Annotated in this window: 100 protein-coding genes, 2 pseudogenes and 1 riboswitch (1 of these 103 running past the window's edge); of the genes and pseudogenes, 33 read left to right on the top strand and 69 right to left on the bottom strand. The window is 73.4% G+C overall.

Features of this window, described 5'->3' with window-relative positions; translation table 11 throughout:
- Both MM438_RS04295 and MM438_RS04290 read left to right on the top strand, forming a co-directional pair.
- A protein-coding gene (locus MM438_RS04295; RefSeq protein WP_241451297.1) for a phospho-sugar mutase crosses the window boundary here: on the top strand, positions 1–1,609 show its 3' portion. 98 nt of this gene lie to the left of the window's left edge; 1,609 of the gene's 1,707 nt are visible here — the last part of the coding sequence; the start codon falls outside the window, past its left edge; it ends in the stop codon at positions 1,607–1,609.
- Positions 1,606–2,301, top strand: coding sequence for a uridine kinase family protein (locus tag MM438_RS04290; RefSeq protein WP_241451296.1), 696 nt, complete (start codon positions 1,606–1,608; stop codon positions 2,299–2,301). Before MM438_RS04295 ends, MM438_RS04290 begins: the two co-directional genes overlap by 4 nt.
- Positions 2,302–2,588: 287 nt before the next feature.
- Here the strand turns inward: MM438_RS04290 and MM438_RS04285 are convergent, their stop codons facing one another.
- The 10 genes from MM438_RS04285 to MM438_RS04235 all read right to left on the bottom strand — a co-directional run bounded on the left by MM438_RS04285 (position 2,589) and on the right by MM438_RS04235 (position 11,939).
- Positions 2,589–4,490 (bottom strand): S8 family peptidase, encoded by a 1,902-nt coding sequence (locus MM438_RS04285; protein WP_277627917.1) that lies wholly within the window; start codon positions 4,488–4,490, stop codon positions 2,589–2,591.
- 143 nt (positions 4,491–4,633) lie between these two features.
- A complete protein-coding gene (locus tag MM438_RS04275) occupies positions 4,634–5,776 on the bottom strand; it encodes an adenosine deaminase (protein WP_241451294.1) in 1,143 nt (380 codons plus the stop codon).
- Positions 5,773–6,138: a cupin domain-containing protein gene (locus MM438_RS04270; protein WP_241451293.1), complete on the bottom strand. Its 366-nt coding sequence runs from the start codon at positions 6,136–6,138 to the stop codon at positions 5,773–5,775. Before MM438_RS04270 ends, MM438_RS04275 begins: the two co-directional genes overlap by 4 nt.
- Positions 6,139–6,142: 4 nt before the next feature.
- Positions 6,143–6,319 (bottom strand): hypothetical protein, encoded by a 177-nt coding sequence (locus tag MM438_RS04265; RefSeq protein WP_241451291.1) that lies wholly within the window; start codon positions 6,317–6,319, stop codon positions 6,143–6,145.
- A gap of 187 nt (positions 6,320–6,506) precedes the next feature.
- A complete protein-coding gene (locus tag MM438_RS04260) occupies positions 6,507–6,785 on the bottom strand; it encodes a hypothetical protein (protein WP_241451290.1) in 279 nt (92 codons plus the stop codon).
- Between the two features lie 285 nt (positions 6,786–7,070).
- Positions 7,071–7,250 (bottom strand): hypothetical protein, encoded by a 180-nt coding sequence (locus MM438_RS04255; RefSeq protein ID WP_241451289.1) that lies wholly within the window; start codon positions 7,248–7,250, stop codon positions 7,071–7,073.
- On the bottom strand, positions 7,250–8,404 hold the full coding sequence (locus MM438_RS04250; protein WP_241451288.1) for a MalY/PatB family protein: 1,155 nt from the start codon (positions 8,402–8,404) through the stop codon (positions 7,250–7,252). The genes MM438_RS04255 and MM438_RS04250 overlap by 1 nt, the downstream gene beginning before the upstream one ends.
- A gap of 85 nt (positions 8,405–8,489) precedes the next feature.
- A complete protein-coding gene (locus tag MM438_RS04245; RefSeq protein ID WP_241451286.1) occupies positions 8,490–9,779 on the bottom strand; it encodes a thymidine phosphorylase in 1,290 nt (429 codons plus the stop codon).
- Positions 9,780–9,871: 92 nt separating this feature from the next.
- Entirely contained in the window at positions 9,872–10,498 is a 627-nt protein-coding gene (locus MM438_RS04240) for a hypothetical protein (RefSeq protein WP_241451285.1), read from the bottom strand.
- 163 nt (positions 10,499–10,661) lie between these two features.
- Complete coding sequence (locus MM438_RS04235; protein ID WP_241451284.1) at positions 10,662–11,939, bottom strand: MFS transporter; 1,278 nt, start codon at positions 11,937–11,939, stop codon at positions 10,662–10,664.
- Between the two features lie 60 nt (positions 11,940–11,999).
- Here MM438_RS04235 and MM438_RS04230 point away from each other — a divergent pair, with 60 nt between their 5' ends.
- Positions 12,000–13,343: a DUF4921 family protein gene (locus MM438_RS04230; RefSeq protein WP_241451283.1), complete on the top strand. Its 1,344-nt coding sequence runs from the start codon at positions 12,000–12,002 to the stop codon at positions 13,341–13,343.
- 166 nt (positions 13,344–13,509) lie between these two features.
- On the opposite strand, the gene MM438_RS04225 is transcribed toward MM438_RS04230, so the two are convergent.
- From MM438_RS04225 to MM438_RS04200, 6 genes are read right to left on the bottom strand one after another with little or no spacing between them, the layout of a single operon-like run.
- Positions 13,510–14,283, bottom strand: coding sequence for a DUF2076 domain-containing protein (locus MM438_RS04225; RefSeq protein WP_241451282.1), 774 nt, complete (start codon positions 14,281–14,283; stop codon positions 13,510–13,512).
- A 57-nt stretch (positions 14,284–14,340) separates the two neighbouring features.
- Complete coding sequence (locus tag MM438_RS04220; protein ID WP_241451281.1) at positions 14,341–15,198, bottom strand: nucleoside phosphorylase; 858 nt, start codon at positions 15,196–15,198, stop codon at positions 14,341–14,343.
- Positions 15,195–15,602, bottom strand: a complete 408-nt coding sequence (locus MM438_RS04215) for a cytidine deaminase (RefSeq protein ID WP_241453274.1) — start codon at positions 15,600–15,602, stop codon at positions 15,195–15,197. The genes MM438_RS04220 and MM438_RS04215 overlap by 4 nt, the downstream gene beginning before the upstream one ends.
- A gap of 5 nt (positions 15,603–15,607) precedes the next feature.
- Positions 15,608–16,885, bottom strand: a complete 1,278-nt coding sequence (locus tag MM438_RS04210) for an ABC transporter permease (RefSeq protein WP_241451280.1) — start codon at positions 16,883–16,885, stop codon at positions 15,608–15,610.
- Entirely contained in the window at positions 16,882–18,054 is a 1,173-nt protein-coding gene (locus tag MM438_RS04205; protein WP_241451279.1) for an ABC transporter permease, read from the bottom strand. The genes MM438_RS04210 and MM438_RS04205 overlap by 4 nt, the downstream gene beginning before the upstream one ends.
- Positions 18,051–19,637 carry an ABC transporter ATP-binding protein gene (locus MM438_RS04200; RefSeq protein WP_241451278.1) on the bottom strand — a complete coding sequence of 529 codons (1,587 nt, stop codon included), beginning with the start codon at positions 19,635–19,637 and terminating at the stop codon, positions 18,051–18,053. The genes MM438_RS04205 and MM438_RS04200 overlap by 4 nt, the downstream gene beginning before the upstream one ends.
- Before the next feature lie 376 nt (positions 19,638–20,013).
- Here MM438_RS04200 and MM438_RS04195 point away from each other — a divergent pair, with 376 nt between their 5' ends.
- Positions 20,014–21,228 (top strand): IS110 family RNA-guided transposase, encoded by a 1,215-nt coding sequence (locus MM438_RS04195; protein ID WP_241451276.1) that lies wholly within the window; start codon positions 20,014–20,016, stop codon positions 21,226–21,228.
- Positions 21,229–21,360: 132 nt separating this feature from the next.
- Here the strand turns inward: MM438_RS04195 and MM438_RS04190 are convergent, their stop codons facing one another.
- From MM438_RS04190 to MM438_RS04175, 4 genes are all read right to left on the bottom strand, one after another.
- Positions 21,361–22,428, bottom strand: a complete 1,068-nt coding sequence (locus MM438_RS04190) for a BMP family lipoprotein (RefSeq protein ID WP_241451275.1) — start codon at positions 22,426–22,428, stop codon at positions 21,361–21,363.
- 100 nt (positions 22,429–22,528) lie between these two features.
- Positions 22,529–23,782: an amidohydrolase gene (locus MM438_RS04185; protein ID WP_241451273.1), complete on the bottom strand. Its 1,254-nt coding sequence runs from the start codon at positions 23,780–23,782 to the stop codon at positions 22,529–22,531.
- Positions 23,783–23,925: 143 nt separating this feature from the next.
- Positions 23,926–25,530, bottom strand: coding sequence for an acyl-CoA mutase large subunit family protein (locus tag MM438_RS04180; protein WP_241451272.1), 1,605 nt, complete (start codon positions 25,528–25,530; stop codon positions 23,926–23,928).
- 131 nt (positions 25,531–25,661) lie between these two features.
- On the bottom strand, positions 25,662–26,789 hold the full coding sequence (locus MM438_RS04175; protein WP_241451271.1) for a mannose-1-phosphate guanylyltransferase: 1,128 nt from the start codon (positions 26,787–26,789) through the stop codon (positions 25,662–25,664).
- A gap of 208 nt (positions 26,790–26,997) precedes the next feature.
- Between MM438_RS04175 and MM438_RS04170 the strand changes: the two genes are divergently transcribed.
- Positions 26,998–28,173 (top strand): glycosyltransferase family 4 protein, encoded by a 1,176-nt coding sequence (locus tag MM438_RS04170; RefSeq protein WP_241451270.1) that lies wholly within the window; start codon positions 26,998–27,000, stop codon positions 28,171–28,173.
- A gap of 92 nt (positions 28,174–28,265) precedes the next feature.
- Positions 28,266–29,747: a D-alanyl-D-alanine carboxypeptidase family protein gene (locus MM438_RS04165; protein WP_241451269.1), complete on the top strand. Its 1,482-nt coding sequence runs from the start codon at positions 28,266–28,268 to the stop codon at positions 29,745–29,747.
- Positions 29,748–30,315: 568 nt separating this feature from the next.
- On the opposite strand, the gene MM438_RS04160 is transcribed toward MM438_RS04165, so the two are convergent.
- The 3 genes from MM438_RS04160 to MM438_RS04150 all read right to left on the bottom strand — a co-directional run bounded on the left by MM438_RS04160 (position 30,316) and on the right by MM438_RS04150 (position 33,397).
- Entirely contained in the window at positions 30,316–30,843 is a 528-nt protein-coding gene (locus MM438_RS04160; RefSeq protein WP_241451268.1) for a 2'-5' RNA ligase family protein, read from the bottom strand.
- Positions 30,844–30,859: 16 nt separating this feature from the next.
- The gene (gene trpS / locus MM438_RS04155) at positions 30,860–31,882 is read right to left on the bottom strand and encodes a tryptophan--tRNA ligase (RefSeq protein WP_241451267.1); all 1,023 of its coding nucleotides are present in this window, start codon (positions 31,880–31,882) and stop codon (positions 30,860–30,862) included.
- A gap of 135 nt (positions 31,883–32,017) precedes the next feature.
- Positions 32,018–33,397 (bottom strand): UTP--glucose-1-phosphate uridylyltransferase, encoded by a 1,380-nt coding sequence (locus MM438_RS04150; RefSeq protein ID WP_241451266.1) that lies wholly within the window; start codon positions 33,395–33,397, stop codon positions 32,018–32,020.
- 85 nt (positions 33,398–33,482) lie between these two features.
- Between MM438_RS04150 and galK the strand changes: the two genes are divergently transcribed.
- Both galK and MM438_RS04140 read left to right on the top strand, forming a co-directional pair.
- Positions 33,483–34,691 carry a galactokinase gene (galK, locus tag MM438_RS04145; protein WP_241451265.1) on the top strand — a complete coding sequence of 403 codons (1,209 nt, stop codon included), beginning with the start codon at positions 33,483–33,485 and terminating at the stop codon, positions 34,689–34,691.
- A gap of 81 nt (positions 34,692–34,772) precedes the next feature.
- A complete protein-coding gene (locus MM438_RS04140; RefSeq protein WP_241451264.1) occupies positions 34,773–36,062 on the top strand; it encodes a peptidase C39 family protein in 1,290 nt (429 codons plus the stop codon).
- A 75-nt stretch (positions 36,063–36,137) separates the two neighbouring features.
- On the opposite strand, the gene MM438_RS04135 is transcribed toward MM438_RS04140, so the two are convergent.
- The 3 genes from MM438_RS04135 to MM438_RS04125 all read right to left on the bottom strand — a co-directional run bounded on the left by MM438_RS04135 (position 36,138) and on the right by MM438_RS04125 (position 40,557).
- Complete coding sequence (locus tag MM438_RS04135; protein ID WP_241451263.1) at positions 36,138–38,354, bottom strand: NADP-dependent isocitrate dehydrogenase; 2,217 nt, start codon at positions 38,352–38,354, stop codon at positions 36,138–36,140.
- Positions 38,355–38,522: 168 nt separating this feature from the next.
- Positions 38,523–39,662, bottom strand: a complete 1,140-nt coding sequence (locus MM438_RS04130) for an acyltransferase family protein (protein WP_241451262.1) — start codon at positions 39,660–39,662, stop codon at positions 38,523–38,525.
- A 52-nt stretch (positions 39,663–39,714) separates the two neighbouring features.
- Positions 39,715–40,557 (bottom strand): trypsin-like serine peptidase, encoded by an 843-nt coding sequence (locus MM438_RS04125; protein WP_277627916.1) that lies wholly within the window; start codon positions 40,555–40,557, stop codon positions 39,715–39,717.
- A gap of 243 nt (positions 40,558–40,800) precedes the next feature.
- Here MM438_RS04125 and aqpZ point away from each other — a divergent pair, with 243 nt between their 5' ends.
- Positions 40,801–41,598 carry an aquaporin Z gene (gene aqpZ / locus MM438_RS04120; protein WP_241451261.1) on the top strand — a complete coding sequence of 266 codons (798 nt, stop codon included), beginning with the start codon at positions 40,801–40,803 and terminating at the stop codon, positions 41,596–41,598.
- Between the two features lie 132 nt (positions 41,599–41,730).
- A complete protein-coding gene (locus MM438_RS04115) occupies positions 41,731–42,708 on the top strand; it encodes a malate dehydrogenase (protein ID WP_241451260.1) in 978 nt (325 codons plus the stop codon).
- Between the two features lie 393 nt (positions 42,709–43,101).
- Here the strand turns inward: MM438_RS04115 and MM438_RS04110 are convergent, their stop codons facing one another.
- The 5 genes from MM438_RS04110 to purN all read right to left on the bottom strand — a co-directional run bounded on the left by MM438_RS04110 (position 43,102) and on the right by purN (position 47,746).
- On the bottom strand, positions 43,102–43,383 hold the full coding sequence (locus MM438_RS04110) for a DUF3017 domain-containing protein (protein WP_241451259.1): 282 nt from the start codon (positions 43,381–43,383) through the stop codon (positions 43,102–43,104).
- Positions 43,380–44,249 (bottom strand): bifunctional methylenetetrahydrofolate dehydrogenase/methenyltetrahydrofolate cyclohydrolase, encoded by an 870-nt coding sequence (locus tag MM438_RS04105; protein WP_241451258.1) that lies wholly within the window; start codon positions 44,247–44,249, stop codon positions 43,380–43,382. The genes MM438_RS04110 and MM438_RS04105 overlap by 4 nt, the downstream gene beginning before the upstream one ends.
- Positions 44,250–44,266: 17 nt before the next feature.
- On the bottom strand, positions 44,267–45,283 hold the full coding sequence (locus MM438_RS04100; RefSeq protein WP_241451257.1) for a DMT family transporter: 1,017 nt from the start codon (positions 45,281–45,283) through the stop codon (positions 44,267–44,269).
- A complete protein-coding gene (gene purH, locus MM438_RS04095; protein ID WP_241451256.1) occupies positions 45,273–46,904 on the bottom strand; it encodes a bifunctional phosphoribosylaminoimidazolecarboxamide formyltransferase/IMP cyclohydrolase in 1,632 nt (543 codons plus the stop codon). Before purH ends, MM438_RS04100 begins: the two co-directional genes overlap by 11 nt.
- 29 nt (positions 46,905–46,933) lie before the next feature.
- Positions 46,934–47,011: riboswitch (ZMP/ZTP riboswitch) on the bottom strand.
- A gap of 75 nt (positions 47,012–47,086) precedes the next feature.
- Entirely contained in the window at positions 47,087–47,746 is a 660-nt protein-coding gene (gene purN / locus MM438_RS04090; RefSeq protein WP_241451255.1) for a phosphoribosylglycinamide formyltransferase, read from the bottom strand.
- A gap of 286 nt (positions 47,747–48,032) precedes the next feature.
- Between purN and MM438_RS04085 the strand changes: the two genes are divergently transcribed.
- The gene (locus MM438_RS04085; protein WP_241451254.1) at positions 48,033–48,218 is read left to right on the top strand and encodes a hypothetical protein; all 186 of its coding nucleotides are present in this window, start codon (positions 48,033–48,035) and stop codon (positions 48,216–48,218) included.
- Between the two features lie 213 nt (positions 48,219–48,431).
- On the opposite strand, the gene MM438_RS16910 is transcribed toward MM438_RS04085, so the two are convergent.
- The 6 genes from MM438_RS16910 to MM438_RS04060 form a co-directional block, all read right to left on the bottom strand.
- The gene (locus MM438_RS16910) at positions 48,432–48,719 is read right to left on the bottom strand and encodes an antitoxin VbhA family protein (protein ID WP_407568277.1); all 288 of its coding nucleotides are present in this window, start codon (positions 48,717–48,719) and stop codon (positions 48,432–48,434) included.
- Positions 48,698–49,924, bottom strand: a complete 1,227-nt coding sequence (locus tag MM438_RS04080) for a cell division protein PerM (RefSeq protein WP_241451253.1) — start codon at positions 49,922–49,924, stop codon at positions 48,698–48,700. Before MM438_RS04080 ends, MM438_RS16910 begins: the two co-directional genes overlap by 22 nt.
- A 169-nt stretch (positions 49,925–50,093) precedes the next feature.
- Positions 50,094–50,981 carry a succinate--CoA ligase subunit alpha gene (gene sucD, locus MM438_RS04075; protein WP_241451251.1) on the bottom strand — a complete coding sequence of 296 codons (888 nt, stop codon included), beginning with the start codon at positions 50,979–50,981 and terminating at the stop codon, positions 50,094–50,096.
- A 35-nt stretch (positions 50,982–51,016) separates the two neighbouring features.
- Positions 51,017–52,198 (bottom strand): ADP-forming succinate--CoA ligase subunit beta, encoded by a 1,182-nt coding sequence (gene sucC / locus MM438_RS04070; RefSeq protein ID WP_241451250.1) that lies wholly within the window; start codon positions 52,196–52,198, stop codon positions 51,017–51,019.
- Between the two features lie 241 nt (positions 52,199–52,439).
- On the bottom strand, positions 52,440–54,794 hold the full coding sequence (locus tag MM438_RS04065; RefSeq protein ID WP_241451249.1) for a M4 family metallopeptidase: 2,355 nt from the start codon (positions 54,792–54,794) through the stop codon (positions 52,440–52,442).
- Between the two features lie 392 nt (positions 54,795–55,186).
- The gene (locus MM438_RS04060; RefSeq protein WP_241451248.1) at positions 55,187–55,588 is read right to left on the bottom strand and encodes a coenzyme B12-dependent isobutyryl CoA mutase small subunit; all 402 of its coding nucleotides are present in this window, start codon (positions 55,586–55,588) and stop codon (positions 55,187–55,189) included.
- Positions 55,589–55,768: 180 nt separating this feature from the next.
- Here MM438_RS04060 and MM438_RS04055 point away from each other — a divergent pair, with 180 nt between their 5' ends.
- Positions 55,769–56,773 (top strand): M23 family metallopeptidase, encoded by a 1,005-nt coding sequence (locus tag MM438_RS04055; RefSeq protein ID WP_241451247.1) that lies wholly within the window; start codon positions 55,769–55,771, stop codon positions 56,771–56,773.
- A gap of 130 nt (positions 56,774–56,903) precedes the next feature.
- On the opposite strand, the gene pcrA is transcribed toward MM438_RS04055, so the two are convergent.
- Positions 56,904–59,357 (bottom strand): DNA helicase PcrA, encoded by a 2,454-nt coding sequence (gene pcrA / locus MM438_RS04050; protein WP_241453273.1) that lies wholly within the window; start codon positions 59,355–59,357, stop codon positions 56,904–56,906.
- Between the two features lie 61 nt (positions 59,358–59,418).
- On the opposite strand from pcrA, the gene MM438_RS04045 reads away from it, so the two are divergent.
- The 5 genes from MM438_RS04045 to MM438_RS04025 all read left to right on the top strand — a co-directional run bounded on the left by MM438_RS04045 (position 59,419) and on the right by MM438_RS04025 (position 65,379).
- Positions 59,419–62,457: a glycine--tRNA ligase gene (locus MM438_RS04045; protein WP_241453271.1), complete on the top strand. Its 3,039-nt coding sequence runs from the start codon at positions 59,419–59,421 to the stop codon at positions 62,455–62,457.
- Between the two features lie 95 nt (positions 62,458–62,552).
- Positions 62,553–63,080, top strand: a complete 528-nt coding sequence (locus MM438_RS04040) for a GNAT family N-acetyltransferase (RefSeq protein WP_241451246.1) — start codon at positions 62,553–62,555, stop codon at positions 63,078–63,080.
- 75 nt (positions 63,081–63,155) lie between these two features.
- Complete coding sequence (locus tag MM438_RS04035; protein WP_241451245.1) at positions 63,156–64,148, top strand: quinone oxidoreductase family protein; 993 nt, start codon at positions 63,156–63,158, stop codon at positions 64,146–64,148.
- Between the two features lie 74 nt (positions 64,149–64,222).
- Positions 64,223–64,720, top strand: a complete 498-nt coding sequence (locus tag MM438_RS04030; protein ID WP_241451244.1) for a GNAT family N-acetyltransferase — start codon at positions 64,223–64,225, stop codon at positions 64,718–64,720.
- Complete coding sequence (locus tag MM438_RS04025) at positions 64,717–65,379, top strand: DedA family protein (RefSeq protein ID WP_241451242.1); 663 nt, start codon at positions 64,717–64,719, stop codon at positions 65,377–65,379. The genes MM438_RS04030 and MM438_RS04025 overlap by 4 nt, the downstream gene beginning before the upstream one ends.
- Positions 65,380–65,486: 107 nt before the next feature.
- Here the strand turns inward: MM438_RS04025 and MM438_RS04020 are convergent, their stop codons facing one another.
- The 4 genes and pseudogenes from MM438_RS04020 to MM438_RS17095 all read right to left on the bottom strand — a co-directional run.
- Positions 65,487–65,825 carry a hypothetical protein gene (locus MM438_RS04020; protein WP_241451241.1) on the bottom strand — a complete coding sequence of 113 codons (339 nt, stop codon included), beginning with the start codon at positions 65,823–65,825 and terminating at the stop codon, positions 65,487–65,489.
- Positions 65,826–65,867: 42 nt separating this feature from the next.
- Positions 65,868–66,530 carry a prepilin peptidase gene (locus tag MM438_RS16650; RefSeq protein ID WP_241451240.1) on the bottom strand — a complete coding sequence of 221 codons (663 nt, stop codon included), beginning with the start codon at positions 66,528–66,530 and terminating at the stop codon, positions 65,868–65,870.
- 155 nt (positions 66,531–66,685) lie between these two features.
- Positions 66,686–66,940: a helix-turn-helix domain-containing protein gene (locus MM438_RS17100; RefSeq protein WP_277628094.1), complete on the bottom strand. Its 255-nt coding sequence runs from the start codon at positions 66,938–66,940 to the stop codon at positions 66,686–66,688.
- 162 nt (positions 66,941–67,102) lie between these two features.
- Positions 67,103–67,800 (bottom strand): annotated as a pseudogene (locus MM438_RS17095) (PucR-like N-terminal domain-containing protein); the annotation flags it as partial.
- A 171-nt stretch (positions 67,801–67,971) separates the two neighbouring features.
- Between MM438_RS17095 and MM438_RS04000 the strand changes: the two are divergent.
- Both MM438_RS04000 and MM438_RS03995 read left to right on the top strand, forming a co-directional pair.
- Positions 67,972–69,096, top strand: a complete 1,125-nt coding sequence (locus MM438_RS04000) for a ferredoxin reductase (protein WP_241451237.1) — start codon at positions 67,972–67,974, stop codon at positions 69,094–69,096.
- 8 nt (positions 69,097–69,104) lie between these two features.
- Complete coding sequence (locus tag MM438_RS03995; protein ID WP_241451236.1) at positions 69,105–70,292, top strand: fatty acid desaturase family protein; 1,188 nt, start codon at positions 69,105–69,107, stop codon at positions 70,290–70,292.
- Between the two features lie 60 nt (positions 70,293–70,352).
- On the opposite strand, the gene MM438_RS03990 is transcribed toward MM438_RS03995, so the two are convergent.
- Positions 70,353–71,030 carry a LuxR C-terminal-related transcriptional regulator gene (locus tag MM438_RS03990; RefSeq protein ID WP_241451235.1) on the bottom strand — a complete coding sequence of 226 codons (678 nt, stop codon included), beginning with the start codon at positions 71,028–71,030 and terminating at the stop codon, positions 70,353–70,355.
- Positions 71,027–72,349: an ATP-binding protein gene (locus MM438_RS03985; RefSeq protein WP_241451234.1), complete on the bottom strand. Its 1,323-nt coding sequence runs from the start codon at positions 72,347–72,349 to the stop codon at positions 71,027–71,029. The genes MM438_RS03990 and MM438_RS03985 overlap by 4 nt, the downstream gene beginning before the upstream one ends.
- A 126-nt stretch (positions 72,350–72,475) precedes the next feature.
- On the opposite strand from MM438_RS03985, the gene MM438_RS03980 reads away from it, so the two are divergent.
- Together MM438_RS03980 and MM438_RS03975 are read left to right on the top strand one after the other, a co-directional pair.
- The gene (locus MM438_RS03980) at positions 72,476–73,693 is read left to right on the top strand and encodes a PspC domain-containing protein (RefSeq protein WP_241451233.1); all 1,218 of its coding nucleotides are present in this window, start codon (positions 72,476–72,478) and stop codon (positions 73,691–73,693) included.
- Positions 73,690–73,908: a hypothetical protein gene (locus MM438_RS03975; RefSeq protein ID WP_241451232.1), complete on the top strand. Its 219-nt coding sequence runs from the start codon at positions 73,690–73,692 to the stop codon at positions 73,906–73,908. Before MM438_RS03980 ends, MM438_RS03975 begins: the two co-directional genes overlap by 4 nt.
- Here MM438_RS03975 and MM438_RS03970 read toward each other — a convergent pair.
- Together MM438_RS03970 and MM438_RS03965 are read right to left on the bottom strand one after the other, a co-directional pair.
- A complete protein-coding gene (locus MM438_RS03970) occupies positions 73,905–74,678 on the bottom strand; it encodes an NUDIX hydrolase (RefSeq protein WP_241451231.1) in 774 nt (257 codons plus the stop codon). The two genes, MM438_RS03975 and MM438_RS03970, sit on opposite strands and share 4 nt — an antisense overlap.
- Positions 74,675–75,841: a glycosyltransferase family 4 protein gene (locus MM438_RS03965; RefSeq protein ID WP_241451230.1), complete on the bottom strand. Its 1,167-nt coding sequence runs from the start codon at positions 75,839–75,841 to the stop codon at positions 74,675–74,677. The genes MM438_RS03970 and MM438_RS03965 overlap by 4 nt, the downstream gene beginning before the upstream one ends.
- Before the next feature lie 33 nt (positions 75,842–75,874).
- Here MM438_RS03965 and MM438_RS03960 point away from each other — a divergent pair, with 33 nt between their 5' ends.
- Together MM438_RS03960 and MM438_RS03955 are read left to right on the top strand one after the other, a co-directional pair.
- A complete protein-coding gene (locus MM438_RS03960) occupies positions 75,875–76,699 on the top strand; it encodes a PIG-L family deacetylase (protein WP_241451229.1) in 825 nt (274 codons plus the stop codon).
- Positions 76,630–77,763 carry a lysylphosphatidylglycerol synthase domain-containing protein gene (locus MM438_RS03955; RefSeq protein WP_407568275.1) on the top strand — a complete coding sequence of 378 codons (1,134 nt, stop codon included), beginning with the start codon at positions 76,630–76,632 and terminating at the stop codon, positions 77,761–77,763. Before MM438_RS03960 ends, MM438_RS03955 begins: the two co-directional genes overlap by 70 nt.
- Positions 77,764–77,800: 37 nt before the next feature.
- Here MM438_RS03955 and MM438_RS03950 read toward each other — a convergent pair whose 3' ends face one another.
- Both MM438_RS03950 and MM438_RS03945 read right to left on the bottom strand, forming a co-directional pair.
- A complete protein-coding gene (locus MM438_RS03950; protein WP_241451227.1) occupies positions 77,801–78,541 on the bottom strand; it encodes a type 1 glutamine amidotransferase in 741 nt (246 codons plus the stop codon).
- Positions 78,541–79,857 (bottom strand): MurT ligase domain-containing protein, encoded by a 1,317-nt coding sequence (locus MM438_RS03945; protein ID WP_241451226.1) that lies wholly within the window; start codon positions 79,855–79,857, stop codon positions 78,541–78,543. Before MM438_RS03945 ends, MM438_RS03950 begins: the two co-directional genes overlap by 1 nt.
- A 230-nt stretch (positions 79,858–80,087) precedes the next feature.
- Between MM438_RS03945 and MM438_RS16185 the strand changes: the two genes are divergently transcribed.
- From MM438_RS16185 to MM438_RS16640, 3 genes and pseudogenes are all read left to right on the top strand, one after another.
- A complete protein-coding gene (locus MM438_RS16185) occupies positions 80,088–80,210 on the top strand; it encodes a hypothetical protein (protein WP_277627914.1) in 123 nt (40 codons plus the stop codon).
- Between the two features lie 39 nt (positions 80,211–80,249).
- A pseudogene (locus tag MM438_RS16180) lies at positions 80,250–80,423 on the top strand (lamin tail domain-containing protein); the annotation flags it as partial.
- Between the two features lie 39 nt (positions 80,424–80,462).
- Positions 80,463–82,844: an endonuclease/exonuclease/phosphatase family protein gene (locus MM438_RS16640; protein WP_338155557.1), complete on the top strand. Its 2,382-nt coding sequence runs from the start codon at positions 80,463–80,465 to the stop codon at positions 82,842–82,844.
- A gap of 71 nt (positions 82,845–82,915) precedes the next feature.
- Here MM438_RS16640 and MM438_RS03935 read toward each other — a convergent pair whose 3' ends face one another.
- A complete protein-coding gene (locus MM438_RS03935) occupies positions 82,916–83,866 on the bottom strand; it encodes a hypothetical protein (RefSeq protein ID WP_241451222.1) in 951 nt (316 codons plus the stop codon).
- Positions 83,867–83,995: 129 nt separating this feature from the next.
- On the opposite strand from MM438_RS03935, the gene hemG reads away from it, so the two are divergent.
- The 3 genes from hemG to MM438_RS03920 all read left to right on the top strand — a co-directional run bounded on the left by hemG (position 83,996) and on the right by MM438_RS03920 (position 87,789).
- Positions 83,996–85,399, top strand: a complete 1,404-nt coding sequence (gene hemG, locus MM438_RS03930) for a protoporphyrinogen oxidase (protein WP_241451221.1) — start codon at positions 83,996–83,998, stop codon at positions 85,397–85,399.
- Positions 85,396–86,604, top strand: a complete 1,209-nt coding sequence (locus MM438_RS03925) for a TIGR04053 family radical SAM/SPASM domain-containing protein (RefSeq protein WP_241451220.1) — start codon at positions 85,396–85,398, stop codon at positions 86,602–86,604. Before hemG ends, MM438_RS03925 begins: the two co-directional genes overlap by 4 nt.
- Positions 86,605–86,769: 165 nt before the next feature.
- Positions 86,770–87,789, top strand: a complete 1,020-nt coding sequence (locus MM438_RS03920; protein ID WP_241451219.1) for a serine hydrolase — start codon at positions 86,770–86,772, stop codon at positions 87,787–87,789.
- A gap of 117 nt (positions 87,790–87,906) precedes the next feature.
- Here MM438_RS03920 and guaA read toward each other — a convergent pair whose 3' ends face one another.
- From guaA to MM438_RS03895, 5 genes are all read right to left on the bottom strand, one after another.
- Positions 87,907–89,499 (bottom strand): glutamine-hydrolyzing GMP synthase, encoded by a 1,593-nt coding sequence (gene guaA, locus MM438_RS03915; protein WP_241451217.1) that lies wholly within the window; start codon positions 89,497–89,499, stop codon positions 87,907–87,909.
- The gene (locus MM438_RS03910; RefSeq protein ID WP_241451215.1) at positions 89,496–89,840 is read right to left on the bottom strand and encodes a DUF3817 domain-containing protein; all 345 of its coding nucleotides are present in this window, start codon (positions 89,838–89,840) and stop codon (positions 89,496–89,498) included. Before MM438_RS03910 ends, guaA begins: the two co-directional genes overlap by 4 nt.
- Entirely contained in the window at positions 89,837–90,622 is a 786-nt protein-coding gene (locus MM438_RS03905; protein WP_241451214.1) for an SURF1 family protein, read from the bottom strand. Before MM438_RS03905 ends, MM438_RS03910 begins: the two co-directional genes overlap by 4 nt.
- Positions 90,623–90,664: 42 nt before the next feature.
- Positions 90,665–92,068 carry a beta-propeller fold lactonase family protein gene (locus MM438_RS03900; protein WP_241451213.1) on the bottom strand — a complete coding sequence of 468 codons (1,404 nt, stop codon included), beginning with the start codon at positions 92,066–92,068 and terminating at the stop codon, positions 90,665–90,667.
- Between the two features lie 330 nt (positions 92,069–92,398).
- Positions 92,399–94,003: a succinic semialdehyde dehydrogenase gene (locus MM438_RS03895; protein ID WP_241451212.1), complete on the bottom strand. Its 1,605-nt coding sequence runs from the start codon at positions 94,001–94,003 to the stop codon at positions 92,399–92,401.
- A 71-nt stretch (positions 94,004–94,074) separates the two neighbouring features.
- Here MM438_RS03895 and MM438_RS03890 point away from each other — a divergent pair, with 71 nt between their 5' ends.
- Positions 94,075–95,505: a glycosyltransferase 87 family protein gene (locus MM438_RS03890; protein WP_241451210.1), complete on the top strand. Its 1,431-nt coding sequence runs from the start codon at positions 94,075–94,077 to the stop codon at positions 95,503–95,505.
- On the opposite strand, the gene MM438_RS03885 is transcribed toward MM438_RS03890, so the two are convergent.
- From MM438_RS03885 to MM438_RS03855, 7 genes are all read right to left on the bottom strand, one after another.
- Entirely contained in the window at positions 95,453–96,730 is a 1,278-nt protein-coding gene (locus MM438_RS03885; RefSeq protein WP_241451209.1) for an aspartate aminotransferase type Ic, read from the bottom strand. The two genes, MM438_RS03890 and MM438_RS03885, sit on opposite strands and share 53 nt — an antisense overlap.
- Positions 96,731–96,950: 220 nt before the next feature.
- Positions 96,951–98,072, bottom strand: coding sequence for a GuaB3 family IMP dehydrogenase-related protein (locus MM438_RS03880; protein WP_241451207.1), 1,122 nt, complete (start codon positions 98,070–98,072; stop codon positions 96,951–96,953).
- Between the two features lie 28 nt (positions 98,073–98,100).
- The gene (gene guaB, locus MM438_RS03875) at positions 98,101–99,621 is read right to left on the bottom strand and encodes an IMP dehydrogenase (protein ID WP_241451206.1); all 1,521 of its coding nucleotides are present in this window, start codon (positions 99,619–99,621) and stop codon (positions 98,101–98,103) included.
- Between the two features lie 143 nt (positions 99,622–99,764).
- Positions 99,765–100,946 carry a hypothetical protein gene (locus MM438_RS03870; protein ID WP_241451205.1) on the bottom strand — a complete coding sequence of 394 codons (1,182 nt, stop codon included), beginning with the start codon at positions 100,944–100,946 and terminating at the stop codon, positions 99,765–99,767.
- Positions 100,946–101,536: an RNA polymerase sigma factor ShbA gene (gene shbA / locus MM438_RS03865; RefSeq protein WP_241451204.1), complete on the bottom strand. Its 591-nt coding sequence runs from the start codon at positions 101,534–101,536 to the stop codon at positions 100,946–100,948. The genes MM438_RS03870 and shbA overlap by 1 nt, the downstream gene beginning before the upstream one ends.
- A gap of 206 nt (positions 101,537–101,742) precedes the next feature.
- On the bottom strand, positions 101,743–102,345 hold the full coding sequence (locus tag MM438_RS03860) for a response regulator transcription factor (RefSeq protein WP_241451203.1): 603 nt from the start codon (positions 102,343–102,345) through the stop codon (positions 101,743–101,745).
- A 286-nt stretch (positions 102,346–102,631) separates the two neighbouring features.
- Positions 102,632–103,543, bottom strand: a complete 912-nt coding sequence (locus MM438_RS03855; RefSeq protein ID WP_241451202.1) for a MerR family transcriptional regulator — start codon at positions 103,541–103,543, stop codon at positions 102,632–102,634.
- A 472-nt stretch (positions 103,544–104,015) separates the two neighbouring features.
- On the opposite strand from MM438_RS03855, the gene MM438_RS03850 reads away from it, so the two are divergent.
- The gene (locus MM438_RS03850; protein WP_241451201.1) at positions 104,016–104,303 is read left to right on the top strand and encodes a WhiB family transcriptional regulator; all 288 of its coding nucleotides are present in this window, start codon (positions 104,016–104,018) and stop codon (positions 104,301–104,303) included.
- Positions 104,304–104,489: 186 nt separating this feature from the next.
- Here MM438_RS03850 and groL read toward each other — a convergent pair whose 3' ends face one another.
- Together groL and groES are read right to left on the bottom strand one after the other, a co-directional pair.
- Entirely contained in the window at positions 104,490–106,109 is a 1,620-nt protein-coding gene (groL, locus tag MM438_RS03845; protein WP_241451200.1) for a chaperonin GroEL, read from the bottom strand.
- Between the two features lie 102 nt (positions 106,110–106,211).
- The gene (gene groES / locus MM438_RS03840) at positions 106,212–106,505 is read right to left on the bottom strand and encodes a co-chaperone GroES (RefSeq protein ID WP_241451199.1); all 294 of its coding nucleotides are present in this window, start codon (positions 106,503–106,505) and stop codon (positions 106,212–106,214) included.
- Between the two features lie 215 nt (positions 106,506–106,720).
- On the opposite strand from groES, the gene MM438_RS03835 reads away from it, so the two are divergent.
- A complete protein-coding gene (locus MM438_RS03835; RefSeq protein WP_241451198.1) occupies positions 106,721–107,977 on the top strand; it encodes a class I SAM-dependent methyltransferase in 1,257 nt (418 codons plus the stop codon).
- Between the two features lie 284 nt (positions 107,978–108,261).
- Here the strand turns inward: MM438_RS03835 and MM438_RS03830 are convergent, their stop codons facing one another.
- Positions 108,262–109,092, bottom strand: coding sequence for a PfkB family carbohydrate kinase (locus MM438_RS03830; protein WP_241451197.1), 831 nt, complete (start codon positions 109,090–109,092; stop codon positions 108,262–108,264).
- A 64-nt stretch (positions 109,093–109,156) separates the two neighbouring features.
- On the opposite strand from MM438_RS03830, the gene MM438_RS03825 reads away from it, so the two are divergent.
- Positions 109,157–110,458 carry a glycoside hydrolase family 3 N-terminal domain-containing protein gene (locus MM438_RS03825; protein ID WP_241451196.1) on the top strand — a complete coding sequence of 434 codons (1,302 nt, stop codon included), beginning with the start codon at positions 109,157–109,159 and terminating at the stop codon, positions 110,456–110,458.
- A gap of 108 nt (positions 110,459–110,566) precedes the next feature.
- On the opposite strand, the gene tsaD is transcribed toward MM438_RS03825, so the two are convergent.
- Genes tsaD through MM438_RS03800 form a run of 5 tightly spaced genes read right to left on the bottom strand, consistent with a single transcriptional unit; the run spans position 110,567 to position 114,497 of the window.
- The gene (tsaD, locus tag MM438_RS03820) at positions 110,567–111,616 is read right to left on the bottom strand and encodes a tRNA (adenosine(37)-N6)-threonylcarbamoyltransferase complex transferase subunit TsaD (protein WP_241451195.1); all 1,050 of its coding nucleotides are present in this window, start codon (positions 111,614–111,616) and stop codon (positions 110,567–110,569) included.
- Positions 111,613–112,146 (bottom strand): ribosomal protein S18-alanine N-acetyltransferase, encoded by a 534-nt coding sequence (gene rimI, locus MM438_RS03815; protein ID WP_241451194.1) that lies wholly within the window; start codon positions 112,144–112,146, stop codon positions 111,613–111,615. The genes tsaD and rimI overlap by 4 nt, the downstream gene beginning before the upstream one ends.
- Positions 112,147–112,818: a tRNA (adenosine(37)-N6)-threonylcarbamoyltransferase complex dimerization subunit type 1 TsaB gene (gene tsaB / locus MM438_RS03810; protein WP_241451192.1), complete on the bottom strand. Its 672-nt coding sequence runs from the start codon at positions 112,816–112,818 to the stop codon at positions 112,147–112,149.
- Between the two features lie 23 nt (positions 112,819–112,841).
- Complete coding sequence (locus MM438_RS03805) at positions 112,842–114,071, bottom strand: MFS transporter (protein ID WP_241451191.1); 1,230 nt, start codon at positions 114,069–114,071, stop codon at positions 112,842–112,844.
- 33 nt (positions 114,072–114,104) lie between these two features.
- A complete protein-coding gene (locus MM438_RS03800) occupies positions 114,105–114,497 on the bottom strand; it encodes a PPOX class F420-dependent oxidoreductase (RefSeq protein WP_241451190.1) in 393 nt (130 codons plus the stop codon).

Below are 114,497 nucleotides of genomic sequence, written 5' to 3'. Positions count from 1 at the left end.
CGCCGAGCTGGACGCGCTGGTCCTCGCCGCCGAGCGCGGCGACACCGTGGCCGCGGCGGACCTGGCCGACCGCTTCGCGGGGACGCTGGAGTTCGGCACCGCCGGGCTGCGCGGCGCGCTCGGGGCGGGTCCGCGCCGGATGAACCGCGCCGTCGTCATCCGCGCCGCGGCCGGGCTCGTCGCCTGGCTGCAGGGCGAGGGCGGGCGGGCCGCGCCGGTCGTGGTCGTGGGCTTCGACGCGCGCCACGGCTCCGACGAGTTCGCCCGGGACACCGCGGCCGTGGTCACCGCTGCGGGCGGGCGGGCGCTGGTCCTCCCCCGCCCGCTGCCGACCCCGGTGCTGGCCTTCGCCATACGGCATCTCGGGGCGGACGCCGGCGTCATGGTGACGGCGTCGCACAACCCGCCGCAGGACAACGGCTACAAGGTCTATCTCGGGGACGGCTCGCAGATCGTGCCGCCCGTCGACGCGCAGATCGCCGCGCACATCGCCGCGGTCGGATCCGTCGCGGACGTTCCCCGTGCGGACGACGGCTGGCAGACGCTGGGCGAGGAGCTGCTCGACGCCTACGTGGCGCGGGCCGCGGCGCTGGTCGACGCGGACACCCCGCGCGACGTCACCGTGGTCCACACCTCCCTGCACGGCGTCGGCACCGAGACCGTGCAGCGGGCCTTCGCGCAGGCGGGTCTGCCTGCGCCGCAGGAGGTCTCGAGCCAAGAGGCCCCGGACCCGGACTTCCCCACCGTGGCCTTCCCCAACCCCGAGGAGCCCGGCGCGATCGACGCGGCGCTCGACCTCGCGGCCCAGGCGGACCCGGACCTGGTCGTCGCCAACGACCCGGACGCCGACCGGTGCGCCGCGGCCGTCCGCGACGGCGAGGGCTGGCGGATGCTGCGCGGCGACGAGCTCGGCGCGGTCCTCGGGCAGGCTGCCGTCGACCGGCTGCTGGCCGACCCCACCGCCCCCCGTCGGGTCCTCGCCTGCTCGATCGTGTCCTCCCGGCTGCTCGCTGCCATGGCGCGCGCGGCGGGGTTGGAGCACCGCGAGACGCTGACCGGCTTCAAGTGGATCGCCCGGGTGCCGGGGCTGGCCTACGGCTACGAGGAGGCGCTCGGGTACTGCGTCGACCCGGATGCCGTGCAGGACAAGGACGGCGTCTCCGCGGCGCTGGTGCTCGTCCAACTGGTCGCCCGTCTCAAGGCCCAGGGCCGCACCCTCACCGACGTGCTCGACGACCTGGCCGTGGCCCACGGCGTCCACGCGACCGATGCCTTCTCGGTGCGGGTGAGCGACCTGGCGCTGATGCCCGCCCTGATGGAACGCCTGCGCGGCGAGAGGCCCGAGCAGATCGGGGGGTCTGCGGTCGAGCGTCTCGACGACCTGGCTGCCGGGTCGGCCGACCTGCCCCCCACCGACGGGTTGCGCTACCACCTCGCGGACGGGTCCCGGATCGTCGTGCGGCCCTCCGGCACCGAGCCCAAGGTCAAGGTCTATCTCGAGGCGATCGAGCCCGTGCGGGGCCGAGAGGACCTGGCCCGGGCCCGCGCCGAGGCCGCTCGCCGGCTGGCCGGCATCCGGGAGGACCTGACCCGGCTGACCGCGCTGTGAGCGACGCCCCGGCGCGGTCGTCGCGCACGGTCGCGCCGGGCGACCGCGCCCGGGTGGTCGTGGTGTGCGGGCCGGGCGGCGCGGGCAAGTCCCGCCTCGCCGACCGGCTGCGCCGCGAGCTGGACTGGCCCACCGTCCGGCTCGACGACTTCTATCGCGACGGCGACGACCCGGGCCTGCCCATGCTCGCCGAGCTCGGCATCCCGGACTGGGACGACCCACGGTCCTGGGACGCCGCCGCCGCGCTCGACGCCCTGGAGGCCCTGTGCCTGACGGGCGAGGTCGACCTGCCGGGATACGACATCGCCACCTCACGCCGGGTGGCCGGGGCGCGGGTGACGCTGCCGCCGGGCCGGCTCGTGGTCGCGGAGGGGATCTTCGCCGCCGAGCTGGTGGGCGACCTGCGCCGCCGTGGGCTGCTCCGCGAGGCCTGGTGCGTGCGGCGCACCCCGTGGGTCACGTTCACGCTGCGGCTCGCCCGCGATCTGCGCGAGCGGCGCAAGCCCCCGCTGACGCTGGTGCGCCGCGGGCTCGCGCTGCGCCGGGGCGAGCGTGGCACGGTCGCCCACCAGGTGTGGCTCGGGGCCGACCCGGTCACCCCGGGCGAGGCCTGGCAGCGGGCCCGGCGGCTCGACGGTGGACGGGGTGCACGGAGCCCACGGCTCGCCCCAGGAAGCCGGTGGGGATGGTGACGGTGCCGTCCAGCGAGGCGGCGCACTCGCGGTCGAGGCCCTTGCGTCGCCCCGGGTCACCGACGCGGCCCGCCCTGCCGCTATGAATCCCGACGTGGGCTCCAGACTCCCGCGGCCGGCCGGTGCTCAACCGCTGGGTGTCACCACGCCGAGCAGATCCCGCGGGTCCCGACGGCGTGCTCGCGGTGCGCCGCACGTCGGCAGGCCGCGTCGATCGGCGGACGCGCCGACGGCCCCGGCTGCGCCTGCCGGGGCCGTCCTCCTGCGCGGTGTGGGGAGCGCCCCGGTCACCGGACCTTGAGGGCCACCGCGTCCACCTGGAAGGTCGTCTGCTTCCAGGAGTCCTCCTTGCCGGTCCAGGTCAGGGTGACCGTCTGACCGGCATACTTCGTCAGGTCGATGCTGGCATCGACGTAGCCTGAGGTCTTGCCCAGGTTGGAGTAGGTCGCCAACGTCGTGCTGCCCGCGGTGACGGTGAGGGTGTCCCGCGGCGTGGTCGTCGTGATCTCGTCGCTGAGGACCTTGAGCTTGAAGGACAAGGTTGCCTGCGAGGTCGACGGGATGGTCACGCTGCGGCTCAGCGCCGCGGTGTTGGTGCGGCCCTGGCCGTTGAGCTTGGCCAGGTGGGTGCCCTCGGCGGCGTCACCGGTCGTGATGACCGTGCTGGGGGTGGCCGTCCAACCGGTGCTGCCCGACTCGAAGCCGCCGTTGGTGAGGATGTCGCGGCCCTGGTCGGGGACCTTGCCGGTCACCTTGGCGACCGCGGCGCCCGCGTCCAGGATGCCCGCGCCGCAGCCGGTGCAGGAGGACGGGAACGCGCGCGCGGTGGACGTCAGCGTGCTGCGCACCTCGGCGGGAGTCAGCGTGGGCTTGAGCCCCACCAGCAGCCCGGCCACACCGGCGACGTGGGGCGCAGCCATCGAGGTGCCGGCGTACTGCACGTAGGTCGGGTCACCCGGAGTGGTCTTCCCGGCGTTCATCGTCGACAGGATCGCGGTGTCGCCCACGATCTTGTCCTTCTCGCCGCCGGGAGCCGCGAGGGCGATGTTGGAGCCGTGGTTCGAGTAGTACGTGAGCGCGCCACCCTTGCCGGTGGCACTGACGTTGACCACGCCAGCGCAGTTGCCGGGAGCGTAGTTGGCCGAGTCGTCGTGAGAGTTGCCCGCGGCGGTGACGATGGTCATGCCGCGACCGGCGGCGGCGTTGATGGCCTCCTGGTAGGCCGGGGTGCAGGCCTCCTTGCCACCGAGGCTCAGGTTGGCGACCTTGGCGGGGTTGGCGTTGGGGGTGGTGCCGGCGACCGCGCCGCCGGACGCCCACGTGATGGCGTCGATGACGTCGGCGTCGGAGCCGCCGCACTTGGCGAGGACCCGGACCGGGACGATCTTGGCCTTGGGCGCGATGCCCGCGACGCCGGTGCGGTTGTCGGTCACCGCGGCGATGGTCCCTGCGACGTGGGTGCCGTGCCAGCTGGAGTCGTGCTGGAAGGAGGCCGAGCACTCGCCGTCGGCGTTCCAGTCGCCCTCGTCCTGGGGGTTGGCGTCGCGACCGTCGTTGTCGCGGGCGTAGACCGCCTTGCTGACCATGTCGTAGCCGGGCAGCACGTTGGCGTCCAGGTCGGGATGCCTGGTGATGCCGGTGTCCAGGACCGCGACCACGGCGCCGTTGCCCTGGGCCTGCTGCCAGGCGGCGGGCGCGTTGATGCCGCCGATGGCGTCGTTGAGGTCCCACTGCTCGGGATAGCGCGGGTCGTTCGGGGCTCCGGGGAGGTCGAAGCCCGACACGCGGCCGTTGACCACGGCGTACTCCACGGCGCCGCTGGCGAGCAGCGCCTGCCGGGCCCGCTCGGTGGCGGCCGGGGTGGTGGCGGTCGTGGCGACCAGGGTGGCCCCGATGCCGAGCGTGCGGACCTCGGACAGGGTGGAGCCGCCCCGGCGACCCGCGGCGGCGAGGGTCTGGCGGCGCTCGGAGGTGGCCTGCAGGCCACGGTGCTCGGGCTTGAACTTGACGATCAGCTCGGCGGGCTCGGCGGCGCGGGCCGCGGGGGTGGGGGCTGCGGGGGTGGGAGCGCCGGCCTCACGCGGCTGCGTCGCCGCGTGGACCGGTGCGGCCGGCACCCCGGAGGCCAGGGTCAGCGAGGCCGCGAGAGTGATCGCCAGGCGCCCGGGACGGGGGGTGGAGCGTGACATGGGGGATCCAATCTGTCACCTGGATGGGTGGTGGTAAGTGAGCAAACTGTAGATCCCTGGGACATACCTGTTCAAGGGACACGGATGGACTATCTGCGAATCGTTTCGTCGACCCCGGCCCGACGAGGAGATATCACGGAAGGTCACTCCGCATATCCCGGCTTGATCACCTCGTCGATGAGGGCGAGGCGCTCGTCGAAGGGCAGGAAGGCCGACTTCATCGCGTTGATGGTGACCCACCGCAGATCGCTGGCACCCCAGCCCGACTCGCGCACCAGCAGGGTCATCTCCCGCCCCATCGAGGTGTCGCTCATCAGGCGGTTGTCGGTGTTGACCGTCACCCGGAACCGCAGGTCCTTGAGCAGGGTGATCGGGTGCAGCGCGATGCTCGGCGAGGCTCCGGTCTGGACATTGCTCGACGGGCACATCTCCAGCGGGACGCGCTTGTCCCGCACGTAGGCCGCGAGCCGTCCGAGGCGCACCTGGGCGGGGTCCGGCAGCCGACCGTGCTCGGCCACCCACGACGGCACCGGGGTGCCGTCCACCGTGAGGTCGTCGACGATCCGCACCCCGTGCCCGAGCCGGTCGGCCCCGCACCAGGTCAGCGCCTCCTGGATCGACGGCAGCCCGAAGGCCTCCCCCGCGTGGATGGTGAAGTGGGCGTTCTCCCGGGCGAGGTGCTGGAAGGCGTCCAGGTGCCGCGTCGGCGGGTGACCCGCCTCGGCCCCGGCGATGTCGAAGCCGCTGACCCCCTCGTCACGGAAACGCACCGCCAGCTCGGCGATCTCCCGCGACATCGCCGCGTGCCGCATGGCGGTCAGCAGCGCGGTGACGCGGATCGGGCGGCCGGCCTCGCGGGCGAGCCCCTCCCCCTCGCGCAGCCCGGCGTTGACCGCCTCGACCACCTGGGCAGGCGTCAGCCCGCGCTCCAGGTGCAGCTCGGGGGCGTAGCGCACCTCGGCATAGACCACGCCGTCGGCCGCGAGATCCAGGGCTTCCTCGCGGGCGACCCGGCGCAGCGCGTCCTGGGTCTGCATCACCGCGACGGTGTGCGCGAAGGTCTCCAGGTAGCGCTCCAGCGACCCGCTGTCCGCGCTCTCGCGGAACCACCGGCCGAGGTCACCCGGCGTCGCCGCGGGCAGGTCGGCATACCCGGTCTCCTGAGCCAGCTCGAGGACCGTGCTCGGACGCACCCCGCCGTCGAGGTGCTCGTGAAGGAGCACCTTGGGCACGCGGGCGACCAGCGGGTCGACGTCGTATGCCGGAAGGATCGTGGGGTCGCTCATGGCTGTGGCTCCTCGTCTCGGTGGGCGGTGTTCGGTGTGAAGGCGGGGGTGCAGATCGCGAGGTACTCCGCGCCCTGCGGGCCGCAGGAGTAGCGGATCCGCTCCCCGGCCCGGGTGACGACGCTCTGACCCGGGCCGACGTGCACGGTACCGCCGTCGTGCTCGACGAGGACCTCGCCCGCGAGCACCACGGTGACCTCGTCGAAGTCCGGCGTCTGGGCCGGCTCGCTCCACCCGGCGGGGGCGACCATGCGGGCGACGGAGACGCCCCGGTCACCCGTGGAGGCGGCACCGACGTGCTCGTCGACGACCTTGCCGCCGGGGACGGGGATGCGGACGGGGTCGGTGATCAGCTCCGGCATCCTCTCAACCTAGCCGGGTCGCCCGGCGCTCGGGGTGGGGGATGCCGTCCTCGGCGTCGGTGAGGAGGCGGCGCAGCGAGGGGAACAGCAGGGCCGCGATCGCGAGGGCCCGCGCGGTGGAGTCCACGTGGCCGAGCAGAGAGGCCGACACCGCCTCGACGGCGACGCCCCACAGGATCACCGGCCGCGACCCGACGAGGTCGATCAGGGTGCCGCCGAGGGGGCCAGCAGGAAGCTCAGGAAGCCCATCATCGCGAAGACCAGGCCCACGGTGGCCGACGGGATGTGCCGTGGGCGGGGCGAAGGGGGATGTCGCGCAGGCCGGGCCGCGCCGGTCGGCACGCCCTCAGATCCCTCCTGATCGCCGGTCAGCGCCTCCCGAGCTGGGTGCCGAAGACGAATCCGCTGAAGACACCGACGAAGTGACAGCCCGCCAGGACGACCCTGGTCAGATCCACGACCAGCACCAGCTCGGTGGGCAGGAACCGCCCCACGATGACGGGCGCGGCGAAGGCGACGGCGGCGAACGCCAGGGCCAGCACGACCCTGGCCCCCAGCCGGAGCCGAGGCGCGAGGACGCCCTTCATCAGGGTGACCGCGGTCGCGGTGGTCACGAAGGACAGGATCAGGATGGCGGCGCCGCCCACGGGTGAATCTCCTTGCGGTGCAGGTGTTTGCCCGGTGTGGGCACCGCACCTTACCGGCCGGTCGGCAGGGTCGACCTCGGTGCCCCCCGCCGGACGTGGCGGGCCGGGTCATGCCCTGTCGTCGCAGGATCTGGGACCGGGACGTCGCTCTTCTCGCTCGCTCGGACAACGCCCTGCGCAGCCGTCCACCGCGTCGCGGGCGACGCGGCGTCCTCGCAACCGGGCTGGGAGACGGCCTTCGTCGTGTCCGCCAGGACCGTTGCGGCCGCTGTCGGCGAGGGTGGGTCACCCGCGGCGGGCCTGGTTGCGGTTGTGCAGCCAGACGTACACCCCGGTCAGGACGAACGCGATGGTGGGCAGCGCCCAGTCGGACGGCTTCACCACGCTCAGCAGGATCAACGGCCCGAGGACCATCAGCACGATGACGATCGCGAGCACCTTGCCCGCCCACCGGTTGCCCTCCATCAGCGGTCCTCCCCCGCCACCGCGGCCAGTCGGCGCAGGCCCTCGTCGATGATCGCGGGCCCGGTGCCCACGTTGAAGCGCACGTGGTCGTGCCAGCGCGCGCCGAACTCCGCGCCGATCCCGACCGCGAGCCGGGCGTCGGTGAGCAACCGTCCTGCCGGGTCGTCGCCGAGCCCGAGACCGGAGACGTCCACCCAGGTCAGGAAGGTCGCGCGGGCGGGAGCGACGACCCGGGCGCCGGCGGGCAGACCGCGGCGCAGCTGCTCGTGGTGGGCGGCGAGGTCGGTGACCAGGTCGTCCAGCCAGGCGTCGCCGCCGCGATAGGCCGCCTCGGCGGCGAGATAGCCGAGCTGCCCTGCGTGGTAGGGCAGCTCGTAGGGCAGACCGCCCGCCAGGCGCCCCCGCACGGTGGCGCTGTCGGTGACGATGAGGGCGGCCTTGAGGCCGGCGATGTTCCACGCCTTGGAGGCGGCGTGCATCGCGACGCCGTGCTCGCGGGCAGCGTCCGAGACGGCGAGGTAGGGCGTGAACGTCGTCCCCGGCAGGGTCAGCGGGGCGTGGATCTCGTCGCTGATGACACAGGCGTCGTGGCGGGCGACCAGCTCGGCGAGGGCGGCCAGCTCGGCGCGCGGGTGGACCAGGCCGACGGGGTTGTGCGGGTGGCACAGCAGCACCGCGCGGGCGCCGGCGCGCAGCTCGCGCTCGATGCCGTCCAGGTCGATGGCGTGGCCCGCGTCGCCCAGCAGCAGCGGCACCTCGACGGTGCGCATGCCGGTCTCTGCGCCGTAGTGGAAGAACGGCGGGTAGACCGGCGGCATGATCACCACCGTGTCGCCCTCGTCGAGCAGCGCCGTCATCGCGGCCATGATCCCGACCGACACGTCGGCGCACAGCGTCGCCTGGGACTCGTCCACCCGCCAGCCCCAGCGGCGCTCGGCGAAGCCCGCGAAGGCCTCCTGCAGCCCCCGGCCGAAGCTCGGGTAGCCGGTGTCTCCGCGCGAGATCGCCTCGTGCAGCGCGTCGGCCACGACCGGCGCCAGGGCGCAGTCCATCTCGGCGACGGTCATCGGCAGCACGTCGGGCTCGTAGAGCGACCACTTGGCGCTGGTGCGCTCCCGCAGCTGGTCGAGGGCGGGCCACCGGACGAGGCTCATGCGGATCTCCTTGCGTGCGTATGCCGAGAAGGATCTGGTCGGACCGGTCGGTGCGGTGCCGGTGCGTGCTCAGCCGGCCAGGGGCTCACCCGCGGGCGATGCGGTCCAGCACCACCTCGTGCCGCTCAGGCTGCCCCTCGCCGATCGCCCACGCATCCTCGAGGGCGGCGACGGCGCGGTCGACGCGCTCCGGGGTGTCGGTGTGCAGGGTGAGCAGGGGCTGCCCCGCGGCCACGAGATCGCCGGGGCGGGCGTGGATCTCGACACCGGCGGCGGCCTGCACCGGGTCCTGCTGGCGGGCCCGTCCGGCCCCGAGCCGCCAGGCCGCCAGGCCCACGGCATACGCGTCGAGACGCTGCAGGACACCGCTCTCGGCGGCGGTGACCACGTGCTGCTCCCGGCTCGTGGGCAGGGGCGCGTCGGGGTCCCCGCCCTGCGCGGCGATCATCGCCCGCCACACGTCCATGGCGCGGCCGTCGGCGAGCGCCTGGGCGGGGTCCTCGTCGGGTCGGCCTGCGGCGGTGAGCATCTCGCGGGCGAGCGCCACGGTGAGGTCGACGACGTCCTGGGGTCCGCCGCCGGCGAGCACCTCGACGGACTCGCGGACCTCGAGGGCGTTGCCCGCGGTCAGGCCCAGCGGGGTGCTCATGTCGGTGAGGAGGGCGACGGTGGTGACGCCGGCGTCGGTGCCGAGATCGACCATGGTGCGGGCGAGCTCGCGGGCGTCGTCGAGCGACTTCATGAACGCGCCGGAGCCGACCTTGACGTCCAGGACGAGCGCGCCGGTGCCCTCGGCGATCTTCTTGGACATGATCGAGCTGGCGATGAGCGGGATCGCCTCGACGGTGCCGGTGACGTCGCGCAGGGCATAGAGCTTCTTGTCGGCCGGGGCCAGCCCGGAGCCTGCCGCGCAGACGACGGCGCCGACGTCCTCGAGCTGGCGCATCATCTCGTCGTTGGTCAGCGCCGCCCGCCACCCGGGGATGGACTCGAGCTTGTCGAGGGTGCCGCCGGTGTGGCCGAGGCCGCGGCCGGACAGCTGGGGAACGGCGACGCCGCACGCCGCGACGAGGGGCGCGAGCGGCAGGGTGATCTTGTCGCCGACCCCACCGGTCGAGTGCTTGTCGGCCGTGGGCCGGCTCAGCGAGGAGAAGTCCATGCGCTGCCCGGTCGCGATCATCGCCGCGGTCCAGCGGGCGATCTCGCGCCGCTCCATGCCGTTGAGCAGGATCGCCATCGCCAGGGCCGACATCTGCTCGTCGGCCACGACCCCGCGGGTGTAGGCATCGACCACCCAGTCGATCTGGCCGTCGCTGAGGGCCTGGTGATCACGCTTGGCCCGGATGATCTCGACGACGTCGTGCTGCTCGCTCATGGGAGGACACTACCGGCGGTCCGGGTCGGTCCTACGCTCGGTGCACCCCGCGCGGGGCTGCCCAGGCCCCGCCGGGCGAGGGTCCGCCGGGCTCAGGCCCCGGGCTCGGGCAGGGTCGCCGGAGCCGGGTGGAGGGGGCGGTGACGAGCCGGCAGCGCCCACGCGACACCCACCGCCGTGAGCGCGATCCCGCTCAGCAGCGCCACGATCAGCCCCCACCCGGGCGACATGCTCAGGCCCTCCTGGTGGGTCGTGGCGATCTTGTGCAGCGCCGGGATGGTCGACCCCGCGCAGCCCGCTCCGAGCACCGCGAGCGTCCAGGGCGCCCAGCTCATCCCGATGCCGCCTCGGCGCCGGTGCAGGTGGGCCGTCGCCGCCGCGAGCAGACCCAGCGCCAGCGTGTAGACGCCGTCCCCCTGGGTTCCGGCGACCGTCAGCTGACTGACCATGACCGTCCCGATGAGCCAGGGGCCGAAGGACCCCAGCACCGCCAGGGCGGAGGCCCCGAGGGCATAACCCGCCCACTCGCGGTCCGTCACCGGGGCCACCTCCCGCTCCAGGAGCGGGGTGTCGGCACCCACCGGCGCGGTGGGGATGGTCTCCGTCGGTCCGGCCGGGGCGGACTCGCGGGCGACCGTGAGGTCCGGCGCCGCGGCGGTGATCCCGGGGCGGGACGGCAGCGGTGGGGCTGCGGACAGGTGGACGGTGCGGTCGGTCATCGGGCCCTCCCCGGTCGGGACGGCGGCGTCGGCACCGCCGTGGGCCCATGGTCCTCCCGCATGCCCCGAGAGATGGACGGATCGTCACCACCAGCGGCTCATCCTCACCCGAGTGGCGCAGAGCCAGCGGTCACCGACCCACGAACGGGTGACGTCCGGGCAGTCAGTTCGCCGCCGGAACCTCGGCTCGATAGCGCACGAAGGACGGCACGACCGCCGCGCACACCAGCACCCCGACGACCACCAGGACGCCGCCCGCGACGACCGTCCACGGCGCCCCGAGCCACCCGGCGGCATACCCGTGCAGCACGTCCGCGACCCGCGGGCCGCCCGCCACCACCACGATGAAGACGCCCTGCAGGCGGCCCCGCACCTCCGGCGTCGCCGCCGTCTGCAGCATCGCCTGCCGGAAGGACGACGACGCCATGTCGGCCGCGCCGCCGATCGCCAGCCCCGCCGCGCACAGCCACAGCCAGGGCTGCATCCGGCCGTCCGCGGGCACGACGGCCAGCCCGGTCGCCACCACCCCCAGGCCCCACACGACGATGCACGCCACGACGGCGAGCCCGTGCCGCGACACCCGGGACACCCACCCGGAGAAGACGCCGCCCAGGAGCGCCCCCACCGGCAGCGCGGCGAAGAGCACCGCGAACGCCAGGCCGCCGCCGATCTCGCCGCCCAGGTCGACGTGGGCGATCTCCGGGATCAGGGCCCGCGGCATCCCGAAGACCATCGCCACCAGGTCCACCACGAAGGACATGAGCAGCACCGGGTGGCCCCCGAGGTAGGTGAATCCGTCGATGACCGAGCGCAGCCCGGGCGAGGAGTCGGGGTGGGCCTCCCCCGGGATCCGCGGCAGCCGCCGCACGGCATACACCGTCGCCAGCAGGCAGACCGCGTCGATGAGGTAGAGCCAGGAGAAACCGAGGACCGGGATCAGCGCGCCCGCGACGAGCGGCCCGGCGATCGCTCCGGCCATGAACAGCGTCATGTTGAGCGCGTTGGCGGCGGGCAGCAGCTCCGTGGGCAGGATCGCGGGGAGCAGGGCCACGCGGGCGGGCTGGTTCATCGCGAAGAAGGCCTGCTGGATCGCGAAGAGGCCGAGCAGCACCCAGACGTTCGTGGACCCGAGCGCCGCCTGCGCCCAGAACGCGATCAGCGTCGCGATGATGCCGAGGGTGGTGAAGGTCAGCAGCCGACGCTTCTCCAGGTGGTCGGCGAGCGACCCGCCCCACAGACCGAACACGACGAGCGGGACGAGCCCGAACAGGCCGGTGAGGCCGACATACTCCGACCGACCGGTGTCGCGGTAGATCTGCGCCGGGACCGACACGATGGTGAGCTGGGCGCCGACGACGGTGACGCAGTTGGCGAGGAAGAGCCGGCGGTAGTGCCCGTGCTGCAGGGGGCGGGTGTCGGCGACGATCGAGCGCAGGTCCACCGAGCCAGACTAGGTGCACCCAGGCGCCGGCCAGGGGCTTCGTCCAGGCAGGATGGCCGTATGACGATCCCGAGGCTGCCGGACCCTGCCTATCTCACGCGCCTGGCCGACGGCACCGTCAAGCAGCTGAACCCCTTCACGGGGACCCAGGTGTGGACGGTGCCCGGTCGCGGCAACCGCCCGGTGGGCTCGCCGGTCGCCGACCCGGTGCCCGTGACGGCGGAGGCCGCGCGGCGGCTGTGCGCCTTCTGCGAGGACCGGCAGCTCGAGACGCCGCCCGAGAAGTCCCGGCTGGTGCGGGGATCCGCGGGCCCGCAGATCCTGCGCGGGGTCCTGCCGGGCGATCTCGGGCGGACCACCGCGCAGTTCCGGCGGGTGCCCAACCTCTTCGAGATCCTGTCCTACGACTACTGGCACCTGGGCTATGGCTACGAGCTGCCGAGGGTGGCGCGGGAGCACCGGGATGCCTATCTCGCCGACCCCGACGGGCGCGCCCACGTCCTCGCCGTCGCCCGGGCCAAGGCGCTCGCCTCCGGGACGTCGCCCGCGGACCGGGCCGCGCTGGACGAGGACTCGCAGCTCGCGGGGACCACGGGCTTCTTCGGCGGCGGGCACGACGTGATCGTCGGACGACGCCACCTCGTCGACGGCGCCACCGACACCGGGCAGCTCGCGTCCTCGGGCACGCTGACCGTGGTGGAGCACCGGGACTACCTCGCGCTGACGCTGGACGCGCTACGAGACCTGTACGACACCAACAGGTTCGCGCGCTACGTCGCGGTCTTCCAGAACTGGCTGCGCCCCGCCGGTGCGTCCTTCGACCACCTGCACAAGCAGCTCGTGGCCATCGACGAGCGCGGCGTGCAGACCGAGCAGGAGATCGCCCGGCTGCGCGCCAACCTCAACCTCTTCAACGAGGCCGGGCCGGACTACGCCGCCCAGCACGGGCTCGTCCTCGCCGACACCGAGCACGCTGTCGCCTACGCGGGATTCGGCCACCGCTATCCCACCGTCGAGATCGTCTCCCGGTCCGCGACCAGCGAGCCCTGGCGGCAGTCCGAGCAGGAGCAGACGGCCATGGCGGACCTGATCCATGCCGTGCACGCCGCCACCGGACCCGACATCCCCTGCAACGAGGAGTGGCACCACCGCCCCGTCGACGTCGACGTCCCGATGCCCTGGCGGGTGCTCGTGAAGTGGCGGGTGTCGACGCTGGCGGGCTTCGAGGGTGGCACCAAGATCAACGTCAACACCATCTCCCCCTGGGCGCTGCGCGACCGCCTCCTGCCCCGGCTGCACGAGCTGCGCGCCGCGGGCGCGATCGGCGCCGACCTGCGCCTCGGCGAGGAGTGCGACGTGCGGCCCTGCCTGCTGCGCTACAACCCCCTCCTGCGCCTGCCGTGAGCCACCGTGTGCCGCGCCTCGCACCAGGGGCAGGTGTCGAGGAGCACCCGGATGCGTCCCCACCGCCGGGGCACGTGGCGGAGATCGGCTCGGGGGACGCCGCGGCACCGAGGGCGGAGGCGGCGCCTGAGCACCGCCTCCGCCCTCCCGTCGTGAGGGACGTCGGTCAGAAGCTGTCTCCGCCGAGGTCGCCCCCGCCGATGTCCCCGCCGATGTCCCCGAAGCCGTCGCCCCCGAGACCGCCGTCGAAGCCGCCGACGTCGGAGAACCCGCCGTCCGCGAAGGACTGGTCCCCGCCGAAGCCGTCGCCGCTGGTCTCGACCTGGTCGCCGAAGCCGTCGCCGTCACCACCGAACCCGCCGTCCGCGAAACCCTGGCCGCCGTCGGTGTCGTGGTCCCAGGCGTCGAAGCCGTCCATCATCTCGTGGGCGATGGCCGTGCCGATGACGCTGCCGGCGATGGAGCCGAGCATGGAGCCCATGATCATGCCGCCCATGCCGATGCCGCCGCCCGTCCCCATCCCGTAACCGCCGCCCGTCCCCCCACGGCCGAGGCCGCCGAAGGTGCGCTCCATGAAGCCGGGCTGGCGGTACTCCGCGCGCGTGGCCGCCCGGGCCAGCGACTGCGGGTCGTCGGCGGTGACGCGCTCGCCGCCGTCGGCGAGGCCCTGGAGCACCTGCCGGCGCTGCTCGGGCGTGAGCTTGGCGAAGGCCTCGGCGTGCGCCTGCTCGACGGCCTCCGGCGGGGCGGTCCGCAGCAGGTAGCGGTAGCGCGCGATGGCCTGTCGGTCCTGCTCGCTCTGGCCCGGCTGCCCCGGCGCCCCCTGCTGCGGAAACCCCTGCTGGGGATAGCCCGCCGGGGCCTGCCCATAGGTCGGCTGCTGCGGCTGGTAGCCCCGCGGCTGGCTCTGGCGGCCGAAGAGGCGGTCGAGGAAACCCATGGCTCACTCCTGCATGTGGGGGACGGTTGCCTCTCGGCATACCCCCAGGAGAGCCCCTCAGTCCTCGCGGCCGGCCTCGGCGAGCCGGCGGGCGGCGTCCATCGCGATCCAGAACACCTGCTCGTGGGCGTCCTCGGCGCTCACCCACCCGCGGTGGTCCCAGTCCTCGCCCGCGAGCGAGTCGGCGCTGAACAGGATCTGGCCGAGCTCGACCCCGCGGAAGGCCGCGACAGCGAGCAGCGCGGAGGCCTCCATCTCCACGACGGCGCACCCGGCGGCGATGCGGCGGGCGACGGTGGACCGGGTCTCGCGATAGATCCCGTCGGTGGTCCAGGTGCGTCCGGCCTGGTGCGGCGCCCCGGCCGCGTCCAGGGCGGCGATGCACGCCCGTATGCCGGACGGCGGTGCCGCCACCACGCCCGCCGTCACGCCGTAGTGCGCGCTGGTCCCCTCGTCCCGCAGCGCCGAGGTCACGACGAAGGGGTGCCCCATCACCAGGTCGGGCACGAGGACGCCCGCCGACCCGACCGCGACGAACCGGGTGATCCCGCGCGCGATGGCCTCCTCGAGGAACATCGACGCCCGCGGCGCCCCGATCTCGGGGAACAGGAAGGCGATCCGTCGCCCGCCGACCTCGCGGACGTAGCACGGCTGCTCACCGATGAGCCCGGAGAAGGTGAACGCCACCGTGCTGCCCTCGCGGGCCCCGATCGACCGGACGGTGTCGGGGAAGAAGCACAGGACGGCGGCGTCGGGCACCTCGTCGTCCGGCAGCCGGCGATAGATCTGGGCGGGCTCGAGGACGCCGGGCTCACCGACGTCGCTCGTCAGGTGGAGGGCATCCGTGGGCGGCGGCTCGTCGACGAGGTGGAGGGCGTCGGGCAGGTGCGGCTCCTGCGGCGGCAGCCCGCTCATCGGCGCCCCACCCGGTCCAGGTCGCCCGCCCCGAAGGCCTGCGGCAGCACCTCGCGCAACGGCGCGATCCCCTGCGGCGTCTCCAGCACGCAGTCCGGTCCGCCGTGCTCCCACAGCAGCTGGCGGCAGCGCCCGCACGGCATCAGGGCCGCCCCGTCGGCGTCGACGCACGCCACGGCCACGAGCCGTCCGCCGCCGCTCGCGTGCAGCGCCGACACGAGACCGCACTCGGCGCACAGCCCCACGCCGTAGGACGCGTTCTCCACGTTGCACCCGACGACCACCCGGCCGTCGTCGACCAGCCCGGCCACGCCCACAGGGAACCGCGAGTACGGCGCGTAGGCCCGCCGCATCGCCTCGGTCGCGGCGGCCCGCAGACCCGGCCAGTCGACCTGGGCCGGCATACCGCTCATCCGACCTCACCCTTGCGGTAGACGAGCCCGTCGGCCTGCGGCATCCGCAGGGTCTGGCTCGCCAGGGCGAGCACGAGCAGCGTCGCGAGGTATGGCGCGGATCCGGCCAGCTCGCCCGGGATGGCGTCGGTCGTCAGGTAGACACCGCAGGCCAGGGCGCCGAGCGCGAGGGTGACCACGCCGCCGACGACGCGCCGCTTCACGAGCTGCCACCCGCCCCAGGCGAGCAGGAGCACGCCGATCACGAGCAGCAGCGCGTGGATCGCGCCGCCGCGCAGCTGCACGGCGTCGAAGTAGCCGAACAGCAGCGATCCGGCCGCGAGAGACCCGGGCCGCCAGTTGCCGAAGATCATGGCGGCCAGACCGATGTAGCCGCGCCCGCCGGTCTGACCGTCGCGGAACATGTTGGCCGCCACCAGCGCCAGGTAGCCGCCGCCGAGCCCGGCGAACCCGCCGGAGATCAGCACGGCGATGACCTTGTAGCGGTACACGTCGACGCCGAGCGACTCGGCGGACCAGGGGTTCTCGCCGCACGAGCGCAGCCGCAGCCCGAAGGTCGTGCGCCACAGCACCCACCAGGACAGGGCCACGAGCAGCGCCGCCAGGATCGTCAGGACGGACAGGTGGGTGACGAAGGCCGCGAGCACGCCGGCGAGGTCGGAGACGAAGAACAGGTGCTTGCCCTCGAGCGAGGTCAGGGCGGTGGACAGGCCCGGCACCGTCACGTCGGGCAGCTCGGGCAGCGGCGGCGACTGGGTGGCGCCGCCGCCGTCGGTGCCGGTGAAGACCCGGGCGGCGAGATACTTCGCGCCGCCCGCGCCGATGAGGTTGACCGCGACGCCGGAGACGATGTGGTCCACGCCGAAGACCACGGTGGCGAGGGCGTGGACGGCCCCGCCGACCATGCCGAGCAGGATGGCGCCGAGGATCCCGGCCCAGGGGCCCCAGTGCCAGGCGAAGAACGCCGCGCCCCAGGTGCCGAGGATCATCATCCCCTCGAGGCCGATGTTGACCACGCCCGCGCGCTCGGCCCACAGGCCGCCCAGGCCCGCCATGCCGATGGGCACGGCCAGGCCCAGGGCCGCCGCGAGGGCGCCGGAGGACGCCAGGTCGTTCTCGCCGGTGACGACTCGCATCACCGAGACGAGCAGGATGCCGAGCAGGATCAGGCCGAGGTAGTGCCCGACCCCCAGGCGGCGACGGGGTCGGGGGGCCAGCGGGCCCCGGGCGCCGCGGCCGTCGGCGTCGGCGGGGGCGGTCACGGCGGTGCTCATGCGCTGGCTCCTGACGTGGTGGTGGCCGAGGTGGCTCCGGCGGGGGCGTCCGGGGCGGTGCCGGACGACGAGCCGGAGGGGGTGCCGGCGTCGCCCAGGTCGCGGGCGACCGTGGACTGCTCGAGGCGGGCGGTGAGCCGGCGGACCAGCTCGTAGGCGATGACCACGGCGAGCACGATCACGCCCTGGACGATGTTGACCAGCTCGGGCGAGACGCCCGCCTTGATCTGCAGGCCGTTGCCCTGCTGGTCGAGGTAGGCCCACAGCAGGGCGGCGACGGCCATGCCGACCGGGTGGTTGCGGCCCAGCAGGGCGATGCCGATCCCCGCGAAGCCGATCCCCGCCTGGAAGTTCGTGCCGTACGCGTGGTCCTGCCCGAAGAGCAGCGGCAGACCGATCAGACCGGCGACCGCACCGGACAGCAGCAGCGTGCGCACGATCATCCGCCGGGCGTCGACACCGCTGGCGATCGCCGCGGTCTCGGACAGGCCGGACGCGCGCAGGTCGAAGCCGAAGCGCGTGCGCCCCAGCACGATCCAGTAGGCCAGCCCGACCAGCAGCGCGAGCACGAGCAGGCCGTAGACCTTGGTCGAGCTGCCGGGCACGAGCGCCAGCCCGGGCACCCAGGAGTCCTGCGGCAGCGGCTTGGTGTTGGCGACGTTGGAGCCCGCATCCGCGGAGGAGTCCCGGGTCCGGGTGAGCAGGAAGGCCACCAGGCTCGTCGCGACGGCGTTGAGCATGATCGTCGAGATCACCTCGGAGACACCGCGCTTCACCTTGAGGTAGGCCCCGACGGAGGCCCAGGCCGCCCCGACGGCCATGGCCACCAGGGTGGTCGCGGCGACGTTGGCCCACCCGGGCAGGAAGCCCTGGGCACCGAACACCGCGGCGGCGAAGACCGCCACGCGGTACTGCCCCTCGACGCCGATGTTGAACAGGTTCATCCGGAAGCCGACGGCCAGCGCGACGGCGGCGAGGTAGTAGACGATCGCGCCGTTGAGGATCTTGGCGATCAGCCGCGGGCTCGGCTGCCGCAGCAGCTCGGTCCACACGGCTCCGACGGGGTCGCCCGCGACGGCCAGCACGAGCGAGGTCACCAGGAAGGCCACGAGCAGGGCCAGGATCGGCGCCGCCAGGGCCAGGGCCAGGGAGCGGGGCGAGAGCTTCATCGGTCGTTCTCCTGCTCGTCCAGGGATGAGCCGGCAGCCCCGGCGCCAGGGGCTTCGGTCCGGCGCGCGTCGTCGCCACCGACGGCACCGCCCACGTCCTCGATGACGCCGCCCTGCATGGCCGCACCGAGCTGCTGGGAGGTCAGCGTCGTGGGCAGCGGCTCGGTGAGCCGGCCGTCGGCGATGACCCGGATGGTGTCGGACAGGCCGCGCAGCTCGTCCAGGTCGGCGGTGATCAGCAGCACGGCCAGCCCGGCGCGGCGCGCCCGTTTGATGTGCTCCCAGATCGCGGCCTGGGCACCCACGTCGACGCCCCGCGTCGGGTGGGCGGCGACGAGCACCCGCGGCTCGTGCGCCATCTCGCGGCCGATGATGAGCTTCTGCTGGTTGCCTCCGGACAGCGCCCCCGCGGTGACGTGGATCGAGGGCGTGCGGACGTCATACTCCTGCACGATCGTCTCGGTCGACGCCTTGGCACCACGGGCGTCGACGAAGGGGCCCGCGGTGTTGGGCGCCTGCGTCTGGTGGCCCAGCACGCGGTTCTCCCACAGCGGCGCGTCGAGCAGCAGACCGTGGCGGTGCCGATCGGCCGGGACGTAGCCCACCCCGGCCTCGCGGATCCGCCGGGTGGGCCAGTCGGTGATGTCCTCCCCACCGAGGTAGGCCCGCCCGCTCGTCGGCTCGCGCATCCCCATGATCACCTCGACCAGCTCGTCCTGGCCGTTGCCCTCGATCCCGGCGATGCCGAGGACCTCTCCGGCGTGGACGGTGAGCGTGACGTCGTCGAGGGCGTCCCGGGCACCGGGCCGGGCGAGCCGCACGTGCTCCAGCCGCAGCACGACCCGGTCGGTGACGGTGGACTCCTCGGTCTGCGGGCTGGGCAGCTCACGGCCCACCATGAGCTCGCCGAGCTCGTCCTTGGTGACGGTGCGGGGGTCGGCGCTGCCGACCGTGGTGCCGCGGCGGATGACGGTGATCGCGTCGGCCACCTCGCGGATCTCGTCGAGCTTGTGCGAGATGAAGATGATGGTCAGTCCCTCGGCGGTGAGGGCCCGCAGGTTGTCGAAGAGCTCGCTCACCTCCTGCGGCACCAGGACGGCGGTGGGCTCGTCGAGGATCAGCACCCGCGCCCCGCGGTAGAGCACCTTGAGGATCTCGATCCGCTGCTGGGCGCCCACCCCGAGGTCGCCGACGCGGGCGTCCGGGTCGATGCCCAGGCCGTACTCCCGCGAGATGCGCCGGATCTCCTCCTTGGCCCGCCCGCCGATGCCGTGGAGCTTCTCGGCACCGAGGACGACGTTCTCGGTCACCGTGAGGTTGTCGGCCAGCTTGAAGTGCTGGAAGACCATCCCGACCCCGGCGGCGATCGCGTCGCTCGGGCTGTGGAAGGTCACCTCGCGCCCGTCGACGGCGATCGTGCCCTCGTCGGGTCGCTGCACGCCGTACAGGATCTTCATCAGCGTGGACTTGCCGGCGCCGTTCTCCCCCACCAGCGCGTGGATCGAGCCCTGGGCGACCGTGAAGGTGATGTCCTTGTTGGCCACCACCCCCGGGAACCTCTTGGTGATGCCGCGGACGGCCACCGCCGGCGGCGCCTCCGGGTGAGCGGTGCTGGCTGACGTCGAGATGGTCCACGCTCCTTGCTCGGCCGGCGCCTGGGCACGGCGGTCCTTCCGGGCCAGCCTACCGGCCGTCCGGCAGGGCGTACGGGCCGCCGCACCCACGGTACCTTGCTGGTGGCCCCGCGGTGCGGGGTCACGGTCGCCGGGCCCGGCATGACTTACCACCCCTGTCTCTTCCATGATCCGGGGGGGGTGTTGTCACCGGGCCTGGTGGCGTCGGTCTGACCGCTGATAGGGACACGGCCCAAGATGAGGTCTCTTCGTAACGTGGGTGCCGGCAGCTGACGCTTCACCACAGCCTGGCGACCGGTCCTGCGATGCAAGGATGGTCACCGTCATGAGCGAGGACATCGGCTACGACATCTGGTGCGGGCTGGACGTTGGCAAGCAAGACCACCACGCCTGCGCCCTGGACTGCGCGGGCAACAAGGTCTTCGACAAGGCCCTACCCCAGGACCAGGCACGGCTGGAAGAACTCTTCACGACCTTGACCGCCCGGGGTCGGGTCCTGGTGATCGTTGACCAGCCCAACACCATCGGCGCCCTGCCGATCGCAGTGGCCCGCTCGATGGGGATCGCGGTCGCGTACCTGCCTGGGCTGGCGATGCGCCGCATCGCCGACCTGCACCCGGGCAACGCCAAGACCGACGCCCGCGATGCGTTCATCATCGCCGACGCTGCCCGCACCATGCCCCACACCCTGCGCCGCGTGGACGTCGGCGAAGAGGCCCTGGCCGAGCTGAAGGTCCTGGTCGGCTTCGACGACGACCTCGCCGCCGAAGCCACCCGCCTCAGCAACCGGATCCGTGGCCTGCTCACCCAGTTCCACCCCGCCCTCGAACGAGTCCTCGGACCCAAGATCGCCACCAAGGCCGGCCTGGCCGTCCTGGAACACCTCGGCGGCCCGCAAGGCATCACCCGCGCCGGGCGCGCACGCCTGGCACGCGTCATCACCAAGGCCAACCCCCGTGGCGCGGGCGAGCTCACCGACGCGATCATGGCGGCCCTGTCCGAGCAGACCGTGGTCGTGGCCGGCACCACCGCCGGTGAGCAGGTCCTGCCACACCTGGCCGCGACGCTGCGCACAACCCTGGCCCAACGAGCCGATCTGGCCACCCAGGTCGAGAAAGTCCTCGATGCCCACCCTCTTGCCGAGGTCCTGACCTCGATGCCCGGCGTCGGAGTCAGGACAGCAGCCCGGATCCTGCTCGACGTCGGTGACAGCTCGGCCTTCCCCACCGCCGGACACCTCGCCGCGTACGCCGGCCTGGCCCCCGTCACGCGACGCTCCGGCACCAGCATCCGCAGGGAGCACCCCTCCAGGTCAGGCAACAAGCACCTCAAGAGAGCCTTGTTCCTATCCGCGTTTGCGGCCCTGCGCTTCGACCCCGTCAGCCGCGCCTACTACGACCGCAAACGCGCCCAAGGCAAGAAGCACAACGCCGCACTCATCTGCCTCGCCCGACGACGCTGCGACGTCCTGCACGCCATGCTCCGCAACCACGAGACCTACCGCGCCCCAGCGCCCGCACCCACGCCCCTCACCGCTTGACGAAGAACATAGGGACACCCCCCGCAGACCGGACCTGGTCGTCCCCCACGAGGGGGACGACCAGGTCCGGTCGCCGGTATGCCGCCCGCTGCGCGGGTGGGGCAGCGCTCAGCCGTCGCGGCCGCGCCCCGGTCACTTGCTGGGGACGACGATCTTGCCGGAGATGATGTCGGCCTTGGCCTTGTCGAGCTCGGCCTTCAGCGCGTCGATCTTGCCGCCGGTGGTGGCCAGCTCGACACCGTTGGACTTCAGGTCGAAGACCGCCTCGCCGGAGCGCAGCTTGCCGTCCTGGACCTGCTTGGCGAACTCGAGGACGCCCACGTCGACGCGCTTGACGACCGACGTGACGATGCTGTTGCGGACGTCGGGCTGCGCAGTCTTGGCCTGGTCGGAGTCGACGCCGATGGCCATGGCGTTCTTGGCCCGGACGGCGGTGAAGACGCCGGAGCCGGAGCCGCCCGAGGCGTGGTAGATCACGTCGGCGCCGGCGGAGAGCATGCCCTCGGCGGCGGTCTTGCCGGCGGCCGGGTCGGCGAAGCCCTTGAAGTCCGGCGGCTGGGAGAGGTACTTCACCTGCGACTTGATGGCCGGGTTGGTGGCCTTGGCGCCGGCGAGGTACCCCGCCTCGAACTTCTTGATCAGGTCGGTCTGGACGCCGCCCACGAAGCCGATGTTGCCGGTCTTGGACAGCTTGGCCGCGACCACGCCGGCGAGGTAGGAGCCCTCCTGCTCGGAGAACACGATGTTCTGGATGTTGGGGCCCTTGGCATCGGTGGAGTCCACGAGCGCGAACTTCGCCTCGGGGTTCTCGGCAGCGACCTTCTTGACGGCCGGGGCATACGCGTAGCCGACCGCGACGATGTTGGTGTAGCCGGCCTCGATGAGCTGCTGGAGGCGCTCCTCACGGGCGGACTCGGGCTCCCCGGCGGTGGCCGTGGACTCCTTGGTCTGGGCGCCCAGGTCGGCCTTGGCCTTGTCCAGCCCCAGGGCGGCGGAGTCGTTGAAGGACTGGTCTCCACGGCCGCCCACGTCGTAGGCCATGCCGATCTTGGGCGAACCACCGTTGCTGGGGGCCGAGGAGGAGCCGTTGACGGCGGCTCCGGTGGACGTGGTGCTGCTGGTGTCGGAGGGGCTGCCGCAGGCAGCGAGGGCGACAGACGCGACCGCCACGGCGGACGCGACCTTGACGGTGCGAATCAAGGGGACTCCTCGGATAGGACGGGACGGCGCCAACACTAGACCTGCCGGTAGGTCTTGACTGCGGTGCGTGACCCTTCTGAGCACAACCGACGACGAACCGTTATGAGGGCACGTCAGCGCCCTGGAGTGCGGACAGGACGGTGCCGGCGAGCAGCCGGACGCCGACCCCGATGGCGCGCTCGTCGACCACGAGGTCGGGGCGGTGCAGGTCGTACGTCGGCCCTCCGGGGGTCCGGGTGCCGAGCCGGACCAGGGCGCCGGGCACGTCCCGCAGCATCCAGGAGAAGTCCTCGCCACCCAGCGACTGCGGGGTCGGCGCGACCGCCTGGGCCCCCAGCATCGCCGTCGCCCCCGCCACGAGGTGGCTCACCGCCTCGGGGTCGTTGACCACCGGCGGGACGCCCTGGGTGTGCTCGATCTGCACCCCCACGCCGTACGGCGAGACGAGCTGCCCCACGACCTCCTCGCACAGGGGCCCGATGGTGTCCCACACCTGCGCGTCGAGCATCCGCAGGGTCCCGCTCGCCGACCCCGACGCCGGGATCACGTTGGCCGCTTCGCCCGCGTTGACCGCTCCCCACACCAGGGCCAGGCCGGCGCGGGGATCCACCCGGCGGGACAGGACCGAGGGCAGCTCGGTCACCACGGTGGCGAGGGCGAAGGTCAGGTCCTCGGTCAGGTGCGGGCGGGAGGTGTGGCCGCCGCGACCGGTCAGGCGCACGGTCAGGATGTCGGTGGCCGCGGTGACGGCACCGGTGCGGATGCCCACCTGCCCCACGTCCAGGGTGGGATCGCAGTGCAGGGCGAAGACCTGGTCCACGTCCCGCAGGTGACCGGCCGCCACCATCCGGTGGGCACCGCCGGGCATGACCTCCTCGGCGGGCTGGAAGAGCAGCCGCACGGCCAGCCGCTGCGACCGCAGCCGCTCGTGGTGGGGCGCGAGCGCCAGGGCGAGCCCGACGAGGCAGGTCGTGTGCACGTCGTGCCCGCAGGCGTGGCAGGCGCCCGGCGTCGTGGAGGCATACGGTAGGCCGGTGGTCTCGGTGAGCGGCAGGGCGTCGATGTCGGCGCGGACCGCGATCCGACGACGCGGGTGGGCGGCCCCCAGGTCGACGACCAGACCCGTGGGGTGCATCGGGGTGATCCGCAGGCCCGCCTGCTTGAGCCGCCGGGCGACCTTGGCGGTGGTGCGCAGCTCCTCGAAGCCCAGCTCGGGCTCGCGGTGGATGGCCCGGCGCAGCTCGACCAGCTCGCCGTCGAGGGACACCGCTGCCGCCTCGACCGCGGCGCGGACGGCGGCCTGCGTCGCGCCCTGGATCGCGCTCTCGTCGGTCAGGTCATGCACGGCACCCATGACCGGCAAGGCTACCGCTCGCCCCGCCGGCCACCGTGGCCAGGCCGGACGCAGCGGCCCGTCCGGCCGAGCCGGGACAGCCGGACGGCGGGTGGTCGACCCCGGGGGTCGGCCACCCGCCGTCAGCGGGGAATCGGGTCCGATCAGAAGGCGTCGCGCGGGACGTACATGCCCCAGACGTCGCGCAGCGCGTTGGAGACCTCGCCACCGGTGGCGTTGGCCTCCAGGGCCTCCTTCATCGGCAGCAGGAGGTTGGTGTCGGTGCCCTCGGCGGCCTTGCGCAGGGCGTCGAGCTTCTCCTCGACCTTGCCGTTGTCGCGGTTCTTGCGCAGCTCGGCGAGGCGCTCGCACTGGTCGGCCTCGATCTGCGGGTCCACGCGCAGCGGGTCGTAGTGCTCCTCCTGGTCGATCTGGAACTTGTTGAGCCCCACGACGATCCGCTCGCCCGAGTCGGTCTTGAGCTGGGTGGCGTAGGCCGAGCGCTCGATCTCGGACTTCTGGAAGCCCTGCTCGATCGCGGTGACCGCGCCGCCGAGCTCGTCGACCTTCTTGAGGAGCTCCCAGGCGGCCTCCTCGATCTCGTTGGTCAGCGACTCCACGACGTACGACCCGGCGAAGGGGTCGACCGTCTTGCACACGTCGGTCTCGAAGGCGATGACCTGCTGGGTGCGCAGCGCGAGGCGGGCGGCCTTCTGCGTCGGCAGGGCGATGGCCTCGTCGAAGGAGTTGGTGTGCAGCGACTGGGTGCCACCGAGGACGGCGGCCAGACCCTGCAGGGACACCCGGATGAGGTTGACCTCGGGCTGCTGGGCGGTGAGCTGCACGCCGGCGGTCTGGGTGTGGAAGCGCAGCATCTGCGACTTCGGGTTCTTGGCGCCGAACTCGTCACGCATGATGCGCGCCCAGATGCGACGGGCCGCCCGGAACTTCGCGACCTCCTCGATCAGGGTGGTGCGGGCGACGAAGAAGAAGGACAGGCGCGGCGCGAAGGCGTCGACGTCCAGGCCCGCGTCCATGGCGGCCTTGACGTAGGCCTTGGCGTTGGCCAGCGTGAAGGCGATCTCCTGCACGGGGGTGGCCCCGGCCTCGGCCATGTGGTAGCCGGAGATGGAGATCGTGTTCCAGCGGGGGATCTCCTTGTTGCAGTAGCCGAAGATGTCGGAGATCAGGCGCAGCGACTGGGCCGGCGGGTAGATGTACGTGCCGCGGGCGATGTACTCCTTGAGCACGTCGTTCTGGATGGTGCCGGTGAGCTGGTTGGCGGCGACGCCCTGCTCGGCGGCGACGAGCTGGTACATCAGCAGCAGGGTCGACGCGGGGGCGTTGATCGTCATCGACGTCGACACCTTGTCCAGCGGAAGGCCGTTGAACAGCACCCGCATGTCGTCGAGGGAGTCGACGGCCACACCGACCTTGCCGACCTCGCCGCTGGCGAGCGGGGCGTCCGAGTCGTAACCCATCTGGGTCGGCAGGTCGAAGGCGACCGACAGGCCACCGGTGCCGGCCTTGACCAGCTCGTGGTAACGCTCGTTGGACTCCTTGGCGGTGCCGAAGCCGGCGTACTGCCGCATGGTCCAGGGGCGACCGGTGTACATCGTGGGGTAGACCCCACGGGTGAAGGGATAGGACCCAGGCGTGCCGAGCTTCTCCTCGGGGTCGAAACCCTCGAGCGACGACGCGTCGTAGACCGCCTCCAGGGGCAGGTCGGACTCGGTGCGGGCGGTGGGCTTGTCGGTGCTGTCAGCCATGGTCCAAACCCTATCGTCGGCACCGCCCGGGGTCACGACCACCCCCGGCTATCGGCCCTGCCGTACGGCGACGCGCCGGGCGACGCGCCGCCCCGCCGAGCGGTTGCCCGGCGGGGCGCCCGCGTCCCCCGTCAGGTCAGCTCGGGATAGCCTCGCTCCTTCACCAGCTCCACGATCGACTTCACGTCCTGCGCCTGGGTGCGGGTCGTGACCATGAGGACGTCGGGGGTGTCCACCACCACCACGTCCTCGAGCCCGAGCAGCACGACCTGCCGCCCGGAGCGGTTGACGACCACGCCCGAGGCGTTGCGGATGTGCACCTGCTCCGCGGACCCCAGCACGGCGACGTTCTGCCGGTCGGGGGTCTCCCCGGCCGCCGGGAGCAGCCCGGCCAGCGAGTCGAAGTCACCCACGTCGTCCCACCCGAAGTCCCCGGGGATCACGGCCACGCGCCCGGCCGCGGCGGCCGGCTCGGCGACGGCGTGGTCGATCGCGATCTTCTCCAGGTCCTTCCAGGTCTGGTTGAGGGACCAGGGGTTGGCGGCGATGGCGCGCAGGCCGGCAGCGAGCTCGGGGTGGTACTCCGCCAGGACGTCGAGCAGCACCCGGGCCTTGACGACGAACATCCCGGCGTTCCAGCGGTAGGTGCCCAGCGAGAGGTAGGCCGCAGCCGTCCCCGCGTCGGGCTTCTCGACGAACTCGCTCACCACCTGGGACCGCGGCGCCCCGGTCACCTGCAGGGGTTCGCCGGCGCAGACGTACCCGAAGCCCGTGGCGGGGAAGGTCGGCTCGATGCCGATGGTCACCAGGTAGTCGTGCTGCGCCACGGCGACGGCCTCGCGCACGCACCGGTGGAAGGCGTCGACCTCGGTGATGACGTGGTCCGCGGCGAAGGAGCCGATGACGGCCTCGGGGTCGCGCAGCTCCAGCACCGCCGCGGCCAGCCCGATCGCGGCCATGGAGTCGCGCGGGCCGGGCTCGACGAGGACGTCGCCCGCCGCCACCTCGGGCAGCTGGGCGTGGACCGCCGCCTCGTGCTTGGCCCCGGTGACCACGAGCACCCGACCGTCGCACAGGGGAGCCAGCCGGTCGTACGTCGCCTGCAGCATCGACCGGCCGCCGCCGGTCAGGTCGTGCAGGAACTTGGGTCGCCCGGACCTGGACAGGGGCCACAGGCGGGTGCCGGCTCCACCGGCCGGGATCACGCAGTAGAACGAGGACGTCGCGGCGGGGCTCGCGGAGGCGGTGTCGGGGGCCATGGCGCCACCGTAGCGGGAGATGCCGGGACGCGGCAGGGAATCGGGAACCACCGCCCAGGACGGGACGATCCGGACATGTGCCGCGCACACCGTTGCTCGCGGCCCGCCGCCCGGGCGGCGGGGCAGGTCACCCGCCGGTCACCTCGGCGCCATACGACACACCCCCGACCGTCGCCCCGGCGTGGCCCGGGTGACCGACGCTGGGCCCGTGCGGATCGCGATCGTCACGGAGTCCTTCCTCCCCTCGCTCAACGGGGTGACCACGAGCGTGTGCCGGGTGCTGGACCGACTGCGCGAGACCGGGCACGACGCCGTCGTCATCGCTCCCTCGCCCGCGCCCGAGACCTATGCCGGCTTCCCGGTGCGGGCCGTGACCAGCATCCCGGTGCGGCAGTTCCAGGTGGGCCTGCCGACGGGCGAGATCGAGGCGATCCTGCGCGGCTTCCACCCCGACGTGGTGCACGTGGCGAGCCCCTTCGTGCTGGGGGCGCGCGGCCTGACCGCCGCCGACCGCCTGGGCATCCCCTGCGTCGCGATCTACCAGACCGACATGGCGTCCTACCTCGAGCAGCACGGCAACGTCGCCGGCGCCGCCACGGGACGGGCCGCCGCCAAGGCCGCCTGGCGCTGGATCCGGCGCATCCACTCCCTGGCCGACCTCACCCTCGCCCCCAGCTCCGCGGCCCTGCGCGACATCGAGGACCACGGCGTGCCCCGCACCGGGCTGTGGGGCCGCGGGGTGGACACCGCGCTGTTCCGCCCCGAGTGGCGCGACGACGCCGTCTCCCGCTCGCTGCGGCGGTCGCTGGCACCCGACGGCCAGGTCATTCTGGGGTATGTCGGCCGGCTGGCGCCGGAGAAGGAGGTGGACCGCCTCGTCGCGTGCGCCCAGATCCCGGGCACCCGCATCGTGGTCGTCGGCGACGGCCCGTCGCGCCCCGTCCTCGACGAGACCCTCTCCGAGGCCGTGGCCTGCTCGCCCGGGCGCCCCAACCTGCCGCCGGTCTTCCTGGGGCGCCGCGCGGGAGACGACCTGGCCCGGGCCTACGCGGCGTTCGACGTCTTCGTCCACACGGGCACGCGCGAGACCTTCGGGCAGACCCTGCAGGAGGCCGCGGCGACCCGCCTGCCGGTGGTCGCCCCCGCCATGGGTGGCCCCCTGGACCTGGTCGACCACGGTCGCACGGGCCTGCTCTTCGACCCGGGCTCGGCCACCGACCTGGCCGACTGCGTGCGCCGGCTCGTCGGCTCCGAGCAGGAGCGCGACGCGATGGGAGCGGCCGCCCTCGCCCGGGTGTCGCAGCGCTCCTGGGCCGCACTGGTGGACCAGCTCGTGGGGCACTACGCCACCGCGATCGCGCGTCGCCGCAGCCACGCCGCCTGAGGGCCGTCGACCCCGAGGAGGTGCACAGGGTGGCGACGCGCCGCTAGGGTGCCGCCGGGGGAGGGCAGTCGACCACCCCAGGGGGTTTTCTCGTGCACACGTCGTCCACCGCAGTCTCGGCCTCCCGTCGACCTGCCCGTCAGCAGGTCCGCACGGGCGCCGTCCGCTCGGCGGTCGCCGCGCTCGCCCTCCTCGGAGGATCCGTCGCACCGATGGGCGCGGCCGCGGCGCCCACCCCACCTCCGGCACCGTCCGCCGGCACCCCGACCAGCTCCGAGTTCGTGCCCGGCTACACCGCCACCAAGAGCCCCTGCCCCGGGACGCTGGCTCCGGCGCCTGCGCCGCCGCGTGCCCCCCGCGCCCGCCACGGCGCCGCGGCCGCCTCGCCGCCCGCCCCGGCGCCGACCGGCGCACCCGCCCGTCATCCTGCGCCGCGGGTCGACGCCGGCCCGCACCCCGTCGGCGGCGACCAGCTCGGCACCGCGTCCCTCGTGGCATCCCTGCCCGCCGGGGTGCCCGCGCCGCCCGAGCTGGACGCGACGTCATACGTCCTGGCGGACCAGGCCACCGGGGCCGTCCTCGTCGCCAAGGCCCCGCACGCCAAGCTGTTCCCCGCGTCCACGCTCAAGACGCTGACCTCGCTCACCCTGCTCCCCCGCGTCCCGGCCGGGCGCACCGTGGTCGCCACCCCCGCGGACCAGAACGCCGAGGGCACCCGCGTCGGCATGGTCGCCGGCAATCCCTATCGCTCCGAGCAGCTGTGGAGCGCGCTGCTGATGTTCTCCGCCAACGACGCGGCCTACGCGCTCGCGCGGACCGCGCCCGGCGGCGTGCCGGGCAGCGTGGCGGCGATGAACGCCACGGCCGCCGCCTTCGGCGCTCGCGACACCCACGTCGTCGACCCCTCCGGGCTGGACCAGCCCGCCCAGACGAGCAGCGCCTACGACCTCGCCGTGATCGGCCGGGAGGCGATGAAGCGCAAGGACTTCCGCGGCTACGTCAGCACCCGCACGATCACCTTCCCCGGCGCCCGGCAGCCCGACGGCAGGGTGGTGGCGCCCTTCCAGGTGTCCAACCTCAACCACTTCTGGTGGCACTACCCGGGCGCGACGGGGGTCAAGACGGGATACACGACCGGGGCGCACCGCACCTTCATCGGCTCGGCGACGCGGGGCGGGCGCAGCTATCTCGTGAGCTACATGTGCTCGGACACCGTGAGCTGGCAGCACGTGGGCGCGCTGATGGACTGGGCCTTCGCCCACGGAGCTGCCGCCCGTCCCGTCGGCACCCTCGCCGTGGCCGGGCCGAGCACCGCACCGACGACCAGCGCCGGCCCGACAGGGCGACCGAGCAGCCCGACCGCTGCCCCCACGACCGGCTCGGGGACGGCCACCGCGCCCGCCACCGAGTCCGCCGCCGCGGCCACCCCGGTCCCGCTCCTCGCCACCTCCTCGGTCGCGTCGCAGGCACAGCGCTGGTGGCCGGCCGGGGCACTCGCGGCGCTCGCGGCCGTGCTGGCCGGTGTCCTCGTGCGGCGTCGCCCCCGCCGCGGCAGACCCACCCACCGCGCCTGACCGCAGCCGCGGCACGGCCGAGGAGAGCGTGGGCGGCGACGGCGTCTGGGGCGGCGATCGACGCCCCCACCGGTGAGACCAGGCAGGTCCGGTTGACACCCCGGCACAGGCTGTGCCGCCGCCACCCAGGCCTCCCAGGACGAGGCTGAGGGGGTAGACCCCCTGGCCCAGGAGCCTGCGGGCACCGCACATGGCTGCTGGCCGGTCCTGGGGGGCGATCTCGCTCCACATGGCCGGCAACGGAGCATCAGTGACCTGCGAGCACACGTTCCGCAGCGCATGGGCCAGGGCGATGAGCAGGGGAAACGTCGTGGAGGTCAGGAGGAGTCGACCCAGCACGGCGGCACCGAGCATCCCCCGACGATCCACCTGCCCCGACGGCTGTGCACCCCCACCTGACGACGAAGGCCGTGCCCGCGCCAGCCAGGTTCGCCAGGACGACTCCCCCCTCCGCGACGCCCGGTCGAGCCCCGGTCGAGCATGGATCCGATCACCGGCCCGGCACCGGAGATCTTCTCCGCCACCAAGCGCGCCCTCACGACTCACGCTTGCCGACCGGCACTCTCCATCATTCTCGGACGGTGGCGCCGCCCAGGCGATAGCGCTCCAGCGGGCGCCAGACCTCGTCCGCGCCCTGCACGTGCAGGTGGATCTCCTCCACCACGAAGCCGCAGTAGTAGCCCGCGAGCTCCCGGTAGGCGCGCTCGAGAGCCTCCTCCGGGATGTTGTGGGCCACGGTCACGTGGGGGTGGTACGTGAACGAGAGCGGGCGCTCCAGCAGCCCGCGACGGACCTCGCGCTCCAGCTGCTCGCACGCGGGCACGCCGCGCGCCACCTGCACGAAGACCACCGGCGAGACCGGCAGGAAGGTGCCGGTCCCCCGCAGGTCCAGGCGGAAGGGCTCGACCCGGGCCGCGGCCTGGCGCAGGTGACCGTGGACCTCGTCCATGACCTGGTCGCTGATCTGCGTGGGCGGGAGCACGGTGACGTGCGTGGGGATGCCGACGGCCTGCTGGTCGCCGTAGGACAGCCGGGCGCGCTGCAGCTCGCCTCCCCACGGCTCGGGCACGGCGACGGAGACTCCGATGACGGGCATCCGGACAGCTCCTCGATCAGGCGCGGGACGCCGGACGCAGCAGGCCCACGGCGTCGTAGACACGACCAATGGTGGCAGATGCGACCTCTCGGGCGCGCGCTGCACCCGCGGCCAGGATCCGGTCCAGCTCGGCGGGGTCGTCCATGAGCTCCAGGGTGCGCGCGCGCAGCGGCGTCACCCACTCCACGAGCACCTCGGCGGTCTCCTTCTTGAGGTCGCCGTACATCTTCCCCTCGAAGTGCGCCTCGAGCTCGGGGACGGGCGTCCCGGACAGGACCGAGTGGATCGTCAACAGGTTGGAGACGCCGGCCTTGTGCTCCGGGTCGTACCGCACCACGGCCTCGGCGTCGGTGACGGCCGAGCGGATCTTCTTGGCGCTGCGGGCGGGCTCGTCGAGGAGGTTGATCAGGCCCTTGTCCGTCGCGGCGGACTTGCTCATCTTGGCGGTGGGGTCCTGCAGGTCCTGGATCTTGGCCCCCTCCTTGACGATGTGGGCCTCGGGCACCACCAGCGTGTCGCCGAAGCGTTGGTTGAAGCGCGTCGCCAGGTCGCGGGTGATCTCCAGGTGCTGGCGCTGGTCCTCGCCGACCGGCACCCGGGCCGCGTCGTAGAGCAGGATGTCGGCGGCCATCAGGATCGGGTAGGTGAACAGGCCGACGTTGGCCGAGTGCCCCTTGGCGGTCTTGTCCTTGAACTGCGTCATCCGCCCGGCCTCGCCGAAGCCGGTCTGGCAGGCCAGGATCCAGCTGAGCTCGGTGTGCTCGGGCACGTGGCTCTGGACGAACAGCGTCGACCGGGTCGGGTCCACGCCCGCCGCGAGGTACTGCGCCGCGGTCACGCGGGTGCGGCGCCGGATGACCTCGGGGTCGGTCGCGACGGTGAGGGAGTGCAGGTCCGCGACGAAGTAGAACGCGTCGAAGTCCTCCTGCAGGCCCACCCAGTTGACCAGCGCCCCGAGGTAGTTGCCGAGGTGCAGCGAGTCGGACGTCGGCTGCATGCCGGACAGGGTGCGGGGTCGGGTCGCGTTGGGCGTGGGCATGGGATCCATTCTGGCAGGTGCTCGAGCGTGCTCAGGACCGGGTGGGGGCGGGCGGCGCCCGCGGAGCAGGGCGACGGACCGAGGCGTATGCCGGGGAGCTGCTCCCCGGCATACGCCTCGGTCGTCGTCGGGGTCTCAGCCCTGCAGGACGGTCCCGTCCTCGACCCGGCGCGGCTCGCCCTCGTCGGCCAGGGACACCTCGCCCTTGACGACCACCCGGTCGCCGAAGGTCCAGTCGCCGGCCACCGCCAGCCGGGTCGCCTCGCGCAGCGAGGGCACGTCGCCCGGCACGCGCTGCTCAAAGTCCGCGATCTTCGTGAAGTGGCCGTCCAGGGAGATGACCGGGGCCTTGTCGACGAGCAGGTGCAGGGTCCCGTCCTCGCGCAGCTCGTAGACGTCCGAGCGCAGCAGCATCAGCTCGTTGGTGGTCTTGACCGGGAGGAACCGGCTGCGCGGGACCTCGACGGCCTGGGCGCCCTCGAAGACGCCGACCGCGGCACCCATCGCCGACTCGATCTGGTAGACCTCGGGGCTGGAGGGGTCCTTGGGGTCGACGGTCTTGACGTTGCGGATCAGCGGCAGGCCGAGGACGCCGTCGCGCTCGACGAGCAGCGCGTGCAGCCGCTCCAGGTCCAGCCACAGGTTGTTGGTGTGGAAGTACGCGTGCCGGTGCTCGTCGGTGAAGTGGTCCATCTCCTCCGGCGCCGTCTGCGCGGTCTCGCGCAGGATCAGCTGGCCGTCGTCGACCCGGATCGCCAGGTGACCGCCCTTGCGGTCCATGGCGGTCCGGCGGCAGACCTCGGCGGCGTACGGCGCGCCGGAGGCGGCGAACCACCCGGCGAGCCGCGCGTCCGGGGCCGCGCCGAGGTTGTCGCCATTCGACACGGTGGCATAGCGGAAACCCTTGTCCAGCAGGGACTTCAGGATCCCCGAGGACAGCAGCGAGGGGTAGAGGTCGCCGTGGCCCGGCGGGCACCACTCGAGCTTGGGGTCGGCCGGCCACCGCACGGGGGTGAGGTCGTCGGTGCGCAGCTTGGGCTCCTGCGACTGCAGGAAGTCGAGCGGGAGGTCCTCGACGGCGAGCTCGGGATAGGCCGCGAGCGCCGCGAGGGTGTCCTCCTGGGTGTTGAAGGAGTCCATGAGCAGCAGGGGCAGCCGCACGCCGTACCGCTGCCGGGCCGCCAGCACCTGCTGGACCACGATGTCCAGGAAGCTCTTGCCGTCCCGGACCGGGAGCAGGGACTTCGCCCGGGTCATGCCCATGGATGTGCCCAGTCCGCCGTTGAGCTTGATGACCACGGTCCGGGAGAGGGCCTCGCGGGCCTGCTCGTCGGTGATCTGCATGCCCTCGAGCGAGGGTGGCTCGGTGAGCGGGCGGATGGAGTCCTCCCGGATGACACCGGTCGCTCCCCTCTCCAGCTCCCCGTAGTAGTGGCTGAAGACCTCGATCGCCGTGGCGTTGACGCCGGCGTCGGTCATGACCTGCTGTGCGCGTGCGAGTCCGTCCTGGCTCATGGGCCCACACTCTCATGGGCACCGGGTCCGGCGGGCACCGCGGTGGCAGGATGCACGCACGACCCCGCCGCCACCGAGGAGCACCATGACCACCGTCCAGGACCGCGCCCTGCACACCTTCCGGCAGACCTTCGCCGCCGAGCCGGAGGGGCGGTGGGCCGCGCCCGGTCGGGTCAACCTGATCGGTGAGCACACGGACTACAACGACGGCCTGTGCCTGCCGATCGCGCTCCCGCACCGCACGGTGGCCGCGGCCCGGCGCCGGTCGGACGACCGGCTGGTGGTGGTCTCCGCGGACGTCGCGGGCGACCCGGTCGAGGTGGGGCTGGGCGAGGTGGCTCCCGGCGTTCCCGGGGGCTGGGGGGCCTACGTCGCCGGGACCTTGTGGGCGCTGCGCGAGGCGGGTCACGAGATGGGCGGGATGGACCTGGCCGTGGCGTCCGACGTCCCGATCGGGGCGGGGCTCTCGTCGTCGGCGGCGCTGGAGGGGTGCGTGGCGGCCGCGGCGGCCGACCTGTGGGAGCTCGCGCTGCCGGCGCCCGAGGGATCGGGGCGGGGACGCGGCCTGCTGGGGACGGACGCGGGCCGCGACCACCTGGCCGGCTGCTGCGTCCGCGCCGAGAACGTCATCGCGGGGGCACCCACCGGCGGCCTGGACCAGGCGGCCTCCCTGCGCTGCCGCGAGGGCCACGCCCTGCTGCTGGACTGCCGGGACGGGTCCACCCGACCGGTTCCCCTCGACCTGACGGCGCACGGCCTGGAGCTGCTGGTCGTGGACACCCGGGCGACCCATGCGCTGACCGACGGGCAGTATGCCGAGCGACGCTCCGCGTGCGAGCGCGCCGCGACCGCCCTCGGGGTCACCGCGCTGCGGGACGTCGCCCCCGCCGACCTGGAGGCGGCCCTGGCCCGGTTGGACGAGGACATGCTGCGCCGCCGGGTGCGGCACGTGGTCACCGAGATCGAGCGGGTGCGGGCGTGCGTCGCGGCGCTGGAGGCGGGCGACCTGGCGCAGGTGGGGCGCCTGTTCGACGCGTCCCACGAGTCGCTGCGCCACGACTACGAGGTGACCGGGCGCGAGCTGGACCTGGTCGTCGACACGGCCCGGGCGCACGGGGTGCTGGGGGCGCGGATGACCGGTGGCGGCTTCGGCGGCTCCGCGATCGCCCTGGTCCCGGTCGGTGGTGGCGAGGCGGTCGCCGCCGCGGTGCACGAGGCCTTCCGCGAGGCGGGCCTGCGCGCGCCGCAGCACTTCGTGGCGGTGGCCGCGGGTGGGGCCGAGCGCCTGGGGTGACGCCCGGCCTGACTACCCACTTCGGGGGAAATTCTCTCACTATTTGTTACTAGTGATGACTGTGGGTAATAGCGTCCGGGCATGACCGACTTCTCCCCCACCCGTCGGGCCGTGCTCGCCGGCGCCGGCGCTGCCGGCGCCGCCCTCGCTCTCCCCGCCACCTCCGCCGACGCCGCCGCGGCCCGCAACGTGCAGCTGTGGCGCTGCACCGGCTCCGCCCTCGCGGGAGGCACCCACGCCGGGACGCGCTACGCCACCGGCGCGGTCGTCCTCGGACGCCCCGCCGGACGCACGACCTACACCGACCCCTACGGCGCCCGCACCACCCGGGCCTACGACCACGGCTCCTGGTCCACCACCTGGTCGCCGATCCCCTTCGCGTTCACCCAGCTTGTCCCCTCGTGGCGCGCCCTGACCCCGGGCGGCTCCTTCGTGACCGTGTGGGTCCAGGCCCTCACCACCACCGGCCGCACCACCCGGTGGTTCTCCCTCGGCCGCTGGTCGGACATGACCGGCGGGTCCCCCTCGCGGATGACGGTCGACGGGCAGTCCGACACCTACTCCACCGTGGCCACGGACACCCTCAAGGCCCGACCCGGGTACGCCTTCAAGGCCTGGCGCCTGATGGTCACGCTCTACCGCCCGGCCGGGACCACGGCGACGCCGTCGCTCACGGCGGCCAACGTCATGGCGTCCGCGGTCCCCACCGGCTCGGCCGTCACCGTCCCCGTCTCCCCCGTCGGGGTCGGCCGGGGCAAGGTCCTCGCCGTCCCGGCATACAGCCAGATGATCCACGCCGGGCACTATCCGGCCTGGAACGGCGGTGGCGAGGCCTGGTGCTCGGCCACCTCGCTGGCGATGCTCCTCGACTACTGGCGGGTGGGTCCCTCGACCACGGAGACCGCGTGGGTGCGCCCCACCCCGCACACCAACCCCCAGGTCGACCACGTCGTCGGCAAGGTCTTCGACCACGCCTACGACGGCTCCGGAAACTGGGCCTTCAACACGGCCTATGCCGGGGTCCGGGGCCTGGACGCGTTCGTCACCCGGCTCCGCTCGCTCAACGAGGCCGAGCGATTCATCGCCGCCGGGATCCCGCTGGCGATCTCCACGTCGTTCAGCTCCACCCAGCTGACCGGCGCCGGCTTCGGGACCAACGGGCACCTGATGGTGATCGCCGGCTTCGACGCCGCCGGCAACGTCGTCGTCAACGACCCGGCGTCCGGGATGGTCGCGGCCAACTCCCGGGTGCGCAAGACCTACGCCCGCGCGCAGCTGGAGAACGCCTGGGCCCGCTCGGGCGGCACCACCTATGTGCTGCACCCGACCTCGCGGCCGCTGCCGGCGCCGCCGGCCCAGCGCAACTGGTGACACCGGACGGCAGCGCCCGCCCCTCCCGAGGTCGGGAGGGGCGGGCGCTCGGCGGTGCCGCCGGGCGGCGCGACCTCAGATGGCGTCGACGACGGCGTTGAGCGTGGCGCTCGGACGCATGGCCGCGGTGGCCAGCTCGTCGTCCACCTTGAAGTAGCCGCCGAGGTCCACGGGCTTGCCCTGGACGCCGATCAGCTCCTCGTTGATCTGCGCCTCCTTGGCCTCCAGCTGCTCGGCGACCGGGGCGAAGGTCGCCTTGAGCTCGGCGTCCTGGTCCTGGTCGGCGAGCGCGCGGGCCCAGTAGGACGCGAGGTAGTAGTGCGAGCCGCGGTTGTCGATCTGGCCGACCTTGCGCGCCGGGGAGCGGTTCTCCTCCAGGAAGCGACCGATGGCCACGTCCAGGGCGTCCGCGAGGACCTGCGCCTTGGCGTTGTCGTAGTGCGAGGCCAGGTGCTCCAGCGAGGCGCCGAGCGCGGAGAACTCACCCAGGGAGTCCCAGCGCAGGTAGTCCTCGGCGACGAACTGCTGGACGTGCTTGGGGGCCGAGCCGCCCGCGCCGGTCTCGAAGAGCCCACCGCCGTTGAGCAGCGGGACGATCGAGAGCATCTTGGCCGAGGTGCCGAGCTCGAGGATCGGGAACAGGTCGGTGAGGTAGTCGCGCAGCACGTTGCCGGTCACCGAGATGGTGTCCTCGCCCTTGCGGATCCGGTCCAGGCACAGCTGGATCGCCTCGGCCGGCGGCAGGATCTCGAAGGTCAGGCCCTCGGTGTCGTGCTGCGGGAGGTACTTCTCGACCTTGGCGATGACGTGGCGGTCGTGCGCGCGCTCCTTGTCGAGGTAGAACACGGCCGGCGCGCCGGTGGCGCGGGCACGGGTCACGGCGAGCTTGACCCAGTCCTGGACCGGGACGTCCTTGACGCGGGACATGCGCCAGATGTCACCCGCCTCGACCTGGTGCTCCATGAGCACGGTCTCCCCGTCGAGGACCCGCACCGTGCCCGCGGACTCGACGACGAAGGTGGTCGGGTGCGAGCCGTACTCCTCGGCCTTCTGCGCCATCAGGCCGACGTTGGGCACGTCGCCCATCGTGGCCGGGTCGAGGGCACCGTTGGCCCGCATGTCGTCGAAGACCTGGGCGTACATCCGCGCGTAGGAACGGTCGGGGACCAGGGCCAGCGTCTGCTGCTGCTTGCCCTCGGCGTTCCACATCGTCCCGGAGTCACGCACGACCACCGGCATCGAGGCGTCGATGATGATGTCGTTGGGGGCGTGCAGGTTGGTGATGCCCTTGTCGGAGTCGACCATGGCCAGGGCCGGACGCTCGGCGTACACCGCCTGGATGTCGGCCTCGATCTCCGCCCGCTCGTCGGCCGGGAGGGAGGCCAGGCGCGCGGTGAGGTCGCCGAGGCCGAGGTTGGGGTTGACGCCCAGCTCGCGGAAGGTGTCGGCGTGCTTGGTGAAGACCGGCTCGAAGAAGGTCGTCACCGCGTGGCCGAACATCACCGGGTCGGAGACCTTCATCATCGTGGCCTTGAGGTGCACCGACAGCAGCAGGTCGGCGGCCTTGGCGGCCTCCATCTGCGCGGCGAAGAAGGCGCGCAGCGCGCGGGCGCTCATGAAGGTGCCGTCGACGATCTCGCCCTCGGTGACCGCCAGGCCCTCCTTGAGGACGGTGGTGCCCTGCTCGGAGACGAGCTCGATGCGCAGCGCGGCGTCGTGCTCCATGACCACGGACTTCTCGTTGCCGTAGAAGTCACCCTCGTCCATGCAGGCGACGGCGGCCTTGTTGTCCGAGCTCCAGGCGCCGAGGCGGTGCGGGTGGGACTGGGCGAAGCGCTTGACCGACAGGGGCGCACGGCGGTCCGAGTTGCCCTCGCGCAGCACCGGGTTGACGGCCGAGCCGAGCACCTTGGCGTAGCGCGCCTGGACGTCCTTGTCGGCGTCGGTCGTCGCGGTCTCGGGGTAGTCGGGGATGTCGTAGCCCTTGTCCTGCAGCTCCTTGATCGCGGCCTTGAGCTGCGGGACGGAGGCGGAGATGTTGGGCAGCTTGATGATGTTGGCCTCGGGGGTCTGGGCCAGCTCGCCCAGCGCGGTGAGGTTGTCGTCGACCCGCTGCTCGGCCGAGAGCCGGTCCGGGAACTGCGCCAGGATGCGGCCGGACAGGGAGATGTCCTTGGTCTCGACCTCGACGCCACCGGCGCGGGTGAAGGCCTGCACGATCGGCAGGAGGGAGTACGTCGCGAGGGCCGGCGCCTCGTCGATCTTCGTCCACACAATCTTCTGTGACGTCATGAGACTCTCCAAAGTCGTCGATGTCGCGGGTCCTGACGGGTCGTCAGGGCGGCGCTCACGGGCCGCGGCCAGGATATCTCAACGTCGAGATATCGGCGCGGGCCGGGTCCGACGGGGTGCTCGGTCCCGGCGTGCGACGAGGCGCCGGCCGCGGTGCGGGCGTCCGGTTCATCCTACGGAGGCGGTATGCCGCTGCTCCTGCGGGGCCCGCCATCGACGCACCTGTCGACACAGCGGCTCGGGCATGGTGAACAGCCACCGCAGCCCGATCCGGTCGAGCAGCACCCGCAGCGCCAGCGAGAGCGCGACGAAGGCGCACGCCACCACCGGCGGGTAGGCGAGGGCGAGCGCCGGGTGGGCGGCCAGGACCCCGCGCAGCCCGTCGAGCCGGTCGGCGGGGAGCATGCGCAGCGCCGCGACCATCGGCAGGTGGAGCACATAGATCTCCAGGGTCCGCCGGCCCACGAAGGACCCCACGGTCGCCACCGGGCGCCACAGGCAGAGCAGCCGGGCCACCCCCATGAGGAGGACGGCGGCCGCGAGGCAGGCGACGAGGTTGGCCACCGCGTGGACCGGCCGGGCGCCGTCCCCCTCGGTGAGCTGGAGCAGGACCCAGGCCCCGGCGAAGACCACGCCCGCGGCGGCCGTGGCGAGCGGGCTGTCGGTGAGTCGCCGCAGCCGGGCGGCGAGGTGCACCCCCACCGCGAGGTACACGTAGTAAGGCAGGGTCCGCACCCACATCTGGTCCGAGGAGGGGAAGGACTGGACCACCAGGTGCAGCAGCGCCAGCACCCCCACGACGACGGCTGCGGGCACCCGACGCAGGGCCGTCAGCAGGAGCACGCCGAGCGCGAGGCACTGGATGAACCACAGCGTCGTGTCCGGCAGGAGCACCTGGCGGGCCAGGTCCGGCAGGTCGGCCACCCCGAGCGGGAAGGTCTCGTCCGGGATCACCAGGAGATAGACCCCGAGCCAGACGACGTAGAGGTAGTAGTTGGCGACCGAGGACTCCACGGCCGTGCCGCTCCGCAGCCCACGGCGCACCTTGCCCGCCGCCAGGACGCCGGACAGCATCAGCAGCATCGGCATCCGGAAGGACCCGAGCAGGCCGTCGACGTGGTGCCACAGCGCTGCCGGGCCGCCCACCGCCGGGCCGAGCTGTGGCTGGTAGTGCAGGAAACCGATGTGGAACAGCACCACGCCCACGACGGCCAGCGCCCGGGCCGTGTCGATCCAGGCGATCCGCTCGCCCGAGAGAGGTCCGGCGAGATGGGCACCGGCGGTGTGGGCGGTGACGCTGTCCGACATGTCTCTATCGTGGCAGAGAGCACCGGATCCCGCACCGACGGTCACCGGCCGATCAGCACCCGCTCCCCCGCGCGCGCCGGACCACGTCCCCGGGACCGCCGCGGACGGCCCGCGCCAGGAGGGCGTCGCTCCACGCGCCGAAGGGCGAGGAGTAGGACACGGCATCCGTGCAGCCGCCCTCGTGCAGGCCGCCGATCACGCCCGTGACCAGGTGGTGCCCGGTGGCCGCGGCCACCACGAAGGGGCCCCCGCTGACACCCCCCGTCATACCGCCGCAGACGAGCGTGGGGTAGCCCCAGCCGAGGCCCTCCTCGTTGACGCACGCCACGGGTCGGTCGCCCGACCCGGCGCGATAGCCGTAGCCGTGGATCGGGGTGGCGTAGGGAGCCGCCCGGCCCAGACGGTAGCCCCCGACCACCGAGGCGACGGTGCGCCGCACGCCCCCGATCGTCTGGGGCGCCACGCGCAGGATCGCCAGGTCGCGCCGGGGGTCGGCGCTCGCCTGCCACCCCGGGTCGACGTAGGTCGCCACGACCGCCCAGGTGCCGTAGGGGCGCCGCCCGCTCTCGTAGCCCGGGGTGATCCGCAGGTTGGTGCCGCGTCCGCCGGTGCAGTGCGCCGCCGTGACGACCAGGCTGCCGCCGGGGGCGTCGAGCACGGCGGCGGAACAGGTGTGGCGGGAGGCGGTCGGCGAGACCCAGACGGCAGCGACGGAGGGACGGGCGCCCACCGGGGGCCGCACCTGGGGGATGGTGGCGGCGGTGGGGGCGGGCGCGACAGCGGCGGCCCGGGCGCCGGAGGCGCTCGTCAGGGGTGACGGGGTCGCGGCCGGGACGCCGGCGAGGGTCAGGGCCGCTGCAGCGCGCGCCAGGGTCGTGACGGAGAGAGGGGGCATGTCACCAAGAGTGACTGGCAGGCGACATCAGGTTGCGAAGGTGCTCTCAGCTAGAGCCGAACAGGGGAGGAACTTTCGGGAGCAATTTCGCAAAAGTCCGGACAGGGCCACCGACCGCAGGGAAGGATCGAGGCGTCGCCCGACGAACTCCCCCGGTGCCCGCGGGGATTCACGCGCACCCAGCCTCCCTGCGCCCCGATCTCGCGTCAGGGCTCCGCAATCCCCCATCCCAGGAGCAGCATCGTGTCCCGTCCCGCCCTTGCCCATCGCCTCGGCGCCGAGTTCCTCGGCACCTTCTGGCTCGTCTTCAGTGGCTGCGGCAGCGCCGTCTTCGCCGCCCACGTCATGCACAAGACCGACCCCGTCGACATGGGCATCGGCTTCGTGGGCGTGGCCCTGGCCTTCGGCCTGACCGTCCTCACCATGGCGTATGCCGTCGGCCACGTCTCCGGCGGTCACTTCAACCCCGCCGTCACCCTCGGCCTGACCGCAGCCCGCCGCTTCGAGGTCAAGGACGTCCTGCCCTACATCGGCACCCAGGTCGTCGCCGGCCTCGTCGCCGGCGGTGCGCTCTACGCGATCGCCTCCGGCCAGCCGGGCTTCGCCGCCGACAAGGGCTTCGCCGCCAACGGCTACGGCACCCAGTCCCCCGGTGGCTACTCGATGACTGCGGTCTTCCTCTGCGAGCTGCTGTGCACCATGTTCTTCCTCTACATCATCCTCGGCGCCACCGACGACCGCGCCCCCAAGGGCTTCGCGCCGATCGCGATCGGTCTGGGCCTGACCCTGATCCACCTCATCTCGATCCCGGTGTCGAACACCTCGGTCAACCCGGCCCGCAGCACCGCCGTGGCGTTCTTCCAGGGCGGTGACGTGGTCGCCCAGCAGTGGCTGTTCTGGGTCGCCCCGATCCTGGGCGCCGTCATCGCCGGTGCGACCTACGCCGCGCTGACCGGCGTCGACCGCTCGCACCTGGACCTGGCCGGCGAGGCCGAGCGCGCTGCGGCGGCCGCCGCCGAGGACGCCACCCGCCGCGCCTGACGGCTTCTCGGCATACCCCTCCTGCACCCCGGGTGGGCCTGGCACGCACCAGGCCCACCCGGGGTGAGTCGTCTGCAGGTGGCTGATAGGTTCGAGAGCATCCACCAGTCTTCGAGCGTGAAGGACTCCCTTGTGAGCGCTACTCCCGTCAAGGTCGCCGTCACCGGCGCCGCCGGCCAGATCGGCTACAGCCTCCTCTTCCGCATCGCCAGCGGTGAGCTCCTGGGCAAGGACACCCCGGTCGAGCTGCGTCTGCTCGAGATCACCCCCGCCCTCAAGGCCCTCGAGGGCGTCGTCATGGAGCTGGACGACTGCGCCTTCCCGACGCTGGCCAAGGTCGTCATCGGCGACGACCCCGAGAAGGTCTTCGCGGACGTCGACTGCGCGATGCTCGTGGGCGCCATGCCCCGCAAGGAGGGCATGGACCGCGCGGACCTGCTGGCCGCCAACGGCAAGATCTTCACCGGCCAGGGCGCCGCGCTCAACAAGGTCGCCCCCAAGGCCAAGGTCCTGGTCACCGGCAACCCGGCCAACACCAACGCCCTCATCGCGATGAAGAACGCGCCCGACATGGCGCCGGAGCAGTTCAACGCGCTGACCCGCCTCGACCACAACCGCGCCAAGTCGATGCTGGCCAAGAAGCTCGGCGTCACGGTCGACGAGATCAAGGACCTGGCGATCTGGGGCAACCACGACGACTCGATGTACCCGGACCTGTTCAACACCCACGTCAACGGCAAGGCCGCGACGGAGCTGGTGGACGAGGCCTGGATCACCGGTGAGTACATCCCCACCGTCGCCACCCGCGGCGGCGCGATCATCAAGGCCCGGGGCGCCTCCTCGGCCGCCTCCGCCGCCAACGCCACCATCGACCACATGCGCGACTGGATGCTCGGCACCGAGGAGATCGTCTCGATGTCGGTCCCGTCCGACGGCTCCTACGGCGTGCCCGAGGGCATCGTCTCCTCCTTCCCCTGCCGCGTCCGCGACGGGAAGTACGAGATCGTCCAGGGCATCGAGCTGAACGACTTCTCCACGGAGCGCATCATGGCCTCCGCCGCCCGCCTCGAGGCGGAGCGCGACCAGGTCAAGGAGCTCGGCCTCATCTGACCTGCCGGCGGTGGTCGGATCTGCCGGGGTCCGTCGACCAGGCGGATCCGACCCCCGGGGGGGGCGGGTTTTCGCACGCTGCCGCGACAGGGCCCACGCCGTCCACGGGGACGGCGTGGGCCCTGTCCGCATGCGGCTCCCCCACGGCACCGTCGAGGTACGACGCGACCACCGCTTCCCCCAGAGCCCGTCTCCTCGCCTCAGCAGGCCTCCGCCTGGGGGTGGATCGGGGACACCTTCGCCGACGGCGCTGGACCGCCGGTCGGGGCGCCGCGGGATCCGGGCGGTCGCCGTCCTGCCGCGATGGACGGGCCCGCCGGGCCGCGCAGGACCGGGGTCGTCGGGCTCGCCGGCTGTGCACGATCCCCGGCGAGCGCGACCACAGCTGGTGGGTCAGCGCGGGGGATGCCAGTTGACGGCGTTGGAGCCGACCAGCACCACCAGGGCGAAGGTGAGGTACATGACCACGTCGAGGGCCCGGGGACGGATCGCCAGCCCACCCACCAGGGAGGTGGGCAGCACGAGCCGCAGGACCGCCGCGCCCACGAAGGACGCGGCGAGGATGTTGCCGCCGAGCCGGGGAGCCCCCGCCGCGAGGACCGCCAGGGCGGACACGCAGCCGAACGCCAGCAGCCACCACAGGCCCAGGCGCCCCAGCCCGACGGAGGAGGTCATGCGCGCTCGCGGGCCGCGCGCTCGGCGGACTCGACGATGTTGCTCAGCAGCAGCGCGCGGGTCATCGGGCCGACGCCGCCCGGGTTGGGGGTCATCCAGCCGGCGACCTCCATGACGTCGGGGTGGATGTCACCGGCGACCTTGGACTTGCCGTCCTCGCCCGTCACGCGGGACACGCCCACGTCGAAGACCGCGGCGCCCGGCTTGACCATGTCGGCGGTCAGGATGTTGTGGACGCCCGCGGCGGCGACGACGATGTCGGCCTGCCGGGTGTGGGCGGCCAGGTCGCGGGTGCCGGTGTGGCACAGGGTGACCGTGGCGTTCTCCGACTTGCGGGTGAGGATCAGCCCGAGGGGCCGGCCCACGGTGATGCCGCGGCCGATCACGACGACCTCGGCGCCCTTGAGCGGGACGTCGTAGCGGCGGCAGAGCTCGACGACACCCATCGGGGTGCAGGGCAGCGGGGCGGGGACGCCGAGGACGAGGTTGCCGAGGTTGACGGGGTTGAGCCCGTCGACGTCCTTGGCCGGGGCGACCCGGGCCAGGATCGCGGTGTCGTCCAGACCGGTGGGCTGCTGCACGAGGAAGCCGGTGCAGCCCGGGTCGGCGTTGAGCTCGTCCACGACCGCCTCGACCTCGGCCTGGGTGGCGGTGGCCGGCAGGTGGCGCTGGATCGAGGCGATGCCGACCTCGGCGCAGTCCTTGTGCTTGGCACCGACATACCAGGTGCTCGCCGGGTCGTCGCCCACGAGGACGGTGCCCAGACCGGGGGTGATGCCCTGCTCCTTGAGCGCGGCCACGCGCTCCTTGAGCTCGGACTTGATGGTGGCCAGCGTGGCCTTGCCGTCGAGGAGTGTCGCAGTCACGCCTGTCATCTTGCCACTCACCGCCGGCGCTGCGCCGCCACCCCCGCCCCTAGCGCGGCGAGCAGCGTCAGACCCACGCCGAGCAGCAGCTGCGGGCCAACCTGGCCGCGCGTGGCCGGGGTCAGCAGGTCGAGCAGGACGGCCGAGACGAGCTGTCCCGTGAGCGTCATCAGCGCGGCGACGAGCACGCCGAGGTGTCGCACGACCACCGCCCCCACCCCGACGAAGACGAGGCCGAGGACGCCACCCACGAAGGCCCACCACGGCGCCGCCCAGGTGCGCGGCGGGTGCAGCTGCCCCCGGGCGGCCAGGGCCGTGGCCCAGCCGGCGAGGGCGAGCAGACCCCAGGTGAAGTTGATGGCGGTCGTGGCGAGCACGTCCTGGCTGAGCGCGTTGACGCGCCCGTTGATCGCCTGCTGCACGGCCATGCCCGCGCCGGCGAGCAGGGTGAGCACCAGCGGCAGCAGCGGTATGCCGGAGGACCCGTGCGCTCCTCCCCTGGCCAGGGCCGCCACCCCTACCCCCACGAAGGTGAGCAGCGCCGCAGCCACCCGCCCGGCGGACACCGGCACCCGCCCTGCGGGGCCGAGGCCGAGCCGGTCGACGACCAGGGCGTTGGCGGTCTGGCCACCGACGATCGCGACGGTGAACAGCGCGACGCCCAGCTCGGGCACCGAGGAGGACTGCACCCCGACGAAGAAGGCGCCGAGCAGACCGCCGAGGGTGGTCCACAGGCGCATCCGCCCCGCCCGCACCCCCTGAGCCACGCGCCGCAGGCCTTCGCGCACGCCGGGGCGGGTCAGCACGGCCAGCAGGAGCAGGACCCACCCGGACCCGAAGCTCCACAGGGCGGCGTCGACCGCGGACCCGAAGGTCCCGGCGAGCTCGGCGTTGGCCCGGGACTGCACGGACGCGAGGGCGCCCACGAGCAGGGCCGCCGCGGCCGACAGGGCCACGACCGGGCGCCCCTCGCGGGGCTCCCGGTCGCCGGCTGCTGCGGTGCCCGGGGCGGCCGCGGGCTCGTCAGTGGGCAAAGTGGCGGGTCCCGGTGAAGTACAGCGTCACCCCGGCGCGCTCGCACGCGGCGATGGTCTCGTCGTCCCGCATCGACCCGCCCGGGGCGACGATCGCCCGCACGCCCGCGTCGAGCAGGATCTGCGGGCCGTCGGCGAAGGGGAAGAAGGCGTCCGAGGCCGCGACCGCACCCTGGGCCCGCTCGCTCCCGGCCCGCTCGACCGCGAGGCGGCAGGAGTCGACCCGGTTCACCTGCCCCATGCCGATGCCGACGGAGGCGGCGTCCTTGGCGAGCAGGATCGCGTTGGACTTGACGGCGCGCACGGCCTTCCACGCGAAGTCGAGGTCCACGAGGGTCTGGTCGTCGGCGGACGGCCCGGCGACGAGGGTCCAGTGCAGGGGGGCGTCCCCGTGCCCGGCGGTGGGCCTGTCGTCCTCGCCCGGCTCGACGACCGCGTCGATCCGGTCGGTCTCCTGGACGAGCAGCCCGCCGGAGATGGGCCGGACCTCCAGCGTCGCGTCGGCGCGCACGTCGGCGGGCAGGCGCAGCAGCCGGATGTTCTTCTTCTGCCGCAGGATCTCCAGCGCCTCGGGCTCGAAGTCGGGGGCCGCCACGACCTCGGTGAAGATGTCCTTGACGGTCTCGGCCATGGCCCGGGTGACGGTCTGGTTGGTGGCGATGACGCCCCCGAAGGCCGACAGCGGGTCGCACTCGTGGGCCCGCCGGTGCACCTCGGCGATGTCGTCGCCGGGGCGGCCCACGGCGATCCCGCAGGGGTTGGCGTGCTTGACGACGGCCACGGCCGGCAGCCGACCGTGGTCGTGGGCGGCCCGGACCGCGGCGTCGGTGTCGACGTAGTTGTTGAAGGACATCGCCTTGCCGTGCAGCAGCTCGGCGGAGGCGACCCCGGAGCCCTCGCCGCGGTAGAGCGCGGCGTGCTGGTGGGGGTTCTCGCCATACCGCAGGTCCTCGGCCTTGGTCCAGGTCTGGCCGATGAAGCCCGGGAAGCCGCCCTGCTCGCCCTCGGGGACCGGCACGTGGCGCGCGGCCATCCAGGACGCGACCGCCACGTCGTAGGCCGCGGTGTGCGCGAAGGCCTGGGCCGCCAGCACCGTGCGCTCGTCGAGCGTGAAACCGCCCGCCTGCACCGCCGCCAGCACGTCGGCGTAGCGCGTGGGGTCGACGACGACGGCGACGCTGGGGTGGTTCTTGGCCGCCGCGCGGACCATCGAGGGGCCGCCGATGTCGATCTGCTCGACGCACTCGTCGGCGCCGGCCCCGGAGGCCACCGTCGCGGTGAAGGGATAGAGGTTGACCACCACGAGCTCGAAGGGGGCGACCTCGAGCTCGGCGAGCTGGCGCAGGTGGTCGTCCTTGCGGGTGTCGGCGAGGATCCCCGCGTGCACCCGCGGGTGGAGGGTCTTGACGCGCCCCTCGAGGCACTCGGGGAAGCCGGTCAGCTCCTCGACCGGGGTCACCGGCAGCCCGAGGTCGCCGATGAGGCGGGCGGAGCCGCCGGTGGAGACGAGCTCGACGCCCGCGTCGTGGAGGCCGCGGACGAGCTCCTCCAGGCCGGTCTTGTCGTAGACGGAGATGAGGGCTCGGCGGACGGGCCGACGCCCGAGATCGGTGCCAGACATGGATCGCTCCTGCGTGCGGTGGTGGTCTCGCGGGGCACCCAGGCGGCCGATGCCCACGCCGGTCACTCCCTGGTGGTGGTCCACCTGCGCCAGTCGTGTGCGGTCAGCCTAGCCGCGGTGCGGCGGTGGTGGGTATGCCGGGAAGGGGTGGTCCGGTCCGCGCGGGCGGCTCGGTGGACGAGTCAGGCCGCTCCGGGTCCGACCGCGCCGGGTCGGCCGGGAGCGCCGATCCGGACCCGCCGTCCGTCGACCCGCCACCCGTCGCGCGCCATCCGACCCACGACGTCGACGAGCATCTCGCGCTCGGCCACCTTGATGCGTTCGTGGAGGGTGTCCTCGGTGTCGTCGTCGGCGACGGCGACCGCGCGCTGGGTGATGATCGGGCCGGTGTCGACCCCGGCGTCGACGAGGTGGCAGGTAGTGCCGGTGATCGCGACGCCGTGGGCGAGGGCGTCACGCACGCCGTGCGCTCCCGGGAAGCTGGGCAGCAGCGCCGGGTGGGTGTTGATCACCGGCGGGCCGGCGAGCACGCGCTCGCCCAGGATCCGCATGAAGCCGGCGCTGACCACGAGATCCGGCGCGTGGCGACCGATCTCGTCGGCGAGAGCGATGTCCCACGCGGCGCGGTCGGTGAAGTCCCCCGGCCGGACCACGAAGGTCGGGACACCAGCCCGCCGCGCCCGCTCCAGTCCGGCGATCCCGTCCCGGTCGGCGCCCACCGTGACGATCCGCACGCCGAGCACCGGGTCCGCGCTTGCGTCGAGCAGGGCCTGCAGCAGCGTCCCGGACCCGGAGACGAGCACCACGACGGACAGGGGGGAGGTCACGGGAGCGTCACTCACGGACAGCACCCTAGCCGGATGGGGGAAGATAGGTCCGTGCCTGCCGAACGCCACGACGCTCCTTCCCCCGAGGCCTGCCCCAGGACTCCCCGCAGAGCCGCCGTGCCCTGGCCGCCGGCCAGCGGGCGACGACCCTCGTGCTGGTGGCCGTGCTGATGTCCTCGCTCCCCCACCCCTGGTCCCTGCTGGCTCTGGTGACCGCCCTGGGCGGACTCGTCCTGGCCCTGCTGGCGACCACCTGGCAGCAGTGCGGGCGGGACGCTGGGGCTGGGCGGCCTGGCACCTCGTGGCCGTGTCCTTCGCGGGCTACCTGCTGTGGGCGGGGTCGCTGCAGGCGATGTATCCCGGCCAGGTCGCGAGCTGGTCCTCGTGCAGCAAGGCCGCGAACACCCATCAGGCGCAAGCGCTCTGCGACACCGCCCTCGGCCGGTCGACACCGGCGTGGTTCTCCCGGGTGCTCGGGCTGGCCTGACCCAGGCCGGCCCGCGGTGGTGGCGCCCACGGCCCGTCCCGATGGCGGTGCCGTCCCCGCCTGAGAGAGAGGCCCTTCGAGCGCTCCTGCCCCAGGGCGTCGTCGCGAGCGGGGCCGGCGAACGGGTCTACCTGCTCCCACCCACCGGACGACCCACCGGGCTCGTGTGCAGCTCACCGGACCGGTCCGACCGCGCCCGGGTCCCGGCGTCGGTCAGCAGCAGGGTGCCAGCCGTCGTGGACGCCGGGCCGCGGCCGCCAGGACCTCAGCCGACGTCACCTCCCCGGCCACGTACGCCTCCTCCACCTCCCGCGGGTCGTCATCAGGACACCCACCGTCCGTCTCGATGCTGTGCCGCGCGTTGTCCACCGCGCGACGACGCGCCGCCCGCTCCTGCGACGAGATACCCACCCGGTCCTCCTGGCTCGACCAGCCTTGCCCGTCCTGTGGGAGCGTCCCACCAGACGGTGGTAGTACAGCTAACGGTGGTAGCGGCGCCATACCAGGGCCAGCATCAGCAGCCCGCCCAGCGCGGTCTCACCGGCCACCGCGGCCGTCGTCGGGAGCACCCGCGGCCCGATCTCGGCGAGGGCCTTGGCACCGAGCGAGCCGCCGGAGGTCCACAGCACCACCGCGGTCCCGAGGACCAGGACCACCCACGCGCCGAGGGCAGCCAGGGCCTTGCCCGCCAGGGACGCCAGCACACTGACCCGGTTGACGGCCCACCAGGTGGTCAGCGCGCCCACGACCACCGGCAGCACGCCCGCGGCCATGACCCACGAGGGCAGCGTCCCGTTGTCCGGCAGGGCCCCGAGGACGGGCACCATCGGGAGCAGGCCGGACCGCGACTCCTGCCAGGTGTAGGCCGATCCGAGCCCGACGGTGAAGCCCGGACCCGCCACCCAGGACAGCCCCCACGCGGCGACGTTCGGCAGCCAGGCCAGCTGGGCGAGCGCGAGGACGACGGTGCCGAGGGGCCCCGCGTCGAGCTCACCGGTGAGGTCCCGGACCCGGCCCAGGTGCCACACCAGGGCGACCGCCGCCGGGAGCAGACCGACGAGCAGCAGGACCCCGACTCCCCGGACGCCGGCGGACAGGGCGCGGCGGACCGGCACGGGCAGCAGCTGCCCGGCCTTGTCGTGCCAGACCGGGGCCAGCTCGGGCGAGACCAGCTCGTGCCGGAGCCCCACCGCGCCGCCCACCATGGGCACCAGCAGGCACCCGCCCACCGTGACCGGCCAGACCGGGGACACCGGCATGGTGGCGGCGTGCGCAGCCACCACGAGACCCAGCGCCGCGTAGGTCAGGACGAAACACCCCACGAGCGCGACCACCCCCTGACGCATCCCCCCGAGCCGGGGGATCCGCGGGCTGCGGTCGTCCTGGACCGGCCCCGACAGGGACCGACCGGCCGCGGCGCAGGCCGCCAGCGGCAGCAGGGTCAGCAGCAGCGGCGACAGCGCCAGGGTCGTCTCCCCCGCCCGCAACGCCCCCAGGTGCGCCGTGACCCAGGCCAGGCTCGCGACCCCGAGGGCGTCGCCCCAGCCGACGGTGGTCCGCGCCGACCCCGCCCATCCGACGACGGTCAGCAGCGCGAGGGGCACCCAGCTCGACAGCACGGCCACCAGGGCAGCACGGGCCGGTCGGCGCAGCGGGGCGCTGGTCGCGGTGAGGGCGGGGAGGCGGAAGCGCGTTGTCTCACTCATGGGTGTGCCTATCGTCCCCCAGCCGAGGACCACGGCTCGCCTCGGCTCGCCGCGCGCGTCCCGTTCCCGCACCGGCGAGCTGCGGTATGCCGAGAGCCGGTCGCCCCGGGGTGGGGGCGACCGGCTCTCGACGCAGGCCTCGCGTCGACGACCCCGAAGGCGGCCGGGGTCAGCGGCCCTGCATGATCTCGCGCATGAGGGCAGCCGTCTCGGAGGGCGTCTTGCCGACCTTGACGCCCGCAGCCTCCAGCGCCTCCTTCTTGGCGGCCGCGGTGCCCGCGCCGCCGGAGACGATGGCGCCGGCATGACCCATGGTCTTGCCCTCCGGCGCGGTGAAACCGGCCACGTAGCCGACGACCGGCTTGGTGACGTTCTCCTGGATGTACTTCGCGGCCCGCTCCTCGGCGTCGCCGCCGATCTCGCCGATCATGACGATGGCAACGGTCTCCGGGTCCTTCTCGAAGGCCTCGAGGCAGTCGATGTGGGTCGTCCCGATGACCGGGTCGCCGCCGATGCCGACGGCCGTGGTGAAGCCGAAGTCACGCAGCTCGTACATCATCTGGTAGGTCAGGGTGCCGGACTTGGAGACCAGTCCGATCTTGCCGGCGCCCGCGATGTCGGCCGGGATGATGCCGGCGTTGGACTGGCCGGGGCTGATGATGCCCGGGCAGTTGGGGCCGATGATGCGGGTCGTGCCCTTGTCCTTGGCGTAGTTGAAGAACTCCGCGGTGTCCTTGACGGCGACGCCCTCGGTGATGACCACGCACAGGCCGATGCCCGCGTCGACGGCCTCGACGACGGCGGACTTGGTGAAGGCCGGGGGCACGAAGACCACGGTGACGTCTGCGCCGGTGGCCTCCATGGCCTCCTTGACCGACCCGAAGACCGGGATCTGCTTGTCGCCCGGGAAGTCGACCGTCTGGCCGGCCTTCTTGGGGTTGACGCCGCCGACGATGTCGGTGCCGGACGCGAGCATGCGCGTGGTGTGCTTCATGCCCTCGGAGCCGGTCATGCCCTGGACGATGACCTTGGAGTCCGCGTTGAGGAAGATAGCCATTGCTGTGAAGTCCCTTGTCTCTCTTGCTCGAACGCTTACTTGGCGGCCAGCTCGGCGGCCTTGCGGGCGGCGCCGTCCATGGTCTCCTCGACGGTGACCAGCGGGTGGTTGAAGTCGGAGAGGATCCGGCGACCCTCCTCCACGTTGTTGCCGTCCAGACGCACGACGAGCGGCTTGGTGGCCGAGTTGCCGAGGGTCTTGAGGGCACCGACGATGCCGTTGGCGACCGCGTCGCAGGCGGTGATCCCGCCGAAGACGTTCACGAACACGGACTTGACCTGCTCGTCGCCGAGGATGACGTCCAGACCGTTGGCCATCACCTCGGCCGAGGCGCCGCCGCCGATGTCGAGGAAGTTGGCGGGCTTGGAGACCCCTCCGGTGTGGTCCTGCCCGGCATAGGCCACGACGTCCAGGGTGCTCATGACCAGGCCGGCGCCGTTGCCGATGATGCCGACGTTGCCGTCGAGCTTGACGTAGTTGAGGTGCATCGCCTTGGCCTTGGCCTCCAGCGGGTCCTCGGTCTTCTCGTCGACCAGGGTGGAGTGCTCCGGCTGACGGAACGAGGCGTTGTCGTCCAGGGTGACCTTGCCGTCGAGGGCGACGACCTCGCCGTCCTCGGTCTTGACGAGGGGGTTGACCTCGACGAGCGTGGCGTCCTCGTCACGGTAGACCTCCCAGAGCTTCTGCAGGACCGGGGCGACCTTGGCGCCGGTCTCCGCGTCGAAGCGGGCGGCCGCGACGATCTCCTCGGCCTTGGCCTGGTCGATCCCGACCTGGGGGTCGACGGCAACGCGGGCGAGGGCCTCGGGCCGCTCGACGGCGAGCTGCTCGATCTCCATGCCGCCCTCCTTGCTGCACATCGCCAGGTAGGTGCGGTTGGCGCGGTCCAGCAGGAGCGAGAAGTAGTACTCCTCCGCGATCTTGGCGCCCTGGGCGATCATCACGGTGTGGACGGTGTGGCCCTTGATGTCCATGCCGAGGATCTGCTGGGCGAACTGCTCCGCCTCCTCCGCGGTCTTCGCGACCTTGACGCCGCCGGCCTTGCCACGGCCCCCGGTCTTGACCTGGGCCTTGACGACCGTGACGCCGCCGGACCGGGGTCCGATCTCCTCGGCAGCAGCGCGGGCGGCCGCTGGGGTCTCGGCGGTCTTGCCCGCCAGGACCGGCACGCCGTGCTTCTCGAACATGTCACGTGCCTGGTACTCGAAAAGATCCACGCTCGATCCGTCCTTGGGTTAGGTGGTGGAGTGTCAGCGCGAGGATATCCCCCAGCGGCCGTCGGCTCTACGTATGTCGGTCGGCTGCGACCGATGACACACGGTCCACAGGCAGACGAACGGCCGGCCGCTCTCTGAGCAGGAGAGCGGCCGGCCGGTCAAGCACCCGTCACGGGGGATGCGTGAGCGGGTCAGAGCCGGGTCGGCAGGAGGTGGACCATCCCGGCTCTGGAATCGATGATCAGCCCACGGACACGTCGTCGAAGACGAACGAGGTCTGCTTGCCGTAGTCCTCGAGCGCCCGGAAGGTCAGCGTGACCCGCTTGCCGGCGTAGGCGGTCAGGTCGACGGTCTTCTGCACGTAGCCCGAGGTCTTGTCCATGTTGCTGTAGGACGCCACGGGCGTGTTGTTGACCATGACCTGGGCGCGGTCGAAGCCGACCAGGGAGGAGGTCTCGGCGGTGTCGATGGCGACCCAGTAGGTCAGCTTCGGCGAACCGGCCGGGACGGTGACCGTCTGCTGGACCTGGTCGATGGACGGGTGACCGTTGCCACCGAGCCACAGCTTCCAGGAGCCCGAGTGCGCGGGCCGACCGGCGTTGTTGTTGACGGGACCCGACTGGCCGAGCCAGCCGCGCTGGCCGGCCTCGAAGTCACCGTTGACCACGACGTTGCCACCGGGAGCCGGCGTGGTGGGCACGGTGGTGGGGGTGCCCGTCGGAGCACCGGTCGGCGTGACCGTCGGGGCACCCGTGGGCGCCGTCGTCGGAGCGCTCGTGGGCGCCGTGGTGGGGGCGCCGGTCGGCTTGACCGTCGGGGCACCCGTGGGCGCCGTCGTCGGAGCGCTCGTGGGCGCCGTCGTCGGAGCGCTCGTGGGCGCCGTGGTGGGGGCGCCGGTCGGCTTGGCCGTGCCGGTGGGGGCCGGGGTCGGGGTGCCGGTGCCGCACTTGGCGGTGCCCGCGGGGACCGAGATCGCGTTGTAGGCGGCCTCGACCGACTTGCAGACCTGGCTGTTCTCGCCGTACAGCTCGATGGCCGACTTGATGGCACCCTCACGAGCGGCCTTGTAGTTGGACGTCGAGGTGAGCTTGGTCGACAGGGTGCGGTACCACACCTTCTCGATGTTCTCGCGGCCGGCGCCGGTCACCGTGGAGTTGTTGCAGGTCGGGCTGTCGTACTTCACGCCGTTGATGGTCTTGGCGCCGGAGCCCTCGGAGGCCAGGTAGAACCAGTGGTTGCCCGGGCCGGACGAGAAGTGCGGGTCGGCGCTGGCCACGCTCGAGGACCAGCAGTCGTAGGAACGGCCGTCCTTGGAGGGCTTGTCCATGTAGCGCAGCGGGGTGCCGTCGCCCCGCAGGTTGATCAGCTCGCCCATGTAGTAGTCCGGCTTGTCCTTCGGGAGCGCCGCGTAGAACTCCACCGCGACACCGAAGATGTCCGAGGTGGACTCGTTCAGACCACCGGCGTCGCCCTCGTAGGCCAGACCGGCGGTGTTCTCGGTGACACCGTGGCTCATCTCGTGGGCGGCGACGTCGATCTCGGTCAGCGGCGCGTTGTTGCCCGCACCGTCGCCGTAGGTCATCTGGCGTCCGTCCCAGAAGGCGTTGGTGAAGTTGTTGTCGTAGTGGACGCGCGAGCGGGCGCCCTTGCCGTTGTTCCAGATGCCGTTGCGGCCCATGACGTTCTTGTAGTACTCGAAGGTCTTGTCCGCACCGTACTGGGCGTCCGCGGCGGCGCTCTGACGGTCGGAGTTGGAGCCGCTGCCCCACTTGTCGTCGGCGTCCGTGAACGGGGTGCCGTCCGTCTTGGCGTTCTTGGAGTCGGTCGAGTAGTTCCCCGTCTCGGGGTTCTTGAGGAGGTAGTTGCCGCCCTCCTTGGTGGTCTTGAGCTCGACGTCACCCACGAAGATGCCGTTGCCGGAGCCCTGGGCGATCTCGTCGTAGGAGGTGATCGGGGCGCCGGTGTCGGCGTCGATGTAGGACTTGATGCGCGAGGGGGTCCGGTCGGCGGTGATACCGGTGGTCTTGACCTCGTAGGCGAGCTTCTGGGTGCCCTTGTCGTCGACGTGGATGACCAGGGTGTTGCCGGCGTTGGCGGCGTTCTGCAGACCCTTGGGGGCGGCCAGACCGCGCTCCTTGGACTCGGCGCCGTTGAACGCCTTGGCGGCGGCCAGACCCTTGGCCTGGGCGGCGCCCTTGTCGACGGCGGGCTGCAGGTCCACGGTGATCTTGCCGGTGAACATGCCGTCGTGGCCGGTGACCTTGCCCGACTTGTCACGGTGGACGATCAGGTCGCCACCGACGACCTTGACACCCTTGAAGAAGCGGTCGACGCGGACGTGGGTCGAGCCGTCGGTGTCCTTGAGGACGTCCTTGACCTTGAAGGAGTCGTCGGAGGTGAGGCCGAGGGCGGACACCAGATCACCCTGGTCGGCCTGGGCGGAGGAGACGAGGGAGGCACGGGAGTCGGGAGCGACCAGGACCGTCGCCCGGTCGGGTCCGTCGCCGTCCGCAGCGTGGGCGCCGACGACGACGACCGGTGCGAGGGCTGCGGCGCAGGCGAGGGCAAAGCTCGCGCCGAGGGTGATCTGCTTCATGGGTGAGGGCTCCTCAGAGGGGTGCAACCGTCGGTGACGGACCGGTAACCGGCCCCCCGGGCGGGATCTGGCTCGTCGGGGCAGGGGGATCGCGAGAGGATCCACGGCCGGCCCCTGAATCTCACCGCACACCCGGACAGGTGTAAATCTGCCAGCGGACAATTAGGCCGATAGAGGGAGGAAACGGCGCCCTCCGCGGCCCTTCACGTGGCGAAGCATGACGCTACGTGCCCAGATGGCCGGTTACGCATGGGCAATTCCCAGACACCATGAGTGATGTCCCTCGCCATCGCCCCACGCCGGGGCCGCAGGGCAGGGATCGCCACCGGACCGTCCGCAGACGCAGCAGGGCCCCGGACCGAGGTCCGGGGCCCTGCTGGATGTGCAGAGGGTCAGTGAGCCTGCACGTTGGCCGTGACCCACTCCACGATCTCCGTGGTGGTGGCGCCCGGCGTGAAGACGTGGGCGACGCCCATGTCGGTGAGGGGCTTGATGTCGTCCTCGGGGATGATGCCACCACCGAAGACGACGATGTCGGCGGCGTCCTTCTCACGCAGGAGCTCGATGACCTTCTTGAACAAGGTCATGTGGGCCCCGGACAGGACGGACAGGCCGACGCCGTCGGCGTCCTCCTGGATCGCCGCCTCGACGATCTGCTCGGGGGTCTGGTGCAGGCCGGTGTAGACGACCTCCATGCCGGCGTCACGCAGCGCGCGAGCCACCACCTTCGCACCGCGGTCGTGACCGTCAAGACCCGGCTTGGCCACAAGGATTCGCAACCTGGACTCGCTCATGCCCGCCAGCCTAGCGGAGGGTCACCGACCAGGGACCGCCGGGGGCCCCTTCCGAGCGGCGCCGCCGCAGGTTGCAGGCCTGAGGGAGCACCGCCGCCGTGGCGCTCGTCCCGTTGCGTCACGAAAACGTCGCGGGTTACCGTGACCGCCCGTCCCACACGCTCGCTCGTCAGGTTGACCATGACCACCAGCCCCGCCTCCTCGGAGGTCCTCGCAGGCCGCCGCCCGCGTCATCGTGCCGAGCCCGCCCGCCCCGGCGCCCGCCGCGTCGGGATGATGGGCGCCGCGGCCACCCTCGCCACCGGCGTCGGTGCCACCGGCCTGCACCAGCTCACCGGTCGCGCGCAGGCGGTGGAGGGCCCCGTCACCTTGTCCATGGCACCGGCGGCGGCCCCGGAGGCTGCCGCCGCGACCCCGACCGCGACGGGGGCGCTCGGCGCCGTCCGCAGCGCCCGGACCCCGGTGACCCAGGGCTCCCGCGCAGTGACCATGGCTGCTCCCACCGCGCTGCCCACGGCCACCGGCACGACGACCGCGGTCGCGCTCCCGCCCAAGCCTGTCGCCCCGCCCGTCCAGGTGGCGCCCCTGCCCGCGCCGGCCACCGCGGCCGCAGAGGCCGCAGAGGCCATCGAGCGGGCCATCGCCGAGGCGACCACCACGCCCACCACCGGCACCGAGCGGCCCACCGTGCGCAAGGCAGCGGGTGCGCACCGCGCCCCCACGCGCGGGCTCCTCGGCCTCGGGCGAACCTCCCGCACCACCAGCCGCGTCACCGGCGCCTCCACGTGGGTGCTCCCGGTGGACGCCTACCGGCTCACCTCGCGCTTCGGCGCCCGATGGGGCGGCACCCACCACGGCCTCGACTTCGCCTGCCCGGTGGGGACACCGGTGCGTTCCCTGTCCGACGGCGTGGTCACCGACGTCCGCGACGGGGCCCGGGTCTACGGGCGCTACGTCGACGTCACCTTCGAGGACGGCACCCTCGCGCGCTACGGCCACCTCAGCCAGCTCGACGTCAAGGTCGGGCAGAAGGTCTCGGCGGGCGAGGTCCTGGGCCTGTCCGGCAACGAGGGTCGCTCCACCGGACCGCACCTGCACCTGGAGATCCACCTGGACGGCAACCCCAGCCTCAGCTCGGCGGTCGACCCGGTCGTCGAGTTCCTCAAGCGGGGCCTGTCGGTCTGACCGGGGGCTCACGGCCGACCGGTGCGACACCGACGGACGAGCCTGCGACACGGTGGCGCCGGACCGGGATCCCGGTCAGGCGCCACCGCGCGTGTCACCACCGACACCGGGCAGGGCGCCGGCGCGCGGCTCAGAGCTTGGTGATCGGGGCGATCCCCAGGACGAAGCGCTTGACCCCGGTCTCGCCACCGAAGTCGACCGTCGCCATGGCCTTGGCTCCCAGACCCTCCACGCGCACCACCGTGCCCAGCCCGAAGGAGTCGTGGGTGACCCGGTCGCCCGAGGCCAGCGCCGGCACCGGCCGCTCGCCGCGGCCCGGGCGAGCGCCCAGCCGGGCCACCAGGGGCTGGGTGGACGACGAACCGGCCAACGCCGACTCGGTGCGCTGCCAGTCGATCAGGTCCGCCGGGATCTCGTCGAAGAAGCGGGACGCCGGGTTGAACTGCGGCTGACCCCAGGCGGATCGGACCGACGCCCGGGACAGGTGCAGCCGCTCCCGCGCCCGCGTGATCCCGACATACGCCAGCCGTCGCTCCTCCTCGAGCTCCTTGGGGTCACCGAGGGCCCGGCTGTGCGGGAAGGTCCCGTCCTCCATACCGGTCAGGAAGACGACGGGGAACTCCAGCCCCTTGGCGGTGTGCAGGGTCATCAGGGTGACCACCCCGGAGTCGTCACCCTCCTCGGGGATCTCGTCGGAGTCGGCCACCAGGGACACCTGCTCCAGGAAGTCGTCCAGGCCGCCCTCGGGATAGGTCTCGTCGAACTCGCGTGCCACGGCGACGAGCTCGTCGAGGTTCTCGATCCGGGTCTCGTCCTGCGGGTCGTGGCTGGCCCGCAGCTCGGCGAGGTAGCCGGTGCGGTCCAGGACCCCCTCGAGGAGGTCGCCCACCCCGGCACCGCCGTCGCGGGTCTCGCGCAGACCCTCCAGCAGGGTGGTGAAACCCTTGATGGCCGAGACGGACCGGGTGGCGATCCCGGGCGCGTCCTCGGGGTGCCCCAGCGCCGCGACGAAGCTCGTGCGGTCCCGCTCGGCCAGCATGGAGACGCAGGCCTCCGCCCGGTCACCGATGCCGCGCTTGGGGACGTTGAGGATCCGGCGCAGGTTGACGGTGTCCTCCGGGTTGGCGACGACCCGCAGGTAGGCCAGCGCGTCCTTGACCTCGCGCCGCTCGTAGAAGCGGGTGCCGCCGACGACCTTGTAGGGCAGACCGGTCCGGACGAAGACCTCCTCCAGCGCTCGGGACTGGGCGTTGGTGCGGTAGAACACCGCGACGTCGCCCGGGCGCACCCCGTGCTGGTCTCCGAGCCGGTCGATCGTCTGCGCGACGAAGGACGCCTCCTCGTGCTCGCTGTCGGCGACGTAGCCCACGATCTTGGCGCCGGCCCCCTGGTCGGACCAGAGGTTCTTCTCCCGACGGCCCTCGTTGCGCGCGATCACGGCGTTGGCCGCCTGCAGGATCGTCTGGGTGGAGCGGTAGTTCTGCTCCAGCAGGATCGTCCGCGCCTGCGGGTAGTCCTGCTCGAACTCCACGATGTTGCGGATGGTGGCGCCACGGAAGGCGTAGATCGACTGGTCGGCATCCCCGACCACGACGAGCTCGGCCATGGGCAGGTCCCCGCCGACCGTGGGTCCCCCCGCGAGCTGGCGGACCAGCTCGTACTGCGCCTGGTTGGTGTCCTGGTACTCGTCCACCATGATGTGCCGGAACCGGCGGTGGTAGTAGGACGCCACCTGCGGGAAGGCCTGCAGGATGTTGACCGTCGTCATGATCAGGTCGTCGAAGTCCATGGCGTTGGCCTGGCGCAGACGGCGCTGGTACTCCACGTAGACCTGACCCAGCAGTCGCTCCTGGTGGGTGGCGCCCTCCCCCAGCCGGTCGCGGTAGGTCTCCTCGTCGACCAGCTCGTTCTTGAGGTTGGAGACCTGGTGGCTGAACGACCGCGGCGGGTAGCGCCTGGGGTCCAGGTCCAGGTCGCGCATCACCATCGCCATCAGGCGTTGCGAGTCGGCCGCGTCGTAGATCGAGAAGCTCGACGAGATGCCGATGACCTTGGCCTCGCGGCGCAGGATCCTGACGCACGCCGAGTGGAAGGTGGACACCCACATGGCGCGGGCCCGGCCGCCGACGATCGCCTCGACCCGCTCGCGCATCTCGGCGGCCGCCTTGTTGGTGAAGGTGATCGCCATGATCTCGCCGGGCTGCACGTCGCGGGCGGCGAGCAGGTGGGCGATCCGTTGGGTGAGCACGCGGGTCTTGCCCGACCCCGCGCCCGCCACGATGAGCAGCGGCGATCCCTGGTGCAGCACCCCCTCGCGCTGCTGCGGGTTGAGGCCCGCCAGGATCGCCTCGGGGTCCTGGCGCGGGCCCCCACCGCCCCAGGCGCCGCGGGCCTGGCGCTCGGCATACGCCTGCTCCTCCTCGGTGGGCGGGGCGTCGTCGTCACCGGGGGGCGGGGCGTCCGAGAGCGCCCACAGGGGAACGCCGGAGGCATCCACCTCGCCGCTCGCAGGAGGGGAGGTCCGGCCTCGCGTCGGCGTCGTCGTGGCAGGGGTCAGGGGCAGGTCGTCGAAGAGGGAGTCCATCGCGCGGTCCAGCCTACGGGTGCGCACCGACGGACCCCTTAGGCTGTGGCTCGTGCTGACCATGCAAGACGCCCTCAGGATCCTGTCCGACTACTGGACCGAGCGGGGGTGCATGGTCGTCCAGCCGTTCAACACCGAGGTGGGAGCGGGCACGATGAACCCCGCCACGGTGCTGCGCGTGCTCGGGCCCGAGCCCTGGGACGTGGCCTACGTCGAGCCCTCGGTGCGCCCCGACGACAGCCGGTACGGCGAGAACCCCAACCGCCTGCAGATGCACACGCAGTTCCAGGTCATCCTCAAGCCCGACCCGGGCAACCCCCAGGAGCTCTACCTCGGCTCGCTGGAGGCTCTCGGCATCGACCTCGCCGCCCACGACGTCCGCTTCGTCGAGGACAACTGGGCCCAGCCGGCCATCGGCGCGTGGGGCCTGGGCTGGGAGGTCTGGCTCGACGGCATGGAGATCACCCAGTTCACGTACTTCCAGCAGGTCGGCGGCCAGAACCTCGACCCCATCCCGGTCGAGCTGACCTACGGCCTGGAGCGCATCCTCATGGCCGTGCAGGGGGCCACGCACTTCAAGCAGATCGCCTACTCCCGCAAGCCGTCCGGCGAGATCATCACGTATGGCGAGGCCTTCGGCCAGAACGAGTACGAGATGAGCCGCTACTACCTCGACGACGCCGACGTCGACACCAACCGCCGGCTCTACGAGGCCTACGTCGCCGAGGCCACCCGCATGGTCGAGGCCCGCCTGCCCGTCCCGGCGCACACCTACGTCCTGAAGTCCTCGCACGCCTTCAACGTCCTGGACGCCCGGGGCGCGATCTCCACGACCGAGCGCGCCAAGGCCTTCGCGACCATGCGCCGGCTGATGCGCGACACCGCCGCGCTGTGGATCGAGCGGCGGGAGGAGCTGGGCCTGCCGCTGCTCAAGCCGGTCGAGCTGCCCGAGCTCGAGGTGCCGACGGTGGACGCGTCGGCGCTGGGCGACCAGCCGCGGGCCCTCGCCCTGGAGATCGGTGTCGAGGAGCTCCCCCCGCACGTCGTCGGCGCCACGGTCGAGCAGGTCCGGACGGCCGTGACCGAGCGCCTGGCCGCCACGCGCCTGGAGCACGGCGAGATCCGCGTGGACGGCACGCCGCGACGCATCGTCGTCACGGTCGCCGACGTCGCGGCCCGCGAGCCCGACACCGAGACCCTGCGCAAGGGCCCCAAGTGGCAGGCGGCCTACGACGCCTCCGGGGCACCCACCAAGGCGCTCGAGGGCTTCGCGCGCGGCGCGGGCGTCACCGTCGACCAGGTGGAGCGGGCCGAGGTGCAGGGCGGCGACCACGCCGTCGTGCGCGTGGAGCAGGTCGGCCGGGGCGTCATGGAGGTGCTCCCGCCGCTGCTCGCCGAGGTCGTGACCGGCCTGCGCGCCGAGAAGAACATGCGCTGGAACGACCCCTCGCTGTCGTTCTCCCGCGCCATCCGCTGGCTGGTGGCGCTGTGGGGCGACCAGGTCGTGCCCGTGGTCGCCTCCCGCCTGGTGGCGGGCCGCGAGACCTACCTGCAGCGCGGCGAGGGCACCCGCGCCGACGGGGTCCGGCTCGGCCACGCCACCGTGGCCCACGCCGACGAGCTGCTCGACGTCCTCGCCGCGGGCGGCATCGAGCTGGCCACCGAGCGGCGCCGCGCCTCGATCGTCGAGCAGGCCGAGCGGCTCGCCGCCGAGGTCGGCGGCCGGGTCGACACCGACGCCGAGAGCGCGCTGGTCGACCAGATCACCAACCTGGTCGAGGAGCCCCACGGCGTGCGCGGCGACTTCGACCCGCGCTACCTCGACCTGCCGGCCCAGATCCTCACCACGGTGATGCGCAAGCACCAGCGCTACCTGCCGGTCCTCGACGCGTCCGGCGCCCTGCTGCCGCACTTCGTCACCATGGCCAACGGGGCGTGCGACGACGCCGTCGTCAAGGCCGGCAACGAGTCGGTCATCCGGGCGCGCTACGAGGACGCGTTGTTCTTCTGGAACGCCGACCTCGAGGCCGAGCGGGTCGACGAGTTCGTCCCGGGCCTGGAGAAGCTGACCTTCGAGGAGCGCCTGGGCTCCGTCGGCGAGCGCGCCCGCCGGATCAAGGACGTGGCGCTGGCGCTGTCCTCGTCCGTCGACCTGTCCGCCGAGGACCGCACCACCCTGGAGCGCGCTGGGTCCCTGGCGAAGTTCGACCTCGCCACCCAGCTGGTCGTCGAGATGTCCTCCCTCGCCGGCTTCGTCGCGCGGGAGTATGCCGGCCGCAAGGGCGAGACCCCGGCGGTCGCCGACGCCCTCGCCGAGATGGAGATGCCGCACACGGCCGCGGACGCCCTCCCGGCGTCGGTGCCCGGCGCGCTGCTCTCCCTCGCCGACCGCTCCGACCTGGTCATGGCGATGTTCGCGCTCGGCGCCAAGCCGACCGGTTCTTCCGACCCCTTCGGCGTCCGCCGGGCCTGCCTGGGCATCCTGCGGGTGCTGCGCGACCAGGGCGAGGTCGGCCGGGCCCTGTCCGGCCTCTCGGTCCGCAGCTGCCTCGAGGCCGCCGCCGACCGGCTGCGGCAGCAGGACGTCGAGGTCTCCCCCGAGTCCGTCGACGCCGCTCTGGAGTTCACCACCGGCCGGTTCGCCCAGCTGCTGCGTGACGAGGGCGTGGCCGTGTCCCTCATCGACGCGGTCCTGCCGGGTGCCGCCACCCCCGGGGCGGCGGCCGAGACGATCCGCCAGGCCCAGGAGCTGCGCGGCGACGAGGGCTTCCGCTCGATCGTGGCGAGCCTGCAGCGGATCGGCCGGATCGTTCCCGAGGGCACCGAGGCGGCCTACGACGCCACCCGGCTCACCGAGCCGGCCGAGGTCGCGCTCGTCGCCGCCCTGGAGGGGCTGCCGGAGGGCTCCTCGCGCGACCTGGAGACCTTCGCGACGCAGGGCAAGGCCCTGGTCGACCCGGTGGCGCGCTTCTTCGACGACATCCTGGTCATGGCGCCGGACCCGCAGGTGCGGGCCGCGCGCCTCGGGCTGCTCGCCTCGGTGCGCGCCGCCGCGCCCGACCAGGTCGACTGGTCCGCCCTGGCGACGGCCCTCGCCTGAGCACGATCCGAGCCCCGCGAGGCGTGGCTCCGCGAGGCGGGCGGTTCCCGGATGCCGGGTTGCCGCCCGCCTCGCGCGTGACCGAGGGTGGGCTCATGCCCGAGCTGATCGTCCCCACCGCCCGCCTCCACGCCAGCTGGCTCGAGTCCCTGCAGGAGTGGGGCCGCGGGGTGCACCAGGACGGCGCCTCGCTGCACCCGGGCACGGACCACGACGACCCCGAGGCCTTCGCCGCCTGGGTGGAGCAGCTGCTGCTGCAGGCCGACCCCACCACCGAGCGGCCCTCCGGCAACGTCCCGGCCACCAACCGCTGGATCGTCGAGGACGACACCTATCTCGGCGCGATCCAGCTGCGGCACACGCTCAACCCCCACCTGCTCGAGGTGGGCGGGCACGTCGGCTACGGCATCCGGCCGTCCGCGCGCGGGCGTGGCCTGGCGACCTGGGCGCTGCGGGAGACGCTGGTCCGGGCTCGCCGGCTCGGCCTGGACGCGCTGCTCCTCACCTGCGACGACACCAACCTGGCCTCGGCCGCCGTCATCGAGCGCAACGGCGGTGAGCTGGAGGACGTGCGGGAGCACGCGCCGGGGGCACGGGTGAGGCGCTACTGGATCCCCCTGTGATCGGCCACTGCGTCGACCACGCCCGGTCTGCGGGCGCCCGCCCGAGGGGCGACGGCCCGGAGGTAGGTTGACGCCATGACCGAGACGATGAAGGCCCAGGCCCTGGTGGTCCCGCTGCCCGGGGACGCGAGCGTCCTGCGGGTCCACGAGCGGGAGGTCCCGCCGCCCGGTGCGGGCCAGGTGCGGGTGCAGGTGGCCGCGGCCGGCGTGAACTTCATCGACACCTACCAGCGCTCGGGGGTCTATCCGGTCGCGACGCCCTTCGTCCTCGGCATGGAGGGCGCGGGCACCGTCGAGTCCGTCGGCGAGGGGGTGAGCGAGGTGTCCCCGGGTGACCGGGTGGCCTGGGCCATGCAGCTCGGCAGCGCCGCCTCCGTCGCCGTCCTCCCGGCGCAGGCCCTGGTGCCGGTCCCGGAGTCCGTCGAGCTGGACGTCGCCGCGGCGGCGATGCTGCAGGCGATGACCGCGCACTTCCTCGTCCACGACACCTACCTCTGCGACGAGGGCACGGTCGCCCTGGTGCACGCCGCGGCCGGCGGGGTCGGTCAGCTGCTCGTCCAGCTGCTCAAGGCCAAGGGCTCCACCGTCGTCGCGACGGCCGGCAGCGCCGACAAGCTCCAGATCGCTCGCAGCCGCGGCGCCGACCACGTGATCGGCTATCACGAGCACGACCCCGAGTCGCTGGCCTCCGCCGTCCGCGAGGCCGCAGGCCGCGGCGTGGACGTGGTCTACGACGGGGTCGGGCAGTCGACCTTCGACGCGTCCCTGGCCAGCCTGCGGCCACGCGGGCTCATGGTGCTCTTCGGCGCGGCCAGCGGGCCGGTGCCCCCCGTCGACCCGCAGCGTCTCAACGTCGGCGGCTCGCTCTACCTCACCCGCCCCACGCTGGGCCACTACATCGCCGACCGCGATCAGCTCCTGCGCCGGTCGTCCGCGGTCTTCGAGCTCATCGGCAGCGGGCGGCTGGAGATCGCGATCGACTCGCGGCGTCCGCTGAGCGAGGCACGGGCGGCCTACGAGGCGCTCGAGGGCCGCACGACGACTGGCAAGGTCCTGCTGGTTCCCTGACAGTCGCTCCTGGCGGCCACCCGCTCGGTCGCAACCGGCCCCGCCCGGCCCCGTCCGGCCGATACGCTGTCCGGATGATCCGGCCCGCCACCCCGCAGGACCTCCCCGCCCTCCACTGGTTGGTGCGCGACCTGGCGACCTACGAGCAGGCCCCGGACCAGGTCACCGCGACCGAGGCCGACCTGGGCGCGGCCCTGTTCCCCGCCGACGGGCAGCCCCGGGTATGGGCCGACGTCGCCGAGGTCGAGGGCGCCGTCGTGGCCATGGCCGTGTGGTTCCCGAGCTTCTCGACCTGGACCGGCCGGCACGGCATCTGGCTCGAGGACCTCTACGTCGACCCGGCGCACCGGGGCCGCGGGCTCGGCGGGGCGTTGCTGGCCACGCTGGCCCGCCGGGTCGTCGAGCGCGGCTGGACCCGGCTGGAGTGGACCGTCCTGGACTGGAACTCCCCTGCCCTGGGGTTCTACCGCTCGCTCGGCGCCGTCGGGCAGGACGACTGGACCGCCCAGAGGCTGACCGGCGAGGCCCTGGCACACCTCGCCGCCCGCCCCACCACAGGAGACCCGCGTTGAACGTCGACCACCTGCTGATGTCCATCCCACCCCTGCTGGTCTACGTCGTGGTGGCCGTCGTCATCGGGCTGGAGTCCCTCGGCATACCGCTGCCGGGCGAGGTCACGCTCGTGGCCGCGGCGATCCTCAGCGCCCACGACCAGCTCGACGTCAGCCCGCTGTGGGTGGCCGTCGCCGGAGCGGCCGGGGCGATCGTCGGCGACTCCATCGGCTACGAGATCGGTCATCACTACGGCCGGCGGCTGCTCGTCTGGCTCCGGCGACGCTTCCCGCGCCACTTCGGGGCCAAGCAGATCGCCTATGCCGAGCACGTCTTCACCCGCCACGGCATCTGGGCGGTGTTCTTCGGCCGGTTCGTGGCGCTGCTGCGCATCTTCGCCGGGCCGCTGTCGGGCATCCTGCGCCTGCCCTACCACCGCTTCCTCCCGGCCAACGCGGCGGGCGGGATCGTGTGGGCCTTCGGCACGACGTACGGCGTCTACGTGCTGGGCACCGCGGCCGAGCACTGGCTCAAGGCCTTCGCCTGGGTCGGGCTCGCGGTCTTCGTGCTCGGCGGTCTGCTGGCCTCGACGGTCATGGGCCGCCGGATCCGCCGGGCGGTCGACGACTACGCCGCGGCACACCCGGACAAGGTCGCCGAGATCGAGGCCCAGGGCTGAGCTGCCGGGCCTGACGCCCGGGGGAAGCCCCGCCTCGACGGACGAGAGGCCGACACCCCGGTGAACGGGTGGGTGCCGGCCTCTCGGCCGCGGCGCAGCGGGGTGGCTCAGTGGGGCATCGTGTAGGCGACGACCACGTTGACCAGCACGAGGGCAGCCGCGGCGTGCACCAGCGCCGGCTTGACCTGCCCGCGCCGGCCGCGGGCGTGGGAGACCTCGGTGAGGCCGACGACGGCCAGCATCACCACGAGCTTGATCCCGACGAAGGCGTGGTTGGCGTCCTTGGCCATCTCGGCAGCCATGGTGAGCAGCAGACCGGTGAGCAGCTGCAGCCGTGCACCCCAGACCATCGTCTTCGTGGCCGCGCCGGCCTCGATGCTCTGGACGTAGCCGAAGATCAGGACGGCGAGAGTGAGGTAGTGCAGGACCAGGAAGGCGATCGTCATGGTCGTCATCCTAGGTGGCTCGGCGACGGCGCAGGGTGATCGTCAGCCCGCCGCGAGCGCCAGCAAGGTCCCCGCCAGCAGGGGCGGGCCGAGCGCGAGGTGGTCGCCCCGACCGGCCCGGCGGGTCGCCAGGAGCGCGAGCGCCTGGGCCCCGCCGAGGACGAGGCCGAGCCAGAGCCCGAGCAGCACCTGGGACCACCCGAGCTGGGCGAGCAGGGCTGCGAGCAGGCCGGCGAGCTTGACGTCGCCCAGGCCGAGGCCGTGGCGGGGGGCGGTCAGCCACAGCAGCGAGCCCACGGCGAGCACGACGACGGTGGCGCTCCCGGAGCGGACGAGGGGTGCGGGGTTGCGAGTCACGGCGGCCAGCGCGGCGAGCAGCAGGGCGACCAGGGGGTATGCCGGCAGCTGGAGCCGGTCGGGGAGGCGGTGGACGTCCAGGTCCACGACGGCCAGGGCGACCATCCCCCACACGAGGGGGCCGACGACCAGGGCCAGGCCGCCGTGCCCGCGCGACGCGAGCACCGCGGCGACGAGGGCGGGCAGCAGCACGCAGGCCGGGGTGACCCACCGCAGCGAGCCGTCGCGGCGCGGCCGGTCGCCCGGGCGCAGGTAGCCCCGCCGCTCGCCCCACCGGGTCACCGCTCGGCCTGCGGGCAGGCCGAGCCCGGCCAGGGCGAGGGACGTGAGCAGGACCGGGAGGGGCACCCGTCCAGGCTAGGAGCAGGGGGTCGGGCGCTGCGTCGCGTCGTCCACAGCCGCGACCGGTGGCCGTCCGGCACCGGCGCCGTCGGCCGCGGGTGGCATCGTCGGCCGCGGGCGGTGGTCGTCCCGGGCCGTCCGCGTCCGCCGCGCCCCGGTGCTCAGCGGTGGCCGGCGCGCAGGACGAGGAGCAGCTCCAGCCGCACCTTGGGGTCGTCGAGCTCCGGGCCGTAGGCCTCGCGCAGCTGGGCCAGGCGGTAGCCCACCGTCTGCGGGTGCACCGACAGCGCCTCGGCCACGGGCTGGCGCTGTCCCCAGTGGAGCAGCCAGTGGTAGAGCGTCTGGGCGAGGCGAGCGCGCGTGGCGGGGCCGAAGCGGTCGAGGGGTGCCAGCCGCACCCGGGCGAGGTCGGTCATCAGACCGGGCTCGGACGCCAGCGCCACGTCGACGCTGTGGTCCTGGACGTAGACCGGGTCGGGGCGCGGCATCCCCTGCGCCTCGGCCTCGTCCGCGCGGGCCAGGGTCAGCCGGGTGAGGCGCAGGGACTCGGGCACCTGGGCCGGGGGCCGCGGGGGGCCCACGGCCGCGCGGCGCCCCCGCAGGGCGCGTTCCAGGTCGTTGCGAGCCCGGGAGGTCGTGGTCGCCGGCACCAGGGCCAGCATCTCCTCGTCGCGCTGCAGCACCAGGCTGCTGCGCCCCAGCGCGATCCGCAGCCCCGAGGCGTGCTCGCGGGGCACCACGACGACGGCGATCTCCTCGGGCAGGGGCCACCCCGCCGCCGCGGCGGCCTGGGGCAGGTCGCCCAGCTCGACCCGACCGCGCAGCAGCAGCCCGGCGAGCTCGCCGCGGCGGCGCTCCACCTCCCCCGCCTGGGCGTTCTGCTCGTCCGCATAGCCCTCCACCGAGGCGGCCGACAGCTCGTCGATGTAGGCGAAGATCGACTCCCCGAGCGGGACCAGCGCCTCGGCGGACTCCCCCCTCGCCACCGCGATCCGGGCCACGCAGCGATAGGTCACCCGGGCCCCGGAGCGGTAGGCGCCCAGCAGCGCCCCGAGCTGCCGCCCGGAGCGGTACTCCCCCGGCCCAGCTCGGCATACACCCGTCTGGAGTCGGGGCCCAGCGCCGGCTCGGCCGTGCCCGGCAGCTCCAGGAAACGCTGCATCGCGATGGCGACCCCGCGGTGCAGGCCCATGCCGAACCTGCCCTCCATGGGTCGGGCGTACTCGGGCACGTCGCGAGGGACCATGGTGATGATCTCGGTGACGATCTCGTCCATGTGGGGTCTCAGCAGTTCGGCGACTTCAGCCTTGAGTGACAACCACGGCGGCGGCTCGGCGGGAGTGTCGGCGGTCACGAGTCCAGATCTTATCCCCGAGCAACAAGTACGCCGCAGAATACGGTCGCGGGACGACGAGTATTGGCAGGGATCTGCGGGCAAGAATGGAGCATGCCTTCGATGCCTCCCCTGGACCGTGTCGCCAAGCCCCTCGCAGGGGTCCTCGGCCGCACCCTGGGCGTGGCTCTTTCCCACCCGGCCGTCGAGCCGCTCGTGAAGCCGCTGACCACGCCGCTGCACCCCGCGGACTACCTCGGCCTGCTGGACCCCCTCGCCTCCTCCCGCACGCTGCGCGGCGTCGTCACCGCCGTCGTCCCCGAGACCGCCGACACCACGACCATCCGCTTCCGCCCCGGCCGCGGGTGGGACGACCACCTCGCCGGGCAGTGGGCCCGCGTCGGCGTCGAGGTCGACGGGGTCCGCCACTGGCGGTCCTACTCCATCTCGAGCGGCGCCGGCCAGGACCCGGCGATCACCGTGCACGTCGAGGGCCTGGTCTCCACCGCCCTGGCCCGCGACACCCGCCCCGGCGACGTGCTCCACCTGGACGTGCCCCAGGGCGACTTCGTCCTCCCCGAGCACCCGCGCCCCCTGCTCATGCTCACCGCCGGCAGCGGCCTGACCCCCGTCATGTCGATGGTGCGGACCCTCGTCGCCCGCCGCGAGGACGCCGACGTGGTCCTCGTCCACTCCTCCCGCAGCCGCGACGACGCGGTCTTCGCCGACGAGCTCGACGACCTGGCCGCCCGGCACCCCGGGCTGCGGGTCGTCCAGTGGCACACCGGGGAGCGGGGCCGCATCGACCTCACCGACACCGCCGACCTCGACGACGTCTGCCCCGACTGGCGCACCCGCGCGGCCTATGCCTGCGGGCCCGCCGACCTCCTCGAGGCTGCGGCCCGGCTGTGGCAGGTGGAGTCCAGGGAGCAGCTGACCATCGAAAGGTTCGCCCCCGTCGTGCTCGAGGGCCAGGGCGGCGAGGGCGGTCTCGTGACCTTCCTGCGGTCGGACAAGGAGATCGAGGTCGACGGCTCGACCACGCTCCTGGAGGCCGCCGAGGAGGCCGGGGTCGTGATGCCGAGCGGCTGCCGCATGGGCATCTGCCACACCTGCCTCACCCCGCTGCGTGCGGGCAAGGTGCGTGACCTGCGCACCGGCGAGGTCCACGGCGACGAGGGCCAACCCATCCAGACCTGCGTCTCCGCGCCCGCGGGACCCTGCCACCTCGAGATCTGAGGAGCACCATGACCACCCTTGCCCAGCGACCCGCCGTCAACCCCGACGACGAGCAGCGGCCGGCGGACAGCGCCGCCGACGCGGTCCAGCCCCGCGTGCCCGGTCTCGCGTCCGACGGCGGTCCCCGGCGTCGGCCCGAGCACGCCGCCCACCTCAGCGACGAGGACGTGGCCGCCCTCGGGGCCGAGCTCGACGAACTGCGCGCGCGGATCGTCGCCAGCCGCGGCGCCGCCGATGCGGCATACATCCGCCGGGCCATCCGCCTGCACCGCACCATGGAGCTCGCCGGCCGCGCCACGCTGGTGCTCGCCGGCCGCCACAAGGCCGCCTGGGTGCTCGGCACCGGCCTGATGGCCACCGCCAAGATCATCGAGAACATGGAGATCGGCCACAACGTCATCCACGGCCAGTGGGACTGGATGCGCGACCCGGACATCCACTCCTCCACGTGGGAGTGGGACTTCGTGGCGCCGGCCAAGGGCTGGAAGCACACCCACAACGACCTGCACCACACCTGGACCAATGTCATCGGCAAGGACTCCGACGTGGGCTACGACCTGCTGCGGGTCAGCCCGGACCAGCCGTGGAAGCCGCACAACCTGCTCAACCCGGTCTTCAACATGGTGCTGGCGCCGTTCTTCGAGTGGGGCATCGCGCTCTACGACATCGAGACGGTCAAGATGAGGTCGGGCGAGAAGCCCCGCGAGGAGTGGGCCGCCGACGTGCGGGCCCTCGGGGTCAAGGCAGGCCGGCAGTTCGCCAAGGACTACGTCGCGACCCCGCTGGTCGCCTCGCTGACCGGCTCCGGCAAGGCCGCCCTGGCGGGGACCTTCGCCGCCAACTCGATCCGCAACCTGTGGGCGCACACCGTGATCTTCTGCGGGCACTTCCCCGACGGCGTCGAGTTCTTCACCGAGGACATGATCGAGGGCGAGACCCGCGGCGACTGGTACATCCGCCAGATGATCGGCTCCTGCAACATCTCCGGCGGGCGGCTGATGCACTTCATGACCGGGAACCTGTCCCACCAGATCGAGCACCACCTGTTCCCTGACCTGCCCAGCAACCGCTACGCCGAGATCGCCGTCGTCGTGCGCGACCTGTGCGAGCGCTACCGGCTGCCCTACGTCGAGGGCCCGCTGCACCGGCAGATCGGCCAGACCTGGCGGACGATCTTCCGGCTCGCGCTGCCCTGACCGATCGGCCTCTCGGCCGACGTCGGTGCCAGGGTGCGTCCCGCCACGCCGACTGAGCTGCTACAGGAGATGACGGTTCATCGCCCAGGCCGTGAGCTCGTGCCGGCTGGACAGCTGGAGCTTGCGGAGCACGCTGGACACGTGGGTCTCCACGGTCTTCACCGAGATGAAGAGCTCCTTGGCGACCTCCTTGTACTGATAGCCCCGGGCGATGAGACGCATCACCTCGCGCTCGCGGGCCGAGAGCCGGTCCAGCTCCTCGTCGACCTCGGCGATCTCCCCGGCCGCGGCCCCAAAGGCGTCCAGCACGAAGCCCGCGAGCCGGGGGCTGAAGACCGCGTCCCCCTCGGCCACCCGGCGGATCGCCGCGACCAGGTCGTGGCCGCTGATGGTCTTGGTGACGTAGCCGCGCGCCCCGGCCCGGATCACCGAGATCACGTCCTCGGCGGCGTCGGACACCGACAGGGCGAGGAAGCGCACCGGCGCCCCCGCCGCCGTCGTCAGCCCCATGCAGCCGAGCAGCACGTCGGTGCCGCCGCGCCCGTCCCCGCCCGGCAGGTGGACGTCGAGCAGCACCACGTCCGGCCGCTCGGCCTTGATGACGGCGACGGCGGACTCGACGTCACCGGCCTCCCCCACCACCGGCAGGGTGTCGTCCAGCTCGGTGCGCACCCCGGCGCGGAACATCCGGTGGTCGTCGACCAGGACGAGGCGGATCGGGCTGGTGGGCGTGGTCATCGGTCCTCCGGAGGATGGGCGGGATCAGCAGGGACGTGCAGACGTTCGGCGTACGGCGGCAGCACGAGCTCGACCTCGGTGCCCGGCTCGCGGCGGCGGATCCGGGCGGAACCCCCGTGCCGCTGCATCCGGCCCACGATCGAGCGACGCACCCCCAGCCGGTCCTCGGGGACCTCGTCCGGGTCGAAGCCGTCACCGTGGTCCCGGACGAAGGCCTCGACCCCCAGCGGACCCGCCTCGACGTAGGCCGACACGGGCGGGACGCCGTGGCGGGCGGCGTTGGTCAGCGCCTCGCCCAACGCCCGCACCAGCGCGGCGACGTCGTCGTCGAGGTCCACGTCACCCGTGACGACCAGGTCGACGGGCACCCCGTGCCGGTCCTCCACGTCGTGGACCACTCCCCGGGCCGCGGCCGCCAGGGTGGTCGGTGCGGCGTCGCCGCCGCCATACAGCCAGGAGCGCAGCTCGCGCTCCTGGGCCCGGGCGAGCCGCTGGACGGCCACCGGGTCCTCGGCCTGCCGCTGGATCAGCGCGAGCGTCTGCAGGACCGAGTCGTGCAGGTGGGCGGCGATGTCCGCGCGCTCGGTGGCACGCACCGCCGCGGCCTGCTCGGCGCGCAGCCGCTGCCACAGGCGCATCCCCCAGGGCGCGAGGATGACGACCAGCCCGACGAGGACGGCGGCGGCGGACAGGGCGGCGTCGCCGAGGCCGCCGATCCCCTGGGCGCGCGCGGCGAGGACCACCACCCCGGCGGTGGTCATCAGCACCCCGGTCAGCACCCGCGCCAGGCCCGCCCGGGACTCCCCGGACGACTGCTGCAGGAAGCGCTCGCGCTCGCTGCGGTCGAGCTGGGTCCACACCACGATGGCACCGCCGGCGACCAGGGCCAGCGGTGCGGTCACGCCGAGCCGCAGGTCGACGCCACCCTGGTGGAGGAGCACCGCTCCCCCGCCCACGACCAGCACCAGCCCCAGGAGCAGGGTGAGGACCGCCTCGTCGTGCAGCAGCCCGCTGCGAGGCAACCGAGGCCGGCGTGGGGCTGCGGCACGCCCGCCCGTGACGGTCGGAGCCGCGCGCCGCCCCTCGGCGGGGCCGAGCCGTTGCGGGGTGAGCGCCCACACCGCGAGGTAGACGAGAATCCCCAGGCCCATGCCGCCGACGGTGAGCAGCACCATCCCGACCCGGACCAGCACGGCCCGCACCCCCAGGTGCTCGCCCAGCCCCGCGCAGACGCCCGCGACCCAGCCGTCGTCGACCGGACGCAGCAGCTGCGGGGAGGCGGCGGCGGGCGGCGTGGCCTGCTCGTAGGACGGGGGCACGCGTCCATCCTCACCCATCCCCGGACCCCGGGGCGAGGGCACCGGCGGGGGTCCGGGGATGGGTCAGGGCCGGGTCAGGGGCGACCCTCATGGCCCGGAGGTCCTGGCGTCGGCCACGCTGGCGGTATGACGCAGACCCAGTCCCCGGGCCCTCGGCCGACGGACGGCCTCGACCGCTTCTGCGAGCGGGTGCGCGCGACCGGGATCCGCCGCCGCCTCACCGATCGCTGGGTCGCCGGGGTGTGCGCGGGCGTGGCCGACGCCCTCGGCGTCGACCCGGTGGTCGTGCGCATCGCCTGGGGCCTGACGCTGGCCATGGGGGGCGTCGGGGTGCCGGCGTACTTCCTGGCCTTCAGCCTGATGGCCGACACCGCCCAGCAGATCCCGCTGGAGAAGGCCGTCCGCCACGGCGACGGCGACTCGGTGATCCTGCTCGTCCTCACCGGGCTGCTGGTGCTGGACCACGTCGGGGACCTGGGGGGCGGGGCGCAGGTCGATGCCCGGGGCCTGGCCCTGGCGCTCACCTGGAGCGCCGTGGCCGCGGCCGGGGCCTGGTGGTGGTGGCGACGGACGGGCCGAGGTCGGCCGTCCGTCCCGGCCGGGTCGACCGAGTCCAGCGGGGCGAGCAGCTCGACGCGGTCGACGGCCGCCCCGGCGTCGCCGGAGCCGGTCGCCGTCCCGGCCCGGGCCCGGGCCCGACGCCCCTCGCTCGGCCGGCCCGGTGCGCTCGCCACGCTGGGTCTGGCCGTGATCGGCGGCGGCGGGGTGCTCGGCGCCCAGAGCGTGGGCCGGGTGCACCTGGAGCACCCGGCGCAGGTGGCGACGGCGACGGCCCTGGGGCTGTGCGCGACCTTCCTCGTCGTCATCGGCCTCGCCGGGCGCCGGGGCGGCCTGACGACGGTCGTCGTCGTGCTCCTGTCGCTCGGGCTGACGGCGGGGGCCGGGACCACTCGCAGCGTCGACGGGTGGTGGGGCGGGGTCCAGCTGGGCTCCGCGACCCACGACATGAGCTGGGTACCCACCGAGCTGCGCGGCGGGGAGGAGTACCACGTCGCCGCCGGCGACGGCGTCCTGGACCTGACCCACCTGGATCCCGAGCAGGTCTCCGGGCGCAGCATCACCACCGACGTCGGCCTGGGCGACCTGGTGGTGCGGGTCCCGCAGGGGTTGACGGTGCGGGTGCGTGGCGACGTGGGGCTCGGCGACCTGAGGGTGCGCCGCGCGGGCGGCGAGGTCACCGCCGTCGGCAGCGGCGAGACGGTGATCGGCCGGGGCCGGCCGGTGCTGGACCTCGTGGCTCACGTGGGCCTCGGGGAGACGACGATCGAGGAGGTCACCCGATGAGCAGCAGCAGGTATGGCGAGCAGCGCCCCCGTGGTCCTTGCGCCCCCGCCCTCGTGGTGGGCCTGCTCGGGCTGGCGCTCGCGGCCGGGGTGCTCGCGGGCGAGCTGGCCCGGGTGCAGGTGGACGTGGGGCGGTGGGGCCCCTGGGTCGCGGTCGGCGTGGGGCTGGTGCTGCTCGTCGTCGGGGCGGCGGGGATCGCGCGGCGGACCCGCTAGGCGGGCCGGTCGGTCTCGTCCCCGAGGTGATCGCGCACCCCCGCCCAGGCCGGGGCCAGGGGGATCGCGGACAGGCGGGCGTGCGGCACCCACTCCGCGGCCTCGGTGGTCCCACCCGTGTCGTGCACCACGAGGTCCTGGGTGCGCTGCAGCTCGGCGCCGTAGACGAGTCGCACCGCCTGGAAGTCCTCCAGGATCCCCTTGGGGGACAGACCGATCCAGTGCTGGCTGAGCACGGCGACGAGGCGGGGGCGGTAGATGTCCTGCCCGGTCTCCTCCCACACCTCGCGGACGACGGCGGCCTCGGGGTCCTCCCCCGGCTCGACGCCGCCGCCCGGCAGGCCGTAGGTGCCGTGGGCGTTGGTGCGCTCGGAGTTGACGGTGAGCAGGACGCCGCGGGGGCCGTGGACGACGGCGTAGGCCGCGACGCGGGTGCGCACGAGGGGCGGCCGGGCGGGGTCCAGGACGATCCCCTCGTCCACGGCGACCGGGGACCAGGTCAGCGGGAGCGGGCCGTCCTCGCGCCGGTCCACGACATACGTCAGGACGATCCCGTGCGGGTCGCCCAGGTCCCGCTCGGCCGCGACGGGACGCACCGGGTCCCAGCCGTGGCTGCGCAGCAGGTCGTCCGGCGAGACGCCGTGCGGAAGGTCCTCCGCGACCTGGCGGCGCCCGTCGCGGTCGTAGCCGTCGACGTGGACGGGGGCGTCGAGCACCCGCCCGTTGCGGACCACCCGCCCGTAGGCGTCGGTCTGGAGCCGGTCGGTCATGGGGTCCCCCTGAGCATGCTGCGCAGCTCGCCGGCACGAGCGAGCTCCCTCTCCACCAGATCCAGGACCGAAGGCCACGCCTGAGCAGGCGGGGTCTCGGCATTGTGCATTCGGATGGCTTGCCGCACAACGGGATCCGTCAGGATGGTATGCATGTGGTCCGACATCTGCGCGTCGTCCGACGCGATCAGCCCGGACCGGCCGTGCTCGACGAAGTCGGTGACCCCGCTGCCCTGGACGGCGAGCACCGGCAGACCGGCGGTGCGGGCCTCCAGGGCGGCGATCCCGAAGGCCTCCAGCCGCGCGGGCGAGACATAGGCGGCCGCCGAGCGACAGGCGGCGAGCAGCTCCGGCCGCGGCACCCGGCCGCGCAGCCGCACCCGGTGGGTCAGTCCCTCCCGGCGCAGGTAGGCCTCGAGCAGCGCCCGCTGCGGTCCCTCGCCGTAGACGTCCAGCCGCCAGTCGACCTCCGCCGGTCGGCCCCCGCCGCCACGCAACCGCCGCTCCACCTCGCGCGCGGCGCGCAGCAGCGGCAGCGGTCGCTTGCGCCGCGCCAGGCGCATCGCGGTGACCAGGGTGAGCGGCGTCCCTTCCGGGGTCGGACGACCCCCGGGCGGGGACCAGCGGGGCACGTCGATCCCGTTGGGCAGCACCGACACCGGTGCCTCGGCCGCGGCCCTGGCGACCTGGGCCGCCGCCATCCGGCTCACGGCCGACAGCGCCGCACCCTGCTCGGACCAGCGCCGCACCGTCCCGGCGCGCCGCAGCAGGGGGGCCATCGCGTCGAGCGCGCAGTGCCAGGTGATCGCCGTGGGCAGCCCCGCCGCGAGCGCCGCGTCGACCGCCAGCCGCCCGAAGGGGCTCACCACGCCCAGGTGGGCGTGGGCCACGTCGAAGCCGCCGTCACGCAGCCGCTCCCGCAGCATCGACCCGGCGAAGGGGTTGACCGGCAGGTCGCCCGGCAGCCGCAGCGCCAGGTGGTGCACCGGCACCCCGTCGACGACCTCCACGGCCCCGTGCCGCTCCCCCTGCCGCCCCGGTGTCGCGGTGAGAACCGTCACCTCGTGCCCGCGGCGCACCAGCTGCTCCGCGAGGTCGTGGACCTGCACCTCGATCCCGCCCAGGCGGGGCAGGTAGCAGTCCGACAGCACGGCGACTCTCACCCTCCCAGCCTGACATGAGACAGGATGGACCCGATGCCATACACACTCTGCGCCTTCCACGCCCACCCCGACGACGAGGCCCTGCTCACCTCCGGCACGCTCGCCCGCGCCGCCGCCGAGGGGCACCGGGTGATCGTGGTCACCGCCACCGACGGCGACCTCGGCCTCACCTCCGCGGACTACCGCCGGCCCGACGCGGCACCCCTCGGCCACCACCGGCTGCAGGAGCTGCTGGAGTCCTGCCGCGCGCTGCACGTGGCGCGGGTCGAGTGGCTCGGCTACGCCGACAGCGGCTCCGGCCCCGAGATCGCCCCGCCCGCACCCGGGCTCGAGCGGTTCGCGGCCGCGGACGTCGACGAGGCGGCCGGGCGGCTCGCCCGGATCCTGCGCGAGGAGTCCGTGGACGTCCTGCTGACGTACGACGCCAACGGCGGCTACGGCCACCGTGACCACGTCCAGGTCCACCACGTCGGTGCCCGCGCGGCCGAGCTGGCCGGGACGCCGCGCGTGCTGCAGGCGACCGCCCCCCGCGACCTGCTGTGCCGGGCCCTCGACGTGGTGTCGACGTTCTACACCTTCCCGTCGTACTTCGACCGCGCCTCCTTCGACCGGGCCTACAGCGCGAGCGCCGACATCACCCACCGGATCTCGGTGCGGCCCTTCGTCGCGGCCAAGCGCGCGTCGATGCGCGCCCACGCCTCGCAGGCCGCCTCCGACGGCGCCGAGCGCACGCTGGCGGCCTTCCTGCGCATCCCGCGCCCGGTCTACGACTGGGTCTTCGGCCGCGAGTGGTATGTCGACCCGGCCCGGCCGGCCGGCGCGCCCGTCGCCACCGACGTCTTCGAGGGGTTGCCCTGAGCACGCCGCCGGGCCCCACCCGGCGCGCCCCCTGGTGGCAGACCGCGCTGCAGGCAGCCGTCGGGATCGGCCTCGCCGTGGTCCTGCTCGTCTGGGGGCTGCCGCACTTCGCGCAGACCACCTGGGCCGACCTGTGGGCCCAGCTGCGGACCCTCAGCTGGGCCAACACGATCGGCCTGCTCGTGCTGACCCTGACGGCGTTGTGGAGCTACACCTTCACCCTCACCGGTTCGCTCGCCGGGCTCACCCACGGGCAGGCGCTGATGGTCAACGTCGCGGGGTCCGCGGCCGGCAACCTGCTGCCGGGCGGCGGGGCGATGGGCGCGGCGGCGACCTACGCCATGTATCGCTCCTGGGGCTTCGAGGGTCGCGAGATCTCCACCTCCCTGATCGTCACCGGGGTGTGGAACGTCGTGGGGCGGATGACCCTGCCCGTCCTCGGTGTCCTGGTGCTGCTGCTGGGCGACGAGCCGTTGCCGCCCGGCGTCGCCCGCGGCGCCGCCGTCGGCGCGGGGGTCGGGCTGGCGCTGCTCGGCTGGTTCGTGGCGACCGTCACCTCGGAGCGGGTGGCCCAGGCGACCGGCCGGGCGCTCGACGGGATCGTCGGGCCGGTGGTGCGGCGGATCACCCGGCGGCCGACGACGGGGGTCGCCGACCTGGTCCACGACCTGCGCTCTCGTATCGGCCTCGTGGTGGAGTCGGGGTGGGTGCCGATGACGCTGGGGCTGCTGGGCTTCTTCGCGCTGCAGTACGCGCTCTTCGTGCTGTGCCTGCAGGCGACCTCCGTGCACCTGTCACTCGGGCAGCTGTTCGTGGCCTTCGCCGTCGGCCGGCTGCTGACCGCGGTCGGGGTCACGCCCGGCGGCGTCGGGGTCACCGAGGCCGGCACCGCCATCGCGCTCGTGGGCTTCGGCGCGCCGCACGCCGAGGCCGCCGCCGGGATCGTGCTGTTCACGATCTACACCCACCTGATGGAGCTGCCGCTGGGGGCGCTGGGCGGGCTCGCCTGGTGGGCGTCGCGCGGTTGCTACGCGCGGCGGCGTGCCCGGCTCGCCGGGAGCTGACCGACCGCCGCGCCCTGCCCGCCGGCGCCCGGTCGGGCTACCTCCTGGCCGCAGCGGCCTTGAGGCGCCGGGCCTGGCGGGTCCGCGCGTGCTCGGCATACGCGTCGTCGATCTCGCCCGGCTCGAAGTCTCGGCCGAGTGCCCGCTCCACGGCCGCCTTGATCAGCCCGTCGGCCACCGCCGGGTTGGCCGGCAGGAGCGGCCCGTGCAGGTAGGTCCCGATGACGTTGCGGGTGCGCGCGCCCTCGGTGCCGTCCTCGCCGTTGTTGCCGCGGCCGGCGAGGACCCGGCCGAAGGGCGCCTGCCCGGGCCCGAGGATCGTGGCGCCCGAGTGGTTCTCGAAGCCCACGACCTCGCCCAGGTCGGTGTCCAGGACGATCCCGCCGATCATCCGGGTGTCCTTGCCCGTCGTGGTGACGTCCAGGATGCCGAGGCCCGGCAGCCGCTGGCCGTCGACGGTGATGAAGGCATTGCCGAAGAGCTGGTACATCCCGCAGATGGCGAGCATGGGGCAGCCGTCGGCGGCGAGCGCCTTGAGCGAGTCGCCGATGCGGGCCAGGTCGTCCTCGACGCGGGCCTGACCGGAGTCCTGCCCGCCGCCGCCCATGACCAGGTGCACGTCGTCGCGCCAGGGATCGCCGGGAGCGTGCCCGACGACCTCGGTCTCGTAACCGTGCCAGCGCAGTCGGCTCGCGAGCGCCCGGGTGTTGCCGAGATCGCCGTAGATGCTCATCTCGCGGGGGTAGAGGTGGACCAGCGTGATCCGTCCCTTGGACATCAGGCCGTGGCCTCCTCGCCGAAGTCGGGCAGGTCGTAGCGCTGGGCCAGCATCCGGCGCAGCGTCATCATGGCGGTGTAGGTGCAGAAGATCCGCTTGGGCTCGTCCGCGTGGTCGGCGAGGAAGACGTCCAGCGCGCGCTCCAGGTCGGGCTCGACGGAGTCGACGCGAACGTCGTCGTACCTCAGCCGCAGGGCCATGTCGTAGGCCCGGACGCCGCTGGTGACCGCGACGCCGTGCTCGCGCAGCGACTCGAAGCTCACGTCGTACAGCCACGAGACGTCCTGGCCGTCGGCGTAGTTGTCGTTGATCGCGACCATCGAGGCGACCGGCGTCGTGCCGTAGGTGCCGAGCGCGACCGTGAAGCCGGCGGGGTTCTTGACGAGGACCAGCTCGAGCGGCTGCCCGTCCACGTCGACGACCTCCCCGCGGCCGAACGGCGGGGTGACCTTGGCGAGCGCCTCGGCGGCGACGGCATGCCGGAAGTCGTCCCCCAGGACCAGGCGGACCATCGAGGTCGCGGCCGTGGCGTTGATCATGGCGGCCAGGCCCCGCTGACGCAGGCTGACCGGCCCCACGTCGTGCCCGTCGCCGAAGACGACCGTGAAGTGGTGGTCGTCGATCGGCTTGAGCAGCCCGTCGGAGGGGCCGGCCGGGGGCACCTCGTCGGCCTCCTCGAAGCGGACGTCGGCCTCCTGCAGCTCGGGCAGCCGGTCGGCGATCGAGGGGTCGACGCCGAACCACCGGACCGTCACGTCCGGGCCGACGTGCTCGTCGATGCGGGAGATGAAGGAGTCGTCGCGGTTGAGGACCACGCCGCCGGTCGTCTGCTCGGCCAGGCGCGTGAGCAGGCGTGCGGTGTGGTCGATCTCGGCGAACCGGTCGAGCTGGTCCCGGGCGACGTTGAGGAGCAGGGCGTGGGTGGGGGCGACCACCTCGGCGAACTTCAGCGAGTGCGCCTCGTCGAGCTCCACGACCGCGATGTCGGCCTTGATCCGGCCGGTCAGCGGGATCTCCGGGAGCATCGAGGAGATCACGCCCCGGGTGAAGTTGGACCCTGTCGGGTTGGTGATGACGGTGAGCCCGTGGGCCCGCAGCAGGGCGACCACCATCTTGGTGGTCGTCGTCTTGCCGTTGGTGCCGCTCACCACCACCACGCCCCGAGGCAGGTCCCCGAGCGTCGACCTCAGGAAGCCTGGGTCGATCCGCTCCGCCACCAGCCCGGGGAGCGCCGAGCCACCGCTACCACCGCCGCGCAGCCGACTGGCGGTGCGCGCGAGCTTGCCTGCCGCGATCGCGGCCGTCGTCCTCCACACGGCGCACACCCTACCCGCGCCGGAGGGCTGGGCCATGCAGGTGGGGGTACCACTGCGTAGCGCTACCGGACGACCCCGAATCGTCACCCAGGAGTCATGCGACCGTCATACGTCGGTCTCTCCCGAAAAGTCACGGATCGCTAACGTCGATGTTCGCTCTGCGACCATGCCTCCGGCAGGCCGCGGACCGCCCCGCACGGACCCCTCCCTCCCCGACCCAGGAGATCACCATGCGCATCCCGCTGCGCGCCGTTCCCCGCCTCGGCGCCGTCGCCCTCCTCGCCGGCGCCGGGCTGGCCGTCCCCACCGTCGCCGACGCCGTCGACGAGTCGAGCCCCGTCGTCATCTCCTAGGTCTTCGGCGGTGGCGGCAGCTCCGGCGCCCCCTACAAGAACGACTACGTCGAGCTCTACAACTCCTCCGACGCCCCGGTGAGCCTGGACGGCTGGTCGATCCAGTACGCCTCCTCGGCCGGCACCACCTGGCAGCGCACCGCCCTCACCGGCACCATCGCGCCGCACAGCACCTTCGTCGTCGCGCAGGCCGCGGGCGCCGGCACCGCCGCCGCCCCGCTGCCGCGCACCGACGTGCAGGGCACGATCGCGATGTCCGCCACCACCGGCCGGGTCGCCCTGGTCGGCACCGCCACGACGCTGACCTGCGGCGCCGACTGCGACGCCGCCCCCGGCGTCGTGGACTACGTGGGCTGGGGCGCGGCGACCGACTACGTCGTCGCGGCCGCCCCGGCGACCACCAGCAGCAGCGCGATCCACCGCGCCCTGCCGGCGCCGACGAGCGGCTGGGACAACGCCCAGGACTACACCGTCGGCGCCCCGACGCCGGCCGAGGTGGCCACCCGGCCGACCCCGACCCCGACGCCGACGGGCACCCCGACCGCCGCGCCGACCGAGGCCCCCACGGTCACGCCCACCCCGACGCCCACCCGGCCGCAGCCCAGCCCGCTGACCATCCAGGACGTCCAGGGCGCAGGCTTCCTGTCGCCGGTCAAGGGCCAGTCGGTCACCAACGTCCCCGGCGTCGTCACCGCGATCCGCGCCACGGGCCGCACCAAGGGCTTCTGGATCCAGCAGCCCGCCAAGGACCCGGCCCGCGCCAACGCCTCCTCCGGCCTCTTCGTCTACACCGCCGCGGCCCCCATCACCGCCACGGTGGGCGACTCGGTGCTGGTCAGCGGCGTGGTCTCGGACCACTACACGCTGCGCCCCGGCGAGACCGTGGCCACCACGTCCAGCCTGTCGATGACCGAGATCACCAAGCCGGTCGTCACCGTGCTGTCCAGCGGCAACCCGGTGCCCGCGGCCGCGACCCTGCCCGCCGACATGCCCGACAGGTACGCCCCCCGGCCCGCGAGCGGCAACGTCGAGGAGATCACGTCCGTCGACGTCCACCGCTCCGCCCTGGAGTGGTACGAGGCCCACGAGGGCGAGCTGGTCACCGTCGCGGACGCCCGCGTCGTCGGGCCGGGCAAGCCGCAGTACGGCGAGATCTACGTCCAGACCAAGCCGAACGAGCTGCGCACCCCGCGCGGTGGCACCTACGTCGCGGACGACGACCGCACCCCGACCGGCCGCATGCTCGTCATGCCCGTCGACGGCAAGGTCCCCGCGGCCGACGTCGGCGACGTCCTGCAGGGCGAGACCACCGGCCCGGTCGACTGGAGCACGTACGGCGGCTACACCATCGCCGCCACCCGCCTCGGCGGTCACGTCGACAACCACCTGGAGCGCACGGTCGTCGCCGGCTCGAACGCCGACCGGCTCACCGTCGCGACGTACAACGTGGAGAACCTCGCCCCCGCCGACCCGCAGGCGAAGTACGACACCCTGGCCGCCGGCGTGGTCACCAACCTGCGCTCCCCCGACGTGATCACCGTGGAGGAGATCCAGGACAGCTCCGGGGCCGCGAACGACGGGACGGTCGACTCCTCGCAGACGGTCGCCAAGCTCCTCGACGCGATCACGGCGGCCGGCGGCCCGGCCTACCGGGCCGCCTGGGTCGACCCCGAGGACGGCAAGGACGGCGGCCAGCCGGGCGGCAACATCCGGGTGGCGCTGTTCTACGACCCCACCCGGGTGACCTTCGTGTCCCGCCCCGGTGGCACGGCCACGACGCCCACGACGGTCACCAAGGACACCACCCCCGGCCTCGAGGACACCCCGGCGCTGTCCGTCTCCCCCGGTCGGGTCGACCCGACCAACCCGGCGTGGGCGTCCAGCCGCAAGCCGCTGGCGGGCGAGTTCGTCTTCCGGGGCCGCAAGGTCGTCGTCGTCGCCAACCACTTCAACTCCAAGGGCGGCGACGACGACGCGAACGGCCGCTTCCAGCCGCCGAACCGGTCCTCGCAGGTGCAGCGCACCCAGCAGGCCCAGTCGCTGCGCACCTTCGTCGAGCAGGTCAAGGCCGTGGACCCGCAGGCCAACGTGATCGTCGGCGGCGACTTCAACGACTACCAGTTCTCGGCGCCGATCAAGGCTCTGACCGGTGACGGCACCGTGGTCAAGGACACGATGTGGTCGCTTCCCGAGAACGAGCGCTACTCCTACGTCTACAACGGCATCAGCCAGACGCTGGACCACATCATGGTGACGCCCAACCTCACGGCGGACACCCGCCTGCAGGTCGCGCACATCAACGCGGAGTTCGCCGCGCAGGGCTCCGACCACGACCCGCAGGTCGTCGACACGGTCCCGGCGCTGCACCGCTACGCCCCCGGCACGATCGCGCTGGACGTCGCGGTCCGCAAGCCCGGCCAGAAGGTCACGGTGACCCTCTCCGGCTGGAGGCGCGGCGACATCGTCGCCCTCTCCTGGGACGGCAACCCCGTCGGCATGGCGCAGATCGGTGCCGACGGCACCGCGACCACCAGGGTGACGGTGCCCGTCACGGCTCCCACCGGGGCCCACACGCTCTCCGCGACGGGTCGGCAGACCACGGCGGCGAGCACCACGGTGACCGTTCGCCGCTGACGCTGCTGCACCGGCGAGGCCCGGCCCCCCGAGAGTCGGGGCGACCGGGCCTCGCGCCGTGCGGGAGGGGGTCAGCGCAGGTACTTCTCCACGGCCCGGGAGGTGGCCCCCACGAGGAGGCCGGCGAGGGAGCCGACCAGCGCGAGGGTGCCCAGGCCGAGGGGCAGCCCGACCGGGGTGGCCTCGACTCCGACGCCCCAGCTCACGAGCAGCACGCCCATCACCACGACCGCGGACAGACCGGCGAGCAGCAGCAGGCCCAGGCCGTATGGCGCACCGGCGACCACGTGCTCGCGGGTGTGCTGCCGGACGAAGCCGCGCACCTGCCGCCGGAAGGCCACGAGGGCACGCCGCTGGCGGGGCCGCCCGGCGAGGACCGCCGCGACGGCCAGGCCGACGCCCGCCCAGGCGGTCACCACGGCCAGGGCGGCGATGACGTCGCCGGGGCGGTTGCCCATGCGCGACACGATGACGCCGAGGGAGACCCAGGTCGCCCACAGGCTGGCGACGAAGGTCACCACGAAGCGGACGGTCATGGGGGTGACCAGGACGATGGCCACGGCCAGCGAGGCCGCGGCCGTCGCGTGCCCGCTCGGGGCGGAGTTGTCGGCGCCGAGCTGCCAGACGCCGTGGTCGGGGCGGTGCACCAGGTGGGTGCGCAGGAGGTACTGGCTGACGTTGGCGCCCAGCACCACGACGAAGGCGGCGACCCCGAGGTCGAGCCGGCGTCGCACGAGGGCGACCACGAAGCAGAGCCCGAAGGCCACCCCCAGGACGTTGGTGTCCACGACCGCGAGGACGGTGTCCAGGTGCTGCCAGCGGAAGCCGTCGGTGGTGGCGATGGCGGAGTAGGCGCGCTGGTCCAGCTCCTGGCCCCAGGGGGTCAGGATGTTCCACACGATCGTCAGGACCGTCATCAGGAGGCCGAGGCCCGTGGCCGCCACCGCCCAGTGGCGGGCGTGCCCGTGCAGCTCGACGACGGGCGCCTGGGTGGGGAGGGCGGGACTGTCCGTCATGGCCATGCACTCAGTGTGCAGCACCGGGGACGTACCAGGACCGAACGGACACACAGGACAGCCCGGACGGAGCAGCGACCGTCGACGGGCGGTCGCGGGCCCCGGGGCCACGGTCGCTCTCGGTAGGCTGGGGTCATGCCTGATGCCCCTGCCACGTCCATCGTCGTCGGAGGTGGGGTCACCGGTCTGCTCGCCGCCCGGCGCCTCGCGCAGGCCGGCTCCACGGTCACCGTCCTCGAGGCCGGCGACCGGCCCGGCGGCCAGGTGCGCACGATCGACCTCGAGGGGCGCCGCGTGGAGCTGGGCGCCGAGGCCGTCCACCTCGCCTCGCCCGCCGTCGTCGCCCTGGTGCGCGAGCTCGGGCTCGAGGACTCGCTGCTCCGGTCCAACCCCGGCGCCACCTGGCTGGCCACCCGCCGGGGCCTGCGACGACTCCCGCAGGGGGTCGGCCCGACCGGGCCGACCCAGCTGATGCCGGTGGTGCGCAGCGGGATCGTCTCGGTCCCGGGCCTGGCCCGCGCCGCCCTGGAGCCCCTCGTCGCCCGCCGCCACCGCGTCGACGGCGACGTCTCGGTGGGGCACTTCGTGCGCGAGCGCTTCGGGCGCGAGATCGCCGAGGCCTTCGTCGACCCCATGCTCGGCGGGCTGCACTCCGGGGACATCGACCGGCTCTCCCTGCGATCCGCCTCGCCCATGCTCGCCCGGGTCGCCGAGTCCGGCCGCTCGCTCACCCTGTCGGTGCGCACCCGCAAGGCCGGCCCCAGCGTGGCCCCGTCGATGTTCGCCACCTGGCCGGACGGGCTCGGCACCCTCGTCGACGCCCTCCTCGCCGGGACGGACGCCCAGGTGCGCTGCGGGGAGACCGTGCGGTCCGTCATACGGGAGCAGGACGGGGCCTGTGCCGTGACGCTGGCGAGCGGCGAGGCCCACCGGGCCGACGCGGTCGTGCTCGCCGTCAACGCCGCGGTCGCCGCCCGGCTGCTGATGCCGGCCTGCCCGGACGCCGCGACCCCGCTGGCCCAGGTGCGTTCGGCCACCCTCGCGACCGCGCTGGTCGCCGTGCCGCGGGCCGACGCGCAGGCCTGCGACGCCGTCCGCACCGGCACCGGCGTGATGATCCCCAGCACCCTGGGGCTGCGGCTCAAAGCGGCGACCTTCCTGTCCTCGAAGTGGCCCCAGCACGCCCCCACCCCGGAGCACGACACCGTGCTGCTGCGCCTGTCCGCGGGCCGGGCCGGGTCGAGCCTCGTCGACGACCACACCGACGACGAGCTGCTCGCGATGATGCTCGCCGACCTGGCGGCCCTCACCGGGCTGCGCACCACCCCGGTGACCACGCTCGTCCACCGGTGGCCCAGCACCGCCCCGCAGCTCGAGGTGGGGCACGGCGAGCGGCTCGCAGCCGCCCGCGCCGCCCTCGCGCGGGACCTGCCGCGCGTCGTCCTGGCAGGCGCGTCCATCGACGGCAGCGGGATCTCCGGCTGCCTCACCTCCGCCGAGCAGGCCGCCCGGCACCTCCTCGCAGGAGTTCCGGCATGAGTCAGCACCATCTCTCCGACGAGGCCCGCGCGGTCCGGCACCAGCGGCACGACGTCGGGGACAAGCCGTTCATCACCATCTGGGAGGTCACCCGCGCCTGCCAGCTGGCGTGTCGGCACTGCCGCGCCGACGCCATCACGCGGCGGGACCCGCTGGAGCTCACCCTCGACGAGGGCAAGGCGCTGCTGGACCAGATCGCGTCGTTCCCCAAGCCCTTCCCCCTGGTGGTGCTCACCGGCGGCGACCCCTTCGAGCGACCGGACCTGGCCGACCTCACGGCCTACGGCAGCTCCCTGGGGCTGTCCATGGCGCTCTCGCCGTCGGCGACTCCCAGCCTGACGCCGGCCCGGCTGGCCGAGCTGCGGGATGCGGGGGCCAAGGCCGTCTCCCTCTCGCTCGACGGGGCCCAGGCCGCCACCCACGACGCCTTCCGCGGCTTCGAGGGGACCTTCGAGCGGACGCTGGAGGCCGCCCGGATGGTCGCCGACGCGGGCTTCCGGCTGCAGATCAACTCCACGGTCACCCGCGCGACCGTGCTGGAGCTGCCGGACCTGCTCACCACCGTGCTCGGCCTGGGCGCCAAGCTGTGGAGCGTGTTCTTCCTCGTGCCGACGGGCCGCGGGCAGCAGCTGCAGACCCTCACCCCGGACGAGGTCGAGGACGTGCTGCACTGGCTCGCCGACGTCTCCCGCCACATCGCCGTCAAGACCACCGAGGCCCCGCACTACCGTCGCGTGGTCCTGCAGCGGCTGCGGTCCGGGCACGACGTCGGCGAGCGTGGTGACCTGTACGCCGCGCTGACGGCCCGCACCGCCGAGCTGCTCGGCGACCGCGCGGTGCCGCAGCGCCAGGCCCGCGCGCCGATCGACGTCAACTCCGGGCGCGGGTTCGTCTTCATCGACCACCAGGGCTGGGTCTATCCCTCGGGCTTCCTGCCCCACCGGGCCGGCAACGTGCGGGACACCCCGCTGCCCGAGGTCTATCGCGAGTCGCCGGTGATGCGGGCCCTGCGGACGCCGGAGCAGTTCGTCGGCAAGTGCGGGGTGTGCGAGTTCCGCGAGGTCTGCGGCGGCTCGCGCTCCCATGCCTATGCCGTCACGGGCGATCCGCTGGCCTCGGACCCGACGTGCGCCTATGTCCCGGCGGCCGCCCGCGGGGCCGACCTCGAGGCCCCCGCCGTCGCCTCGCGCCCGCACGCCCACTGATAGTTACTGTCAGTGCTGATTGCTTACGAGATGCCTGACGTGAGGTAGGGAAGCCGACACAAAGCGTGCTGACCAGGCCCTTTCGTGGTTTCTTGGTCCTCGCATCGCCGCGACACGCCGGACCCGGCATCGGTTCGCCGCCCCACTGGTGTGACGATGGGTGACATGCCCACCCTGCCGTTGCTGCGCCGTCTCGCCCCGGTGCTGGTGGCACCACTCCTGCTCGGATCGGCCGCCTGCGGCGACGTGAGCTCCCGCGGCGCCCTGCCCGCGGAGACGGTGACCGCCCCGTCGGTCACCCACACCCGCCTGCCCGACGGCAAGGTCGTCGGGCCCGGTGGCAAGCCGGTCGCCCCACCGACCACGACGCCACCGGTCGTGCCGAGCTCCCCGCCGACCCCGGCCACGCCCCCCACCCCCGCACCGGGTGCGACCACCACGACCCCGGCCGCACCGACCTCTTCCCGGCCGGCGGTGACGCGGGCGACCTTCGACCAGGTGGCCTTCGACTACCTGGAGGAACGCAAGGGGGTCTACGGCTTCGTGGCGAGCGACCTCACCACCGGACAGACCGTGGAGCACCACCCCGAGCAGCGGTGCCAGACGGCTTCCCTCGTCAAGCTCGACGTCCTGCTCACCCTGCTGCTGCGGCGCCAGGACGACGGTGGGCCCAGCAGCAGCGAGCGGGCCCTGGCACGCCGCATGATCGTCAGCTCGGACAACGAGGCCACCACCAAGCTGTGGGGCATCGTCGGTGCCGACGCCGGGGTCCGCCGGGCCAACAAGACCTTCGGCCTCACCGAGACCGAGCCGGGCGCCCGCTGGACGTGGGGCATGACCACCACGACGGCCCCGGACCAGATCAGGCTGCTGCGCAACCTCGTCAAGGACGGACCGCTCACCCGCGAGAGCCGCGACTACGCCCTGGGCCTGATGAGCGACGTCGAGGAGTACCAGGCCTGGGGCATCTCCGCCGCCAACCCCAAGCGCGAGGCCGCCCTCAAGAACGGCTGGCTGCCCATCGACGAGGGCTGGGTCGTCACGTCCGCCGGTCGGGTGCGCACCGCGGGCGGCCACGACGTGCTCATGGCCGCGGTGTCCTGCCATGGGCGCTCCCAGGAGCACAGCGTGGAGTCGATCGAGCATCTGGCCTCCCTGGCCGCCACCGCCCTCGACCAGAAGTAGCCCCGCCCGACGACACCGACCGTCGCACCGTGCACGAGAGCCCTGGACCGGATCGGTCCAGGGCTCTCGTGCACGGTGCTCACGGCTGCAGCGCTCGCGTGCGGAGGACTCCCGTCGTCACTCCCACTCGATGGTGCCCGGCGGCTTGCTGGTCACGTCCAGCACCACCCGGTTGACCTCGCGGACCTCGTTGGTGATCCGGTTGCTGATCAGCGCCAGGGTCTCGTAGGGCACCCGCGACCAGTCGGCGGTCATCGCGTCCTCGCTGGACACCGGCCGCAGCACGATCGGGTGCCCGTAGGTGCGCCCGTCGCCCTGCACCCCGACCGAACGGACGTCGGCGAGCAGCACCACCGGGCACTGCCAGATCTCGCGGTCCAGGCCGGCCCTGGTCAGCTCCTCGCGGGCGATGGCGTCCGCACGGCGCAGGATGTCCAGGCGCTCCGCGGTGACCTCGCCGATGATCCGGATGCCGAGCCCGGGGCCCGGGAAGGGCTGACGCCAGACGATGGCCTCGGGGACCCCCAGCTCGAGCCCGACCTGACGCACCTCGTCCTTGAAGAGGGTGCGCAACGGCTCGACGAGCGAGAACTGCAGGTCGTCGGGGAGCCCGCCGACGTTGTGGTGGGACTTGATGTTGGCCGCGCCCTCGCCGCCGCCGGACTCGACGACGTCGGGATACAGGGTGCCCTGGACGAGCCACTTGACGGGGTGCTCCTCGTCGCCGCGGTCCTGCACCACGTCCCGGGCCGCCTGCTCGAAGCTGCGGATGAACTCCCGGCCGATGATCTTGCGCTTGGCCTCCGGGTCGGTGACCCCGGCCAGCGCGTCGAGGAACTGGTCGGTGGCGTCCTGGACGATCAGGTCGACGCCCGTCGCCGCCACGAAGTCCTCCTCGACCTGCTCGCGCTCGCCGGCGCGCAGCAGCCCGTGGTCGACGTGGACGCAGGTGAGCTGGTCACCGACGGCGCGCTGCACGATGGCGGCGGCCACGGCGGAGTCGACCCCGCCGGACAGGGCGCACAGGACGCGGTCCTCGCCCACCTGCTGCCGGACCCGCTCGACGAGCTCCTCAGCGACGTTGCCGGGCGTCCAGTCGGCGGCGAGACCGGCGCCCTTGGTCAGGAAGTTCTCCAGCACCCGCTGCCCGAAGGTCGAGTGCATCACCTCGGGGTGCCACTGCACGCCGTAGATCCGGCGCTCGTCGTCCTCGAAGGCCGCGACCGGCGTCCCCGAGGTGGAGGCGGTCACCCGCATCCCCGCGGGCGCCTCGGTGACCGAGTCGCCGTGGCTCATCCACACCGACTGGTCGGCGGGCTGGCCGTTGAAGAGCGTCGAGCTCGCATCCAGCACCTGCGCCTGGGTCGCGCCATACTCGCCCAGACCGGTGTGGGCGACGGTGCCGCCGAGCGCCTGGGCGATGGACTGGAAGCCGTAGCACATGCCGAAGACCGGCACCCCGGCCTCGAGGAGCGCCGGGTCCAGGCGGGGGGCGCCGTCCTCGTAGACCGAGGAGGGACCGCCGGACAGGATGATCGCGGCCGGGTCCTTGGCCAGGATCTGCTCGGTCGGCCAGCTGTGCGGCACGACCTCGGAGTAGACCTTGGCCTCGCGGACGCGGCGGGCGATGAGCTGGGCGTACTGCGCGCCGAAGTCGACGACGAGGACCGGTCTGGCCTGCAGGGACTCGCTGGTGGGGGGCTGGCTCACGCGGCCAGCCTACCCTTCACCTCGCGGGCCACCCGCCGCTCGACGACGAAGGACAGGAAGGGCACGACGCCCGCCAGCATGACGCCGACCATCTTGCCCAGCGGCCACCTGGCGGCGAAGCCCAGGTTGGCCGTGCAGGCCAGGTAGATCATGTAGAGGAAGCCGTGCGGCATCGCCCACCAGGCGAGGGCGTCGTTCTTCCAGGGGCCGTACTTCAGCACCATCTCCAGGACGAGCAGCAGGAGCCCCACGCCGACCACGAAGGCCATGATCTCGAAGGGCTTCAGGGCCTTGCGGACGGTGTCCGGGTTGTCGTAGCCCCCGGCGGGGTGGGTCGTCATGACGCGTCTCCTGACAGGTGGGTCGGCTGGGCGGGATCAGGATCGGGTATGCCGGAGGGACGCCGCCGGGCCTCGCGGTGGGTGTCGCGCACGGTCCGCCACCACAGGTAGACCGCGAACGCCGCGAAGATCCACCACTGCACGGCGTAGGCCGCGTTGCGCAGGTTGAAGGAGGACTCCGGCCGGGGCGGAGGGATCCGCCGCAGCGCCGCCGGCGCGGTGTCGGGCTGCTCGCCCTGGGCCACGACGAACCCGTTGTAGAGCTCCTGGGGCCAGTGGTTGACGAGCTCGGCCAGGTCGATGCTGCCGCGCTGCCCGGCGGGCAGGGCGCCCGTGGTCCCGGGTGACTCCCCCGGCGCGAGGGTGCCGCTCACGGTGACCTGGGTGGTCGGGGGCGCGGGCGCGTCGGCCGGGCTCGTGACGAACCCGCGGACCACCACGACGCGGGCCCGGGTGCCGGCCTCGTCGAGCGGCGTCACGACCCAGTAGCCGCGCCGCCCCTCCAGGAGCCGGTCGGGGACGAGGAACTGCCCGGAGGCGTCGTACCGCCCGGTGACCAGGACCTTGCGGTTGGACATCTCGCCGCGGAAGGCCGCGTGGGGCTTGATGACCTGGTGCAGCGGGGCGGCGGGCTGGGCCTGCTGGTGCGCGAGGGCGTCCTTGGCCGCGGTGTCGCGCGAGACGTTCAGCTGCCACATCCCGAGCTGGACGAAACCGACGACGACCAGCACCACGGCCGCGAGCAGGGCGAGCAGGCGCGGCTGGAGGGCGGTGCGGATCACCCCTCCACCCTAGTCCGCGGGGCGGGCCCGGACCGTCCCGGCTCAGCCGCTGCTGCTGGTGGTGGCCGAGCCGCCGGGCGTCCCGGCGTCCGTTGGCGTGGTCGTGCCGGTGCTCGGCGCGGTCCTCGTGGCCGGGGAGGTCCCCTCCGCGGTGGGGTCGGACGAGCGCCGGGACCCGCTCGTCGCGGTCCCCGACCCGGTCGGCCGTGGGCCGGACGGCTCGGGCGCGGGCGAGCCGGTGACCCGCTCGTCGAGGATCTGGATCGAGCCGCTGTAGTTCGCGACCCACACGGCGTTGCGGGTGGGCTCGTAGGTCACGCCGATCGGTCTCTGGCGGGTGGCGACCGACTGCACGACGGTCAGGTCGGAGGTGCGCACCTTGGTGAGCGTGTCGGCGCCGTAGCTCGTGACGTAGAGCGCCCGCCCGTCCTTGCTCATCACCATCGACCGCGGCTGGTCGGGCAGGTCCACCCGCCGGTCCACCACGCCCGTGGCGACGTCGATGCGGACCAGGGTGTCGCTGTCGTTGTCGGTGACGTACAGGTGGCGCCCGTCCGCGGACATGACGAGGGCGCGCGGTCCCTTGCCGGGGCTGACCAGCGGCTTGGCGGTGCGGGTGGCCAGGTCCACGGCATACACCGTCTCCCCGCCCATCTCGGCGACGTAGGCCGTGCGGCTGTCGGGGCTGACCGCGATCCCGCGCGGGTGCTCGCCGATCTTGACGGCCGCGACCTCCTTGGCCTGGGCCAGGTCGACGACGGACAGGGTGCCGGAGCACCAGTTCGTCGTCAGCACGGTGCGCTGGTCGGGGGTGATCGCCACGACCTTGGGGACGGCGCCGACCTGGATGACCTGGTCGACCTTGAGGGTCGCCGCGTCGAGGCGGTAGAGGTACGAGCGGTCGACGGTGGTCGCCGTGGTGCAGTCGTCGTAGCCGTTGTGCTCGAAGCCGGGGCCGTACATCGAGTAGTTCGAGACATAGGCCTTGGCACCGTCCGCCGTCCATGCCGCCTCGACCGGCGCCCCCTTGACCGGACCCTGGCTGCCCGTGACGCCGAACCTCGCGAGGTCGATCGTGTCCGGGATCGTCGCCCGCAGCGCTCCGTCCGGGCCGTATGCCGTGATGGTGTGCCGGTACATCATGTTCTGCGCCAGCACCAGTCCGCCGGGGCCCGCCGCCAGGGACTTGGGGGTGATGCCCCCGGTGACCGTGTCCCGCGCGACCAGGCGGGTGCGGCTGACGTCGTAGGCCGCGGCCTGCGCCGTGACACCGGCGGCTGCGGCGGGGGCCGGGCCGGACGCCTGCCTGCCGGAGGTCAGCGAGCGGATCGCTCCCACCGCCTGGACCACCCCGAGTCCGAGCCCGAGCAGCAGCAGGAGCGCGAGGCCGAGGGCGACGCGCCTGCGACGCACGTAGACGGGGTCTCGCAGCACGACGAGCTTCACGACTTGCCTCCGACGGTCGGGTGGCCGGTGTCCGCCTTGGACGTGGGCCCAAACTAGTCGCAGGAGCGGGCATACCCCGGAAGGCTCGCTCGCCGTCATACGAGATGACACATAGTGACGGCCTGCCGCAGCAGAGTGACGATCCGTCCCACGGCGTGGACGCCGGCGAGGCGTCCCGGTGCGGCCGGCCGGTCGGAGAAGGGATGAGGGCGACAGCCTGGGCACGCACGGCGAGCTGCGGGTGGCGCCCGCGGGCAGCCCCACCAGGCGGTGGGGTGCCACAGCTGCTCGAGGGGCGGCAGTGGCCGCGCTGTCAGACGCGGACGCGGGTCAGCGCCAACCGATCCCCCGCAGCGCCCGCAGCCCGGTCGTCAGCGCGCCGGTCCACCGCGCCTGGTCCACGTCGGCCGGCCCCTGGATCGGCAGGAGCCGCTGGACGGCGACGTTCTGCTCCTCGGTGAACCTGCGGATGCCCTCGGCCCCGTGGCGGCGCCCGAGCCCGGACTGCTTCATCCCGCCCATCGGGGCCCCCGTCGCCGACCAGGCCGCGGCATAGCCGTCGTTGACGCCGACGGTGCCCGCGTCGATGCGGCGGGCGAGGGCCTTGCCCCGGCGCACGTCGCGCGTCCACACCGAGGCGTTGAGCCCCAGGTCGGTGTCGTTGCACATCGCGATCGCCTCCCGCTCGTCCCGGGCGACGTAGACCGACACGACCGGTCCGAAGGTCTCGCCCCGGCCGCACAGCATCTCGTCGGTGACGCCGGTCAGGATCGTCGGCTCGTAGACATAGGGCCCGATCTCCGGGCGGGCCCGCCCGCCGGTGAGGACCGTCGCGCCCTTGGCCCGGGCGTCGTCGACGTGCTTCACCACGGTGCGCAGCTGCTGCTCCCCCGCCAGCGAGCCCATGTCCCCGCCATACGCGAGGTCGACGGACAGGCGCACCTGCCGGGTGAGCGCCACGAACCGGCGCAGGAACTCGTCGGCCACGGCCTGGTGCACGATGATCCGCTCCACCGAGATGCACAGCTGCCCGGCGCTCGCGAAGGCCGCCTGCACCGCGCCCCGAGCGGCCCGCTCCACGTCGGCGTCGGCCGCGACATACATCGGGTTCTTGCCGCCGAGCTCCAGCGAGCAGCCGACGAGCCGCTCGGCGCAGGTGCGCGCCACGGTCCGGCCGGTCTGCGTGGAGCCGGTGAAGCAGACGTAGTCCGTGGACTCCACCACGGTCTGCCCCGTCGTCGGCCCGTCGCCGAGCACCACCAGCAGCACGCCCTCGGGCAGCCCGGCCTCCTCCAGCAGCTGCACCACGCGCAGGCAGGTCAGCGCCGCGCGATTGTCGGGGCGCAGCACCACGGCGTTGCCGGCGAGCAGGGCCGGTACGGCGTCGGTGATCGACATCGACAGCGGGTAGTTCCAGGGGGCGACGATGCCCACGACGCCCTTGGGCCGACGGGCGGCCCGGGCCGTGGTCAGGACCGGCAGCCCGCCCTGCGCGGACGTCCCCGCGAGATAGCCGGCCGCCCGGCGCGCGTAGTGCCGCGCCACCATCGCCACGTCCGCCAGCTCCTCGAAGGCGTGGAAGCGCGTCTTGCCCGACTCCAGCTGCACCAGGTCCAGCAGCTCGCCCTGGTGGTCGAGCACCAGGTCGTGGAAGCGCAGGAAGATCCGGGCCCGCTCCCCCAGGCGGGTGCGCGCCCACCGACCCTGCGCCAGGTGGGCCGCGCGGACGGCGGCGTGCACGTCGGCGGGCGACGACTGCGGGACCCAGCCGAGGACCTCGCCGGTCAGCGGCGTCGAGACGGGGTGGGCGGGCAGCGTCCCGTCGGTGACGACCCCGCGGGTCAGCCGGTCGATGGCGTGCTGGGTGACCGCGTGCCGGGGCGCGCCGCCCACGACCGGGTTGCCGGTGTCGCGCGTCGTCGTGTCCGTCGTCATGGGGCCGACCCTACCCGCGCGCCCGGTAAGCGGTGCCCGGCCTGCCCGGCCCACGCCGGTAGGGTCGGCCCATGACGCGAGTGCTGCAGGCCACGGCCGTGATGACGGTGACCTACGCCGCCCTGCTCGCCCTGGGCAACACCGACTCGCGACGGTGGCTCTACACCCTCGTCTCGCTGACCGCCTGGCTGGTCTTCGTGCTCGTCGCGCGGTGGTTCTGGCGGGGTTCTCGGCATACGTCCGGTCGTCCCGCCCGCCCGCTCGCCCTCGTCGCCCTCGCCGCCACCGTCGTGCAGCTCCCCGGCATGCTCGCGGCCCCCGTCGCCTCCACCGACCTCAACCGCTACGTCTGGGACGGGCGGGTGCAGGCCAGCGGCGTCGATCCCTATCGCTACGTCCCCTTCGACGACCGCCTCGCCCACCTGCGCGACCCGATCCTGTTCCCCGGGCTGCGGCCGGACGAACCCTCGGGCATCACCACCGAACCGCTGCCCGACGACCGGGAGGGGGTGCTGCGCGCCGCGCGCAACGACCCTCGCTCGCCCATCAGCCGGCCCCGCTTCCTGACGCCCTATCCCCCGGTGGCCGAGGCCTACTACACCGCCGTCTCGGCCGTGACGCCGTGGTCGTGGGGGTCCAAGGGCTTCCAGCTGGCCGGGGCCGGGCTGGCCGTGGCGACCGCGGTGCTGATCGCCCGCCACCTGCGGCGGATCGGGCGGGACCCGCTGGAGGCACTGGTCTGGGCCTGGTCGCCGATCGTGGTCCTCGAGGCCGGCAACGGCGGCCACGTGGACGTGCTCGTCGCCCTCCTCGTGGTGCTCGCCGTGGGGGCGGCGACCTCGCGGCGCCATCCCCTGCTCGTCGGGACGCTGATGGGCCTGGCCGCCGGCGTCAAGCTCACCCCCTTCGCCATGCTCCCGGCCTTCACCCCCTGGCGGCGCACGACCGTCGACGGGCACCCGGTGCGGGGCGTATGGCGCGCCGTCCGGCGCAGCCTCGTGGTCGGCCTCACCGCGATCGGCCTGGTGGTGCTCGGCTATCTGCCGCACTACCTCGCCGTGGGCCCCGCGATCACGGGCAGCCTGGACGGCTACCTCGCCGAGGAGGGCGGGGAGAACCGCGCCTCCCTGCTGACCCTCGTGCTCCCCCTGCCCGTCGCCAACGTCGTCGCCGTGCTGATCTGCCTGGGGGTCGCCGCCTGGGCGGTGCTGGCACGCGGGGGGCGTGAGGACGAGCCGGCGCTGCCCGCGCTGCACCTGTTCGGGACGCTGCTGCTCACCACCACGCCGGTGCTCGCGTGGTACGCCCTGCCCCTCGTCGCGCTCGCCGTGCTCACCGCCCGCTGGGAGTGGCTGGCGCTCGCGGTCGCCGGGGCCTGCGCCTACGGGGGCCACGGGGCTTACCCCGCGACCCCCGTCGCGTATGCCGCTGCGCTGCTGGTGATCTACTTCAGCTCGCGACGCCGAGCTTCTCGGCCGCGGCCAGCACCACGCACGCCGTGAGCACCCGCATCGCGCGGTCCAGCTCGTCGGTGGTGGGCATGGACGGCGCGATCCGGATGTTCTGGTCCTCGGGGTCCTTGCCGTAGGGGAAGGTCGCCCCTGCCGGGGTGAGCGCCACGCCGGCCTCCTTGGCCAGCGCGACCACCCGGGCAGCCGTGCCGGGCAGCACGTCCAGGCTCACGAAGTAGCCACCGGCCGGGTCCGTCCACGAGGCGATCCCCAGGCCGCCGAGGTCCTCCTCGAGCTGTCGCAGCACCGCGTCGAACTTGGGCTCGAGGATCTCCCGGTGCCGCTGCATGTGGGCGACGACGCCCTCGGTGGTCCTGAAGAAGCGCAGGTGCTGCAGCTGGCTGAGCTTGTTGGGCCCGATCGAGCGGAAGCCGTCGCGCTCGACATACCACTGCACGTTGGCCGGGCTGGCCGCGAAGAACGAGATGCCCGCTCCCGCGAAGGTCACCTTGGAGGTCGAGGCGAAGACGAAGGCCCGGTCCGGGTGCCCGGCCGCCGCGCAGGCGTCGAGGATCGAGTCCAGGTGGGCCTCGGTGTCGCGCAGGTGGTGGATGGCATAGGCGTTGTCCCAGTAGATCCGGAAGTCCGGTGCGGCCGTGGACATCTCGGCGAGCCGGCGGACGGTCTGCGAGGAGTAGGTGACGCCCGTGGGGTTGGAGTACTTCGGCACGCACCAGATGCCCTTGATGGTCGCGTCCTCGGCCACCAGCCGCTCCACGACGTCCATGTCGGGGCCCTCGTCGGTCATCGGGACGGGCACCAGCTCGACCCCCAGCTCGCTCGCCACCGTGAAGTGACGGTCGTAGCCGGGCACCGGCGCGAGGAAGCGCACGGTCTGCCCCAGCCAGGTCCCCTCGCCGCCGGGCGGGGCGTGGAAGAACGACGCCGCCAGGCACTGGTGCATCAGCGCCAGCGACGAGTTGTCCCGCACCACGAGCTGGTCGACCGGCACGTCGAGCAGCGGCGCAAAGATCTCCCGGAGCTCCACGAGCCCGGTCGTCGGGCTGTAGTTGCGCAGGTCGCCCTCGGCCTCGGTCCGGTGGTCACCGGCCTTGAGGATGTCGAGCATCGACTCGGACAGGTCCAGCTGGGCCGCGCACGGCTTGCCCCGGGTGATGTCGAGCTTGGAGCCCGACTCCGTGGCCTCCTGATGCACCCGGCGAGCCCCGTCCAGGGCCTCGCGGAGCTTCTGCTGGTCGACGGTCTGGGTGGTCACGGGGCACCTCCGGGGCGCAGGGGACGGTCGGCCCCTCGAGCCTAGCGGCCACGGCGGGGATGTCGGGCACCGCGCTCGGGGAACGCCACCGGGCGCCTCCGCCGCGCTCCCAGCTCACCGAGCGCGCGGGCTGCCCATGCCCGGCGCGGGCGCACGAGGGGGTATGGCGCCGCGCCCCGCCCAGGTCTGACCTGGGCGGGGCGCGTCCGGTGCGGGCGGCTCAGCCCACGGCGTAGGGGCTGACCACGACCTCGACCCGTTGCAGCTCCTTGAGGTCGCTGTAGCCGGTGGTCGCCATGGCCCGGCGCAACGCTCCGATGAGGTTGGTGGTGCCGTCCGCGGTCCGGGCGGGCCCGAAGAGCACCTCCGCCAGCGGGGCGTCCCCGCCGACGCGGACGCGCTCGCCGCGGGGCAGCTCGCCGTGCCAGGCCTCCGCTCCCCAGTGGTAGCCGCCACCGGGGGCGTCGGTCGCCCGGGCGAGGGCCGCCCCGATCATCACCGCGTCGGCGCCGCACGCCACGGCCTTGACGATGTCGCCGCTGCGCCCGACCGAGCCGTCGGCGATGACGTGGACATACCGACCGCCGGACTCGTCGAGGTAGTCCCGGCGGGCCGCGGCCACGTCCGCCACCGCGGTCGCCATGGGGGCGTGGATCCCCAGGGCCTTGCGGGTGGTGCTCGCCGCGCCGCCGCCGAAGCCCACGAGCACGCCGGCGGCGCCGGTGCGCATCAGGTGCAGGGCCGCGGTGTAGGTCGCCGCCCCGCCCACGATGACGGGCACGTCGAGCTCGTAGATGAACCGCTTGAGGTTGAGCGGCTCCTGGCGGCTGGACACGTGCTCGGCGGACACGGTGGTGCCGCGGATGACGAAGAGGTCGCAGCCCGCGTCGACGACGGTGCGCCAGTGTTCCTGGGTGCGCTGCGGCGACAGGGCGCCGGCGACGGTGACGCCCGCGTCACGGATCTGCTGGAGCCGGTCGCGGATCAGTTCGGGCTTGATCGGCTCGGCATAGATCTCCTGGAGCCGGCGGGTCGCGTCCGTCCCCTCCAGCCGCAGGATCTCCGCGAGCTGGGGCCGCGGGTCGTCGTACCGGGTCCACAGACCCTCCAGGTCCAGCACCCCGAGACCGCCGAGGCGGCCGAAGGCGATGGCCGACTCGGGCGACATCACGGAGTCCATCGGGGCGGCGACCACGGGGTGGTCGAAGTGGTAGGCGTCGATCTGCCAGGACACCGACACCTCCTCGGGGTCGCGGGTGCGCCGGGAGGGGACGATCGCGATGTCGTCGAAGGTGCAGGCCTGGCGGGCGCGCTTGCCGCGTCCGATCTCGATCTCGGTCACTGGGTTTCCTGGTGTGGGAGGGTGCCGCTCAGCGGCCGAAGTAGTTGGGCGCCTCGGCAGTCATCTGCACGTCGTGGGGGTGGGACTCCTTGAGCCCCGCCGCCGTGATGCGCACGAACTGCCCGCGCTGCTGGAGCTCGGGGACGGTGCGGGCACCGACGTAGAACATCGACTGACCCAGGCCACCGACGAGCTGGTGGACCACGGAGGAGACGGGCCCGCGGTAGAGCACCTGCCCCTCGATGCCCTCGGGGACAATCTTGTCGTCGCTGGTCACGTCCGCCTGGAAGTAGCGGTCCTTGGAGAAGGACTTCTTGCCGCGCGAGGCCATCGCGCCCAGCGATCCCATCCCGCGGTACTGCTTGAACTGCTTGCCGTTGACGAAGATCGTCTCGCCCGGGGACTCCTCGCAGCCGGCGAGCAGCGACCCGATCATCACGGTGTCGGCGCCGGCGACCAGGGCCTTGGCGATGTCGCCGGAGTACTGCAGGCCGCCGTCGGCGACGACCGGGACCCCGGCGGGGCGGCAGGCCTTGGCGGCCTCGTTGACCGCGGTGATCTGGGGGACGCCGACGCCCGCGACGACGCGCGTGGTGCAGATCGATCCGGGCCCGACGCCCACCTTGACGGCGTCGGCACCCGCGTCGACGAGGGCCTGGGCCCCCGCGCGGGTGGCCACGTTGCCCCCGACAACCTGCACGTGCCGGGTGGCCGGGTCGGCCTTGAGCCGGGCGATCATCTCGAGCATGAGCTTGGCGTGGCCGTTGGCGACGTCGGGGACGAGCACGTCGACCCCGGCCTCGACCAGGGCCGTCGCCCGCTCCCAGGCGTCCCCGAAGTAGCCGATGGCCGCCGCGACGAGGAGCCGGCCCTGGCCGTCCTTGCTCGCCATCGGGAACTGCTCGCCCTTGACGAAGTCCTTGACGGTGATCAGGCCCTTGAGCCGGCCCTGTTCGTCGACGAGGGGCAGCCGCTCGCGCTTGTGCTGGCGCAGCAGCAGCGTCGCGTCCTCGCGGGAGATGCCCTCGGGGGCGGTGATCAGCGGCATCGGGGTCATCACGTCGCGCACCCGGGTCGTGGCCCACTCGGCGACGGGCGTGAAGCGCAGGTCGCGGTTGGTGCAGATGCCGAGCAGGTGCCCGCCCTCGTCGACGACCGGCAGGCCGGACACGCGGTACTGCCCGCACACGGAGTCGAGGTCCTCGAGGGAGGCGTCCGGGCCGATGGTCACGGGGTTGGTGATCGTGCCGGTCTGGGTGCGCTTGACCAGGTCGACCTGGTAGGCCTGGTCCTGGATCGACAGGTTGCGGTGCAGCACGCCGATGCCACCCTGACGTGCCATGGCGATGGCCATGCGGGACTCGGTCACGGTGTCCATCGCCGCGGAGATCAGCGGGATGCGCAGCTCGATCTCCCGGGTGAGGCGGCTCGTGGTGTCGACCTCGCTGGGGATCACGTCCGTCTCCCCGGGCAGGAGCAGCACGTCGTCGTAGGTCAGGCCGAGGGGGGCAAGCAGGTCCGGCACGGCGGGGGCGTCCTCGAGGCTCATTGCGCCAGTCTACCGAGCCGGCGCGAGCTGGCGGTCCGGTGCGGTGGCGTCCCCGGTGGTGCGAGGGCCAGGGGGCGGGCGGGCCCGGCCCCCAGGCGGCGGGCCGGGCGTCCCCGGTGGTGCGAGGGCCAGGGGTATGCCGGTCAGGGGGCCGCGGGCCCGGCGCCGCGCGTCGAGCCCGTCTCGGTGACCGTGCGGACGCCCCCCGTCGAGGGCGGACCGACGACCGACGCGGAGGACGCGCCCAGGGTCGGCGGAGCGGCCGTGGGTGTGCGGGTGGGGCTGGCGGTGGGGCGCCCGGTCGGCGAGGGCCGACCCGGGGTGGTGGTCGGCCGCGCCGTGGTCGGGCCGGGGGTGGGCGCAGGCGTCGTGGGGACGCTGGTCGGGTCCGTGGGGCGCGGGGTGGTCGTGGGCCGACCGTGCCCACGGTCGGTGGGGCTGGTCGTCGGCCTGCCCTGGCCCCCGCCGTGGCCCGGCCTGGTGCGGGGGCCCGCCGGCGCCGGCTCGGTCGGAGGGGTGGCTGCCCCGTCCGACGGCTGCGCCCCGGTGTCCTGGGACCCCCGGGGTGGTACCCCGACGGCGGAGGACCGGTCGGTCTCCAGCGTCTCCCCCGCACCGCGACCGGGGGACGACGCGCGGTCCGGGCCCCGGCCGGACTCACCCTCGGAGCTGGGGGCGGGCCGCGCGAGGACAGCAGGTTCGACGTCGGAGCCCAGGCCATGGCGGACCGTCGCCAGCAGCGTACGGTCCCCGTCGTCGAGCAGGCTGGGATCCCGACCCACCTGGGCCTCGATCAGCGCGACCACCGCGGCGGCGCCGTCCCGGTCACCCGCGACGAGCCGCTGCTGGGCGAGCACGAGGGCGCGCCGGACCGCGTGGCCGTCGCCCAGCGAGGAGGTGGGCAGGTCTGCGGTCGCGAGGACGGCGGGGTCGACGGGGCGCGGCGCGGCGATCCCCTGCTCGACGGCGCGGTGGGCCTTGGACATGAACCCGCCCAGCCCGCCTCCGGTGGCCGCGGCGGCGACCGCTCCACCGCCGAGCACGAGGGCAGCCACGCCGGCGGCGACCCCGACGCGCGACACCAGCACGGTGCGCCGCGAGGGGGCGTAGATCTCCTCCGGCCGCAGGTCCGGCGGCAGGTTCTCGTCGAGCTGGTCCACCCACCCGCCGAGGAGTCCGGTGACCGGGTCGGCGAGCAGGCTGGCGTCCAGCGCCCGGGCACCCAGGGTGTCGAGCAGCTCGTCGTCGGCCTGTATGGCGGTCAGGTCCGGGTCGCCGGGGACGAGGGACAGGGCGGGGCGGGGACCCGTCGACGGCGGGGACATCAGACGTCACCACCGTCGAGCGAGGAGCTCGCCCCCGCGAGGGCGCGCAGCCGGTTCAGGGCGCGGTGCTGGGCGACCCGCACGGCGCCGGCGGACAGGCCCATGGCGGCACCCACCTCGTCCGCGCTCATCCCGACGGCGACCCGCAGGGTGAGGATCTCCCGCTGGCTGGGGGTGAGCCGGTCGAGCAGCGCGTTGACCTGGGTGGAGCGCTCGGCCTCCAGGACGCCCGCCAGCGGATCCGCTTCCTCGTCGGGGCGGTCGGGCAGCTCGTCGGTCAGGACCGGGCCGCCGAGGGTGCCACGCATGGTGTCGGCCACCTTGCGGGAGGCGATGCCGTAGACGAAGGCCTCGAAGGGCAGACCACGGTCCTCGTATCGGGGCAACGAGCGCAGCACGGCGACACACACCTCCTGTGCGGCGTCGTCGGCGGCCTGGATCCCTCCGGGAAGGCCACCGAGGCGGGCACGGCAGTAGCGGAAGGCGATGCGTCGCACGTCGGTCAGCACCGCCTGCAGGGCGGCGGGCTCACCTCCGGCCGCCGCCGACACGAGCTCGGCGGAGCGCAGGGCGACACCCGAGGGTGACATCGGTGCTCCCTCGTCGGGCGTTACAGCCTCGGGCACGCCATCCCCCCTCACTGCCTCAGCAGCGCCCGGCACGACACTGCCCGGCGCCTGGGTACGCGCCGCTCAAGCGTAGTGGCAGCGGGCCGGCACGACCACGGAAGCCGGCGAAGAGGCGCAGATCACAGTCTGCGCCTCCGGCGGCGGGGATTCGCACCGGACGGAGCGTTTCAGCTGATCAGGCCCGAGCGGTAGGCGATGGCGACGGCGTGGGCACGGTCCGACGCGTCCAGCTTGCGGAACAACCGACGGGCGTGCGTTTTGATGGTGTCCTCGGTGAGGTAGAGCTCGGCGCCGATCTCGGCGTTGCTCTGCCCCTGGCTCATGCCCCGCAGGACCTCGAGCTCCCGGGCGGTCAGGGTGGCGGGGGCTCCGGCCAGCGGTCCCCCGCGGTGCGCCCGTGGCATGGCCTCGCCGATGAACGGCGCGAGGGCCACGGCGAGCTCCTCCCGGGTGGAGTCCTTCATGACGTAGCCCTTGGCGCCGTAGCTCAGGGCTCGGGCGACCCCGTCGATGTCCTCGGCCAGGGTCATCATCATGACCTGCGCGTTGGGGCGCAGCGCGAGGAGGCGCTTCACGGCGTCGAGGCCGCCCATGCCCGGCATGCGCAGGTCCGTGAGCGTCAGGGTGGGCTGCTCGGTCGCGTACTTCGCGAGCAGCTCCTCTCCTGAGGAGGCACCACACACCCGGGTCACCCCGGGCAGCGAGCCGATGCGCCGCATCATGACCTCACGAGTGAGCGGCGCGTCGTCGCACACCATGACGACTGTCATCTACTGCCTCCGGTCGGGTTAACGTCAACTACCAAGAGTTATCTTGGCTCACCGCTGCGTCAAATTCAGCCATTTCCGGATGATGACGCACCTCTCCCCGACGGTGAGGTTACCCGCAGGTCCGAGCACTGTCCGCCATATGCCACATTTCCGCCCAACCCGCACACCCGTGACACGTTTCGGCACGGAGTGTGACCAAAGACATCGCGCGACCTCGCGGCGTCAGCACCTGCGGGCGCCACCACCGACACCGGTCGTCGGGCGTCCCGCGCCGCCGACCCGGGCCTCAGGGCTGCTCGGGTGGCGGACAGCTGGCCGCCTCGACCGCCCGGACCAGGTCCGTCATACCGCCGGAGTGCCCGGCCCACCGGACCCAGCCCTCGCCCCAGTGCAGCTGCTCGCCGACGCCGGCCACCTGACGGAGCCGACCTGCGAGCTGCGCCGCGACCTGGTCGTCGGGCACCTGGAGCACGAGAACCCCTGCCGGCGCCCCCGACACCGCCCGGATCGCCGTGGCGGCACCGGCGCCCAGTCCCAGCACGGAGGCGTGGATCGACCGCTCGGCCAGAGCCGCCAGGAGCAGCGCCTCGGCTGCCGGATCCTGGTGACCCGGCAGCGAGCACAGATAGACAGGGACGAGGTTGCGCGGGGCGCGGCCGAGACGGACGTCGCCCACGGCGCCCACCACCGCGGTGGACAGGAGGGCGTCCCCGCGCGCCTGCGCCTCGCGGTGCAGCCGCCACAGGGCGGCGCGGGCCGGCAGCACCCGCTCGTCCCACGTGCGCGCCGCGCCGAGGTCGCGCAGGGCGATCCGGAGCAAGGAGATGGTGCCGCGGGCGTCGGCGTTGCCCAGGGTACCGAGAAGGGTCTTGACGACGGGAGCCACGTCACCGACGTAGGCCCGCTCCTGCATCGGCCGTCGGTCCGAGCGCAGGGCCGCCGTCGGGGTCAGCTCCCCGACGGGGTGCCCGACGCCGGGAGTGGCCGCCAGCTCGTCGAGGGTCGCGGTCATGGCGCGCGTCGCGGCGTCCCGGGACGTCATGCCGGACTGGGTGAGGGAGCGCATGTAGCGCAGGCGTGCGACGTCGGTCTCGGAGTAACGACGATGCAGACCCGAGCGGTGCCCGGACGGCTCGAGCCCGTAGCGGCGGGCCCACGTGCGCAAGGTCGACGGCGCCACTCCGACGAGCCGGGCCACCACCGCCACCGTCAGGCTTCCGGAGCCCCCAGACCGCTGGAGCCCTTCACTGGTCACGCCCATCGTCTCCCGCACCCCGTTTCCCGACCGGACCGGAGCCGGTCGTCCCCCGAGCAAAGCGCCCCGACGAGATTCGCGCCAGCGGTAGCCCCGAGGACCACTCGGACGCCCACAATGTCACTGTGCGACACTGGATTTGACGTGGCGTAGCGACTTGTTATGCAGACAAGGTGCCCAGGAGGTAAACGCCAGGAGATCTGTTCCACAACCCCTTGTCTACGAGCACTCACGCTGGGTACGGTCATCGCGACAGACCGACACGCCGATGCCGATGTCACGTCAGCAGCTCGACGGGGAGCAGTGTGCCCATGAGTATGCCCGGGCACTCATCTGTATGCGATCGATGATCGCTAGGTGATTGACCGGGTGCCAGCCGTGACTCCACCGGCCGACCTCTGACGAGGAGCTCTCGATGGCCGAGATCAGCCGACTGCCCGGGCCCGTTGCAGACCAGTGGGACTGGCAGCTGCAGGGTTCCTGCCGGCGGGAGAACCCTGACGTGTTCTTCCACCCCGAGGGGGAGCGCGGTCCCGCCCGTCGCAACCGGGACGGTGCCGCCAAGGCGGTCTGCATCGCCTGCCCGGTCCTGGAGCAGTGCCGCGAGCACGCCCTGCGCGTGCGCGAGCCGTACGGCGTCTGGGGCGGGATGACCGAGGACGAGCGCGAGTCCTACTACAGCAGCGCTAGCGCCATCGCCTGACGGCCGCGCCTCTCGCCCCGGCAACGTCGCCGGCAGGACAGCCCGCTCGCCCGATTCCCCACCCATCAGGGGCACCGGGCGTGGGCCGCGTCGGCGCCCACCGCGCCGCCACGGAGGCGCCCACCCCGTGCGGGGTGGGCGCCTCCGTGCGTCATACGTCCTGGAGCCCAGGACGGTGGGTCAACCTCAGTGGCCGTGCCCGTGGCCGTGCCCGCCGGCGGGGGCCGGAGCCTCCTCCTCGGGCTTCTCGACGACCAGGGTGTCGGTCGTCAGCACCATGGAGGCGATGGACGCGGCGTTGCGCAGCGCGGAGCGGGTGACCTTGACCGGGTCGATGACGCCGGCCGCGACCAGGTCGACGTACTCCCCCGTGGCGGCGTCCAGGCCCTTGCCCGGCTCCAGGTCGCCGACCTTGGAGACCGCGACATAGCCCTCGAGCCCGGCGTTCTCGGCGATCCAACGCAGCGGCTCGGCCGCAGCCTTGCGCACGATGGCGGCGCCGGTGGCCTCGTCGCCGTCGAGCTGCAGCTCGTCGAGCACCCGCACGGCGTGGACGAGGGCGGAGCCGCCACCGGCGACGATGCCCTCCTCGATGGCTGCGCGGGTCGCGGAGATCGCGTCCTCGATGCGGTGCTTCTTCTCCTTGAGCTCGACCTCGGTGTGCGCACCGACCTTGATCACGCAGACGCCGCCGGCGAGCTTGGCGAGGCGCTCCTGGAGCTTCTCGCGGTCCCAGTCGGAGTCGGTGCGGCCGATCTCGGCCTTGATCTCGGCGACGCGCCCCTCGACGGCGCCCTGGTCGCCGGAGCCGTCGATGATCGTCGTGTCGTCCTTGGAGACGACGACACGGCGGGCCTGGCCCAGCACGTCCAGGCCGACCTGGTCGAGCTTGAGGCCGACCTCCTCGGCGACGACCTGGCCGCCGGTGAGGATGGCGATGTCGGCGAGCATGGCCTTGCGGCGGTCGCCGAAGCCGGGAGCCTTGACGGCCACGACGTTGAAGGTGCCGCGGATCTTGTTGACCACCAGGGTCGACAGCGCCTCGCCGTCGATGTCCTCGGCGATGATCAGCAGCGGCTTGCCGGCCTGGACGACCTTCTCCAGCAGCGGGAGCACGTCGGCGATGGCCGAGATCTTGCCTTGGTTGACCAGGACGTAGGCGTCCTCGAGGACGGCCTCCATGCGCTCCGGGTCGGAGACGAAGTACGGCGAGATGTAGCCCTTGTCGAACTGCATGCCCTCGGTGAACTCCAGCTCGGTGCTGGCGGTCGAGGACTCCTCGACGGTGATGACGCCGTCCTTGCCGACCTTGTCGAAGGCCTCGGCGATGAGCTGGCCGATCTCCTGGGACTGGGCGGACAGGGACGCGACGGCCGCGACCTCCTCCTTGCCGGAGACCTCGCGGGCGTTGGCGAGCAGGCGCTCGGACACGGCGTCGACGGCCTTGTCCATGCCGCGCTTGACGCCGGCCGGGGCAGCGCCCGCGGCGACGTTGCGCAGGCCCTCCTTGACCATGGCCTGCGCCAGGACGGTCGCGGTGGTGGTGCCGTCGCCGGCGATGTCGTTGGTCTTGGTGGCGACCTCCTTGGCGAGCTGGGCGCCGAGGTTCTCGTAGGGGTCCTCCAGCTCGACCTCGCGGGCGATGGTGACACCGTCGTTGGTGATCGTGGGGGCGCCCCACTTCTTGTCGATGACGACGTTGCGGCCCTTGGGGCCGAGCGTCACCTTGACGGCGTTGGCGAGGGCGTCGACACCGCGCTCCAGGGACTTGCGAGCGGCGTCGTTGAACTCAAGCGTCTTGGCCATGAGATTCCTTCTGTCTGGTCACGGGTATGACGTGTGCCCCGGCCGGGCCCCGAGGGGCGCGCAGCCGGGGCACACGTGAGAAGTGCTGGTGCGAGCGGACGCTCAGCCGACGATCGCGAGGACGTCGCGGGCGCTCAGGATGAGGTACTCCTCGCCGCCGAGCTTGACCTCGGTGCCGCCGTACTTGGAGTAGATGACCTTGTCGCCGACGTTGACGTCCATCGGGACGCGGTTGCCCTTGTCGTCGATGCGGCCCGGACCGATGGCCAGGACCTCGCCCTCCTGGGGCTTCTCCTTGGCGGTGTCCGGGATGACCAGACCGGACGCGGTGGTCTGCTCGGCCTCGACGGACTTGACGACGATGCGGTCCTCGAGCGGCTTGATGGAAACCGACACTGTGGTGACCTCCCCTTCGTGGGAATGTCGAACGTGGACAGATGGTGGCCCCCGGCCGTGCGCCACCGGGCTGGGCACCGCCGTCGCGGGGGTCGGCGCCTGGGCTCGCTGGTTAGCACTTGGTGGTCGAGAGTGCTAACACTCAATCTAGGAAGACCCTGGCACTCGGTCAAGTCGAGTGCCAGCGCGTCCCGGTGGTGCGTCAGGATGAGGTCATGGACCTGGAGACCGCCCACCTGCTCGTGTCCCCCGAGGCCACGGAGCTGCTGCGCAGCCTGCCGGTGTATGACGACCGCCAGGCCCTCGCCCTCGCCACCCGGCTGCGGGCGGCCGGACACTCCCCCGAGCTGACCGCGGCGGTGCTGCACCAGTCCGCCCTGCGCGCCCGCGGCCGCGCCAAGCTCGGCGACGCGGTGGACGCGCTGCTGCTCACCGACGACGGGCTGGAGCAGGCGACCCGCCCGCAGGTGGCCCGCCACCACGCGCAGCGCCTGCGCTCCGCGGACGTCGCCCTGGTCCACGACCTGGGCTGCGGCCTCGGCCTGGACGCCCGCGCCCTGGTCGAGGCCGGGCTGGCGGTCCGCGCGGTCGACGCCGACCCGGCGACGGCGGTGCTCGCGGCCCACAACCTCGCCGCCGTGCCCGGCACCGGCGACCAGGTCCCGCCGGAGGTGGCCTGCGCCCGGGCGGAGGACGTGGACCTGACCGTCGGTCTCGCGGGCCCGGCGCAGCCGGGAGCGGCTGCGGGACGGCGCACGGCCGTGTGGCTCGACCCGGCCCGCCGCACCCCCGGGGTCGCCGACGTCACCGGACGGACCCGCCGGACCTGGCGGCTCGACGACCTCGCCCCCTCCTGGGAGCTCGTGCGGTCCCTCGCCGGGCAGGCGGCCGCGGCGGGGGCCAAGCTGTCGCCGGCCTTCCCCCACGCCGCGATCCCGGACGGCGCCGAGGCGCAGTGGGTCTCGTGGCGCGGCGAGGTCGTCGAGTGCTGCCTGTGGTGGGGGGACGCGGTGGAGCGCGCAGGCCGGACGGCGCTCGTCCTGTCCGCGGCCGGGTCGGCGCTGCTCACCGAGAACGACGCCGACACCGCCTGGGCCACAGGCGATCTCGCGGAGTGGGTCTACGAGCCGGACCGGGCCGTCATCCGCGCCGGCCTGGTGGGGGCGCTGGAGCGGGCCGTCGGGGGCCCGGAGCTGGACCCCGGGGTCGGCTACGTCACCTCGTCCGTCGAGCGAGACCTGCCGTGGGCCAGGCGGTTTCGGGTGCTGGAGTCGCTCCCTCTGCAGGAGAAGATGATCCGCGCCCACCTGCGCAAGATCGGCTGCGGGACCGTGACGCTCAAGAAGCGCGGCGTCGACGTCGATCCCGACCGGTTGCGAAGGTCGCTGCGGCTCAAGGGGTCCGGGAGCGCCACCCTGATCCTGACGCGGCACGCGGGCCGTCCGGTGGCACTGCACGTCGAGCCGACCTGAGACCCGCAGGTCCCCCCTGGTCGTCGAGTCCTCGCGCCGCACCTTCCCGACCGGCCCGGTCGTCGGCGCGGGCGAGCTCGTAGGCCGGGCCCGGGTCCTCGGGCGTCGTGCCGCACAGCGCCTCGACGCGGGCGACCGTGGGCCCGGGGTCGGCGGGGTCGCCGTCCCGCCATACCTGCAGCAGGATCTCGGCCGACCGGTCGGGCTCGGGGGTCGCCGTCACGTCGCCACGGTGGCACAGCGCTCCCGGCACCGCAGCCCGGGCATCGACGCAGTGAGGACCCTCAGAGCAGGGCGTCGCGCTGGGCGCCGGCGTGCTGCACCGCGTCGGCCCCGGCCTGCAGCGCGGCGGCGACGGCCTCCTCGCGCGTGTCGCCGAGCGCCAGCCGCGCCGCCAGGGCCCCGCAGAAGGCATCGCCGGCGCCGGTGGTGTCCACGACCCGCTCGGCGGGAACCCGCACGGCCGGGTGCTCGATGCCGTTCCAGGCGCACCCGGCGGCCCCGAAGGTGACGAGCAACGACGCCGGGAAGGCCCCGTCGTCGGCCAGCTCCAGGGCCTCGTGCTCGTTGACGACGAGGGGATCGGCCGCCTCGACCACGTGGTGCGGCAGGTGGGCGTAAGGGGCGGCGTTGAGGACCACCCGGACGTCCCGCGAAGCGATGCGGCGGACGGCCTCGGCCACGGTCTCGATGGGCACCTCCAGGCTCACCAGCAGGACGTCGCCCGCCGCCATGGTGTCCAGGGCGGCCGTGTGGTGCGGCGCCAGCTCGGCGTTGGCCCCGGGAGCCACGACGATCTGGTTGGCGCCGACCTCGTCCACCGTGACGAAGGCCTGCCCGGTGGCCTCGCCCTCGACGACCCTCAGGTGGCTCACGTCGATCCCCTTGTCGTGCAGCCGGTCCCGGTATGCCACGCCAGGCTCGTCGGCACCGATGGCGCCCATCATGACGACCTCGGCGCCCTGCGCGGCAGCGGCGACCGCCTGGTTGCCACCCTTGCCGCCCGCCGTACGTCGTACGGTGCCTCCGACGACCGTCTCCCCCGACCGGGGCAGCCGGCTGACCGGGACGGTGAGATCGACGTTGAGGGACCCGAGGACGTAGACGCGGCTCATGGGACCATCCTCCCCCTGCCAGGGCAGATGTGGTGATCGCACGACTCGCGGTACGGTCTGCGCAATGTCAGACCTCACCCGCACCGCACGCCTGATCGCCGTCCTCACGACGATCGGGTCCCTGGCCAGCGCCTGCAGCGGTCCGCCGCCGGGGGGCGAGGGCGTGCGCCCCGCGCCCGCGACGGCGTCGTCCGCCGCCGGCTCCGACACCGGGGAGCAGGGCGCCACCACCCCGGGCGCGGCGCCTCCCCCGAGCCCGACCACCGCACCGACCACCGCGCCGACCACTCCGGCGACCACACCCGCGCGCCCCGCCCCGGCCGCCTGCGCGGCGACCCTGGTGGACCGGCTCACCCCGGCCCAGCGTGTCGGTCAGCTGGTGATGATCGGCATCAGCGCGGACGCCCGCCCCGAGGCCGAGCGGGCCGTCTCCGACCACGCGGTGGGCAACGCCTTCTACATCGGCGGGTGGCGGGACGTGGACACGGTGCGCCCGATCTCCGACGCCATGCAGGCGGCCGCCCGCCGCTCCGGCACCGGCCTGGGGCTGCTCGTGGCCGCCGACCAGGAGGGCGGCAAGGTGCAGCAGCTCAAGGGCAAGGGCTTCCCGCCCCTGCCGAGCGCCGTGCAGCAGGCCCGGCTCTCCCCCGACGAGCTGCGGTCCCTGGCGACCGGGCTGGGCCGCACCCTGGCCGCGGCGGGCGTCAACCTGGACCTGGCCCCGGTCACGGACACCGTCGATCCCCGCCTCGGCCGGGCCAACGAGCCGATCGGCCGCTGGGACCGGCAGTACTCCACCGACCCTCGGCGGGTCGGCCCGCTCATCAGCACGTTCATCACCGGGCTGCACGCCGCCGGGGTCGGCGCGACCGTCAAGCACTTCCCGGGCATCGGGCGGGTGCGGGCCAACACCGACTTCTCGGCCACCGGCATCGACGACCCGGTGATGACGGCCGAGGACCCCTACCTCGGCCCCTTCGCCGTCGGGATCGCGGCCGGCGCCGACGTGGTCATGGTCGCCACGGCCCGCTACCCGCGCATCGACCCCACGACGCACGCGGCCTTCTCCCGCCCGATCGTGACCGAGCTCCTGCGCAAGCGGCTCGGCTACCAGGGCGTGGTCGCGACGGACGACCTCGGAGTGGCCGCATCGGTGCGGTCCGTGCCGACCGGGGAGCGAGCCGTACGCTTCGTCCGCGCGGGGGGCGACCTCGCGCTCACCGGCATCGCCACGGACGGCCCGAAGATGACGGCGGCGCTGCTGGCCGAGGTCGGCAAGGACCCGGCCTTCGCCGCCCAGGTCCGGGCCGCCGCCATCAGGGTCGTCGACCTCAAGGTGCGGCGCGGTCTGGCCCGCTGCGGCTGAGACCCGACCGGGGGCGAGCCGAGTCCCGGCTCGCCCGGCCTTCCGGCGGTGACCGGGCGTCCGGTCGACGGCAACGTCCGGCACACCTCCTGGCGCCGGCCGGGTCGCTCAGGCCGAGACGACCGTGACGGGCATCGAGGAGTCGGCCGGCAGGCCCAGGTCGGAGGGCGTGCGCCCCCGCGCGACCATCTGGGCGCCGAGGGCCGCGACCATCGCGCCGTTGTCGGTGCACAGCCCCGGCCGCGGGACCCGCAGCCGGACCCCGGCCTTGTCGCACCTCTCCTGGGCCATCTCCCGCAACCGCGAGTTGGCCGCCACGCCGCCGCCGATGACCAGGTCGGTGGCGCCCTTCTCCCGGCAGGCCAGCAGCGCCTTGCGGGTGAGCACGTCGGTGACGGCCTCCTGGAAGCTCGCGGCCACGTCGGCCACCGGCACCGGCTCCCCGGCTTCCTGACGCGCCCGCACCCACCGGGTCACCGCGGTCTTGAGCCCGGAGAAGGAGTAGTCGTAGCGGTGTCGCTCCATGTCCTTGCCCGCTGTGAGCCCGCGGGGGAAGTCGATGACGATCTGCCCCTCGCGCGCGGAGCGGTCGATGATCGGGCCGCCCGGGAAGCCCAGGCCCAGCACCCGCGCGACCTTGTCGAAGGCCTCCCCCGCTGCGTCGTCGATGGTCTGCCCGACGTGCTGGACGTCGCCGGTGATGTCCGGGACGAAGAGCAGGTTGGAGTGACCCCCCGAGACGAGCAGCGCCATCGTCGGCTCGGGCAACGGTCCGTGCTGCACCACGTCCACGGCCACGTGCGACGCGAGGTGGTTGACGCCGTAGATCGGCTTGTCCAGCGCGACGGCGAGCGCCTTGGCCGCGGCGACCCCGACCAGGAGCGCCCCGGCCAGGCCGGGTCCCGAGGTCACGGCGATGGCGTCCAGGTCCTGCAGGGTGACCCCGGCCTCGGTGCAGGCGCGGCGGATCGTGGGGATCATCGCCTCCAGGTGGGCGCGTGACGCGACCTCGGGCACGACCCCGCCGAAGCGGGCGTGCTCGTCGACGCTGCTCGCGATGGCGTCGACGAGCAGCGTGTGGCCGCGGACGATCCCGACGCCGGTCTCGTCGCAGGAGGTCTCGATGCCGAGGACGAGCGGCTCGTCGGTGCGGGTCATGTCAGGTCTCCCTGGGTGGGCTGCGGATCGGGTCGTATGCCGGAGGCGGCGTCGGTCGCCCGGTGGTCCGGGGCCGGCTCGCCGGCGGCGAGGTGGCGGCGCATCACGAGCGCGTCGACGTCGCCGGGCTGGTAGTAGCGGCGGCGCACCGAGATGGTCTCGAAGCCGTGGGTCTCGTAGAGCGCCCGGGCCGGGGCGTTGTCGGCGCGGACCTCCAGCAGCAGCGCGCTCGCTCCCCCGGCCGTCGCCCGGGCGACCAGCTCGTGCAGCAGGCGCCGCCCGAGGCCCAGGCCGCGGGCGGCGGGTGCGACGGCGATGGTCATCACGTCGGCGACGTCCCCGCCGTGGTCGAGCCCGGCGTAGCCCACGACGCCGCCGCGGTCCGGGTCGTCCCAGACGACGTACTCCCGCCGGGGACGCCCGGCGAGCTCGGACCACCAGGTGGCCTCGGTCCATGCGTCCTGCGCGAAGGCCTCGAGCTCCAGCTCGGCGAGCCGCGGCAGGTCGCCCCAGGCCAGCTCGCGCAGCACTCAGACCACCGTGACGGGTGCGACGGACGGGACGGCGTCGGGGCGGCGCAGGTAGCGCGGGGTGGTGTCGGACAGGTCCTCGCCCGCGGCGAGGCGGCGCGCGGCCAGGTCGGCCAGCCATCCCGCGGAGACGTCGCGCGGGCTGCTGGGCGCGACGGCACCGAGCTCGGGATACAGGTGCGGGCCGCGACCGACGACGGGCCGTCCCCCCAGCTGCGGGGCGAGGTCGGCGGGGCGGCACACCACAGGCTCCCCCTCGCGCACCGGCAGCTCCCCGGACAGGTCGTAGCCCGCCCAGTAGACCTCCTTGCGGCGGGCGTCGGTCGCGACGACGAGCCGGCGCGGACCGTCGACGGTGGTCTGCCGGGCCTCGTGGGCGAGGGCGTCCAGCGAGCACAGCCCGTGGACCGGAAGGTCCAGGGCGAGGGCGAAGGTGCGGGCGCTGACGATGCCGACCCGCAGCCCGGTGAACGGGCCCGGCCCGGTGCCCACCACCACCGCGTCGACGTCGGCGGGGCGCAGGCCGGTCTGCTGCAGGACGGCCACGATGCCGGGGGCGACGAGCTCGCCGTGGGCCCGCGCGTCGAGCACGCTGCGCTCGGCGACGACCCGGTCGCCGTCGTGCAGGGCGACGCCGATGGCGCTGGTGGAGGTGTCGATGGCGAGCAGCACGCCCGGCAGTCTATCGTCGCCGCTCAGGCCGCCTGGTTGGTCACCCGCTCTCCGGCGACGGGCAGGACCCGGGCGAGCAGCGGCGTGACCGCGATCCCGACGACCGACGACGCGGCCAGGGCCAGCCAGACCGGCTCGTCACCGCGGCCCAGGAGCCAGGCGAACGCCGCCGGCCCGATGATGCCGGCGACGTTCCAGGACAGCTGGTAGGCCGACAGGTAGGTCCCCCGCAGCTCGGCGGGCCGGGAGTCCACCGCCACCGTGGAGAGCACCGGCCCGCCGAGAAGCTCGCCCAGGGTGTAGACCGCGACCGCGACCAGGACGACCGCGCTCGCCAGTCCCGCGCCGGCGCGCCCGGCCACCGCCAGCAGGCCGAAGCCCACCACGAAGGCCACCCCCGCCAGCGCGAGCACCCGGTGCCGGCGGTGGCCGGTCATCGCGCGCACCACCAGGCCCTGGCCGAGGCCGACCAGCACGGTGTTGAGGGTGTAGATCGCCCCGGTCACCCAGCCGGGCAGCTGGAGCCGGTCGGCGGCATACACCGGCATCGCGTAGTTGAGCGCCAGCCCGCACAGGGCATAACCGAGGTTGGCGACGAGCAGCACGGCGTAGGGGGCGTCCCGCAGCACCATGCCGAGACCGGCGAGGGGGTGCTGCCCGGCGGTGCGGGCGGGCGCCTGGACGGGCACGTCCGCCAGCAGGACGAGCGCGAGGGCGAAGGACACCGCGTTGGCGACGACCACGCCGTGGTAGGCCGTCGTCGTCCCCACGGCGATCACCAGCCCCGCCACCAGCCCGCCCACCGCGAAGCCGAGGTTGCGCAGGGCCCCCACGAAGCCGTACCACAGCTCCCGCTCGCCCTCGCGGGTGATGGCGGCCAGCATCGGCCCGAAGGAGCCCCAGAAGCACGCCTGACCCAGGGCGGCGAGGATGGTCACCGTCTGCATGCCGGCGACGTCGTGGACCAGCAGGAAGCCGGCATACGCCGTGGCCTGGATCGCGTTGGCCGCCAGCAGCATCGAGCGCGGCCCCAGCCGGTCCACGAGCTGTCCCACGAGGAGGACGACCGGCAGCGCCACGGCGGCGGCGATCGAGACGGCGGCCCCGACCTGCTCGAGCCGCAGGTCGGTGGTGCGCAGGAAGTAGAGCATCGACAGGGGCATGAAGACACCGGAGCCGATCGCGTCGACCGTGAGGGCGACGACGAACCGGCGGTGGTCGCCGACGGGCGGGAAACCGAAGTGACGCAGCATGTGCTCAGACTGCCTGCTGCCTCCGTGGCAGGGTCAACCGGATCGTGGGTGGACGGTGATGACGACGCGGGCCGGGCTGCGTCGACGCACGAGCCGCTCGACGAGCATGAAGCCGTGGAACTCGAGCCGGTGCTTGGCGGCGAGGATCGCCCGGGTGCGGGCGAGCAGCGCCGGATCCCGGTCCACCCGGGCGGTGGCGCGCACCGAGGGTGCGCCCGGCGCGACCCGGCCGCGGCGGTCGCAGGGCCGCAGGACGACGGCGTGGGTATGCCGCAGCCGCTTGGTCTTGCCCGTCCCGTCCGGGGTGAGCACGACCAGCTGCTCGCCGTCGCGGCCGATCCGGACCGGGGTGCTGACCGCCTCGCCGCTGCGACGGAAGGTGGTCAGGGACACGACATGCTCGTCACCCAACGTCAGGAGGTCCAT

This window comes from Arsenicicoccus dermatophilus (genome assembly GCF_022568795.1).
Taxonomy (GTDB): domain Bacteria; phylum Actinomycetota; class Actinomycetes; order Actinomycetales; family Dermatophilaceae; genus Arsenicicoccus; species Arsenicicoccus dermatophilus.
Note: the sequence above shows the minus strand (reverse complement) of the source record. Positions and strands in the feature narration are given on the sequence as shown.

Bases quoted from the DNA above. Each gene is read 5' to 3' on its own strand.
- MM438_RS04020 (WP_241451241.1), bottom strand. From the start codon at position 65,825: ATGACGATCGCCTTCCTGGTCCTGCACTACCTCACTCTCGCCGTCCTG.
- MM438_RS04185 (WP_241451273.1), bottom strand. From the start codon at position 23,782: ATGGGTGCCGTGCATGACCTGACCGACGAGAGCGCGATCCAGGGCGCG.
- MM438_RS03825 (WP_241451196.1), top strand. From the start codon at position 109,157: ATGTCAGACCTCACCCGCACCGCACGCCTGATCGCCGTCCTCACGACG.
- MM438_RS04110 (WP_241451259.1), bottom strand. From the start codon at position 43,383: ATGACCTCCTCCGTCGGGCTGGGGCGCCTGGGCCTGTGGTGGCTGCTG.
- MM438_RS04045 (WP_241453271.1), top strand. From the start codon at position 59,419: ATGCAAGACGCCCTCAGGATCCTGTCCGACTACTGGACCGAGCGGGGG.
- MM438_RS04275 (WP_241451294.1), bottom strand. From the start codon at position 5,776: ATGAGCGACCCCACGATCCTTCCGGCATACGACGTCGACCCGCTGGTC.
- MM438_RS04255 (WP_241451289.1), bottom strand. From the start codon at position 7,250: ATGGAGGGCAACCGGTGGGCGGGCAAGGTGCTCGCGATCGTCATCGTG.
- MM438_RS03950 (WP_241451227.1), bottom strand. From the start codon at position 78,541: ATGTCCAAGGGACGGATCACGCTGGTCCACCTCTACCCCCGCGAGATG.
- MM438_RS03935 (WP_241451222.1), bottom strand. From the start codon at position 83,866: ATGGCCATGACGGACAGTCCCGCCCTCCCCACCCAGGCGCCCGTCGTC.
- MM438_RS04220 (WP_241451281.1), bottom strand. From the start codon at position 15,198: ATGAGCGGGCTGCCGCCGCAGGAGCCGCACCTGCCCGACGCCCTCCAC.
- MM438_RS04140 (WP_241451264.1), top strand. From the start codon at position 34,773: ATGACCGACTTCTCCCCCACCCGTCGGGCCGTGCTCGCCGGCGCCGGC.
- MM438_RS03910 (WP_241451215.1), bottom strand. From the start codon at position 89,840: ATGACGACCCACCCCGCCGGGGGCTACGACAACCCGGACACCGTCCGC.
- MM438_RS04250 (WP_241451288.1), bottom strand. From the start codon at position 8,404: ATGAGCCTCGTCCGGTGGCCCGCCCTCGACCAGCTGCGGGAGCGCACC.
- hemG (WP_241451221.1), top strand. From the start codon at position 83,996: ATGCCTGATGCCCCTGCCACGTCCATCGTCGTCGGAGGTGGGGTCACC.
- MM438_RS03920 (WP_241451219.1), top strand. From the start codon at position 86,770: ATGCCCACCCTGCCGTTGCTGCGCCGTCTCGCCCCGGTGCTGGTGGCA.
- MM438_RS16910 (WP_407568277.1), bottom strand. From the start codon at position 48,719: ATGGCGCCGCTACCACCGTTAGCTGTACTACCACCGTCTGGTGGGACG.
- MM438_RS03995 (WP_241451236.1), top strand. From the start codon at position 69,105: ATGACCACCCTTGCCCAGCGACCCGCCGTCAACCCCGACGACGAGCAG.
- MM438_RS04240 (WP_241451285.1), bottom strand. From the start codon at position 10,498: ATGACCGACCGCACCGTCCACCTGTCCGCAGCCCCACCGCTGCCGTCC.
- MM438_RS04135 (WP_241451263.1), bottom strand. From the start codon at position 38,354: ATGACGTCACAGAAGATTGTGTGGACGAAGATCGACGAGGCGCCGGCC.
- MM438_RS04210 (WP_241451280.1), bottom strand. From the start codon at position 16,885: ATGAGCACCGCCGTGACCGCCCCCGCCGACGCCGACGGCCGCGGCGCC.
- MM438_RS03895 (WP_241451212.1), bottom strand. From the start codon at position 94,003: ATGACGACGGACACGACGACGCGCGACACCGGCAACCCGGTCGTGGGC.
- MM438_RS03830 (WP_241451197.1), bottom strand. From the start codon at position 109,092: ATGAGCCGCGTCTACGTCCTCGGGTCCCTCAACGTCGATCTCACCGTC.
- MM438_RS16185 (WP_277627914.1), top strand. From the start codon at position 80,088: ATGCGCATCCCGCTGCGCGCCGTTCCCCGCCTCGGCGCCGTCGCCCTC.
- MM438_RS04000 (WP_241451237.1), top strand. From the start codon at position 67,972: ATGCCTTCGATGCCTCCCCTGGACCGTGTCGCCAAGCCCCTCGCAGGG.
- purH (WP_241451256.1), bottom strand. From the start codon at position 46,904: ATGTCTGGCACCGATCTCGGGCGTCGGCCCGTCCGCCGAGCCCTCATC.
- MM438_RS04160 (WP_241451268.1), bottom strand. From the start codon at position 30,843: ATGCCCGTCATCGGAGTCTCCGTCGCCGTGCCCGAGCCGTGGGGAGGC.
- tsaD (WP_241451195.1), bottom strand. From the start codon at position 111,616: ATGACCCGCACCGACGAGCCGCTCGTCCTCGGCATCGAGACCTCCTGC.
- MM438_RS04150 (WP_241451266.1), bottom strand. From the start codon at position 33,397: ATGAGCCAGGACGGACTCGCACGCGCACAGCAGGTCATGACCGACGCC.
- MM438_RS03850 (WP_241451201.1), top strand. From the start codon at position 104,016: ATGGCCGAGATCAGCCGACTGCCCGGGCCCGTTGCAGACCAGTGGGAC.
- MM438_RS04180 (WP_241451272.1), bottom strand. From the start codon at position 25,530: ATGGCTGACAGCACCGACAAGCCCACCGCCCGCACCGAGTCCGACCTG.
- MM438_RS03805 (WP_241451191.1), bottom strand. From the start codon at position 114,071: ATGCTGCGTCACTTCGGTTTCCCGCCCGTCGGCGACCACCGCCGGTTC.
- MM438_RS04270 (WP_241451293.1), bottom strand. From the start codon at position 6,138: ATGCCGGAGCTGATCACCGACCCCGTCCGCATCCCCGTCCCCGGCGGC.
- MM438_RS04225 (WP_241451282.1), bottom strand. From the start codon at position 14,283: ATGGGTTTCCTCGACCGCCTCTTCGGCCGCCAGAGCCAGCCGCGGGGC.
- MM438_RS03800 (WP_241451190.1), bottom strand. From the start codon at position 114,497: ATGGACCTCCTGACGTTGGGTGACGAGCATGTCGTGTCCCTGACCACC.
- MM438_RS04130 (WP_241451262.1), bottom strand. From the start codon at position 39,662: ATGTCGGACAGCGTCACCGCCCACACCGCCGGTGCCCATCTCGCCGGA.
- MM438_RS17100 (WP_277628094.1), bottom strand. From the start codon at position 66,940: ATGACCGACCTCGCCCGGGTGCGGCTGGCACCCCTCGACCGCTTCGGC.
- MM438_RS04175 (WP_241451271.1), bottom strand. From the start codon at position 26,789: ATGGCCCCCGACACCGCCTCCGCGAGCCCCGCCGCGACGTCCTCGTTC.
- galK (WP_241451265.1), top strand. From the start codon at position 33,483: ATGACCACCGTCCAGGACCGCGCCCTGCACACCTTCCGGCAGACCTTC.
- MM438_RS03975 (WP_241451232.1), top strand. From the start codon at position 73,690: ATGAGCAGCAGCAGGTATGGCGAGCAGCGCCCCCGTGGTCCTTGCGCC.
- MM438_RS03990 (WP_241451235.1), bottom strand. From the start codon at position 71,030: ATGACCACGCCCACCAGCCCGATCCGCCTCGTCCTGGTCGACGACCAC.
- MM438_RS04080 (WP_241451253.1), bottom strand. From the start codon at position 49,924: ATGAGTGAGACAACGCGCTTCCGCCTCCCCGCCCTCACCGCGACCAGC.
- sucD (WP_241451251.1), bottom strand. From the start codon at position 50,981: ATGGCTATCTTCCTCAACGCGGACTCCAAGGTCATCGTCCAGGGCATG.
- MM438_RS04035 (WP_241451245.1), top strand. From the start codon at position 63,156: ATGACCGAGACGATGAAGGCCCAGGCCCTGGTGGTCCCGCTGCCCGGG.
- MM438_RS03860 (WP_241451203.1), bottom strand. From the start codon at position 102,345: ATGACAGTCGTCATGGTGTGCGACGACGCGCCGCTCACTCGTGAGGTC.
- MM438_RS04285 (WP_277627917.1), bottom strand. From the start codon at position 4,490: ATGTCACGCTCCACCCCCCGTCCCGGGCGCCTGGCGATCACTCTCGCG.
- shbA (WP_241451204.1), bottom strand. From the start codon at position 101,536: ATGTCACCCTCGGGTGTCGCCCTGCGCTCCGCCGAGCTCGTGTCGGCG.
- MM438_RS03835 (WP_241451198.1), top strand. From the start codon at position 106,721: ATGGACCTGGAGACCGCCCACCTGCTCGTGTCCCCCGAGGCCACGGAG.
- groL (WP_241451200.1), bottom strand. From the start codon at position 106,109: ATGGCCAAGACGCTTGAGTTCAACGACGCCGCTCGCAAGTCCCTGGAG.
- MM438_RS04245 (WP_241451286.1), bottom strand. From the start codon at position 9,779: ATGAGCGAGCAGCACGACGTCGTCGAGATCATCCGGGCCAAGCGTGAT.
- MM438_RS04215 (WP_241453274.1), bottom strand. From the start codon at position 15,602: ATGCCGGCCCAGGTCGACTGGCCGGGTCTGCGGGCCGCCGCGACCGAG.
- MM438_RS03925 (WP_241451220.1), top strand. From the start codon at position 85,396: ATGAGTCAGCACCATCTCTCCGACGAGGCCCGCGCGGTCCGGCACCAG.
- MM438_RS03890 (WP_241451210.1), top strand. From the start codon at position 94,075: ATGACGCGAGTGCTGCAGGCCACGGCCGTGATGACGGTGACCTACGCC.
- MM438_RS04205 (WP_241451279.1), bottom strand. From the start codon at position 18,054: ATGAAGCTCTCGCCCCGCTCCCTGGCCCTGGCCCTGGCGGCGCCGATC.
- MM438_RS03960 (WP_241451229.1), top strand. From the start codon at position 75,875: ATGCCATACACACTCTGCGCCTTCCACGCCCACCCCGACGACGAGGCC.
- pcrA (WP_241453273.1), bottom strand. From the start codon at position 59,357: ATGGACTCCCTCTTCGACGACCTGCCCCTGACCCCTGCCACGACGACG.
- MM438_RS03980 (WP_241451233.1), top strand. From the start codon at position 72,476: ATGACGCAGACCCAGTCCCCGGGCCCTCGGCCGACGGACGGCCTCGAC.
- MM438_RS03970 (WP_241451231.1), bottom strand. From the start codon at position 74,678: ATGACCGACCGGCTCCAGACCGACGCCTACGGGCGGGTGGTCCGCAAC.
- MM438_RS16640 (WP_338155557.1), top strand. From the start codon at position 80,463: ATGTCCGCCACCACCGGCCGGGTCGCCCTGGTCGGCACCGCCACGACG.
- trpS (WP_241451267.1), bottom strand. From the start codon at position 31,882: ATGCCCACGCCCAACGCGACCCGACCCCGCACCCTGTCCGGCATGCAG.
- MM438_RS04030 (WP_241451244.1), top strand. From the start codon at position 64,223: ATGATCCGGCCCGCCACCCCGCAGGACCTCCCCGCCCTCCACTGGTTG.
- MM438_RS04195 (WP_241451276.1), top strand. From the start codon at position 20,014: ATGAGCGAGGACATCGGCTACGACATCTGGTGCGGGCTGGACGTTGGC.
- MM438_RS04060 (WP_241451248.1), bottom strand. From the start codon at position 55,588: ATGAGCGAGTCCAGGTTGCGAATCCTTGTGGCCAAGCCGGGTCTTGAC.
- MM438_RS04230 (WP_241451283.1), top strand. From the start codon at position 12,000: ATGACGATCCCGAGGCTGCCGGACCCTGCCTATCTCACGCGCCTGGCC.
- MM438_RS04055 (WP_241451247.1), top strand. From the start codon at position 55,769: ATGACCACCAGCCCCGCCTCCTCGGAGGTCCTCGCAGGCCGCCGCCCG.
- MM438_RS04125 (WP_277627916.1), bottom strand. From the start codon at position 40,557: ATGCCCCCTCTCTCCGTCACGACCCTGGCGCGCGCTGCAGCGGCCCTG.
- MM438_RS04065 (WP_241451249.1), bottom strand. From the start codon at position 54,794: ATGAAGCAGATCACCCTCGGCGCGAGCTTTGCCCTCGCCTGCGCCGCA.
- MM438_RS03870 (WP_241451205.1), bottom strand. From the start codon at position 100,946: ATGTCCCCGCCGTCGACGGGTCCCCGCCCCGCCCTGTCCCTCGTCCCC.
- MM438_RS04040 (WP_241451246.1), top strand. From the start codon at position 62,553: ATGCCCGAGCTGATCGTCCCCACCGCCCGCCTCCACGCCAGCTGGCTC.
- guaB (WP_241451206.1), bottom strand. From the start codon at position 99,621: ATGAGCCTCGAGGACGCCCCCGCCGTGCCGGACCTGCTTGCCCCCCTC.